The sequence below is a fragment of the Bacteroides sp. 44_46 genome (assembly GCF_001915465.1).
Classification (GTDB): Bacteria; Bacteroidota; Bacteroidia; order Bacteroidales; family Bacteroidaceae; genus Bacteroides; species Bacteroides clarus.
This window is the reverse complement of the sequence record NZ_MNQO01000018.1, coordinates 1-115343: the sequence shown is the minus strand read 5'-3', so window position 1 is coordinate 115343 and position 115343 is coordinate 1. Positions and strand designations below refer to the sequence as shown.

Genomic DNA, 115343 nt, shown 5'->3' with positions numbered 1-115343 from the left:
ATACGGACAGACGCTTGATGACAACATTGTCATTACACAATGCAACGATTCCTACGTCTTTATGGAAAAAGACGGTATTCCTGCCGTACGCAACCGGAAAGAGACTTCCTATGAAGCCACAAGAATGGGAACTACATTGCAACCTTACACCTACTACGGAGAATTCATCTCGTTGGACGGAGCTTCCGCCAAAGGCGGGGGAAAGGCTGAGTATAAAAGTATTACACCGGAAAATGTTTTCTTTGACGACAGCAAGGTCTGCTTCTTCAACATCAATCTCGACCGTAAAGGAAAAAAGACAGAGGTAACATTTAAACGTACTTTTCACGACCTGCGTTATTTTACACGAATCTATTTGGGCGAAGACTATTTTATCAAAGAAAAACAAATAACATTCATCATTCCACAATCCCTTTCCCATTTCCGGCTGACAGAAAAGAACTTTACTCCTTCTATTCACTGCGAACGCGGTATCAACAGTTCGGGAGATTCCTTATTCACTTATACCGTAACGGATATGCCGGCCATGAAAGACGAGCAACATATGCCGGCATCAGGTAAAGTATATCCGCACATACTGATAACAGGATCATTTACAGATTGTCACGATATGTATCGTTGGTCTAACGGACTGGCACAGGTAGACTGTGACATACCCGAACTCGACAAGCTATTAGCGGAGATTACCGAAGGTTGCCGCACGGATATGGAAAAAATACGTAATACATATACCTGGGTACAACAAAACATCCGTTATATCGCTTTTGAAGCAGGTATATCGGGACACAAGCCAGATACTCCGGCAGAAGTGCTGCGCAAACGGTACGGCGATTGCAAAGGAATGGCAATCCTGCTCCGTACATTGCTGAAAGCACAAGGCTTCGATGCCCGCCTGACCGATATAGGCACCATAGACATTCCCTACCGAATGAGCGAAATAGCTACACTTGCGTCCGTCAACCATATGATATGCAGCCTTATCTACCGGGGAAAGACCTATTATCTGGATGCCACCAACGAATATATCAACCCGGAATTCATACCCGGAAGTATACAAGGAAGGGAAGCCGTAATAGAGAATGGAGAAGACTGTATCGTACACATATTGCCTATACTGAACAGTAACGCGTCTACAGACAGCCTGTCTTATACCTGCACCCTATCCGACAAACAAACGAACAAAGTATTGCAGGGTAATGCAACCCGTAGTTGGAGCGGAGACATGAAGGAATTTTTCCTCACGGCCTACCACGAAAACGATAAAAGCAGCCAGGAAGAATATCTTCCCCGTATCTTGACAGGGAATAATCATAATTATCAGGTTGATTCGGTCAGTTGGATACAGCAGAAGCCTCAACAAAAATGGGCTATACTGACCGGAAAAGTAATAAACAGCAGCGCGGTACAAGTAGCCGATGGTGAGTTTTACATAGAACTGGACCTCCACAATGACCTGTTCGGCCAACCGATAGACACCGCTAAACGTATTCATGATTACGAGCTCCCGCTCCGTTGCCGCATCGTACGCCATACGGAGCTGGAAATACCCTCAGGCTATGTACTTGTTTATTGCCCCGAAGGCATCTCAATCCATACGCCGCAAGGCATACTCTGCTGCTCATATAAAACAGAAGGGAACAAAATCATTTTCCGGAAAGTAATGGAGATAACCGAAAAACGTATTCCCCGCGACGAAATTACAACCTGGAACGCATACTTGCGGAAATGGGCCGATGCATCCAACGAACAAATCATCCTCAAAAAACAATAATAATGAAACAGAACATGTTATTCCTGATGGGGGTGTTGGCGCTTTTATTCATCACCCCTAATGCCAATGCCGATGACAAAGAGAAATACAAACTCTTTGCGGAGGAAACGAGAAAAGAAGTCTGGGCACTGGAACTGCCTGAATTTACCAACACGGCTGTTCCCGAAAAATACAAGGACGAATCAGCTGTCATTCTGGCTGCGCACAGCCGGTTAGAAGTCACCAAAAAGACCCGTTTCAACGTTGGCGCCTTTCTCGGAGGATTTCACTATATCGACCGTGAAGTAAATTGTCGCGACTTGTATCGTATGCTTGTGCAAATCAACGATAAGGCTGCTCTGAAAGAATTCTCCGAATTTGATTACAAAGCGGAAATACGTAAAAAAGAGTGGCGATATGACGAAAACTACCAGCAAGTACTGGGCGTGCGAATTATCAAACCGGACGGTACCGTAAACGAAGTAAGCACGGATGAATATATGACAGCCACCGAAGGCAGGAAAGACCGGGAACAACGTCAGAAACTTGCCGTACCCGGACTGGAAATCGGTGATAAGATAGATATTTTTTTCTTCAACTACACTTCATTGGAAAATCATAATCTCGACCCGTTCATCTTCCGGTTTCGCCAAAGCCATCCGATGCTTTCTTACACGGTGCATTGCGAGATAGACGATAAACTTACTACCCAATACCGTACTCTGAACGGCGCACCGGACTTCAAACAAAGTAAAGACGAAGACGGAAACATCCTGCTCGATGCCGAAATGAAGGATATAGAACAAACCGAACCCGGTTTATGGTACAACCCTATGCAGCAAACTCCAATGACATTGATGTACATCACCAATAGCAAGATGAAAAAATACACCTATATTCCCGAAAGTACCACGAAAAAAGGACTACAGGCCAATCCCGATGCGGCAGCCATGCAAGAGGACGACTGGGATTTTATGAAACAAGCGAAAAAATATACCGGATACGGCGGATTGAGTAACACCAAAAAAGGAATCCGGCTTCTCCGTAACGTGAAAAAGATAAAGAAAAAAGACTGGACAGATGAGAAGAAAGCCGACTTCATCTACAATTACTATCATTTTGCACTGATGACAGACCTCAAGAGCAATTGTAATAATGAATTGTTCATTATCTATTTTCAAGGATTGCTGAATTGGGTAGATGTTCCCAATCTGCTCGGAATGACTACCCACGAAAATAAAGAGCCTCTTGATAAATTGACAAACTATCGCAATACCACATGGTTTCTTGCACTTCCGGAAAGTAAGAAATATTATCTCCCACCTTCAGGATATCTCATTCCCCATGAAATCCCCGTCCGTTACCAAGGCAGGCAAGCTATCTTGGAACCGGATAAAGAGAAAGCCAAAAAGTTGAAAACAAAGGCAGAAAGAGAGCGCCTCAATCTGCCGGCAGGTACAGCCGATGACAACTGTAACATTACCGCCATACAAGCTGACCTTGATAATACGTTACTCACCGTTAACCGGAACGAATATCGCACCGGAACACAAAAAGAGTATATGCAGGAGATGTTAGTAAAAATGGAAGATGTGGACGCCGCTTACCGACGTCTGCTTAGCATTGACAAAGAATTTGCCGAAGAAGTAGGCAAGAAATATGCGGATGATCTCCAAGAAGCATTCCGCAAAGGTCGTGAACAGGAAAAGGAAAATTATAAATGGGAAATAGATTTCTATCACGGTGAAAACGCCAAAGAACTGCTCGACTATCAGATGCAATGTCTGGGTAATCGCCCGGACAGCGCAGCCTTTATTTATAATGTCCGCTATACAATGGATGGCTATATCCGAAAAGCAGGTCCTAACTACGTACTTTCCGCAGGCAAACTAATCGGTGAACAGACCCGGATTGAAGGTAAGGAACGTAAACGTTCCGCCGACATCTATATGTCCGCTCCCCGTACTTTCCAATGGAATATCACTGTAAATCTTCCGGCAGGCTACAAAGCGGCTCCCGAAGGAGTAGAGAAGCTGAACGTAAAAGTAGAAAACGAGTGTGGCTCTTTCACCGCAAAAGCTGTTACAGAAAACGGCAAACTTATATTGAATATCCTCAAACGGTATAATCATAAGGTAGAACCGGTTGCCAATTGGGAAAAGCTGCTTCAAATCCAAGACGCTTCCAAAGCCTATGAAGCGCTTTCCGTAGTACTGAAGAAATAAGAATACATCACAGAAAAAATAAAAAAAAGGCACGGATTATACGAATTCAACGGACAAAGCATTCCGTGAGCTTTCGTGTAATCCGTGCCTGAATTTAATATTCAGACAAGTATGCCGAATATTAATAATTTTCTTTCTTTACCTCGAAGTAAGCCTGCGGGTGCAAACAAGCAGGACACAATTCAGGAGCTTCCTTACCTGTGTAGATGAAACCGCAGTTACGGCATTGCCATACTACTTCACCTTCTTTAGCGAAAACAGTAGCATTCTCAATGTTCTGTACGAAAGCGCGGTAACGTTCTTCGTGTCCTTTTTCAGCAATGGCAATGTTACGGTACATAGCAGCGATTGCGGGGAAACCTTCTTGCTCGGCAACATCGGCAAAGTGAGGATAGTCCAAAGACCACTCTTCGTGCTCGCCTGCAGCGGCAGCCTGCAAATTCTCCAATGTAGTACCGATAACGCCTGCAGGATAAGAAGCGGTAATTTCTACCATTCCGCCTTCCAGAAACTTAAACATACGTTTCGCATGCTCTTTCTCCTGATCGGCTGTTTCAGTAAAGATGGCTGAGATTTGTTCGTAACCTTCCTTTTTTGCCACGCTTGCAAAATAAGTGTAACGCATTCTTGCTTGTGATTCACCGGCGAATGAAGTCAACAGATTCTTTTCTGTCTGAGTTCCTTTGATACTCTTGCTCATAAATTCTTTTTTTATTAGTTAATGTAATTACGTATAGATTATTCGTATTTCCTTATGTCAACCGGACAAAAATACGAATTTAGTTTAATAAAACCACACTTTGCCTCATTGGATTTGTCTATCACTTCATAGGTAAAATCTATTTCGTTCCATAAATCCAATGAGGCTATTTTTTAATCTCTAATTAATAACAAGCAGTTTGATGTTAATAACAAGAAACAACCTGTTTATGTTCAAATATCCACAAAAAACAATCGGCTGTCTCCCCCAAAGGATACATAAAAACAAAAAGAATGGAATAGTTATAGCTATTTGCATTATTTTACCTAATTTTGCACTCTCTTTTTAATAACTGAAATTCATTTTGACACAACTTCAGGTAAAATAAAGTTTCTAAAATAAAATGAAAGCGTTCGAATTCAAGCCAAAACTGTACACGGCTTTAAAAAATTACTCAAAAGAACTTTTCATGGCAGACCTGATGGCCGGTATCATTGTGGGTATCGTTGCCTTACCACTTGCCATTGCGTTCGGTATTGCATCAGGCGTATCGCCCGAAAAAGGTATTATTACGGCCATCATTGCCGGTTTTATCATCTCACTGTTAGGAGGAAGTAAGGTTCAGATTGGCGGCCCTACCGGTGCGTTCATCGTTATTATTTACGGCATTATCCAGCAATATGGAGAAGCGGGGCTGATTGTCGCCACGTTAATGGCGGGCGTCATCCTTATTCTTCTGGGAATATTCAAGCTGGGGGCAGTCATTAAATTTATCCCCTATCCCATTATCGTAGGTTTTACAAGCGGTATCGCCGTTACTATCTTTACCACTCAGATTGCGGATATATTCGGATTGAGCTTCGGCGGGGAAAAAGTCCCGGGAGACTTCGTGGGAAAATGGATAATCTACTTCCGTCATTTCGACACTGTCAACTGGTGGAATACGGCTGTCAGCATTGCCAGTATTTTTATCATTGCCATTACTCCGAAATTCTCGAAGAAGATTCCCGGCTCGCTCATTGCCATTATCGTAGTGACCGTAGCCGTTTATCTGATGAAGATGTACGGCGGTATCGACTGCATCGACACCATTGGCGACCGTTTCAGCATTAAAGCCGAACTTCCCGACGCTGTGATGCCCGCACTGAACTGGGAAGCGATTAAGAATCTATTCCCCGTTGCCATTACGATTGCTGTATTGGGAGCCATAGAATCCTTGCTTTCGGCTACCGTAGCCGACGGTGTTATCGGTGACAAACACGACTCCAATACCGAATTGATAGCTCAGGGTGTTGCCAACATGGCTACTCCGCTTTTCGGAGGTATTCCCGCCACAGGCGCTATTGCCCGTACAATGGCTAATATCAATAATGGCGGTAAGTCGCCCGTAGCCGGTATAGTGCATGCGGTAGTACTGCTTTTGATTCTGTTGCTGCTTATGCCGCTGGCTCAATACATTCCGATGGGATGTCTGGCAGGCGTACTGGTAGTCGTATCTTATAATATGAGTGGTTGGCGCGTATTCAGGGCATTGATGAAGAACCCCAAATCGGATGTCACCGTATTATTGATAACTTTCTTCCTGACGGTTATCTTCGATTTGACAATCGCTATTGAAGTAGGTTTGGTTATTGCCTGTGTACTCTTCATGCGCCGTGTCATGGAGACAACCGAAATATCGGTTATCAAAGACGAGATAGATCCGAACGCCGAATCGGATATTACCACAAGCGAAGAGCATCTGATTATACCGAAAGGCGTGGAGGTGTACGAAATCAACGGTCCCTACTTTTTCGGTATCGCCACAAAATTCGAGGAGGTGATGGCGCAACTCGGTGACCGTCCCAAGGTACGTATTATACGTATGCGTAAAGTTCCTTTCATAGACTCTACGGGTATCCATAATCTGGAAAGCCTTTGTAAGATGTCTCAAAAAGAGAAAATTACGATTGTATTGTCCGGCGTTAACGAAAAAGTACATAATGTCCTGGAGAAATCCGGTTTTTATGAATTGCTTGGAAAAGATAATATTTGTCCCAACATCAATGTAGCGCTGGAAAAAGCAAAACAATTGCTATAAAAGTCTGTTCACCACTATTCATTATGGCAAGAAAAGGAAGAAAACAAAAGCAATCCAAAGGATTACTCTATTTGATTATATTAATATGCATCGTTTGCATCTGCTATGAGCCCATAGCGGGAGCCTTGCATATTAATCTTCCTGCTGCCGTAACGGAACTCAGTGAAAAAACACCGGTAAAAGCAACCTCCACCGAAGCAATATCCATAAAGAACGTACTCTACCCCGCTCCCCTAAAAAACACACCGGAGCAGATATTGTACCGTAAAGGATATACAGTGTCTTATAACAAAGAAACAAAAATACCGAACTGGGTAGCCTGGGAACTTACTCCCGAAAAACTGATAGAACGTGAAAGCCGTACCGACAAATTCATGCCTGATCCCGACCTGCCCGAAAGCCAGGCCGTAACCACCGATGACTATAAACGTAGCGGCATGGACAGAGGACATATGTGTCCTGCAGGCGATAATCGCTGGCATTGGAAAGCCATGCAGGAAAGTTTCTACATGACCAATATCTGTCCTCAAAATCACAATCTGAACCGAGGCGACTGGAAAGAGTTGGAAGAAGCCTGTCGCTTATGGGCGAAGAAAGAAGGAAAAATCTATATTGTTTGCGGACCTGTCCTTTATCGGCAAAAGCATCGTACTATCGGTAAGAAGCATAAAATCACCGTGCCTGAAGCCTTTTTCAAAGTAATACTCTGCACAAACAGCAATCCGCCTAAAGCTATCGGGTTTATTTATAAAAATACATCAGGAAATCATCCCTTAGATACTTATGTTAATAGTGTGGATGAAGTAGAGCGTATTACCGGCATGGATTTCTTCCCTGCCCTACCCGATAATATTGAAAAACGGGTAGAAGCAACCTATAATTTGAATTTATGGGGAAAGCGATAAAACGAAACACTTTTTAACCTTACATATTTATACAAACATATTGTCACACATCCACTTGCTTTTCACACTTTATATCACTTATTTTTTTATCTTTTCGATATACACTCTATAATCATCTGTCCTTTTTCTATTTTTTAATAATATAAGCCCTTTATAAACTTACAATTCGATACATAATTATTTGCTATTTTATTAATGATGCTGTTAGTTTATTTAATACCTTTGCAACGGTTTATATAATAGATTTTATTTTCAGCTAAAAAATGAAATACAATACTGTACACAGTCTATCTTTTGTTTGGAGAAACGTAAAAAAGCGTGATGAGATTTCACGTTAAGAAGAAGACTATTCCAAAAATTCCACAACAGCATATTTATCAATTTTAATTTTAATCAATAATAATTTAAAGACAAGGATGAGAAAATCAATTCTTTGGTTTGTCTTTCTTACATTATTGACTATTCAATCTGCTTTTGCACAAGGATTCTTTGTAAAGGGTAAGGTCATTTCCCAAGAGGATAATGAACCGTTGATTGGTGTGTCGATTTTGCAAGAGGGAAGCACAAATGGTGTAGTAACCGACGTTGACGGTAACTACAGTCTTGAGATTAAAGGTACGGCAAGAGCCACTTTACTGTTCTCGTACATCGGTATGCAATCGCAAAAACATGAAGTCAGTGCCAAGACCGGTACACTGAATGTTCGTCTTGCTCCGGATGCCGCGTTAATAGACGAGGTAGTGGTAGTAGCGTATGGAGTCCGCAAAAAGGGGACGATTGCCGGCTCTGTATCAACCGTAAAATCGGAAAAAATGGAAAATGTACCGGCAGCCGGGTTCGACCAGGCATTGCAGGGACAGACGCCGGGTTTGTCAGTTATCTCCAATTCCGGAGAGCCCAGTAAAGCGGCGGTATTCCAGATTCGCGGTACCAACTCTATCAATTCGGGTACATCCCCGTTGTTTATTCTGGACGGTGTGCCTATTTCCAGTTCGGATTTTAACACAATCAGCCCGGGAGATATCGAATCTATCTCCGTGTTGAAGGATGCTTCTTCAACATCTATCTACGGTGCGCGTGCCGCAAACGGTGTGGTTGTAATCACTACCAAACGTGGTCTGGCAATGGATAAGGCTAAAGTAACGCTGCGTGCTCAGTACGGTTTCTCACAGTTGGCGTCTAACGACAACTGGACAATGATGAACACTCCCGAACGTATTCAGTTTGAGAAAGAAATCGGTCTGGATACCGGACAGGATTATGAAATCCTTTCACGTACCAATGTAAACTGGCTGAACGAAGTATTTAACGACCGCGCTCCGCTGCAGAACTACGAACTCTCCGTAAACCGCGCTACCGAACGCTTGAACTATTACGTTTCCGGAGGTTTCTACGACCAGGACGGTATTGCCCAAAGCTCTTCCTTCCGTCGTTACAATATGCGCGCCAACGCAGAAGTAAAAGCCAGCAACTGGTTGAAAATCGGAACCAACACCATGGCCGCTTACGAAGAAGTTCAGCAGGCGGAAGAGGGAGAAATGGCGCTCTATACTCCTATTTCCGGTTCCCGTTTTATGTTGCCTTATTGGAACCCGTACAATGCAGACGGTTCTTTAGCTTCCGAAAACAACGGAACTTGGGCGGGAACAGGTCAGAACCCTATTGAGTGGATGAACAACAATCCGGTTAATTATAAGAAGTATAAAGTACTGTCTACCGTATTTGCAGACATTACTCCGATTAAGAACCTGACCATTCATACGCAATTCGGTGCAGACTACTCTCACTCTACGGCTTTCATGCGGTCATATCCCAGCTATATTATTAATGACGGAAACGGTTCTGCCGGACGTAACTCCTCAGACGCTCTTACATTGAGTGAAACTACTACCGTCAATTACCGTTGGGCATTGAACGATGACCACTCGCTCAACTTCCTGTTGGGACAAGAAGCGGTGGACTATCAGTCAACAGGCTTCCAGGTAATTACCCGCGGGCAAGCCAATGACAAATTAACGAATGTAACTTCCGGTACACGCGCTTCTTCATGGGCGGATTCCAATGACTCTTATTCATACCTGTCATTCTTCTTCCGTGGTGAATACAATTATAAAGATTTGTATTACGCAGAAGTTGCCACCCGTACCGATGCCTCCTCACGTTTCGGTAAAGACCACCGTTGGGGTGTGTTCTGGTCGTTAGGTTTCATGTGGAATGTTAAGAACGAGGCTTTCCTGAAAGACATCGAATGGCTTACCAGCGCACAAGTTGCATTGAGTACCGGTACTTCCGGTAACTCGGAAATACCCAATTACGACCACTTGGCATTGGTTGCCGGCGGTCCTAACTACAATGACGAAGCCGGAATCTATCCGAAACAGAGCGGAAATGAAGATTTAGGCTGGGAACAGACCTGGGCAAACAATGTCGGTCTGCGTCTGGGCTTCTTCAACCGTGCCAACCTGAACATCGACTTTTACCATAAGAAGACAAGCAATATGTTGATGTACGTTCCCGAATCATACGCCGTAACCGGCGAAGGTTCCCGTTGGGAAAACATCGGCGCAATGATAAACCGTGGTGTCGAAATCTCAATAGACGGTGATGTAATCCGTACCAAAGACTTTGCCTGGAATTTGAATGTCAATGTATCTTATAATAAGAACAAGCTCGTAGAACTCTATAACGGTGTACAGGAATATGTGAACTCTACTACCGGATTGAAATACGTAGTAGGCCACCCGGTACACGAATTCTTCCTGAACCGCTATGCCGGAGTAAATCCTGCCAACGGTGATGCCTTGTGGTACACTAAAGACGGTGAAATAACCACCGAGTTCCGCGAAGAAGACAAAGTAATGACCGGAAAGACTTTCGACTCTCCTTGGGCCGGCGGTTTCGGAACAACTTTCAGTTGGAAAGGCTTGTCATTATCTGCCCAATTCAGCTGGATGGCCGACCGTTGGGTAATGAACAACGACCGTTTCTTCGAAGAAAGCAACGGATTGTACAGCGCATACAACCAGTCAAGACGCCTGTTGTACGACCGCTGGAAAAAGCCGGGTGACATTACAGACATTCCCCGTTACGGAGTGGTTGCCCAACTCGATGACCGTTTCCTCGAAAACGCTTCATTCCTTCGCTTGAAGAACCTGACGCTGGCTTACGCACTTCCTCAGCCGTTGCTGAAGAAAACCAACTTCTTCACATCCGCACGTGTCTACCTGCAAGGTCAGAATCTGTTGACCTTTACCGGTTTCAAAGGACTCGACCCGGAAGTTGCAAGCAATATTTACAGAGCACAATATCCGGCATCACGCCAGTTCACATTGGGTATTGAAGTTTCATTCTAATATTATAAGCAGAAAGAAAGATGATTAAAAAATTCAGATTATATATAATGTTGGCTGCCGTGATGTTGTCCGCTACTTCCTGTTTGGACAAACTGCCTGAAGACGAAGTGCCTTTCGACCAGGCCATTCAGACGGTAGACGATGTAAACCTGGCTGTTATCGGTATTTACGACGCTTACAAGAGCAAATACCTGTACTCCGGTAACCTTACATTGTTGCCCGATTTGCAGACCGACCTCGTTTATGGAATAAACGGCAATACGAATATCTACGGCGATATCTGGCGTTGGAAAGACATCCTGGCTACCAATACCGATATTGAAGCCGTATACGGTTCATTGTACGAAGTTATCAACCGTTGTAACTTCCTGCTCGACAGAGTAGACAATGTAAGAAAGAACACAACGGACGATACAGCCCTCGACAAATTGGATCAGTGTTGCGGTGAAGCCTATTTCGCTCGTGCACTGGCCTACTCGGAACTGATTAAACTGTTCTGCAAGGCATACGAAAGCGACGAAGATGCCGCCAATCAACTGGGTGTTATCCTTAGTCAACACTATCGCGGTGATGAGGAAATGAAACGCTCTTCATTAAAAGACTCTTATCAGTTTGTATTGGACGACCTCGACCGTGCAGCCGATTTGCTGGAACTTGAAGAAGATTTCAGCGGTGCATTATACGATACTCCGTACTTCAACGAATACACCGTCTACGCATTGCGTGCCCGTGTAGCCCTTTACATGAAAAAGTGGGACGAAGCTATCAAATACTCTACCAAGGTTATTGAAAGCGGCTATTACACATTGTCAAGCTGTACACAGCAGATTTCTTCCGGCATCAGCTATTATAAATATATGTGGACAAACGACCACTCCACCGAGGCTATCTGGAAAGTTGGTTTCACTATCAACTCCTATGGCGGCCGTTTAGGAACTATTTTTGCGAACTACGATTACACCACTCTGCGTCCGGATTATGTTCCTGCAAAGTGGGCTATCAATCTATACGATGCAAATGACTTGCGTGCTTCCACTTTCTTCCAGTCTTTCACTACCGGATACAGCCACGGACTTACCTGGCCGTTGTTGATTAAGTATTTCGGTAACGAAGAGTTCACCAATTACAAGATTCTTCACGTTACCATGCCGAAAGTACTCCGTTTGTCGGAACAATATCTGATACGTGCCGAGGCATACGTACAATCAGGAAAGACCGCTGAAGCAGGAAAAGACATTACCGCTATCCGTGCGGCACGTTACGCTACGTATGGTGGTTCTACCCCTATGGGTGACAAAGAAAACGCAATGAAAGTCATTGAGGAAGAACGCGTAAAAGAGCTCTATATGGAAGGTTTCCGCCTGCAAGACTTGAAGCGCTGGCACAAAGGTTTCAAACGTGAACCGCAAGACCAGTCACTTTCCAACGGCAGCAGTCTGAAAGTGGAAGCGGACGATCCTATGTTCGTATGGCCGATACCTCAGCACGAACTGGATGCTCCGGGCTCGGAAGTGGAACCTAATGAAAGTAACAAATAAGACTAAAAACATACGATAATGAAAAAACTATTATTTGGATGTATTACAGCCGTTGCTGCACTGATAGCCCTTGTCGGATGCGAACAGGACAAGGTGGTATACAGCGGGCCTAATTATCTTATGTTTTCCGACACGCTCTACCAATACGGTGTGCAAGAAAGCAATGAGATATTCAATGTCCCCGTTTCAGCCACTGTACCTGCCGATTACGATCGTACTTTCGCTGTCGAGATATTAGACAAGAAGAGCAACGCTATCGAAGGAAAGCACTATAAACTCCTTTCAAATACAGTGACTATCAAAGCCGGTGAAATGGCAGCCAATGTGGAAGTACAAGGTAACTATGAGAGTATCGAGCCTACCGATTCATTAGGATTTGCCCTGCACCTCATCATTCCCGAATCTAACGAGTGGGAAATGTACGGCACCGAAACTAAAGTTGTACTGCAGAAAGTTTGTCCGTTCGACATCAATAACTTTACAGGATACTGTACAGTTACTTCTACTTTCTTTGGCGGTAACGACATACCCAATCAAAATGTGGATATGCGTCTGATTACTTCCGACGTTGCGGAAGAAGAAAATACAATTATCCTACACGGCATCTACTACGATGGATACGATACAAAGATAAAGTTCAATACCAAAGACCCGCTTAAACCACTGATTGAAATGAAAGAGCAAGTGTGCGGTAGTACAGGAGAAGCTTTCGGAACTATCTACGGTAATGGCAATTTATTATTGAATCAGCCTACAAGCTATACTTCTTATTATAGAACTTGCGAGAATTACCTTTTGCAATTCGTTACAGTAAGTGTCGATAATAAAGATGGTTCGGAATATGGTACAGTAGGTACTTTCATTAATGTAATCGAATGGATTAGTGAAGCAGAGGCTGAAAAATTAAAAGAACAAGGATATTAACATTTAAAATCATACAATTATGAAAGCATTAAATTTAAAAAGTATGAGTTGGATCATGGCATTAGCTATGATGTTTATTGTGTCATTCACAGGTTGTTCAGACGATGATGGAGAAGACGGTGGTCCTATCGCTCCTGTATTCCCTGAATTAAAAGAAACCAATTGTGGAGCAAATGAAACCACAGAAATCTCTTTTGAAGCAAATCTGGACTGGGAAATATCCAGTAATGCAGGATGGTGTAAATTTATAAATGGTGAAATATCTGAAAGTATCATGTCTGGAAAAGCAGGTAAGCAAACCATCAAAATTGCTGTATCTGCCGATGGTCAGAATTACAATGACGATGCCATTGCTGAAATTACTTTGAAAATGGGAGAAAAATCTCAGGTAATATATAAAATCAAACGTGCAAAGAAAGAATATTCTGATTTGGTTATCACCGATGAAGAAGGTAATGTATATGATGCCGAGCACCCGCTAACTATTAAAGGAAATAACATTTCTATACCAATCTACACATCACTTAAAGCACAAGCAGAAGACGGTATGGAAATTGGATTTACTAATCCGGAATGGTTAACATATCGTATTAATGAAGAAACCGGAATGTATGAATTTACATTTAATACAGATAATGAAGAAGGCTTAAACATAAAATATCCAATTGCACAAGGTAATGGTGTATTAGTTTTCGCTACAGCAGATGCTGAAACTGCGAAAACAGATAAGATTCGTAAAGTTGAAATACCCCTCATTTATGAAGGAGTACAGGCTGACGCTATTGGCATTAGTCCTACTCACATGAACGTAATAGTAAAACCTGACGGACAGAGCATCATTAGTGGTGAAACTACAAGTAGCGAATTAGTATCAACTATTATAGCACGCAATGATGAGTTTCATATCATTGAATTTGTACAAACTTATAATAGTGCTGAAGGAGCATACACGTATGATTTTAGTGATGATGGAGATGTGGATTGGGTACAAAGTGTTATTGGTACAGGAGAGAATAAAGATAAAATAACACTTACAGTTGGAAGTAATGAAGGAACTGATGAAAGAGCTGCTATAGTAATGGTATTTCCTAAAGCTGTTTATGAAACAATAAAGAATGACTTATCCGGAAACATTATTGATAATAATACAGGTGACATTAAGACTATGTATAATACAAACATCATGGTCACATTAAAACAAGAAAAAATACAACAACAAGCTGAACGAATTACCTTCAAAGCTGAACTATATGGAAATAGTCAATATCTCAATTCAATGGAAGAAGGGTCTGAAAATGATATTACAAACTTAAAAAACTCACCTAATGTTGGAGATTATCATGTAGAAAATGATAACGTATGGAAAATAACCATTCCTCAAATGGCAGCATATATGTATAGTCAATTCACAGAATTTGGTGAAACTACTACTACTGCTCTATTGATTGAAGCTGTTGGTATGGCGACAGGTCAAGAAATAACAGAAAAAACATCTCACAGCAATGCACATGGATTAAGTTTAACAGGTAATTTTTATGACCTTGAAATGGGAGAATTAGTATCAAGAAGTGGTTGGGGAATTTATTTTGATGACCCTAGTACTTATGATAATAATTATCAATTAGTTGTTAAAGGTGAAGATGGTAAGACACTTGCGCTTTGTATAATTGAGATAGCCGCAGAATAAATATTCCCGTATTACGTAGTTTTTTGTTATAAAACTACGTAATACGAAAAAATATAAGCAATAACTGTAACAATAATACAGAAAAGAAAAAATAAATGAAGTCAAAAAGAACTATAAAGTGGAAACTGTTTCTTGTACCGCTTTTTACCCTATTATTAGGTGTAGCGGCAAGTGGATGTTCTGATGATAAAGATGAATTACAGGGAAGTCAATATGGCTATGTACAATTCAAGATTTATAAATCAGCATCCTATATACAAGAAGAAGTAACCGAATCAAGTACTACAACCACCCGTGCTTCAAATGAATTAAGCAAATTAGGCGAAGCACAAAAAGTTGAAGTAGAGATGCAATACAATGGCAAGAGTATTACTCAAACCCTTGTACTAAATGCCTATAACGAAGAAAATGCCGAATACGGTATGCGCAGTGATAAATTACAATTGTTAGTAGGTGATTATAAAATTGTAAGTTATAAATTGCTTGACAAATTGGATAAGGTTATCATTGGTATATCTGCCGATGATAATGATACATTTTCTGTTATTTCACGCGGGTTAACCATAAAAGATTTAACAGCAGATGTACAAGCTCGCGGAAATGTGACTTTTAAACTTATCAAAGAGGGACTCACTACACGTGCCAATTCAAACAATGAAAAGGAGTACTTATTTAGTAATATCGCTATTATAGATGTAACTGTAACCAATACTTTTACACGTATTCCTACTACTATCAAAGGACTGAAAGTTAAGTATAAAGAAGAATCTGTAGAGCACCAAAATCCTGACAATGTCGATGATAAATACATGGATGTTGGTACAGCCGAATGTGATTCTGCTGTATGGCTACCGGTAGGTACTTATCAAGTTACTGAATACATTACTTATTCCAAAAAAGGTGCTATAACTTCTACTCTTGGAGCAGCAACTAATATTAAAGGTGATGAATTCACGATTACAGATAATAAATTATTTGAAGGAGCTATTATTCCTATTAAACTTTCTGAAACAGCCGAATATATTAAAGACTATTTAGCTCTTAAAGAAATTTGGGAAAACCTGGACGGTAAAAACTGGGGATATCATGGTATCGGCAGTCCTGAAGGTACTAATTGGAACTTCAACAAAGAACTGGATATGTGGGGTGACCAACCGGGTGTATCGTTGAATGACGAAGGTCGTGTTACGGGACTTACTATTGAAGGTTTTGGTGCAAAAGGCAAAGTACCTGATGCTATCGGACAATTGACTGAGTTGAGAGTTCTTGCCCTTGGTTCGCATAGCGAAACTGCAGGAGGCAGACTGTTTACCAACGAAAATATGCAAGAATCACAGAAACAAAAAGTACGTATGAACTACAAAGAAATGTTTCTGGATTATGACCCGCGTATAGAAATGTCTGAACTGTTACAAAACTCAGTTAACCGCAATCCTAAAATGAAAGCTATTAAAAAGGACAATCGCATTCATTTGAAAGATACGCAAATAGGGAACTATACCAACCAGATTACACATGTATCAAAAGCTGTAATGCGTCTTACAAAATTACAGCAATTCTATATGGGTAATTCCCCACTCCTTGCTGAGAACATCTGTACAGACTGGATAGATCCAAATTCTGAATATGCTAAAAAGTATGCAGCAGACAAATTGGATTGGAAAAAGATGACAGAATTGACAGACATCGAATTGTATAACTGTCCCAAGTTGACAACATTACCGGAATTTTTATATGAGATTCCAGAAATGCAAGTACTGAATATAGCTTGTTGTAGAGGTATTGAAAGTTCCCAATTAACTGAAGACTGGAAAAGATTAGCTACTCCTAATAAGTGTGAATCTGCAAAAAAAATCCAAATTCTTTATATGAGCTATAATAATCTGGTACATTTTCCAAAAGAATGTTTACCTAATATGGAAAAATTAGGCTTACTAGATTGTATGGCTAACAAAATAGAAACATTACAACCTTTTGGAAAAGATGTTAAATTGACTCAGCTAAATCTGAATTACAATAAAATCACAGAAATTCCAAAAGACTTTTGTGGCTTTACTGATCAAGTAGAAAGTTTAAGTTTTGCTCATAATAAGCTGAAATATATTCCTAATATATTTAATGCTGGTTCGGTATATGTAATGGGATCAGTAGATTTCTCTTATAATGAAATAGGCAGTGAGAGTGGTGAAAACATAGCTCCTGAAGATCAGAAGGATTATAAAGGAATTAATGCCTCTACTGTAACATTATCATTCAATCAAATAAGCAAATTCCCTACTGAGTTATTCAAAGCAAATTCACCGATCACTACGATTACGCTGAATAATAACTTATTAGAGAAAATTCCTCAATATTCATTGTCCAGTAAAGAAGGAAACGGTAAGGAATTTAAGAACACATATCTGTTAGGCACTATTGACTTACGTTTTAATAAACTGACAGAATTGTCCGATGACTTCCGGGCGACAACTTTGCCTTACTTAACCAATATGGACGTAAGTTTCAACTGTTTCTCCGAGTTCCCAACTCAACCACTGAACAGTAGTGTGTTGCAAGCTTTCGGTATTCGTCATCAACGTAGTGCTACCGGTGAACGTTGTCTGCGTGATTGGCCGACCGGAATCACAAAATGCCCAAGCCTTCTTCAATTACAGATTGGTTCAAACGATATTCGTAAAGTAAATGAGGAAATGACACCAAAACTCTGGATTTTGGATATTAAAGACAATCCGAATATCTCTATTGACCTCACCAGTATATGTCCCTACATTGAAGCAGGCATGTATATGCTGATTTATGATAAAACGCAGGACATTCGTGGTTGTGATGCTTTAGATATTAAACGATAAACAATAAGAAAGATCCAATTAATGAAATATTTAAATAAAATAACATTAGGACTGATTCTTTGCATGGGGCTTATGACCTCATGTAAAGATGACGATGAAATAGGAATCCCCGGTGGCATTGCAGTCGATAGAGAAGAAATCACAATCGTTGCCGAAGGAGGAACAGAAAAGATTGCTGTTTCATCTAATAGCAATTGGGTGTCAAGTTCATCCCAGCCCTGGATATCCATATCCCCTGCTAATGGTTTGGGTTCGGCGGACTGTAGTTTGGCTATTGATTCTACTTTGTCAGAAAAATCACGTGAAGCACAAATACGTTTTTCTGTAGAGGGACAAGAATCAAAGTCAATCAGAGTTATTCAGTTTGGATATGGTAAACAAATCATATTAAAAGAACCAACTGTAGAAATAGAAAGTTCAGCCAGATATGATGATCGTTATTTCGATGCCGTCATCTCTGCTAATGTCGCTTTCAAAATAGATAGCAATGTAGAATATTCTTTTGAAGGCCTAACAGATGCAGACAATGAAAATGAGCTAGAGAGTGATAGAACAGGATGGATTGAAATGCCTAAAGCTGATGATTTGGAAATAAACCTGGATAGGGGCTATCGTCCACGTACAGTTAAAGTACGTTTTAAATGGAAAGCAAATATAGTTCCTTGTACACGCGTTGCAAAAATCCGTTTATTACCAAAAAATGCGGACGAACAATTAATAGATAATGAAGGTAATCCTACCGGTGAGGTTATTTTAACTGTAAAACAAAAACCAGCTTTGAGAATTACAGATGACCGTGCAGGTGACTCAATCGCTATTCTTGCTATCAATGAAAAAGTTCAAAGCATGATAAATTTTGATAGTAGTGAAAGTATGCTGAATTGGAATTATGTAAAACTTTGGGAAGCGACTGACAAACTTCCTAACGGAGATAAAAATGCTATTGGTCGCGTACGCTCTGTACAATTCATGCTTATCGATTTAAAGGACGGTGAAACACTTCCTAAAGAAGTTCGTCATTTAAAATATCTAGAATCATTCACTATTCAAAGTAATGCAAACTGGCAAATCCGTAACATTTCTTTAGGTGAAGAAATCTGTGAATTGAAGCATCTGAAAGAACTGTCCGTATATGCTTTAGGTTTGGAAAAATTATCTGAAAACTTCATAAAATTAGGTGGTAAAGTAGATGATAGCTATGTCGGTTTGGAAGCATTGAATCTCGCAAGTAACGGTTTCAATCAGTTATCGGATATTACAAATGTGGTAAATCAAGAGAACTTTCCGAATTTAACCGCATTAAGTTTAACCGGATGTCGTCGTGTAGATATAATAAAAGACTTGAGTCAAATTAGTGGAACTAATGAATACAATGGCAAAAAAGTCGGTTTGCATATCAACCTTGATAATCCATCAGACAAGAGTGCATTTATGAAGTTATTGACTTGGGATAGCTTAAGAGAACTATCACTTTCTTATAATTATATTGAAGGAGAGTTACCTGATGATGATTACATAACTAATAATCTGACTATCAAGAGTTATCAAGAAAGTGATTTCTTTACAGAAGACGAACTTAAAGCTGAGCCTTCAATCTATCTTACTAAAATATCTGCAGATACCTGTGGTTGGTTAAAAACAATGAATAAGGAAGTTATTTACCAACATGATGAAAGTTCAACTTCTTGGAAAATAACAGGACAAGATGTTCCACGTGTACTTCCAAACGCTCGTGCATTCTCTTTCAATTTAAATTATCTGACAGGAGCATTACCAAAATGGATATTATTCCATCCTTACTTTGTAGAATGGAGTCCGGAAACTTTCATTTTCGCTCAAGAAGATGAAGCAAAAGACTCAAAATCTCAACCTGTAGGATTCAATAATATAAATAACGTAAAATTTGATTATAAATATTATTACGGTACTACAGGTAATAAGGACGAAGAAGGTGTAGCATATCCATTATACTATAAGAGATATGTAGCCAACTAAAAGCTCCGAAATGAGTATATCATTAACAAGAACAATTTTTAAAAAGAAACAATGAAGAAAAAATTCTTATACGTAGCACTGTTTGCTTTGACACTGGCATCTTGTTCGGATCAGGAAATCATTGAACAACCGTCCACCCCGACCGGGGGAACGGAAGTTCAACTTCCGGCGGATGTCACTTCAGGTGAGTTGCTGATTAAGTTCAAACCTGAAATGACCGACATCCTCGACCAAACAATGACACGTGCCACAAGAAGCGGCGGAGCAATGACCCGCTCAGGAATCCCATCTACCGACGAAGTTCTGGAAATTCTGGGTGGATACCACTTTGAGCGCATCTTCCCTGTAGACCAACAAAACGAAGAACGTACCCGTGCCGCAGGATTACACCTGTGGTATTTGGTGAAATTCGATGAAAATACGGATTTACAGGAAGCAGCCAACCGTCTTTCCAAATTGGGAGAAATTTCTAAAGTACAGGGTAACAGCCGTATCAGACGCGCTTACTCCGGTAATTACCGTACTTATACCAGTGAAGCTGTACTGCAAAAAACAGCAGCTACACGTACACTTAGTACAGCGCCCAATGACCCGGGATTTGTAACCCAATGGAATCTCAATAACGTAGGAGACATTGATTTTGGTAATTCAAATGCCAAATCGGTAACAGGATGTGACGTTAACTGTCTGGAAGCATGGAAAAAATGTACAGGTGACCCTTCCATTATCGTTGCCGTATTGGACGAAGGCGTAATGTATACACATCCCGACCTTGCTGCCAACATGTGGGTTAATGAGAAAGAACAGCTTCGTGCCGGAAAAGATGCTGACGGAAACGGATATAAAGACGACAGATACGGTTATAACTTCGTGAAAAACAGCGGGCTGATATCTTGGACTGATGCCAACGATACCGGTCACGGAACTCACGTAGCCGGTATAATCGCCGCTGTCAATAACAATGGCGAAGGTGTTTCCGGCATAGCCGGTGGAGACGGTACACCAAACTCCGGTGTCAAGCTCATGTCTTGCCAGGTATTCGACGGTGAAGGTGGCGTTACATTGGACGGCGAAGCCAAAGCCATAAAATATGCTGCCGACAATGGTGCCGTTATCTTGCAATGCAGTTGGGGTTACAACTCCGGCGATGCCAATCTGGTAGACGGTTATACACCCGGTCCGGCCACTCAGAAAGAATGGGAAGAAACCTATCCATTGGAAAAAGACGCAATAGATTACTTCCTCAACAATGCCGGCTCTCCTAACGGAGTAATTGACGGTGGTATCGCTGTTTTTGCCTCAGGTAATGAATATGCGGGTATACCGGGTTATCCGGGCGGATATACCAAATGCGTTACTGTAGCTGCCGTAGCTGCTGATTTCACTCCGGCTTCTTATACCAATTATGGTGAGAACGTAGATATCTGTGCCCCAGGCGGTGACACTGAATATCACAATACACCTGCGATGGACGATCCCGAAGAATGGACAGAAATCAATAGGACAAAATCCGGTTCTATCCTTTCTACCTGGATAAAGAACGGTAATGCCACTTACGGCTATATGGACGGTACTTCCATGGCTTGTCCTCACATATCAGGCGTAGCCGCATTAGGCCTGTCGTACGCCGTAAAGCAACGTCGTCATTTCAAAGCGCCTGAGTTTATAGAACTGATGAAGGAATCCGTAAAAGATGTGGACGGCTGGTATCAGAATGTAAAAACAAAGAAATATTACCGCAATCATCTTTCTCCGTCAGGCGGTTCTATCGATGAAATGAATTTGCTGAGCTATATAGGTAAAATGGGTACAGGTTTGACAGATGCCGCCTTACTGCTGAACAATATCGAAGGAAGCGGTTCGGACATGAAAGTACCTAATGTTTATGTAGCCGAAGGCAATAAATCCACTATCAACCTTGCCTACTATTTTGTAAACGGTGAAAACCTGACGTATACCTGTACATCGAGTGATGCAGCCATTGCAACAGTAGCCGTTAACGGTACATTCATGGAAGTATCCGGAGTAAAGACCGGTACTGCCCATATCGCAGTGAAAGTAAGCAACGGAAGCGAACAGACTATTGCCGTTACTGTTCGTAAGAATGCTAATGATAACGGATGGATGTAATTTAGATTACCAATGAAACCAATTACTTGGATACAGTTACTGATATTCTGTACGGGAGTCGGACAATCCCGGGCTTTGACAGCCCAGGATTTCCCTTTCCGTTCACAGGAAAAAATCGATTTGCTGATAAACCCGCCTTTAATGAAGCAGGCGGAACAAATCCTGCGTTTCGATAAAACTGTATTGAATATTGGAACTCTGACTGAGGACGACGCTCCGCAAACGTACCGTTTTACATGCAAGAACATAAGTAAAAAAACACTTACCATTACACGTGTAAGAACCACTTGCGGATGTGCAGTAGCGGATGTACGTACCGGAGATATATTACCGGGTGAGACACGGACAATCTCTCTGACTTATCATCCGAAAAATCACCCCGGAACGATAGATACGAATGCTTTCGTTTATCTGTCTTCCTCGGATAAAACTCCGGTGGCACGCCTGACGCTGGTAGGAAATGTCGTTCCCGGAGCAGATGAGTGGGCACGTTATCCGTATGCGATGGGAAAACTGAGATTGAAACAGAACCAAATGAAATTTAGTGAAGTGGGTGGCGGCAGTCAGTCCTCGGAACGGATTTTATGTGGAAATAGCGGAGACAAGCCGCTACGCCTGTCAGCTCTCATCATCCCTAAATTCGCGACTTTCCGTACGGAACCGGAAGTTATTCAGCCGGGCGGTGAAGCTGATATTGTAGTAACAATCAACGCATCACTGATTCCTACAGAAAAAGGTAAATCGTTTACCTTTCCGATTATCCTTGAAGGAATAGATGCGCGCCCGTCAGACCGGACATTGAATATAAAAGTAAACTGTATTAAGTAACGATAAAAACAAGAAATTCGATATGAAGAATATTTTCAAACTGATGGCTTTATTCGCCTTCCTGTTCTGTCTTACATCCTGTGATGACGACGAACCGGTAATCCCGACTTTGGAAGTTACCCCTGCCAACCTGAACGGTACGTGGGAACTCTCCGAATGGAACGGAGCCCCTTTGGCAGAAGGTACATACTGCTATATAACTTTCAACCGTAAAGAACAAACTTTTGAGATGTATCAGAAGTTCGACAGTATGTATGCCCGTTACATCACCGGAAATTTCAGCATCGAAGTAGACCCTTATCTGGGCTCTATCATCAGCGGTGACTATGATTTCGGTAATGGTGACTGGAACAATAAATATATCGTAACCGACTTATTGGAAAGCGGTTCAATGATTTGGACAGCCAAAGATGACGAAAATGATGTGAACAAATACATTCGTTGCGATAAAGTTCCCGAAGAAATCATTGCGGAAGCAAAGATTGGCGAGGACGAAAACTAAAACTCAAATTTTCATTTTTTTTTCATAAAATTACTCTACAAAATTCATAAGGGGGACGTCTGCGAAGGATATCCCCCTTAACTGTTTTTTATAAGGCATAAATCCGATAAGTTTTATCAATAAGAAACGCTTACCGCTATTCCCGCCTCTTTCACTAATGCCGCAATACGGTCCAATTCCTCGTGTGTAGCTTTTTGCAGGTCATGGTCGGGAGTTTCCCTGTCAATAGTATAAATCATTACCTGGCGGGGAGAAATCTCTTTTACGGCCTCTAACCAGGGCAAAACATACTTATCAGACGTATTATCCATGTCCTTGTCCTGAAAACCGCCTTTCAGGAACATGGTTTGAATAATGCAATTGCCTTTAAAAGCTTTTATCCCCTCGATTATTTCACGCACGGAATAGTGTCCCGCCGGGCGGTCAAGCTCATGGATATAAGCTTCATCCACCGTATCTAATTTCAGAATATTATTATCTATCCTGTTCAAAGCCTCGAACACAGCGGGACGATGAATAAAAGTAGAATTGGTAAGTACGCTCACCTTCGCTTTCGGAAAATATTTATCACGCAGAGCAAGCGTATCCTCTATAATTTCAGGAAAATGCGGATGTGCGGTCGGTTCTCCGTTCCCGGCAAAGGTCAGTACATCGGGAACGGGTCCGTTCTTTTGCATATCCTGCAACCGGGCTTCCAATGCAATACGTACTTCCTCACGCGTAGGCAACGGCTTTTTAGGGCGATGATCGGAGTTAAATCCACATTCACAGTAAATACAGTCGAAACTACACACCTTACCGTCTTCCGGTAGCAGATTGATTCCCAAAGATACTCCCAAACGGCGGGAATGGACAGGACCGAATATGGGAGACGGATAAATAACAGTCATCTTATCTATGATTTATATTAATGCGGCAAATATAGAAAATAAACATATAAATACTTCTAAAAACAGCGCGGTTAAGTAAATATTGAAAATTTTATATCAGATAGTATAAGCTAATTATGCGTATTTACTTATTATTCAAAACTTAATACGGAACTGCATTTGCAAGTCTGTTTTTTTATTCCCCTCTATCAAATCGTTACCGGAACCGATAGTCTTGCGATTTCGGTAAACAGTTTGCCCGAACTTAACGAGAAACATAAAAGTTTTGTTCATATCATAGCGTACATGAGCCGAATAACGAAAACCTTTCCCATAATAAGAAGGAGTATAAAATGTATAAAGCAACCCTTTTTCGGAAGCGTAGATACGGGAATCATAATCATCCGTATAAAAATAAGTACCTTGTGCAGATATAGCCAAAGGAAAACCGGAAAACGTATAAGCACAAGATTGTGTACATTGCCATCCTTGTTTTCCCTCAAAACTATAACCTTTTCCGTCCTGCTGCCGAAAATGATTATAATCAATTGTAATACGATGCATAAAAGCTCCCGACATATAAGTAAGCCTACATCGAAGTTTATGATGATAAACAGGTAATGTAACCTTTCCTCCCGTTTCCGACACGTCCCTCTCCTTTTGTTTGTAACGATAATTAAGATATACGCTCAAATTTCTGCGAGGAGAATAAACCGCCTGAAACATCCCGTCCATTCCTTTTGAGGATTTACTGATACGGTATTTCCACCAGGGAAAAGAAAACAAGTCCAACGAAACGAAAAACGTCCAATGCGCCAAAGGAGTTGCTTCCGTAGCCAGATACCAGCCATTCTCATTCTGAGGCATACTGCCTTCTCCGAATGAACGACCGAAGAAAGACCAATAATCATGTGAATAATAACGGTGAATCAACAATAGTTGATAACCTGTTAATAGTTTATATTTCAATCGGTTCAGCAAAGCATAACCTTGCTTTCCCACCGCCCCCTCTCCTACCCATACCAATTTTCCCGAACGGTATTTATAATCCACACTTAAATTATAAAAATCATTTCCATGCAAATTATATTTTGTATACTTCTTCAAGTCCGGTTCATAAGGGTGATTGAAAAAGTAATAAATACCGGTTATGCCCACCTTCAACTTATTCTTCTCATAAGTCAGATTACCGCCTGTCAATTGCAGGATAAAAGCATTCATCTTATCCGCTTCTTTCTCCGTACGATGCAGTCCTGTTTTATAAATAGAAGCGATTTCCCCGTCTTTTACCACTCCATCCATAGAACGATGTGAATAGAAAGCGGAAAACTCCAAAAAACGAAGAATTTCAACTGTTGCCGCCGCCCCTCGAAAATAATTGTATTCATCCGTAGAACCGTGCTTCCGGATTCCCCCCGTACGATATTCCGACGTAGACATAGAAAAAGTCTTTCCTAACCCGAAATCAGTACCGAGTACCAATCCCTGGCCGAAACTCAACTTATAATTACCCAACGCCAACGATTTCATTCTACCCAAATTTTTGAACAGACAATAAAAAGAATAGTAGTCATACCCTTTTTTATCCTGCAGAGCAAAGAACGGCTCTCCCGCATCCTTCTCTCCCACTATTCCCGCTTGCAAATAATCTCCGTAACGAAAACCATAACGCAACGAATGATAAACGGCAGGTCCCAAATAGTTTTTCTCATATCCTTTACGGGTATAGAAAGGAACATCCATACGTGTCAGCACTTCCTGTTTACCGTATTTCAATATCGTCTTTAAAGAAGGGTAACGGGAAGCGTCTTCAACCACTTTTACGCAAACAAAAGGCAACAGCAATTCAATGGTTTGCTTATCCATTGTTTTCACCATCTGCAGTTCATAAATAGTCTGCATCTGTCCGTGTATATACACATATGCCAGAATATTTTCTATTTGAATTTCCGTCAGAAAAGGAAACTCTTCCAATTGCCGTTTAGTGGCAACATTGATATTAACCGGTTCTTGCAAGCGGTTGGAAAGTTCTTCCAACTCATCTTCCCAATTTTTCTCTTCTTCATCCATAGAAAGCTGTTCCAGATTTTCTTCCCACAGAGAGACAGTTGCGTTTTGAGCTACAAGCATAGGAGTTATTAACAGCATACTTATAAAAACTCCTACCTTGATTATTGTCATTGATAATAGGGTATTCCAAATTTACGGACAGCGAAGTTACCTTAAATTAGTTAATTGAACAAGGAAAAACGGAAGCAATGCAACAACATTACACAGAATGGTGTACTTTTGCGACATGAACATACGGCTTAATATAGTAATACTCATTGTGTTTCTCTCATTGGGAAGCCTGACCTGCCATGCCCAGCGACAACCCAAAACCGATATGTCCGGAAGTATCTACCTCACCCCCATGTGCATTTATAACGGCGATACGATTCCATACGTAAAACTTCCTACCGTCTATATATTCAAACCGCTTAAGTTCAAAAACAAGCGTGAAATGGCAAAGTACTATAAACTCATCCGTGATGTAAAAAAAGTATTGCCCATTTCCAAAGAAATCAACCGTGCCATCATTGAAACCTACGAATATCTGCAAACCATCCCTACCGAAAAAGAACGGCAAAAGCATTTGAAAGCTGTGGAGAAAGGGTTGAAAGAACAATATACCCCCCGCATGAAAAAACTGTCTTTTGCTCAGGGAAAGCTGTTGATAAAGTTGGTAGACCGGCAAACCAATTCAACTTCTTATGAACTGGTCAAAGCGTTTATGGGACCTTTCAAAGCCGGATTCTATCAAACCTTTGCCGCATTGTTCGGAGCCAGCCTGAAAAAACAATATGACCCTACGGGAGATGATGCTCTCACCGAAAGGGTTATCCTGATGGTAGAGAACGGACAACTGTAAACCCGGTTCATATCATGTTGATAACGTTGTTAGCAACGTAAACAAGTAAGAGTATAAACTAATAAAAATCAATTAGATAATTCTGTTAATAATCAAAGCATATATCTGTTGATTACAATATACTTTTAGGCACCCTCTTGATTCTTATTTCAGTTTATTGAATAAATCCCAAATAACGATACCTGCCGTAACCGATACATTCAAAGAATGCTTCGTGCCGTATTGCGGAATTTCAATACAACCGTGAGAATGGTCGATAACTTCCTGTTGAACACCTTTCACCTCATTCCCCATTACTATGGCATATTTCCCGATTCTATCCAAAGTCAACTCATTCAGCATAATACTACCTTCCGCCTGTTCCACGGAATAAACCGTATATCCTTCATTCCTGAGGTTATCAACAGCTTCAACAGCGTTATCAACATATTTCCAGTCAACGGTAAATTCGGCTCCCAAAGCCGTTTTATGCATTTCAGGATGGGGTGGAACAGCCGTTATACCGCACAGATAGATACATTCAATACGAAAAGCATCCGAAGTGCGGAATACGGAACCTATATTATGCAAACTGCGAATATTATCCAATACAACTACCAACGGCAATTTCTCCGCTTCCTTAAACTCCTCTGTACTAATACGATTGAGTTCGGTTATTTTCAGTTTTCTATTCATGCTCATATGCTTTATGTCAATCTGTGTAATATGTAATAACTCACACTGCGCAAAGATACTTCTTTCCGTTCACATCCCTGTTAATAACCGTTGAAAAGGTGTCAATAGTGTATGGAAAGATTTTTAGAAATAATACTTGCATTATTCAAAGTAACGCATATCAGATAGGCATAACGAACAAACCAAAAAAGTTAAGCTGAATTTTCAAAGGCTGTATAAACACATTTTTAAGTCCTATTTCACTGATTAATCTCTCTAAAGTTATTAACTTTGCAGTTTATCAACAAGATGTTAATGAAGTGAAGTGATGAGAGAGTAGGGGGCTTATTATCAATAGATATAACTTTGATTTCTTACGTTAATAACCTTAGGATAAAATTTTATCTGATACTAATAACTTCATGGGCAAGAAAAATCATATTAATTTGTCCACACTATTAACAGCCTATCATTACTATCAAAGGATTTTTAAAGAAAGAAGAGAAATAAAAATTATTATTATGAATAATCTGATAGAAGCTATCAAGCAGCTGAAGAAAGAGAAGAATGCGGTCATTCTGGGGCACTACTACCAGAAGGGTGAGATACAGGACATAGCCGACTACGTTGGAGACAGTCTGGCTTTGGCGCAGTGGGCGGCAAAAACGGAAGCCGACATTATTGTGATGTGCGGCGTCCACTTCATGGGTGAGACGGCAAAGGTGCTTTGTCCCGGCAAAAAGGTATTGGTGCCCGATATGGCGGCAGGTTGTTCGCTTGCCGACAGCTGTCCGGCAGATAAATTTGCACAGTTTGTCAAGGAGCATCCCGGATACACGGTTATATCTTATGTGAATACGACAGCTGCCGTAAAGGCTGTTACAGACGTAGTGGTAACGTCCACCAACGCCAAGCAAATCGTTGAAAGCTTCCCCAAAGATGAGAAAATAATATTCGGTCCCGATAGAAACTTAGGAAATTATATTAACTCCGTCACCGGTAGAGACATGTTGTTATGGGACGGTGCATGCCATGTACACGAACAATTCTCGGTTGAAAAGATTGTTGAATTAAAGCAGCAGTATCCCGGTGCAATAGTACTGGCTCATCCCGAATGTAAGAGTACGGTTTTGAGACTGGCGGATGTAGTGGGTTCTACGGCAGCTTTATTGAAGTATGCGATTGCTCATCCCGAAAAGGAATATATCGTTGCTACGGAATCCGGTATTCTGCACGAGATGCAAAAGAAGTGTCCGCAGACTAAGTTTATTCCGGCTCCGCCCAATGATAGCACTTGCGCTTGCAATGAATGTAACTTCATGCGGCTAAACACATTGGAAAAACTCTATAATTGCTTAAAAGACGAGTCTCCCGAAATCAAGGTAGATGCTGAAATCGCAGAAAAAGCAGTGAAACCAATCAAGAAGATGTTGGAAATTTCCGCAAAACTGGGATTGTAGATTGAGACTATAATTATAATTAATTATATCCCTTATATCAGGCATAATTATATTATTCAAAGATATCTGTCATTCAGAGCGAAGCGAAGAATCCACTCTCTCTTATATCTCAATGTATATAATATAAAGAAGGAATTCTTCGCTTCGCTCTGAATGGCGGATACTGTTTACTTTGAAAGAAAATTGCAAAGTTTATTCGTAGCCAGTGCCCGATGGCTGATTTTATTTTTCAATTCATTACCCATTTCGGCATACGTTTGCGTATATCCTTCGGGAATAAAAACAGGATCGTATCCGAAACCGGAAGTACCGTGCCTGTGCTTCGTTATTTCGCCTTTTACGATACCTTCGAACAGATGTTCCTTTCCATTGATGATAAGGGCGAAAACGGTACGGAATTGTGCCTTACGGTTCTCTATGCCTTCCATGTCCTGCAATAATTTCTTCATATTGGCTTCCGAATTGTGCGCGTCACCGGCATAACGTGCGGAATATACTCCCGGAGCTCCGTTCAGCGCTTCCACCTCCAAACCGGTATCATCGGCAAAACAATCCAGCTGATAATTTTCAAAGATATATCTTGCTTTCAGCAAGGCATTTCCTTCAAGTGTATCTGCAGTTTCAGGAATATCTGCGTGACAATTGATGTCTTTCATGCTAAGAAGCTCTATTTTATTTCCTAAAATGGCAGTTACTTCTTCCAACTTATGAGCATTGTTGGTTGCAAATACAAATTTCTTTTTCATTTTCCTTTCAATTTATCGAAACCTTCTCCATACACACCGATAACGGAACTTTGAGAGATAAAAGCATTCGGATCGATGTCCTTAACCAGGCGGAATATCTCGACAGACTGACGTTTGTATGCCAATACAACCAATACTTTCACATTACGTTTGCTGTACCAGCCTATACCGTCGAGCACTGTCACACCCCGGTGGGTCTCTTTGGTGATACGGTCGGCAATCTTTTCATAATCTTTGGAAAAGATAAAGAATTGCACCGACTGTCGTGCGCCGTTAACGATGTAATCCAATACGATACCAATGACAAACAGCGTTACAAAACCAAAAATAACCCGTCTCCAGTCATTGAATATAAAATAGCAGGAGCTGATGATAATCACGTCGCAAGCCATAATCATACGGCCTAAGGTAACATCACGGTATTTGTGGATGATGGCGGCGATAATATCCGTACCGCCCGTACTTCCGTTGCAGTTGAATACTACACCCAGGCCGACACCGCACATGGCGGCACCTATCAGACAAGCCATGAAGTCCTGTCCGGGTCCGAGAATTTGCGGTGGCACTCCATCCGGTCCGTTTACCAACATTTGAAAGAACCATAGGAAAAAAGTCAGTCCGAAGATGGCGAATGTGGTCTTGATACTGAATTTCGGTCCTAAAATCTTAATGGCAAACGTCATTAAGACCGCATTGATGATGAAATACGACCATTGGATGGGAAATCCCGTGGCATAATAGATGATGGCTCCGATACCTGTGGTACCACCGGTCGTAATCTGATAGGGGATAAGGAACGCAGCCCATCCCATAGCGTAAGAAATCAGTCCGAAAGTGATGAAAATATAGTCTTTCAACTCTCTCATCACTTCCGTTTTGGTTGGTTTTGTAATCTGCATATTTGTTATTTGATAACAATGTTTACAATTTTCTTGGGCACTACGATTACCTTGACGATATTCTTTCCGTCTATCCACTTGATGGAACGCTCATCTGCCAATACCGTTTCCTGAATAACGTTCGATGCGGCATCGGCGGGGAATTCCATATTGAAACGCGCTTTTCCGTTGAATGAAATGGTATAGTTCATCGTATTTTCCACCAGGTATTCCTCATTGTATGCAGGCCATTGCGCATCGCATACCGAACCTGTGTTTCCTAATGTTTCCCACAATTCCTCGCATACGTGCGGAGCGAAAGGAGCTAACGTGACGGTGAGCTGGTTCAATATCTCTTTCTTGCTGCATTTCATCGCAAACAGTTCGTTTACGCAAATCATGAAGGCGCTGATGCTTGTATTGTAAGAGAACTGTTCGATGTCTCCCGTAACTTTCTTGATGAGCTTGTGCAAAGATTTCAATTCCTCTTTGTTGGCGGGTTCATCGGTTACCAGATAATTATCGTTACGGTCGTAGAACAAAGACCAGAATTTCTTGATGAAACGGTGTACACCATCGATACCGTTCGTATCCCAGGGTTTGGACTGTTCTACGGGTCCGAGGAACATTTCGTACATACGGAGTGTATCCGCACCGTATTTTTCCACAATCATATCGGGATTGACGACGTTGAACATGGATTTGCTCATCTTCTCGACAGCCCATCCGCAGATGTATTTTCCGTCTTCCAGAATAAACTCCGCCGTTTCATATTCGGGACGCCATGCCTTGAACGCTTCCGTATCGAGAACGTCGTTGGATACGATATTGACATCCACATGGAGCGGGGTAGTGTCGTATTGGTCTTTCAGGTTGAGCGATACGAATGTATTGGTATCCTTGATGCGATATACAAAGTTACTTCTTCCCTGAATCATACCCTGGTTCACTAATTTCTGGAACGGTTCTTCGACAGCGGAAATACCGAGGTCGTACAGGAATTTGTTCCAGAAACGGGAGTAAATCAAGTGACCGGTAGCGTGTTCCGTACCACCTACGTAAAGGTCGACGTTACGCCAGTATTCATCCACTTTCTTGTCTACCAGGGCAGTATGGTTACGCGGGTCCATATAACGCAGATAGTATGCGCTCGAACCTGCGAATCCCGGCATTGTATTCAGTTCCAGCGGGAAGACAGTTATGTTATCAATCTTGTTGTTGTCCACTACACATTTGTTTGCTGTGTCCCAAGCCCATTTGGTGGCGTGCCCCAACGGCGGTTCACCTGTTTCGGTAGGCAGGAATTTCGCTACTTCGGGAAGTTCCAGAGGCAGACAGCTTTCATCAATCATATAAGGCATACCATCCTTGTAGTAAACGGGGAACGGTTCACCCCAGTAACGCTGGCGTGAGAAAATAGCGTCGCGCAGGCGGAAGTTCACCTTTACACGTCCCAGATTATGCTCTTTCACGTATTTTTTAGTAGTAGCGATAGCTTCCTTGATAGTCAGCCCGTTCAAGTTCAATGAAGAATTACCGTTCGCCTCTACATCGCAGCCCGATTCTTCATTCTTCATTCTTAATTCTTCATTTATAATCGGTGAGTTACATACGATACCTTCCTTGGCATCGAAACTTTCTTCGCTCACATCGCAACCTTCTACCAACGGAACGATGGGTAATCCGAAATGTTTGGCAAAAGCGTAGTCGCGGCTGTCGTGTGCAGGTACTGCCATGATGGCGCCTGTTCCGTATCCTGCCAATACATAATCGCTAATCCAGATGGGTACTGCTTCGCCCGTAAAAGGATTGACGGCGTAGCTTCCGGAGAATACGCCTGTTACGCTGCGGTCGGAGATACGTTCGCGTTCGGTACGTTTCTTGGTACGTTCCAGATAAGCGTCTACATCGTCTTTTTGTTCCGGGGTGGTTACTTGGGCTACCAATTCGCTTTCGGGAGCCAGCACCATAAAGGTAACTCCGAACATGGTATCTGCACGGGTGGTGAAAATGGTAAATTCCAAATCACTGTCTTTTACCTTGAATTGGATTTCGGCGCCTTCGCTGCGGCCTATCCAATTCTTTTGTGTTTCTTTCAGGGATTCGGTCCAGTCGATGGTATCCAGTCCGTCCAGCAGGCGTTGCGCATAGGCGGACACGCGGAGACACCACTGACGCATCTTTTTCTGAACTACGGGGAAACCGCCGCGTTCGGATACGCCGTCTACCACTTCGTCATTGGCAAGCACGGTACCGAGTTGCGGACACCAGTTTACCATTGTCTCACCCAGATAGGCGATACGGTAGTTCATCAGGACTTCCTGCTGTTCTTTTTCGCTCATGGCGTTCCATTCGTCGGCAGTGAAGCGCAGTTCTTCGCTGCATGCGGCGTTCAGTCCTTCGTTTCCATATTTGGCGAATGCTTCTGTCAGTTCTTCAATGGGACGCGCCTGCTTTTCGTCGTTGCAGTAATAGCTGTTGAACATCTTCTGGAAAGCCCATTGTGTCCAATGATAGTATTCCGGATCGCAAGTACGTATTTCACGGTTCCAGTCGAAAGAGAAACCTATTTTGTCCAATTGCTCGCGATAGCGGTTGATATTGTTGACGGTAGTGATTGCGGGATGTTGCCCCGTTTGTATGGCGTATTGCTCTGCGGGTAGGCCGTAAGCGTCATATCCCATGGGATTCAGGACATTGAAACCTTGCAGACGTTTGTAACGGGCATAAATGTCCGAAGCGATGTATCCCAACGGATGTCCCACATGCAGACCTGCGCCGCTGGGGTAGGGGAACATGTTCAGTACATAATATTTTTGCTTTGTTTCGTCTTCCGTCACTTGGTAGGTTTTATTTTCTACCCATCGTTTCTGCCATTTTTTTTCAATCTCTCTGAAATTGTATTCCATAATGGTTTTTATTATATTATTGTTGAAAACTTGTTGATATACTTACTAAAACTTGTTGATAGTTTGCTTAATTCGGTTTATATCCTGTTAATTAAACGGTGCAAAGTTAAGTCTTTATTTTCAGATTTGTAGCGAAGTAGCGTAAAAAAACAGCATGAAATACTTGACAATACGCTTTTTATTCACTATATTTGTAAAGTGCTTTTAAAACTAATTTTTTGTTTGTAATACAAATAATGGCTGAATTAATTCAATAGGATTTTACAAAAAAGATTTTTTAGGATATTTCAAGGGATGTAATCTGTGAAGATTGCATCCCTTTTTGTTTATTTTTATTGTAAAAACCCTGATAGGGGAAAAATAGGCCGTTAATAAATTCAGAGAGAATTTTACTATAATTTTTTTAGAATTATAGCAAATTTCCGAAGGCGTTTATTAAAGGTGTTATTTCATTGTATTGAAAATAGAAATAGCGTATCTTTGCCGATAACTTATCCGTGTCGTATATGAATGCGAAGAAAAATTACATTTATCATATTATTGCCATTCTTGTAGTGGGGATATGGGGGCTGACGTTCATCTCTACGAAGGTATTGATAGGATACGGACTTTCTCCGCAAGAGATATTTTTGCTTCGTTTTCTGATGGCTTATCTGGGTATTTGGTTTATCTCTCCGCGCAAACTGTTTGCCGATAATTGGAAGGATGAACTTTGGTTGTTGTCGGGTGGTGTTACGGGTGGCTCGTTCTACTTTCTGACGGAAAATACGGCATTGGAAATTACACTGGCTACCAATGTGGCTTTCATTGTTTGCACGGCTCCGTTGCTCACCACTATTCTGTCTTTGCTGATTTATAAAAGGGAGAAAGCCACTGCCGCGCTGATAGGCGGTTCTTTGCTTGCATTAGTAGGGGTGGCGTTAGTAGTGTATAACGGCCATTTTGTGTTGAAGATTTCACCCCTTGGCGATTTCCTGACTTTGCTTGCCGCTTTTTCCTGGGCATTTTACAGTTTGATAATGAAAAAAATGTCAGGTCGTTACCGTACGGCTTTCATAACCCGCAAGATTTTCTTTTATGGGGTACTGACTATACTTCCCGTATTCCTTGTTCGTCCCTGGCAATTTTCTCTTTCCGGATTTTTGCAACCGGCGGTTTGGATGAATCTCCTTTTTTTAGGGGTGCTGGCTTCTTTAATTTGTTTTGTGGTATGGAATATGATTTTGAAAAAATTGGGTACGGTACGGGCTTCCAACTACATTTATTTAAATCCGCTTTTTACATCGATAGGGTCTGCCGTACTGCTTGACGAACGGTTTACCGTAATCTCGCTCATGGGTGCGATGTTGATATTAGGTGGAGTGTATTGCGCGGGAAGAAGATAGAAAGAGGTATTAACACCAAGAATGTAATAAATTTCATATCTTTGTTGCTGAAAAACCTATAAAAATGAAAAGAATCATCTTCTTCATATCGATATTGTTACATTTCTGTGCTGGACAGGCTCAAAACACCGCTTTTCCCTCTTTGGAAGATTTGGATAGAGTAGTGGCTGAACAACAGAAATATGTTGATATTCGCGAGGGACGTATTTCTGACGTAAAATCAAAATTACGCAAAACCGCATCGGAAGAAGAACGCTATCAGTTGAAGAACTTTCTTTTCAATGAATATTCTTCTTATGTGGTTGATTCCGCACTTCATTATGCGCAGGAAAAACTGGTATCTGCCTATAAGATGAATCGCCAGGATTACATTGACGATTCAAGATTGAATATGGCTTATGTGCTGATACAGGGCGGTATGTATAAAGAAGCATCGGATATTTTACAAAATATTAACCGGGCTACGCTGGCAGAATATCTGGAGAGGTATTATTTCCTCATTTACAATACACTGTATGAAGCTATGGTAAAGTATACCATTATCGAGTCTCAAAGCAAGGAATATCGGGCAAAAGCCATGCTTTATAAAGATTCGATTATGCAGAAAAATGATTCTACCGATGTTTATATACGTGCTGACAGATTGTTGGAACAGGGAGATTATAGCAAAGGATTGCAGATATTACTCGATTTTTACCGCCAACTGGATCCTGATAACCGTGATGTAGCCTATGTGGCCTACTCCATATCCGATTTTTACAGAAGACAAGGAAACAGGGAAGAAGAAAAGAAATACTTGATTGTCTCTGCAATGGCTGATATGAAATGGGCAGTAAAAGAATATATTTCGCTGCGCCGATTGGCCACTATCCTCTATGAAGAAGGCGATATCAACCGGGCATATATTTATATGCGCCGTTCGTTGGATGATGCTACATTCTGTAATGCCCGCCTGCGTACTATTGAAGTGACACAAACATTGCCTATTATCGATAATGCCTATCAAGTCAAAACGAAGAAAGAAAAGAAACAGATGATGATTGCATTGGCATGTATCAGCATATTGTCTGTGTTTCTTATCGGTTTGGTAATTTATGTACGGCGGCAAATAAAAAAACTATCGGCGGCAAGAAGCGAGCTGAACAAGGCCAATGAACGGTTAAGACAGTTGAATGTGGAGCTTAATTCTGTAAACGAACAACTTCAATCTGCCAATAAAGAGCTCCATGAAACCAATCACGCATTGTCGGATATGAACCAGTCGCTTTCGGAAGCTAACAATATTAAGGAGCTTTACATTACCAAGTTTATGACAGAATGTTCTTCTTACATCGACAAGATGGATAATTACCGCAGAATGCTCAATAAAAAAGCGGCGTCCGGTAAACTTGAGGATTTATTTAAAACATTGAAATCTTCCGTCATTATCGAAGAGGAACTCGAAGCGTTTTATAATACCTTTGATGAAACTTTCCTGCACCTGTTCCCGTCTTTTGTAAAAGCATTCAATTCATTGTTATCTGCAAACGACTCCATTGTGCCTAAGCAAGAGGGTCGTCTGACTACGGAACTGCGTATCTTTGCTCTGATTCGTTTGGGAATCACCGATAGTGAACGCATTGCATCTTTTTTACGCTATTCTAAAGCTACCATCTATTCTTATCGCTCGCGGTTAAGGCTGAAATCGCTGAATCCGGAGCATTTTGAAGAAAATATTATGCAGATTACATCCTTTTAAGTATTGTACGGCATTTATATTTTTATGTCTTGATCTTACTATCAAATATTTGATTTTCAGGTATTTGATAGTAAACTATCTTTGTATTTTAATCTTATATATTTATTTGTATTAGATTAATTTATGATTTTTACATCAGCCTTTGAATTATAACAAGGACTGATTATAATATCATTTAATAACCAATAAATGTAATTACTATGAATTTAAAGAAAACACTGCTTGTAGGTTCTTTATTTTGCGGGGTATATGTATTTCCGTTATATGCGGAGACTCCATATTCCGAAAGTGAGACTATCGAGCAGCAAAAAGGTATCCGTGTCAGTGGTACTGTCATCGACAAAGAAAAAAACACTTTACCGGGTGTAAATATTATGGTAAAAGGTTCTTCAGGGGGGACTATTACCGATATTGACGGTCATTTTTATATTGAAGTACCTGATAAAAGCAGTATTCTTGTCATCACCTATGTAGGATTTAAAACTCAGGAAATTCCGGTTGGTAATGATATCAATTTTAATATTACTTTATTGGAAGATGTAGAAGCATTGGATGAAGTGGTAGTTGTGGGATACGGTAATCAGAAGAAACTCTCGGTTATCGGTTCCGTACAAACTTTAGAGCCTGCGAAATTACAGGTAGGTTCATCCCGTTCCATGAGTAATAATCTGGCGGGACAACTGGCAGGTGTCATTGCCGTACAGCCTTCGGGAGAGCCCGGGTATGATAACTCAAATTTTTGGATTCGTGGTATATCTTCATTCAGCGGAAATACGTCTCCGTTGGTTTTGGTAGATGGCGTAGAGCGTAGTTTGAATGATATCGATCCGGCGGAAATAGAATCGTTCTCAGTATTGAAAGATGCATCGGCCAGCGCCATGTATGGTGTGCGAGGTGCCAACGGTGTTATTTTGATTAATACCAAACGTGGTTCGGTATCTGCTCCTTCCGTAAATTTACGTGTGGAGCAATCTATTCAGGCTCCTACAAAGCTTCCTCAGTTCATAGGAGCTGCCGAATATATGAGTTTGCTGAATACGCTTCAGTCCGATCCGAACAAAAGGCTGTTTACGAAAGACCAGATTTTGAAGACTTATTATGGATATGATAAAGATTTATATCCTGATGTAGACTGGATAGATGCGATAACCAAGGATTACGCTAATTCTACGCGTGCAAATCTGACAGTATCCGGCGGTACGGAAATACTTCGCTATTCATTGACAGCTTCTCTTTACCATGAAAACGGAATTATGGGGTCTGATAAAACACTGCCTTACGATACGCAAAGCAAACTGAACCGTTATAATATTCGTGCCAATGTGGATTTGGATTTGACGAAAACAACGCTTTTACGTTTCAATGTGGGAGGTTATTTACAGAATCTTCGTAAATCGAGAAGTAGCACGGATGAACTGTTTCAAGCTGCTTTCGAGACTCCGCCGTTTGTACATCCTGCCGTTTATTCGGACGGTACCATTCCTCGTGTCAGCAATACCCGTAAAAACCCGTGGGCTATGAATACGCAGAACGGTTATTACCGCGGTGGAAAAAGTAAGCTGGAATCTCTTTTTTCTTTGGAACAGAATTTAAAGATGATTACTCCGGGGCTGAAAATGAAAGTGACGTTTGCATTCGATACATATAATGAGAATTTTGTTACTCGCGGTAAGGAACCTGATTATTACAGTGTGGCCAAGTCGCGTAATGATGAAGGAGAATTGGTACACAGTATTTTGAGTTATGGTAGTGAGTTTTTAGACCATTCAAGTAACGCCAATTACGGAAACCAAAGTACTTATCTGGAAGCTGCCGTTACATATAACCGTACTTTTGACAAACATGCGCTCGATGCGCTTTTCTTATACAACCAGCGTAGCTATGACTGGGGTGATGTACAACCTAATCGTACACAAGGTATCGCCGGTCGTCTTTCTTATACTTTCGACCGCCGTTATATCAGTGAATTTAATTTCGGTTACAACGGTTCGGAGAACTTTGCAAAAGGCAAGCGCTTCGGTTTCTTCCCTTCCGTAGCCATCGGTTGGTTGATTTCAGAAGAAAGCTTCATGAGGAATTTGCAGGAAGACATTACAAAATTGAAGTTGAGAGCTTCTGTCGGTTCGGTAGGTAATGATAATATCGGCGGTCGTCGTTTTGCATATATCACTACCATTAACAGTAATTCCAGCGGTTATCATTTCGGATATACCGATAGCAACTATTACACAGGTATTCAGGAAGGTGAAGTAGGGGTTTCCGATCTGACTTGGGAAAAAGCTCTTAAAATGAATATCGGTCTTGAATTGGGGTTGTGGAACGAGTTGGATGTACAACTGGATTTCTTTAAAGAAAAACGTACCAGTATTTTTATGCAACGTTCTACCATCCCTACCCAAGCAGGTTTCGTGTCTAATCCGTATGCCAACTATGGTAAAGTGAATAATCAGGGATATGATCTTTCGGTAACTTACAACAAACGGTTCAATGATGATTGGGCAATGAGCCTGAGAGGTACTGTCACTTATGCTAAAAATGAGATATTGGAGAAAGACGAGCCGGAATCGGTCAAAGGAACTTACCGTTCCATTACGGGACGCTCCATTAATACCCTGTGGGGATTGCAGGCAGAACGCCTTTTTACGGAAGATGATTTTATAAACGGGGAACTGAAACCCGGTATACCGAAACCTGAATTAGGAACTGAGGTACGTCCGGGAGATATCAAATATGTCGATATGAATGATGATGGGGTCATTACGGAAGCGGATGAAGGATATATAGGCGGAACAAAAGATCCGCGTATGGTATACGGTTTCGGTGGTAACCTGAATTACAAGCAATGGGATTTCAGCTTCTTCTTCCAGGGCTCTGCAGATGCGTATCGCGTTATCGGTGGTTCCGATTATTTTATTCCGGGGAGCGGACAAGGCGTATTGGGTAATGTATACGATAATTATACCGATTGCTGGACAGAAAAGAATCCTTCGCAGGATGTGTTCTGGCCTCGTCTATCAGAGAGTACGAATACCAATAATAACCGTGCTTCTACCTGGTGGAAGAAAGATATGAGTTTCCTGCGACTGAAATCAATAGAATTGGGTTACAGTATTCCTCAGTCTGTTACGCGTAAAATTCATGCCAAGAGCATCCGCTTCTTTGTGAGTGGTAACAATCTGTTCTATCTTTCCAAATTCAAACTTTGGGATCCTGAACTGGATACCGTCGACGGTTTGAAATATCCGTCCATGCGCTCTTTGATGGTGGGATTTGACTTGAATTTTTAATGATAACCAACTATACAATCATATTATGAAACTATTTAAATATATTATAACCGGAGTTTTGGGTATGCAACTCTTGACTTCATGCGTCGATTATCTGGATAAAGAATCAGATACGGAACTGACACTCCCTATGGTATTCGAAGATAAAACCCGTACAGAGGGTTGGCTTGCCAATGTATATTCTCATGTTCCCGATCCTTATTGGGGATACGCGCGGAAATTAGGATGGGATATTCTCAGTGATGATATGACGGCCTCTGAACGGTGGCGGCAATGGGATTGGAAAGTAATTCCGATGCTATTGGGCGAATGGACACCTTCTACGGATTGGGACGGTAACTATTGGTCACGGTTGCCCCAGCTGATACGCGAGGCTAATATTTTTATAGAAAACGTACATCCGCTGCCCGATCAGGGAATCAGTGCTACTGAAGTGACGTATATGAAAGCGGAGATGCGGTTTATGATCGCTTATTATTATTATCTGCTGTCAAATACGTATGGTCCGGTTCCTTTCAAACCGAACTATATAGCGCCGACAGACTTTAATTTGGCGGATTTAATGGAAGGACAACGCCCCTATTATGAAGTGGTGGATTGGGTGGATAAAGAGTTGAAGGAAGTGGCCGAAATTCTTCCTGCCAAATATACCGAAGCACGTAAATACGGCCGCGCTACTTCTATCATGTGTCTTGCAGTACGTGCCCGTATGTTACTTTTTGCCGCCAGTCCGTTGGTAAATGGAAATCCTGATTATGCAAATCATAAGAATAAGGACGGCGAGAATCTTTTCAGTACTACTGCCGACAAGACTAAATGGGCGTATGCGGCGCAGGCTTGTAAAGAATTGATTGATGCCGCTGAAGCTGCCGGACATAAATTGTATACGGAGAAGAATGATGATGGTACAATAGACCCGTTTATGTCTTATCAAAATCTTTTCCTGACAAGATATGACGAAGGAAATACTGAAATTCTGTTTGCACGTCCCGGTGGTTCGGAATATGGAGAATATGAAAAACATGCTACTCCGGCTGCCAGTGGCGGTAGCGGCGGCTTAGGCGTTACGCAGTCGTTGGTGGATGCATTCTTTATGGAAAACGGTCTGCCTATCAATGATGATAATTCCGAATATGTGGAAACAGGTTATTCTGTTTCTGATGAAACGCGTGATAATACAGTGTGGGATACGGAAGTGAACGGAGGAGCGATAAGCAATAAAAATACTTATAATATGTATTGTCATCGTGAGCCTCGTTTCTATGTTACGGTGAGCTATAATAACTCTTATTTCACACAGGAGAAGCGTGTATTTAATTTTTTCAATGGAAGTGCCGACAATCCGCATACCCATGATGCTCCGCAAAATGGTTATTTGATACGTAAAAAAATCTCTCCGGACTTAAATGTAAAACAGGGTACTTATAAGTATCGTCCGGGTATTGTCTATCGCTTGGGCGAGGCTTATCTGAATTATGCGGAAGCATTGAACGAATCCGATCCGGGTAATGGAGACATTTTGGTCTATCTGAATAAAATTCGTGAACGTGCGGGCATTCGTCAGTATACCACAGGTGCTACGGATGATAATTTTATTCATGTTGATTTGAACGACCAGGCGGAAATGCGCAAGTTGATTCGTGCCGAACGTCGTGTGGAATTGAGCTGTGAAGGAATCCGTTATGATGATCTTCGCCGTTGGAAAGAAGCGGAAAATGTATTGAACGGTGATTTCTACGGAATGAATTTCAGCGGAAAAGATAATTCTTCTTTCTATGTACGTACGCCTTATCTAAAACGGGTATACAAGAAAGCCTATTATTGGTTCCCTATCCATCAGTCGGAAATAGATAAGAATGATAAACTTGTTCAAAGCCCTTATTGGAATTAACGGTTAAAAATGCAATTGATTATTATGAAGAATGCGATAAAAAATATTCTAATGACATTACCCTTCGTAATTATGGGCTGTCAAGATGAAACGGAGCGGATAACTTTGGATTCCCCACAAGACACGATGGGACTGAAAGTTTCTTCGAGTGATGTGGTATTGAATCAGGATTTGGGTAATGAAGAAGCAATATCCTTTACATGGGGAAGTGCTGCCAATCGAGGAGAAGGAACGAAACTCACATATTATTTTAAGATGGATATGGCCGATAATAACTTTGAGACTTCCATCGCAAAAGTAGAAATTCCGGAAGGTGTACAAAGTATCAGTTATACGCACAAGGAAATGAACGCTTTATTGAGCGGGTGGAAGGTAACAGCGGGAGAAACCGCCATGTTAGAGGCAGAAATCATAGCTGAAGTTTCAGGAGGCAGTGTATATATGAAACCGGAAATATCCAAGGTGCAGTTTTCGGTGACAGGTTATTATATTGCGGCAAGAGATCTTTTCATTGTAGGTAGCGCCGTTGAAGGGATGGATGCAACTAAAGCGCTTAAAATGAATGAGGTGCTTTCCGAACAAAAATATGAATGGGGCGGACATTTGAAGCAAGGTGACTTTAAGTTCATAAAGAGCCGGACAAGTCTGACACCTTCTTATACAAGAGGCGCCGATAACAATACATTGGTTTATAATGAAACGGATGATGGTACGGAAACATTGTTCCACATAGATACGGAAGGGTATTATTTCATTACTGTCGATGTGGAGAAATTAACTATTGCAAGTGAATATCCGGAAAATAAATATGAAAAAGTTTGGGCGATAGGTGATGCTACTCCGGCAGGTTGGACTATTATGAATGCGGTTGGATTGACGAAAATTAATAATATACAGTTTGTTTATGAAGGGGATTTATATGGAGGACATTTAAAGTTTCCGTTGGAATTACGTGAGGATTGGAATATACCTTATCTGATGCCGAAGACGCATGATACAGAGCCTGGCGGTGATAATACTATGGAGTATGTAGAGAAAGAAAAAGTAGAAACTCATGATTATCAATGGAAAATTACGGAATCTCAGGCAGGCAGTTATAAAATAATTTTGGATACTTATCTGATGGAAATAACATTTGAAAAGAAACCGAAAATAGAAATACCTGATAATCTCCCTATTAAAGCTGTTTGGATGACGGGTGACGCTACTGTAACCAAATGGAATACACCATTTAAAATAGCTTTCCTGTATAATCCGGATGAAAAGGAAGGTACGTTTGTATGGGAAGGACATCTCGACTCAGGAGAAATAAAATTTCCCCTGAGTAATACTGAAGGTTTTGAGTGTGATTATTTGATGCCTGAGGTAAATGGTACTTCAGTTACCAATGCCCTGAAAATGGTACGTAAAAATTATCCTGATAATACAGATGAGAACGACTATAAGTGGAGAGTGGATGAAGCCGGGAAATATAAGATATCTCTGAATGTGATAGATATGACAGTTAAATTTGAAAAACTACCGTAATACCAGGTAATTATGATAAAAATATTTATTATACAATTTTTATTGATTGTGGCATCCCTTTTTGGGGGATGCCAAGATGAAGGAACCGGATGGACGCCTGATATGATTCCTGACGAGAATTTGCCGTCTGATGATGATGATGACGATGAACAGGTGTATGCACCTATCAGTTTGAACGCTCCTTTATATTGGAGTGTATATGAGTATGCCTGGGTAGCCGAACAGGCCGGTAGTAATACGAATATGCCTGAAGTGACTTGGGATGCGAATATTGATTGGGTATCGGAGAATCTTCTGCCTTATGGTTACGGTATGATTTGTACGGACGGCTTTATGTCAATGACAAACGATCCCGGTATTGATCCGGGTGGGTATATGACCCATTATGCCGGTATAAAACTGACGGATTTAGTAGCTAAATGTAAGGCCAAAGGTTTGAAACTGGGTGTTTATGATAATCCGTTATGGGTACACTGTTCGTATGAAACGGTAGTAAAAGGTACGGAAGGTATTACAGTGGGGAGTTTAGTGTACAATTCCGCCAAAGATGATGTTCTTTATCCGGATAAAGGGGATGTCTTTACTTGGATAGTTCCCAGCCATAAAGGTGCTAAGGAGTTTATTGATGGCTTTTTTAAATATTATAAGAAAATAGGAGTAGAGTTTATCCGTATGGACTTCCTCTGTCTGTTTGAAACGGCAGATGGTGCCGGCGGAATGCCCGGTAGAGGATATGGACGTGAAGAATACGAACTCGCGCTGAAGTATATTTCCGAGGCCGCCACAAAGTATCAGGTATTCACTTCGCTTGTGATGCCTAATCTGAAAAATGATGCGGAGTTGGAGAAGAAATATGGTAATATGATTCGGGTAGATGCCGATACAATGAAAGGCGGGTGGCAACACTTTGCAAGCAATGGCCCTACATGGTTCAATCCCAATGGATGGCCGTCTACCTCTAATATGTTTACCGGCCTTATCAGTTGGTCGCACATTGCGGGAAGGGGAAAGGTAGTGCTGGATGCTGATTTTACCCGTTTGAATACATTTGATACGGAAGGTGAAAAACAGAGCGTGATTTCTTTGCAACTGATGGCGGGTGGTCCGATTGCCGTAGCCGATCAGTATAATACGATTGTCAGCGGTGATTTAAAGTTTTATCAGAATGAAGAATTGCTGGCTTTGAACAAAGACGGATTTGTAGGAAAACCTTTGTCGGATGATTTGTGGAATGCAAAAAATCAAATATGGTACGGACAGATGTCCGACGGAGACTATATCGTAGGTTTTTTCAATAAAGAAGATAATGAATATGACCGTACACTCGATTTTTCTGAAATAGGTATTGAGGGCAAAGTAAAAGTGCGTGATTTGTGGAAACATCAGGATGAGGGGGAAGCTGAAGCTTCTTTGAGTTATAAGATTCCCGGGCGTTCTTGCAAGATTGTACGGCTGACAAAATCTGAGTAATAATGAAAGTATAATAAAACAAGTATTGTCTTGTTTGAGAAATTCAGGTAAAAATAATGATATGATAAAGAATTTGAATATGAAACTGTTTTTGATGGCATTGACATTCTTTTTCGGAGGATGCGAGGATAAGGGTACAGGTTGGACACCGGATATGATTCCCGATGATCCCGTGATAACTCCCGGTGATGACGCTGATACGGAAGGAATACATACTTATAACGCCCCTCTCTATTGGAGTGTCTATGAATACTGTTGGAAATTGGAGCGCAGAAATGAAGAATTGGTCAATGCCGGTGGGCAAGGACAGGCTATTGATATGTCTGAAGGTTCCTGGCAGAATATAATCGACTATGTGGCGGAAAATCTGCTTCCTTATGGTTACAATATGATTTGTACGGATGGTTTTATGGCGATGGATGGTACTTCCGAGCCCGATCCTACGGGATATATGACGAAATACGGATCGGTAAAACTGAAGAAACTTTCGGAAATGTGCAAGGCTAAGGGACTGAAATTGGGTGTCTATGACAATCCTTTGTGGATACATGGTCCGGAAGAAACCATTATAGAGGGTACTGATAATATTACTTTCAAGGATTTGCGTTATAAGCAAGGTGAAGATAATGTACTTTATCCTGATGCCGACGATGGCTTCTGGTGGGTAGTAGCAAGTCATAAAGGCGCTGAGGAGTACATCGATGGCTTCTTTAAATATTATAAGAATCTTGGTGTGGACTTTATCCGTATGGACTTTCTTTGTTATTATGAAAACGGATACGACCGCGGTATGAATGCCATAAAAGGTAAAGGGTACGGACGAGAGAATTATAAGCTTGCTCTGCAATATATTTGTAAGGCTGCAAAGAAATACGGTGTATTTACTTCGTTGGTAATGCCCAATATGCATGAGGACGCGGCTCTGGAGCGCGAGTATGGTAATATGGCGCGTATCGTTGGTGATACGTGGAGCGGTGGCTGGCATCATGTGTCTAATTCCGATCGCGGCAAAGTATTTGAAGATTGGCCCAGTTGTGGCAATATGTTCGATGGCTTTACGCACTGGTCTAAATACTCCGGACGTGGTAAAATGATTATGGACGGTGACTTTATCCGCTTGAATACATTCGGTTCCGATGCGGAAAAGGAAAGTGTCATTTCTCTGCAACTCATGGCGGGTGGTCCGGTAGCGATTGCCGATGTGCCGGGAGATAGTTTTGCCAATTCAGATTTGAAGTTTTGCCAGAACGAAGAAATGCTGGCTTTGAATAAGGATGGTTTTGCCGGTAAACCTTTATCCGATGTTTTAAATAGTACGAACAGTCAGATATGGTATGGACAGATGACAAACGGTGACTGGGTGATAGGCCTGTTCAATCGCGAAGATTCCAAGCAGTTTCGTTCGGTGAAATTCTCCGATTTAGGTATTGAGGGTAAGATGAAAGTGCGTGACTTGTGGAAACATGCAGATGAAGGAGAAGCTGATAACTTGAATGTGGAACTTGAGGCGCATGCCTGCAAGATTGTGAGGTTGACCAAACTCTGATTGTCTCACTTATGAATAGATAGAGAAATATGAAAAATACAATTAATATAGTGTTATTTCTACTTCTGGCAGCAGTGGGGAAAGCGCAGAATCTTTCCTCACCGGACGGTAATTTATTACTGAAGACAGGAGTAGAAAGGGGAATTCCCTATTACGAGCTTTCTTACAAAGGTAAAGCTGTGCTTGCACCGAGTCGTCTCGGATTGGATATTAAATATGAACGTGGATTAATGAACGATTTCAGTGTGAAATCGGTACAGACGGATTCATTGGACGAATCGTGGAAACCGGTATGGGGTGAGCAATCGCTTATCCGTAACCATTATAACGAAATGCTGCTTACCTTGGAACAAGGTTTCAGCGGGCGCACGTTGAATATACGTTTTCGTCTCTTTAATGATGGTTTGGGATTTCGTTATGAGTTTCCCGAACAACCTACTTTGAATAAGTTCGTTATCAATGAGGAACTGACTCAGTTCAATTTGGCGCATGATTATACGGCTTTTTGTATGCCGGGTGATTATGACACCAATGAGTTTACCTACACCACAGCTCCTCTTTCTCAGATACGTGAAGAGATGCCTAAACAATCCGTGGCCATGAAGTCGTATGAAGCGAAATCGGCGGGTGATTTGATAATACAGACGCCTCTGATGCTGAAAGGGAGTAACGGATTGTACATTAATATCCATGAAGCTGCTTTGGTGGATTACGCAGCTATGGAATTGAATGTAAATGATAAGTCTTTTTGTTTGACTGCCTGCTTGGTACCGGATAAAAACGGTGATAAAGGTTTCTTGCAAACCCCTTGCTTCTCGCCTTGGCGCACAGTGGTAGTAAGTGATGACGCAAGGAATATCCTTGCCAGTAAGCTGATTCTGAATCTGAATGAGCCTTGCGGATATGCAGATACATCTTGGATTAAGCCGATGAAATATATCGGTGTATGGTGGGAGATGTTTATCGGGACAGGGAAAGATTGGGCATACAGCAGTTATAATCGTGCAAAACCGGGAGTGACCGATTATAGCAAACTGACTCCTAATGGGCGTCATGCGGCCAATACCGATAATGTAAAAAGATATATTGACTTTGCTGCCAAACATGGTTTTGCCGCCGTATTGGTGGAGGGATGGAACGAAGGTTGGGAAGACTGGACGGCTTATACTAAAAATCGCCAGTTTAGTTTTACTTCTCCCTATCCGGATTTCGATGTAGATGAATTGCAACGGTATGCCCATGAAAAGGGGGTGCGTGTAATGATGCACGCATGAAACGTCTGCCAATGCCGCTGATTATGAACGACAATTGGATGATGCTTTCAAATTTATGGTGAATCATGGTTATAATGCAGTAAAAACGGGTTATGTAGGCCCTATAATTCCGCGTTGCGAATATCATGCTTCGCAATGGATGAATAATCATTATATACATGTGGCAAAGCGCGCAGCGGATTTTAATATTATGGTAAACAGTCACGAAGCTGTACGTCCTACAGGGTTGTGCCGTACTTATCCAAACTGGTTGGCGCAGGAATCTGCCCGTGGAACCGAATTTGAATCAATGGGCGGTAATCCGGTGGATCACACTACTATTTTACCTTTTACCCGTTTAATGGGCGGACCGATGGATTATACTCCGGGTATCTTTCAGGGAGATTTGAGTTATTACGAGAACGGTTATAAAAAGGATCAGCAGGCACGTACTACACTGGCCCGTCAATTGGCTTTGTATTGTACTATGTATAGTCCGCTCCAAATGGCTGCGGATTTGCCTGAGAATTACGAACGTTTTATAGATGCATTCCAGTTTATCAAGGATGTGGCGGTAGATTGGGATGAAAGCAGGTATTTGGAAGCCGAACCGGGTGATTATATCACTGTAGCACGACGTGCCAAAGGTACAAATAATTGGTTTGTAGGCTGTACAGCCGATGAGAATGGACATGTATCCAATCTTAAACTTGATTTTTTGATTCCCGGTAAGAAGTATATCGCTACTGTTTATGCCGATGCAAAAGATGCCGATTGGAAGAAAAATCCGCAGGCTTATGTTATTCGCAAAGGGATTGCTACTTCCAAAACCAAACTGAAACTTAGGGCGGCTTCGGGTGGAGGCTATGCCATTAGTTTGATAGAAGTGCAAGATAAAGCAGAGTTAAGGAAAATGAAAAGTTTACCAACTAATATTTATTGAAAAATGAGACGAATAGGATTATGTAAATTCAATGCTTTACTTCTCTTGGCAGGACTATGCGTGATGGGCAGTTGTGCCGAAGACGAATTACCGGCACCGATGAAGAAAGCGCGGACTGTGGTAAAACTTACGGCAGATTGGTCGGAATGTTCTTCGGCAGTACCGGCGAAATATATGGTGCGTATAGGCAATGAGACACAGGAAGTAACCGGTAATGTAAATAGTTTTTTATTGCTCTCCACAAGTGATTATGGCATGGTGGCGTATAATGAACCGCAAGGAGTTAGTGTTAACGGTAATATAGCTACCCTGAATACGGCCGTTACAAGGAGTGAGGGAAGTTCTGTCGTTACAGGTAATCCCGATGATTTATTTTCTGTTTCGGAGGATTTAGTACAGGATGAACTACTTGCTTTGACAGGAGATACATTGCGGCTGACTGTAAAGATGCAACAGCGTACACGTCAAGTTAATATAACAATGGATACCGATGTGGAGAGTATTAAATCGGTGACAGGTATGCTGGATAATGTAGTTTCGAGTATAGACCTAACTACCGGTGAACTGCTGAGTGTGGCTAAAGCTTCTGTCAGTTTTACTGCGTCACCGGTAGCAGAAGGTGAGGCAAGTATGCGGCTCAAAGGTACTGTGCGTCTATTGGGGGTATCTCAAGAAAAAGCCCAGCGGCAGATAATGACGGTGGAGATAACTAAAGAAGATGAAACAACTGAGACAATAACTACCGACCTTACTGAAGTATTGTCTAAACTTGACGAAGGCGGTAATACGCCGTTGGATATAGAAGGAAGAGGTGGGTTCAACGGTAATGTCATAAATTGGGTTGTGGAAGAAAAAGGAGATTTAGATTGGTTAAAATAATTAAGAACTTTAAAGACTTAAGCAATGAAAAAGAACACATGTTTTGTTATGCTGGCTGCTTTGATGATGGCAGGTTGCAACAATGAAATAGACGAACAGGTAATGGATAGCAGACGGGTACCACTGCAAATAAATGGTGATATCAATATGCTGATGACACGTGCGGCAGATGACCATTGGGATGAGAAGGACGCTATCGGTGTGTATATGGTAAGTGCAGAAAATAGCATAGTAGGTGATGTAAGTAATTATCGTTATGTAGTAATTGATAAGAACAATGGTAATTTTTCTCCTGACGGGGAAACTAATACGGCTTATTTTCCCGAAAGTGATGATGTTGTGAATGTAGTGGCTTATTATCCGCAAGGAAATGTAGTTGAAAATAAATTATCGTTGGATTTAGCTAATCAGGATGAGCAGCCACGTATAGATTTAATGTCAGCAAAAGCAGAAGGTGCAAGTAAAAGTACTCCTATTATTAATCTTGGATTTAAACACCGTTTGACTAAACTTTTTTTTGAAATAGAAGGTGATGTCAATACCGATGGTATATATGCTGCAATAGGCAATCAATATACTGATATTCAGTATGATATTTTGAATGATAAGTTGTTGATTGCTGATGGGAGTGAAAAAAAAGACATAGTTATGAAATATTGGAATTTGAGTAATTATCGTTTTACAGAAGCTATTGTGTTACCCAATGAAGAAAACAATAGTGCAGAAGATCGTAAATTGACATTTCAATTGAATGAAAAAATATTTAATGCGACGATTAGTAACAGTACTACATTTGAAGCTGGTAAGAAGTATACTTATAAAGTTAAATTTGAAACAACTCCTTCAGGAAATATAAATGTAAGTATTACAGGAGTAAGCATTAAGAATTGGGACGATGGTGATATAAGTGATGATAATATAATAGTTCCTGGAACATTGAAATTTGATAGATTATACTTGGCAAGTGGTTTCACGGATTGGGGACGGCCGTATGAAATGATGAAAAGCGAAGATGGGAAAACCTTTACTTGGACAGGAAATGTAAAAGATGATAACCAAGAAATGAAATTTGCTCTCCTTCAACAAAGTATTATTGGAGATGTACAATTAATGCCTAATATGAATGGAACAACTAATAAAGAAGTAGAATTAAATGTGGAAATGAATGCATATCCTGTGATATATTATGATAATGAATCCATTAAACGTGATAATAAGTGGGTGATAAAAGAAAAAGGTACATATACTGTCACTGTTAATGTGGAAACTATGAAAGTAGAAGTGGAAAAGTTAGATGTTGTTTATTTGGTTGGAAGTGTTTTATCAGTGGAAGAGGGTGAAAATCAAAACAATGGTTATGATTTGAAAAGAGCTCCCTATTTTACAAAGATAGATAACGATAAATATGAATTGATAATCAACTTGCATGAGGGTGACTTTAAAATACTCTCCAAAATAGAATATACTAATACTAATGATGATTATTATGCTCCTGAGGCAAATACTCCATTTGTAACAGGAAGTAACATGAATGTAGATTGTCGTCAGGAGAATGGTAAAGATTACAAATGGCAAGTAACTGAAGCCCAAACCGGTACTTATAAACTCACTCTGAATACTTCCGAATTGGAAAATGTAACATTAACCGCAGAGAAATTATAATCAGCAACAACTGAATCAACAGGGTGAAATAACAGTTTTCAGGATTTTATAAAAAGCTTATATCCTCATTCATAAATACATGTCTATATTAACGGAATAATCTATGAATGAGGATATTTTTTGTACTATTAAAAGCCTTTTAATAAAGGCTCATATAGTAAAGGGGCGGGGAGGTATAATCAAGGAATAGACATAGGTTATACAAACTGTCAGTTAGTGATATGAATTCAGATAAATCATACAGATTTATTTATTATTTACTTAAACAGGTACTTTTGAATATGAAACAAACTTTTCAAATGATAGTATTGGTAACTTGTGCGTTGTTTATGGCACTGACGGTGCAAGCGCAGAATGCTACCAAGGTTTACCAACAGGTTTCTCCGGACAATAATGTCCATCTTTCTTTTGAACTGCAAGAAAAAGGCAAACCCTCTTATTCTTTACAATACAAGAAATCTCAGGTTATCAATCCCAGTACCTTGGGCCTTGAACTGAACGGGCAGGAAAGCTTGCAGGAGGGATTTGAAGTAGTAAATACCTCTACATCTTCGTTCGATGAAACTTGGCAACCGGTGTGGGGAGAGAATAAGGATATACGTAATCATTATAACGAACTGCTGGTGGAACTGAAGCAAACATCGACCGGCCGTTTTATGAATCTTCGTTTCCGCGTGTACGACGATGGGATAGGCTTTCGTTACGAATTCCCTCAGCAGAGGAATTTAGTCTATTTCGTTGTCAGGGAGGAGCATTCGCAGTTTGCCATGAGCGGTGACCATACTGCATGGTGGATTCCGGGAGATTATGATACACAAGAATATGATTATACGGAGTCTAAACTTTCCGAAATCCGCGGGTTGCTGCAAGGCGCTGTCAGCGGTAATGCTTCGCAGACTGTTTTCTCGCCTACCGGTGTGCAGACTTCCCTTCAGATGAAAACGGCCGAAGGACTTTATATCAATTTGCACGAGGCTGCGTTGGTTGATTATTCATGCATGCATCTTAATCTGGATGATAAGAATTTAATATTCGAATCATGGCTGACTCCGGATGCGGTAGGAAACAAAGCATATATGCAGAGTCCTTGCCATACTCCTTGGCGTACGGTGATGGTGAGTGACGACGCACGGAAGATATTGGCATCGAATCTTATTCTTAACCTGAATGAGCCTTGTAAATATGAAGATACTTCTTGGATTAAGCCGGTGAAGTACATCGGTGTGTGGTGGGAAATGATTGCCGGTGGAAAGCCATGGGCGTATACTTGGGATATTCCTTCGGTGAAACTCGATGAAACGGATTATACCGGGGTGAAACCCAACGGGGTCCATCCGGCTAACAATGCTAATGTAAAGAAGTATATTGATTTTGCCGCCGAACATGGCTTCGACCAAGTATTGGTGGAAGGCTGGAATATTGGTTGGGAAGATTGGTTTGGCAATTCTAAAGATTATGTTTTCGACTTCCAAACTCCTTATCCCGATTTTGATATTAAAATGCTGAATGAATATGCTCATTCAAAAGGGGTGAAACTGATGATGCACCACGAAACATCATCCTCTGTACGTAACTACGAACGGCATATGGAAGCGGCTTATCAGCTGATGAATAAATATGGATATAACTCGGTCAAGAGTGGTTATGTGGGGAATATGATTCCCCGCGGAGAACATCATTACGGACAGTGGCTTAATAATCATTATCTGTATGCTGTGACTGAAGCTGCGAAGCATCGTATCATGGTTAATGCCCATGAGGCAGTACGTCCTACGGGACTTTGTCGCACGTATCCAAACCTGATTGGTAATGAGTCTGCCAGAGGTACGGAATACGAGGCTTTTGCCGGTAACAAACCTTTTCATACCACTGTGCTTCCGTTTACTCGTCTGCAAGGCGGCCCGATGGATTATACCCCTGGTATTTTCGAAATGGATATGAATAAATTGAATCCCAACAGTCATTCTCATGTAAACTCCACTCTTGCGCGTCAACTGGCATTGTATGTCACTATGTATAGCCCTTTGCAAATGGCTGCCGACCTTCCGGAGAATTACGAACGTTTTATGGATGCTTTTCAGTTCATCAAGGATGTAGCGGTAGATTGGGATGAAAGCCGTTATCTTGAAGCCGAACCGGGACGTTATATTGTGGTTGCCCGTAAGGCTAAGGGAACGGATAATTGGTTTGTAGGCTGCACCAGTAACGAGGACGGTCATATTTCAGCATTGAAGTTGGACTTCCTTGATAAGGATAAGAAGTATATTGCCATTGTCTATGAAGACAGTAAGGATGCCCATTATCGAACTAATCCTCAAGCTTATACCATTCGGAAAGGAATTGTGTCGGCCAAATCTGTATTGAAAATGAAAGCAGCGCCGGGTGGCGGTTATGCTATCAGTATCATGGAAGTTACGGATAAGGCTGCAATGAAAGGAGTGAAGAATCTGAAATAATATTTTAATTGAAACATTGAATGCCCAATGAATGGATTTAAGAAATCTTCTTCTCAAAAGAAACCCTTGTTGCAAGGGTTTCTTTTGAATTTTAAAAAGGGGAAAACAATTATTTGTTTGGTTGCCCTACTAATGCTGGCAACCGCAAAGACTTCAGCGTCCGATAATAATCCGGTTGCCAATCCTGAAGCGGTGGTGATTTGCGGAAAAGCGCGCTTCACTGTTCTTACACCGGAGATGATTCGCATTGAATACAGTGCTAAAGGTATATTTGAGGACCAAGCTACGTTTACCGTAACCAATCGTAGACTGAAGGTGCCACGTTTCAGGAAGAGGGAAGACAATACGTATTTGTATATAGTTACCGATAAGGTAAGGTTGAGATATCGCAAAAGTACAAATCCGGTGACAACTCCTGCGTCTCCTGAAAATCTGACCATAACTATCGATAACAATGGATGTGAGTCTGTGTGGTATCCCGGTAAATCAGATTCGTTGAATCTTAAAGGTACCTGCCGCACTCTTGACGGAAGTAATGGAGATAATAAGCGTGCCGAAATGGAGAACGGATTGATATCACGTTCCGGATGGGCTGTCATAGACGATTCATGGGCTGCCATACGCTCTGACGGTGGGCGTTCTTATGCTCTCCGGCCCAATGCGGATATGGAGTTTGACTGGTGGGCGGAACGCTCCGATACGGATGCTCTTGACATCTATTATCTGGGTTATGGTAATGATTATAAGAAAGCTATTTCCGACTACACTAAAATTGCGGGTAAGATACCATTGCCGCCCGATTATGTATTCGGATATTGGTATAGCAAATACTCTGCTTATTCGGCAGATGACTACCGCCGGATTATGTCTGAAATCAAGGATAATAAGATTCCTGCCGATGTAATGATTCTGGATATGGATTGGCACTGGAACGTAGGAAATGGACAATCCGGAGATAAAGGTGGTTGGACAGGATGGTCGTGGAATACCAATCTGATTCCGAATCCTAAGGGCTTGCTCCGGGATATTCATGATAATAATTTTAAGATTGCCCTTAATCTTCATCCTGCCGACGGTATAAACAAGAATGAATCGCCTGTCTATTTCGCGGCAATGAACTCGGAACTTAACGGTAAGTATCTTAACGACAAAAAAGATAATATCTCTTGGAGCATTGACTATACGGATTTTACAAAATCATTCTTTAAAAATATCATCCGTAATCACGAAAGTGAGGGAGTTGACTTCTGGTGGATTGACTGGCAGCAACATCTTACAAGCAATGATACTTACGGATTGAGTGAAACATTCTGGTGCAATCATATATTCTTTAACGATATGGTGAGAAAACGTACAGACCGCAGACCTGTAATTTTCCACCGTTGGGGAGGCTTGGGCAGCCATCGTTATCAGATTGGTTTTTCGGGCGATGCTCTTATAAACTTTCAGACTCTTGGCTTCCAACCTTATTTTACGGCTACAGCTTCGAATGTAGGGTATGGCTATTGGGGGCACGATCTTGGCGGACATGCATTCACAGATGAGAGTATTGTAAATGATCCGGAACTTGTACTTCGTTGGATACAATTCGGAGTGTTTACACCGATTTTCCGTACGCATGCGACAAACGATGCACGCATAGAACGTCGAATTTGGAAATTTGATAATTTTCCGACGATGCTTGAGGCGGTACGGCTTCGCTACTCGCTTTTTCCCTATCTCTACACTATGGCCCGTAAAGCTTATGATACCGGTATATCTGTTTGCCGTCCTCTGTATTATGAATATCCGGAGAGTGAGGAAGCTTATGTTTATGAGAACGAGTATTTTTTCGGTGATGATATCCTTGTAGTTCCTATCACTGAAGCTGCTGTTGAGGGTATCAGTGCCAAGGAAATCTGGTTTCCTGAAGGAAAATGGTGGAGCGTATCTACCAATGAACTTATTGAGGGACCGTGTAAAAAGGTTATGAATTTCACACACGAGCAAATACCCTATTTTTTCAGACAAGGGGCTATCATACCCTACAACCCTCCTACTGTAATGAATGTTACCGAACGTCCGGATAATCTAATCCTGAATATTGTAGCCGGTTCTGATGGTGAAAGTTCTTTATATGAAGACAGTGGAAATAATAGTGATTATGCCACTATGTACTCTACAACAGCTCTGAAACAAATAGCTGATGGAAATAGAGGTAAGTATATTATTTCTGCACGTCGGGGTAATTATAAGGGTGGCGCGTCTGTACGTTCATATACGTTGCGGATATTTGATACTGCCGCACCCGTATCCGTAAAGGTGAACGGTAATACTGCTGTATCGTATGTTTATGACAAAGATAAAAGATGTACTACGGTCGAGGTTCCTGCCATAAAATGCTCCACAGGAGTTAAAGTTGAAGTTATCTATTCTTTCGAATAGATAACTTCAAATCTGTTTTTGAATACGCTATTGTCGAAAGATATTTTTCGGCAGTTGCATTTTTTATAATGTTCGCTTTTGCGCGGACAGTTGTTCGGAAATGAACACAGCTTTGTTTTAGATAATCGTTGATTATCAGTCGTTTATAAGTTTGGCACAGCAATTGACTATATATAGCCGAAGGCGCTCGGCAAAGAAAGCCTGAATAACTCAAACTAATAATAACAATAAAAACATAACGATTATGAAGACAAATGTAATTCTTAAGGCAGTGGTAATGGTAGCGGTAGTAATGGCAAGCGTATTAAACTTCTCTGCGAATGCAATGAATCCTACGGATTACGTAAAGAACGAAGAAATGAGCGGCGAACTGGTAACAGCCCGGACAATCTTCCGTAATGAGGATGGTTATTTATTCCGTCACCTGCGTTATACTTATGGCTATGACAATGAGAATCGTGTAATCAGCAAAGAAGCTTCCAAATGGGACAGTGTAAAAGAAGCGTGGGTTCCTTACTTCAAGCTGGATATCGAATATACGGGTGATGAGGTTTCTTTGAGCTATGCCCGTTGGAACTCCAAGGACAATGCTTACAATGATAATATTGAAACCAGCGTTTACGAACTGAATCACAATGACGCTACTTTGATGCTGGCAAGTGTGAAATGAAACATACAGGCATAAAAAAAGGAGTACCGCTGTACTCCAACCTTTGTTAACCTTAAATCTAATACTATGAAAAACACATTGCAAAGGTACGGACTTTTGGGAAATCTCCAAATAAAACAAATAAAAAAGTGTGTTTTATAACACGTTTTAGCAAAAATACCCACTTTGTTAAGGCTTACTAAGGATTTAAACCCTCTACATACGTATTTTCTAAAAAAGGATTATCTTTGTCCTGCTTAATCAAATTACATTAAAACTCTAAACAGATACCGCTGTGAACGAAGATATTGTCCTTACCCCGATGATGAAACAGTTCCTTGACTTGAAGGCGAAACATCCCGATGCCGTCATGCTGTTTCGTTGTGGCGACTTCTATGAGACTTATTCCACCGATGCTATTGTAGCTTCTGAAATCTTAGGCATTACCCTGACAAAGCGTGCCAATGGCAAAGGGAAAACGATTGAAATGGCCGGTTTTCCTCATCATGCGCTCGATACGTATCTGCCCAAGCTGATACGTGCAGGCAAGCGCGTAGCCATTTGCGACCAGCTGGAAGACCCGAAGCTCACCAAGAAACTGGTGAAACGCGGTATCACCGAGTTGGTAACACCGGGCGTGTCCATTAACGACAACGTACTGAATTACCGGGAAAACAACTTCCTTGCCGCCGTTCACTTCGGTAAAGGCGCTTGCGGCGTGGCATTTCTGGACATCTCTACGGGTGAGTTCCTGACCGCCGAAGGGCCTTTCGACTATGTGGACAAGCTGTTGAATAACTTTGCTCCGAAAGAAGTGCTTTTTGAACGTGGCCGTCGGGGAATGTTTGAGGGTAACTTCGGCAGCAAGTTCTTTACATTCGAGCTGGAAGACTGGGTATTTACGGAAACCACCGCCCGCGAGAAGCTGCTGAAACACTTTGAAGTAAAGAATTTGAAAGGATTCGGCGTGGAACACCTCAAGAACGGTATCATTGCTTCGGGGGCTGTCTTGCAGTACCTCATTCTGACGCAGCATACGCAGATAGGGCATATCACTTCGCTGGCGCGCATAGAAGAAGACAAATACGTCCGCCTGGATAAGTTTACGGTGCGCAGCCTGGAGCTGATGGGCAGTATGAACGACGGCGGCAGCAGCCTGTTGAACGTGATAGACAAAACTATCAGTCCGATGGGAGCCCGTCTGTTGAAGCGCTGGATGGTGTTCCCCCTGAAAGATGTGCAGCCTATTAATGAGCGATTGAACGTAGTGGAGTATTTCTTCCGCCAACCCGACTTCAAGGAACTGATTGAAGAGCAGTTGCATTTGATAGGTGACCTGGAACGTATCATCTCCAAAGTAGCCGTGGGGCGTGTCTCTCCTCGTGAGGTGGTTGCCTTGAAAGTAGCCTTGCAGGCAATCGAGCCTATTAAGGAAGCCTGTATGGATGCCGATAACGCCAGTCTGAACCACATTGGCGGGCAACTGGACATCTGCCGCGCCATTCGTGACCGCATCGATAAGGAAATCAACAACGATCCCCCGTTGCTCATCAATAAAGGCGGCGTGATAAAATCCGGCGTGAATGCCGAGCTGGACGAGTTGCGTCAGATAGCTTATTCCGGTAAGGACTATCTTTTGAAGGTACAGCAGCGGGAGAGCGAACAGACGGGGATTCCCAGCTTGAAGATAGGTTATAACAATGTGTTCGGTTACTATATCGAAGTGCGCAATGTGCACAAAGATAAAGTGCCGCAAGAATGGATTCGCAAGCAGACGCTGGTCAATGCCGAACGCTACATTACGCAGGAATTGAAAGAGTACGAAGAGAAGATACTCGGCGCTGAGGACAAAATACTGGTACTGGAAACACAGCTTTACACAGAGCTGGTACAATCGCTGAACGAGTTCATTTCCGCCATTCAGATTGACGCGAACCAGATAGCGCGTCTAGACTGTCTGCTTTCCTTTGCCACCGCGGCCCGCGAAAACAATTATATCCGTCCCGTAATCTCCGACGACGAGGTGCTGGAAATACGCCAGGGACGTCATCCGGTCATCGAGAAGCAGCTTCCGATAGGCGAGAAGTACATAGCGAACGATGTAATGCTGGACAGCAGCACGCAGCAGATAATCGTCATCACCGGTCCCAATATGGCGGGTAAGTCGGCGTTGCTCCGTCAGACCGCTTTGATTACGCTTATGGCGCAAATCGGCAGCTTCGTTCCGGCCGAAAGCGCGCATATCGGTTTGGTGGACAAGATATTTACCCGTGTGGGAGCCAGCGACAATATCTCCGTAGGCGAGTCTACGTTTATGGTGGAGATGAACGAGGCGGCGGACATATTGAACAACCTTTCTTCCCGCAGTCTGGTGCTCTTCGACGAATTGGGGCGCGGTACTTCTACTTACGACGGTATTTCCATTGCGTGGGCCATTGTGGAGTATATCCACGAACATCCGCGCGCCAAGGCGCGCACGCTCTTCGCCACGCACTACCATGAGCTGAATGAGATGGAAAAGTCCTTCAAGCGTATCAAGAACTATAACGTGTCGGTGAAGGAAGTCGACAATAAGGTCATTTTCCTGCGCAAATTGGAACGCGGCGGCAGTGAGCACTCCTTCGGTATCCATGTAGCCAAAATGGCCGGTATGCCCAAAAGTATTGTGAAACGCGCCGACGATATCTTGAAGCAGCTTGAGACGGATAATCGTCAGCAAGGTATATCGGGCAAGCCGATGGCCGAGGTGGGAGAGACGCGTGGCGGTATGCAGCTCAGCTTCTTCCAGCTTGACGACCCGATATTATGCCAGATACGCGACGAAATACTGAATCTCGATGTCAACAACCTGACACCGCTCGAAGCGTTGAATAAGCTGAATGACATTAAACGGATAGTCAAAGGAAAGTAGCCTGCGATATAGATTCTGTTTCAAAGGATGGAACGAAGTGTTCCCCTGTGGGGAACAAAGTGTTTCGCCCGGTGGAACAAGAAGTTTCAAGGCATGGAACTTTCAGTTTCCTCAGGTGGAACTGTCGGTTTCATGCCTTGAAACTTTTTTAGTGTTGCGGGAATGTTATTTTCCTGCCGTTTTCTTGCCGTAGAAGAACATGAAGTAAACTCCGATAAGTATGAACGGAATACTGAGCCATTGTCCCATATTCAGCGCCATTGTCCTTTCAAAATCCACCTGGTCTTCTTTCAGGAACTCGATGAAGAAGCGGAATACGAATATTTCTGTCAGGCAAAGGCCGAAGAAGAAGCCGCGGTGATAGGGTAGGGAAGCTTTCTCCCGCTTCTGCTGCCCGCGCTTGTATAGGTAGACCATGCCCAGGAAGAAGATGAAATAAGCGATTGCCTCGTAAAGCTGCGCCGGATGGCGGGGCAGCATGTCTACCCGCTCAAAGACGAACGCCCAGGGTACATCGGTCGGCTGGCCGATAATCTCGGAGTTCATCAGGTTGGCAAGGCGGATGAAGCAGGCGGTGATAGGCGTGGCCACGGCTATCATGTCCAGCACGTCCATATAGTGCATCTTTGTTTTGCGGCAGTACATCCAGAGGGCGATAATCAGTCCCAGCGTACCGCCGTGACTGGCAAGTCCTTCGTATCCCGTCCATTTCCAGCCGCCGTCCGGAAGGAACTTCACGGGGAGTATCATTTCCCAGAAATGGTTCAGGTAATAATCCGGCTGATAGAACAGGCAGTGTCCTAATCTCGCTCCTATCAGGATGCCGAAGAAGCAGTAGAAGAACAGCGGCTCGAATGTCTTTTCGTCGATTTTCCGGTCGCGGTATTGGCGGTGTACTATTACGTAGGCAAGAGCGATACCGACAACCCATAACAGGCCGTAATATCGGATTGGAAGGCTGCCGAAAAGGTTGAACAGTTCCGGGTTGGGATTCCAGTTGATGGAGAGGAGAGTCAGCATATTCATAAGTAGTAAAAATTAGTAAGTAAATGTTGAAATTCGGCTTATATCAAGGCTGTCTGTCATTCAGCGCGCAGCGAAGAACCTTTTTTCTTTTTCTCCCGTTTCCCCTTACATCAGGAGAGGAGATTCCGCGCTACGCTCCGAGTGATAAAAACAGTATGGGATAATTAAGCGAAGGTATAAAATTATTTGAATTTCTCCGCTACCATTCTGTATGTGGGGATGTCAATTCCCTGTTCCTCTGCTGCCGTAATCATGTCGAAAAGTAATCCCTGCACTTCGCTTTGATGCCCGCGCGCCATGTCTTTTTGCATGGAAGCGGTGCTTTCGGGGGCAAGTTTGTCGATGACCTTGAGGTTGTACTCTACGATGTCTTCCTTGAAGTCAATGCCCAGTTTCCGTCCCAGTGCGGCGCTTTCCTGTGAAAGTCCGATGAAGGTGTCGCGTACTTTTCCGGGTTTCTGTACTTCGCCCATAGGCACGTCGTAATAAGCGCCGGTTACGGCCATAGCCGAGATGAAAGACCATTTTACGAAAGTGTCGCGGTTGATGTCGGGAGATATTTCCGCCTTGATGCCGCTTTCCTGTAAGTCTTGTTGAATGGCTTCCAATGTTTCACGGGAAACAACGGTGTCTTTGTGGGCTCCGTAAACCAAACGGAATATTTTTCCCATCTGTGTGATTTCGCCTTTGCCGGAAACGAATCCTACGATGTAGATGCAACCGTCCAGTACCGTAACGCCGGGAACCAGCCGCTGGATGCGAGGCCCTGTGCCGTAGACGTTCAGAATGGGGATTACCACCGTATCTTTGTGTGCGGCGCGTTTGATTAGTTCCGTAATGGAGTCTACGGAATAGCCTTTGACGCATACGAAGATAACGTCTGCCTTGCAGTCGGCTGACGAGGAAGCGAGAGCGGCGTATTCCTCCGCGGTATAAGCGGGTATCTTCAGGGTTTGCTCGCCTTTTAAGTCGGAATGTAACCGCAGGCCGTACTCGCGTATAGCGGCAAGGTGCTCGCCGCGTGCGATGCAAGTAACGTCTTTTCCTGCCAATGCGAGGAAACCTGCAATGCTTCCGCCCACGCCGCCTGTGCCTGCGATGAGGTACTTCAGATTGTTATTTGTCATTTGTAGTGTATTAGTCTGGCTCATGTCTTTATACGTTGAATCGGAAGTGCATGATGTCTCCGTCCTGCACTACATATTCCTTGCCTTCCACACCTAGTTTTCCGGCTTCGCGCACGGCGGCTTCACTGCCGTATTTGATGTAGTCTTCGTACTTGATGACTTCCGCGCGGATAAAACCTTTCTCAAAGTCGGTGTGGATAACGCCGGCGCATTGCGGGGCTTTCCAGCCTTTGCGATAGGTCCATGCTTTTACTTCCATTTCGCCGGCGGTGATGAACGTTTCGAGGTTCAGCAGGCTGTAGATGGCTTTAATCAGTCTGTTGCAGCCGCTTTCTTTCAGGCCGAGGTCTTCGAGGAACATTTGCTTTTCTTCGTAAGTTTCCAGTTCGGCAATGTCGGCCTCGGTCTGTGCGGAGATGATGATGAGCTCGGCGTCTTCGCCTTTGATGGCTTCGCGCACTTGCTCTACGTATTGGTTGCCGTCGGCGGCGCTGGTGTCGTCCACGTTGCAGACGTAGAGCACCGGTTTCGTTGTGAGCAGGAACATCTGCTTGGCGCACTGTTCTTCATCGTCGTTCTGAGGTATTACGGTGCGGGCGCTCTGTCCTTGTTCCAGCGCGTCTTTGTAGCGGAGCAGGAGTTCGTACTCTACCTTCGCCATTTTGTCTCCGCCTACTTTGGCTATCTTTTCCACGCGCTTGATGCGGTTTTCCACCGTATCAAGGTCTTTCAGCTGGAGTTCGGTATCGATGATTTCCTTGTCGCGTACAGGGTCTACGCTACCGTCCACGTGTACGATATTGCCGTTGTCGAAGCAGCGCAGTACGTGGATGATGGCGTCGCACTCGCGGATGTTGCCTAGAAACTGATTACCCAGTCCTTCACCTTTGCTGGCGCCTTTCACCAGTCCGGCAATATCGACAATATCGCATACGGCGGGTACGATACGTCCCGGATGAACGATTTCGGCGAGTTTGGTCAGTCGCTCGTCGGGTACGGATACCTGTCCCATTTGGGCGTCGATGGTACAAAAAGGAAAGTTTGCCGCCTGTGCTTTTGCGCTGGACAGGCAGTTGAAAAGAGTGGATTTCCCTACGTTGGGCAGTCCCACTATACCTGCTTTTAATGCCATAAGTATATCTTGTTTTTTAATTATTATTCAGCTAATTGGCTGCAAAGATAGTCTTTTATCTTTTCTCTTCTTCGAACATTTGGTGAAAAATGCTTCTTAGGCGTATCTCATCCGCTATGATGGTTTGCAGCTCTTTCAGCCGTCCGGCGTTCTTTGAGTCGGGAAACCAGAGCTTCAGATAGCCGCCGGAAGCGTATTTCTCCATCAGATGTTTGTAGAAACGTTGGTAGTGCCATGCTTCGTCCGCCGTAGGATTTTGTTTCAATCCGTATTGTACGGTACGGCGCAGGGTGATGTCAGCGTCGATGATGCGGTCGGCTTCGGCTACGATTTTACCGTAGATGCTGCGTGGCTCATGGTCGGTGGATGCCCGGTGGTCTTCTACGGCTTCACGCATAATCTTTATCTCTGCTTTGTCGAACCATTGCAGAAGGTTGGCGTCTGCCGCTATGATTTCTCCCGAAACGAGGTGATGCGTGGCACGGTCGCGGCACAGTCCCGTGTCGTGATAGGCCGCTATGGTGTAGACAAGACGTTCGTCCGCTTGGGGGTAGAGTTTGGCGAGAGCGAGGCTTTCGTCGATCACTGTCTGTACATGCGAGAGGTTATGAGCCTTGTCAAAGTGTTCATATCGGGGAATGATTTCTGTTTCGATGTAGCGGATAAGTGTCTGGGGTATCATGTTTTTATATTCTTGCTCGAGAATACAAAATTAGTGATTTATATGGATTCAGCCATAACCCGGATAGCAGATAATATAACCTCAACCACAGATTTACGGTAATCTTTCCTTCGAATATGTAATTTGGGTTATAATATCCGTAATTTATCTACCCTGCCATGATATGCTTTCCGCTACTTTTGTATTCAAAAGTCCAGCAGTCCCCGTCGTGGTGGCAATTCGGACATGCTTTGATAACATAAAATCCGACTAACAATGAATACCAAAATCTTCAAATCGGCAGTTATTACCTCCTTCATAAGTTCCTGTATGCTTATGGGATGTAATAGTAACAGAACAAACGATGAGACAAATTCTGCCAATCAAATGAATGCACTTAATCTGACTTCAGAATGGGACAAGACTTTTCCCAAAAGCGAGAAAGTAAACCATAGTAAGATAACTTTCCATAATCGTTATGGCATCACGCTGGCGGCAGACCTTTACACGCCCGTAAATGCCTCAGGGAAACTTCCGGCAATCGCTGTCAGCGGACCGTTCGGAGCTGTCAAAGAACAGTCTTCCGGATTGTATGCCCAACAGCTTGCCGAAAGAGGTTTCCTTACCATCGCTTTTGATCCCTCATATACCGGAGAAAGCGGAGGAGAACCGCGCTATGTGGCTTCTCCCGATATTAACACGGAAGATTTTAGCGCAGCCGTTGATTGCCTGATGAACCGTGAGGATGTAGATTCCGAAAAAATCGGTATCTTAGGTATCTGCGGTTGGGGAGGAATAGCTATACAGGCAGCTATCAACGACCCACGCATAAAAGCTACTGTGGCATCTACCATGTATGACATGACACGCGTAAATGCCAACGGATATTTTGACTCTGAAAACACGGCAGAACAACGCAATTTCAAACGTGCGGCTATGGTTGCGCAACGTACCGAAGATTATAAGAGCGGCTTTTACAAATCGGGAGGTGGAGTTGTCAGTCCTCTCCCTGACGATGCGCCCCGGTTCGTGAAAGACTATTACGCTTACTACAAAACTCCACGTGGCTATCATAAACGTTCGCTCAATTCAAATAACGGCTGGAACGTTACCTCCAATCTTCCTTTTCTTAATTTCAAATTCTTTGACTATGCCGATGAATTGGAAAGCGCGGTGATGATTGTACATGGCGACAAAGCGCATTCGTTCTATTTCGGTAAAGATACGTATGCCCTTTTGAAAGGCGATAATAAGGAGTTTGTCGTTGTCGCAGGCGCAAACCATACAGATTTGTATGATGGACTTAGCGTAATCCCTTTCAATAAGATAGAAAGTTTCTTCAATGAAAATCTGAAATAAACCAAAGGGAGAAAATCGTTGTGCCGTACAAGACGGTATGCGGCGAATTTATCCTTTATTTATAGAGTGCGATGCACTTGTTATGGCACCACCATCCTAATTTCACAAAGCCTGCCGTTTCTCTCTTATGAAGGCGGAAATACAAAAAGAGCCGGAATACATTTGTATTCCGGCTCTTTAGTTTATAGAAAGGTTTTGGGTTATTGTTAGCAACTAAAGTGTATTTAAGAGAGAATGAATAGATTACATGTTAGGGTTGTCCATTGTCACCGTCATCTCAGGGATGAGGATGTATGTATTCTTTTTGTTGTTCCATTTATAATAGGTGGTGGTAACCGATTTACCCTGATAAGCATAACGGATACACATATCATTGGTCCATGTATTCTTTACGGCATTCCATTTCAGTGCCTCGTTTTCTGTCATGCGGTTCTGGTCGTCGTACTTATAATTGTACTTCATATAGTTGGCAAGCGTGCTGCCGTCCATCTTATAAACTGTTTCAGCAACCTTCACTCCATTCACTTCTTCCGAATTGTAAATAAGGTTACTTTTGTTGTCTGCCGATGCGCTCATTCCACACACAAAAAGAAAAGAGAATAAAATCAAAGTTTTTAAAGTTTTCATGGCTTTATGTTTTTAGAGTTGTACTTGCTATTTTCTATCAATATGTCATTGATTACGCTGCAAATGTACGTAATAAATTGACATAAATAAAATAATAGGGATTTATTTTATCAATATGTCAGATTGTACGGAGGGGATATGCTTTCTTTTTGGAAAGATTGATTAATAAAAAATATCCGGCAGTGAGGATGCCGGATATTCTGGTGAGCAAATTGTATTTTAAAGCGATTACTTCTGTTGCTTTCTGATTGTAAGTTAAATAAAGTTATAGACCGGATCAGTGTGCTTCCAACCAGTTCTTTCCCCAACCGCAATCGGCTTTCAGGGGTACCAGCATGCGATATGCCCGTTCCATCTCTTCGATTACAATTTTCTGTATAATCTCTTTTTCTGCCTCGGGAACGCTGAAATTCAGTTCGTCATGGACCTGTAAAATCATCTTTGCTTTCAGATTGTTACTTTATTACTTTGCTTTTCCAGATATGGTACGTCCATTCCGCATGGCTGCTGCCCGAAGGTTGTACATCGGGGGCTGCCTTGCTGACCGTAAAATAGAATTCCGGTTCTTCCCAGTCTTGTAAGTGGCCGAAATTATCCCTCAGCAAAGTGGCATTGTGGTTTCTTGGATAGCCGGTATCATTCGGGGTGATCCGGTAAATCGGTGTCCAGCTACCTCTTTGATTGGTGAAGTCAGAAAGGTTCATGTAGTCTATTTCCAATGAAGAAGTCAGGTAATTGGGATAATCACTGGGCATAGGCTGTACCGGACGTATCATGACGATTTTATCCGCATCCTTGTCAATTGCAAATTCCGAGTTGCAGGTATAATCCTGTGACTGGTTGTCAATGGCTTTTAAACCTGTCTGTACAATTGTTTGCGGGGTACTGATGGAATATGTATCCATATTACTAAAATCTGCTTCGGCCCAGACGATGCGTGTACCACCGATATCACCTACGGTATATGTCAGCAGTAGCTTACCTTTTCCGTCCAAAGATACGACAGAAGGCTGGCCTACTCCCCATGACTTACCGCCTCCACCTATTTCCTGGTCACCTTCGCTCGACCATGTTTTCTTCACAATCTGTTGCGGATACTTCACCCAGCTATCTGCATCAAGGTCGTTGCTGAACGCGACACCGATTTCATTGTAATATACCCCGTACATATTACTCAGGAAGAACATGGCATACTTGTAGGTAGTATTCTTCCAAGTGAAGCTACCTTCGATAACAGAAGGGTCACAGGTATGGTGATCGTCCCATGAACCTGATACACCAGGCTGCAATACACTTTTGGCAGCAGTCTGTGTACCATCCGGGTTGATCTTGATATGGAAGATATTATCGACCATGATCAGGTTTTCCGGATTGCCGCAGAAGTATAGGTGAACTGTCCCATCAGCTTGTTTCAAGGCACTTGGGCAGTAAGAGTACTTGCTTTGGCCTTGGAAACCGAATACGAATTCCGGTTTTGTGATGGTTACGGTAGGTGTAGGTGTTGGAGGGTCTATCGGAGGGGTTTCTCCGGGGTCGGTGTCCGAGCAGGAACACATGAGCCATAAACTTATGAAACCCAATAGATATTTAGTCATAATGCTTATTATTTATTGAAGTGAGCCGGTTGCTTGGTCAGTAACTGGACGAAATGTTGTTTGATATTCTCAGCCTGAATGGAATCTACTGTCAGGTAGTAACGGTTTCCTGCGGCATCGGGAGTAAATTCAGTAGCACCTTGGTCCGTTACGTTTATTTTACCTGCCGGAGAAACGTTGAAATAGGACGGACCTTCAACAGAATACAATACGGAAGTCAGGTCCCATGTAGGACGGTCGTAAGGCATCTGCTGGTAGCTTTTATATGCTTCTACCATTGGGTGCATAGGAGCCCATCCGAAATCGTTTTCAATGCTGCTGCCGGGATAGTTGATGGCGATACCTACTTCGAAAGGAGAGGTCACCAGTGTGGTAGGCCATTCGGAGAATATCTTCTTTGCCGCCGGAATGTCTTTCACTACATTATATTCAAACAGGTTGGGATTGTTGAAACAGCCTGCCATGGTACACAGCAGTTTTACTTTTTGGGCAACAAGCTCTTTTCCTGTCAGCGGAGATACATCGTCAGCCGGAGTATCCAACAGGCGTGCAAGGTTCGTGGAGAAACCTACGGAGATGATGGTAACGGAACTGTCCGGTTGCTGTGCCAATAGCTTACGATAGAGGGCAGGTGCTTCCGGCAGTTGGTTATAGTCACCTTTCAGTGAGCGCTTGAAAGCCGGTTCACCGTTATCCTTCTGGATGAGGCATACGGCTTTGGCATAGTTTGTAGCATCGTTCTCACAGTCGGCTCCGTTGTGTATGATTCCGATAGGAATTTGAGGATAGCCGTACCAGGTATTCATGATGTCGGTGTATTCGGCCGGATAGGTTCCTTCTTTGTTGATGGTGATGCCTAATAAGTCGATATCTCCTGCGTCCAGATACTTGTAAAGCATATCCAGTGCCAGTGCATCGTCCACGTCGTTACCTATATCCGTTTCCAGAATAATTTTGGGTACATTCGGGGTGACTTCCGCAGTTTGTTGTTTCTTGGAAGTGCAGCTTGATAGAGCCAATACTAACAAGCCAATCAAATAAAGTTTGCTCTTTCTCATGACGGTATATTTAAAAAATTAGTGACTGGGTGAAATAGATATATAGAGTTCGGGAATCACTTGTTGGAGTGCTTTCTCGTTCTCGTCAAGGTCCGGACGATAGTAAATCTCTTTATCGGAAGACTTATCGGTGTATGAAAACTGGAATCGTCCGTCGTCTCTTATCTCATCAAGGTTACAGCGGCGCAGTTCATTTGCTACAATGCGGTCGCCTTTGTTGCTTTTCCCTTCTTTGACGAGGCGGTATTCTCCGGTGGGAGTGCAAATGATCTCCCTTTGTGTTGCTTTCAGCCAGATGGCACTTTCCCATACGTGGAACGGACGGGGGTAGCGGTTGAGGTCTATATCAACCGGATAGTCGGCATTCATGGCACGGAGGAAGTCATATTGCAGTTTCTGGGTGAAAGCAAAATCAAGATACCGTTGCAATTGGGGATTCATCTTTCGGATAAAATCCATATCGGGTAGTTTCCAGTAGGTATTGTTACAGTCTTTTACGAAGCCTCCGTCTTTGCCTGCACATGGATAGATGGCTACGGGTAAATCTGATTTCAATATTCTGTTGAAAGCGAACACGTCCAGTGCTACATTCCACTCACCGCCCGGAATAGCATTTGCCCCGGCATCGCTTCCCAATTCATGGTTCTTGCTTGCTGTCCCGGCACTCAGATGAATTTTGTGTATCTTCTGTTTCATCAGCTTGGGGGCACGATTGTAGGCAACTGCCAGTATTCTTGCCGAACCGAATGACAATACTTCTACGGGTTCTTTGCTCTTTTTCAGAACTTCCAGCAGTATATCGATTGCCTCCTGCTCATAGCCTGGCAGATACTCCATCCGGTCTTCTTCCGATTTCATCATGGATAGCGGACCAATGCCATAAGGTATCCTTTTGTTGAAGATATAACTTAATTGTTCCACAGGGATAATTCCGGCTTCCCTCGGACCACGCGGGTCTTTCCACAGGGTGGGATGGTCGGCGGTATCTTTCCTGAATGCGTCTGTGATGTCCAATAAGACGGCTTTCAGGTCTACATCGGGCAGTCCGAAGCCCATAATGAGGTCCATGTTATCTCCCGGGTCCTGATACGGATGATATAAGTCGGTGATTACTACTACGGGAATCTTTTTGTATTGCCCTGATGCCTTCCCACAGGGGAAGGCAAGAATAAGAGCAATGCATACTATTTGCAGGATTGTTTTATTCATTTGAAATAGTTTTTGAGATTAAACGTAGCCGAATACAGGTCGTATGACCATAGCCAGTTTTCGCCTGTCATGGCGGGAGTGAAGTACATCACCAGTTCATCGTCATTAAGCATGTAACCTTTCGTATCCGTCAGGATACCCGGATTGTGATTTCTTGGGAATCCTGTTTCTTCCGGTCCTGCATGGCCTATTTCAATCCATCCGTCTTCTTCGGTGAAGAAACCTTCTGTTCTTGGTTTGTATGCCAGTCGGCAGACATCCCCTACCCAGGTCGGTATCTCCTTGATGGGGGATACACGGGTTTCCGAAACCATGTATATATTTTTATCGGACATGGCAGGATAGCTGTTACCGCCAATGAATGGAACTTTCCGCTCTTCGCCCAGTACGATGTTATCCAGGTCATTCAACTTAATTTCACGCATACAGAAAGGTCTGTTTCCGGTGGTTGAGGTGTAGAATAACAGGATGGTTGTAGAGTCTTTGACGATTGTTGTACTTTGTCCCACACCCCATTTGGTGGTATCTTCGTAAGCCACCAGCGGATTCCGGTCGAACTTGATATACGGGCCTTCGATGTTCTTGGAAATGGCCAGTCCTATCTGGTTGTGGTTACAGTCCCAGCGGTCTACGCCCAGGTAGGTCATAATCCAGTTGTAAGTTTCTCCTTTATAAGTCGTTTTAAACTCACGTACGTCCGGGTCGCAGATGTGGCAGTTATCCCAACCTGTTTCGGAAGGTTCGATGATCTGTGTGCCGGGTTGCCATACATAGCCTTTCTCCGTGGGGATTCCTTTGTATAGATAAACATAGTCCACAATCTTGAACGGATCACGATTCTCACATACAAAGCCGTACCGGATGCCGTACTGGTCTTCTATGATACTCGGAGCATAGTTATAATGCCCGGCACCGCCGCTGAATTCATACCGGATTTGCGGTGTGAGTGCCTGCGGCTCATTGCCGTCATTGCCCTTGCAACCCAAGAGTGTGAGTAAGGCAAGGTATATATAGGTCTTATAGCTGTTCATCTCCTTAGATTTAGTTCGTTAATAATAAAATCAATCCTCGACTTGTATGTTTTTGACAGGCCGGATCATGGCTGCACGTGCTTTTTGTCCGTCGCCCCAACCCCATGTGTCGCGGTAACCGCCGGAATCTCCCAATGACATGCCGCCGTGGGTAGGACTTAATGAATTTCCGCTGCGAACGGCGCAGAGCCAGGTGCGGTCCATCATTCCGGTTTCATTTCTCCAACCGCTTTGGGGCAGGAAGAGACAACCGAGTTGTTTCAGGTTATCTTTAGTGGCACGTTTGGCAGTAGCCTCGTCAACACCGATAATGATACCGTCGGTTTTAAATCCGGTCTGGGCTGCTGTAACCCATGTTGCTCCTTTTTCCCAGAGAGCTGCCATCTCTTCCGTGGTAGGTACACGCCAGCCTTCGGGAGAAGGGTCGTTTTCGGTAGTCCAGTTGGTGCCGTCGTTTGTATAGCTGGAAGGCCAGTTAGCCGGTGCCGGATCGTCCTGCGGGCCAGCCGGATAACCTACTTTGCGGTTGAACTGATATAGTTGTCCTATATCATCGGGAGAGGTTGCGAAAGTTCCCGGAGTGCCTACATTCTTGGTAGACCATACAAGGCCGTTTATCAGCACTTCGTCTTCACCCAGTACCATTGTTTCCTGCAATACCTTTGATTTTAATATCCGGGTACCGGAGCTTACTTCAACGATAACCGAACGGTTCTTTACAAAAGAGGTGGTCGGCTTTACAGTAACGGTGATTACTTTTCTGCCGCTTCCTGATGTTTCACTCAGTGTGCACCAGCCCTGGGCTGAGCTATTGGAATTGGTCAGTTCGGCTGTCCACGACTCATTGCCGTTGACCGTCAGTTCATAAGTTCCGCCATCAGCGCTTACAGGTATGGCTACCGGGAATATGGCGAACTCATTGGGATTGCTTTCGATGACATAATCGGAATCGTTTCCGCATCCCCATAATGTCAGCAGTATAATGACTGCTCCTATTAAGTATTTTGTATTGATCATAGCTCAAATGTCTTCAATTAGTATTGGTCATTCTGGTTCAAATTCGGATTGTTGTCTACTTCGCTTTGTGGGATTGGCATGCGGATGGATTTATCGATTATAAAGTTATTGAAGTCGCTGTCGCGTGCTTTCAATTCGTCCAATGTGGCCTGGTCGTTGATGCCCCAACGTTTCAGGTCGACCCAACGCACGCACTCCATGGCAAGCTCCAGGGCGCGTTCTATCTTCAGGTGTTCACGGAAAGCATCCTTGTTGGTGCTGATCTGGGAACCGTTGTAGTATTTGCTATCCTCTATTTTGGGCAGATTGACACGGTTGCGTACGCGGTTGAGGCATTCAATGGCTTTTGAAGGCGGTGTGGTATTCAGTTCGTTGAGTGCTTCGGCATACAGTAACAGCATATCAGCATAACGCAAGGAACGGAAATTATTATCATTCCAATAATACAGTGGGGAGGCATCTGTGCTATATTTCTTGATGAAGACGCGGTTACCCCAGTCGCTGTTCCATGGAGAGCCGTATATCAACTGGTTGGGATATTCGGGGAAGTCGGAAGCTGCACCGTCATACCATAGTGTGTAGAACAAGCGGGAATCGTTCTTTCCATCCGTTGTTTGTTCGCGCTTGTAGTAGTCCACCAGCCAGCGCCTTGCTTCAATGTTGTTCCAGCCAATTCCGGTAGGAGCCTGGTTCATTTCAATCTGTGTACCCAGTTGTGCATTCGGATCCAGGTAGTTGTCTGTCTGGTCGAAGCCCACCTTGTTGGTCAGAGAGAAGTGAATCTCATACAGTGACTCTTTGTTATCTTCCGTATAGTTGCTGAAGTTGTCAGCCCAATTGGGTACCAGTGTGTAGTAGTTCTTTCCTTCGCCATCAACGAGCCATTCGAGGCATCTTTTGGCATCCTCCCATTTGTGATGCTGTGCATAAGCTTTGGCCAATAATCCGTAGGCGGCGCCTTTCGTTGGGCGGCCGTAGTTATTGGCGTCACGTGTGGAAGGGAGCTTGGTGATGGCATCTTCCAGGTCTTCTTCTATCTGGGTTAAGATTTCATCGGCAGTGGCCTGCATAGGCTTATCGGCGGCTGAAGAAGTGCTTAACACGAGAGGTACATTGTCCCACAAGGCAGTAAGATAGAAGTAATAGAAAGCACGTAGGAACTTAGTTTGTCCAATGAGGTCATCCCTGTGTGTTTCATTGCTGAACGGTACATTGCCAATGTTGTCCAGTACCTGGTTGGCACGGAAAATGGCTGTATAGTGTTCCCGCCATATCTTGGCGTTGACTTCTGAAAAGTTATAATCGGTAAAGATGAACTTGGTGTACTCGTTCAATTCGGTCCATCCGGCATAACTTACGCCTTCGTCCGCCATACCTATCATCTGTGTGTAGATATTACGTGTCCAGGTTCCCTGACGGTAGAACATTCCGTATACGGCTACTACACCGGCTTCAACGTCAGATTCCGTCTTCCAGTATACGCCTGTACTCAGGGTATTTTCATTTTGCAGATCAAGCAAAGAAGGGTCGCACGACGTAAATAATGCCGTGACACCGCATAATATATAAAGAGCTATTTTTTTCATTTCAGCAGGATTTAGAAGGTGAATGATAATGCAAACTGAACAGCGCGTGGGTTAGGGAATGAACAATAATCTGCTCCCATAGTGAAGATGCCGCTGTCTGCAAATTCAGGATCCAGACCGGAGTATCCGGTAAAGGTCACCAGGTTCTGTAAAGTAACCGATGCACGGAGTCTTTCCAATCCGATCTTCTTAATGTAACGGGTAGGTACTGTATAGCCTAACGTAATATCGCTCAGGCGGAAGAATGAACCGTTTTCCAACCAGCGGTCCTGATCGCTTCGACTGTTGCGGGAGTCTCCGTATACAATACGTGGACGGTCGTTGACCGGGTGCTCTTGTGTCCAAGGGATAATACCGTTGAAGTTGTTCTGATTGTTGGCAAAGTCACCGGCTGCTGATGCCGAACCGTTCCATACTTTCTGTCCGAAGCGACCGTAACCGTTGATGTTCAGGTCGAAGCCTTTGTAGGATGCACCGAGACTTATTCCTAATTCAAGTTTGGGCCAGGGGCTGCCTACTATCTGACGGTCTTCGGATGATATGTTACCGTCGCCGTTATAGTCGTCATACTTAATATCACCCGGCAAAGCATTAGGTTGTATGATCTTACCTTCTGAGTTTACGTAGTTCCGTACTTCTTCTTCTGACTGGAAGATACCATTCATCTTGTAGAGATACCACATACCGAGCGGTTCACCAATTACGGTTTTGGCAAGAGTCGTATTGTAGACTGTTTGTCCGTATCCCAAATCAAGTACTTTATTCTTAATATGCGAAATGTTCAGTGAAGCGGAGTAAGCAAAGTCGCGAATCTGATCGTTCCAGCCGATTTCCATTTCGAATCCTTTATTTTCCAGGCTGCCGGCATTCACGGCAGGTGCACCACCTTCATTACCCGAACTCATCAGGATGGGGAGGTAAACCAAGAGGTCTTTACTCTTTGAATAGAAATACTCAGCACTTAAACGGAAACGGTTATTGAATGCAACCAGGTCGAAACCGACGTTAGCGGTTGTCTTCTTCTCCCAAACCAGGTCGTTGTTGGTTAATTGAGATTGAGTCATACCAATCAATATGTTTTCCGGGCTTCCGAATACGGCACGCGGAGCTGTGTTGATGGTGGACTGGTAATCCCAATAACCGATACTACTGTTACCGAGAGTACCGTAATTGGCACGTATTTTCAGGTCATCAATCCAGGGTACATTGAAGAACTTCTCGCCACTGATGCGCCAGCCCAATGAAACGGAAAGGAAGTTTCCCCAGCGGTCATTCTTAGGTAGGCGGGAAGTACCGTCACGACGGGCTGTTACTTGTGCCAGGTATTTGTCGGCATAGGAGTAGTTGATACGTCCGAGATAGGATATCAATGCTGATTCGCCATAGCTACCGCCTGCGGTGGTATTTCCGGTGGCAGCATCCAGAGATGTGATGTACTTGTCGCCTATCATCAATGGATCGAGTTTGGTAATCCAACGCTTTTCTTCGTGGAACTTATTGTAAGTGATACCAAACAGCGCATTCACATCATGTTTACCGAATTTATGCTTAAAATTGTAGGTTTGCTCAATCAGTATATCATGATTCTTGGCACTATCGTAACCCAAGCTTGCTGCATCATCTCCTTGTCCCATTGTCCAGTTTCCTTTTTTACGTAATGAGTTCGTAATGCCCATATAACTTTTGTAAGCAACATTTAGTTTGGCATCAAACATACCGAAAAAAGAGAGTTGTCCGTATATATTCCCAGTTAGATACTCTTCTTCATTATTTTGTATATATAAATCTTGCATAGCTATAGGATTTAGTCCATAAGAATTGGCATGGTCTACATCGCCATATCCGTATCCTCCGGCATGTGATTCGTCATATACTGGGATGGTGGGGGGCATACCGATAAAATCACTCCAAGGATTTCCGTTTAGTATTTTTCGGTCTGATTTAGTATAATAGAAATTCTCGCCATATGAAAAAATACCTTTTTGTCCACTAGTGTTGATACGGAAACCGTATTTGTCGTAACCAGTACGATAGAGAGCACCATCATCAACCATACGATTTAGAGATGCGTAGTACTTTATTGTTTTGGAGCCACCAGAGAGTGAAACATTATAGTTCTGTAACATACCTGTATCTAACATCTCGTCTTGCCAATCTGTATTTCCATCGTAATGATTTTGGCGTTTTGTGATATCTGCAACTCCTGCTAGAATAGCTTCATCATAGGCCCGATCATCGTAAATTCTGTAAGTTTCCGCATCCATTAGGTCATAGCGAGGTAACCAGCTCAGCGTTAATTGGGAATCGAACTTTACTTTTAGTTCACCTTCTTTACCTTGTTTGGTAGTGATGATTACAACTCCATTGGCTGCACGAGAGCCATAAATAGCTGCTGAAGAGGCATCTTTTAATACTTGGATAGATTCGATATCTTCTATATTGACACCTAAATCATTGCCACCATAGGCGCCATCGATAATAAATAGTGGATTATTGTTAGTGAGGCTGCCTAGTCCGCGAATATTGATAGTAGCACTAGAGCCCGGTTGTCCGCTACTTGTAATTTTTACGCCGGAAGTAAGTCCACGCATGGCTTCTACGACATTGCCTGAAATACGTTCGGTTAGAGCATCTTCTTTCACAGTAGAGATAGAACCAAGGAGGTCTTTCTTTTTAACAGAACCATAACCAATTACAACTACTTCATCCAATATTTTATTTTCAGGTTCTAACACAATGTTAATGGTGTGGTTAGTTCCTACTTTTACTTTCTGAATAGCAAATCCGATAAAGCTGAATTCGAGGATAGCACCTTGATTTACTCTTATTTCATATCTACCGTTGATGTCGGTGGTGGTTCCAAAGGTACGGTTACCGTCCTTCGCCAGAATGGATACTCCGGGAAGGCTTTCCCCGGTATTATCGTTTACAGTACCTGTGACGCTGACTTGTGCGTACAAATTGAGCGAGCACATGCATAGACAGAATACTATTATTTGAATTGGTCTCATGTATTAAAATTTTAGAGGTTGAACGAAAAATATATTTTAGTTCAGGCAATTCTCTTCTCCTTTTTCACTCCGTGAGAAGTAGAAAAAGAAAGCGTTTATTAATAAGAGTGAGGAGCCGGTTAATTGGCTCCGGAGATGATAATTGCTCCTAAACCGGATATAAACAGAACGAACATACAAGCCAGAAGAATATTTACCGCGCGGGAAGAACCTTTGAATTCTTTCCAGATAAATATGCCCCACAGGGCTGCGATCATGGGTGCTCCTTGTCCTAATGCGTAAGAGATAGCTGCACCGGCTTTTCCTGCTGCAATATAACTGAGAGCCGTACCCAATCCCCAAATAGCTCCTCCCAGCACTCCGACCATGTGTGTGCTGAACTTGCCTTGGAAATACTCCTTATAGCTCACGGGAGTACCTACAAACGGTTTTTTCATCACGATGGTATTGATAATGAAATTACTTATGAAGATACCTATTGCGAATATAAAGAATGCTGAATACGGAGTAGCCATTGTGGGGGTAGGTGACTCAAAATTGTTCAAGTCCATGGCGGCAGCAACAAACCGATAGAAGAAAGACATCAGTATACCGGCTATAATGGCAATGATAATCCCTTTCTTATTGATGCTGCTTCCTTTCTGATTCATCTTTCCGGCAGCTATGGCATTAAATATGATAGCCAATACGACGAGTGCCACACCACTGAACAGGATTACTGCATCGCCTTTAGGTTCACCGAAATAATTGACGAAAACACCTAATACCAAGGCTATGCCGACTCCTAACGGGAATGCTACCGTAAGCCCTGCCATAGAGACGGAAGCTGATAAAAGGATGTTGGACAGATTGAATATGACGCCCCCTGCAAAAGCACTTGCATAGTTCTCCATACTGATCTGCTTCAAATCTTCAACAAAACCGCGTCCGGCATCTCCCGTGCTGCCCAGAGTGAAACCTAAGAGGAGAGAGAAGGCAAGGATACCGATTACGTAATCCCAGTAGAACAATTCGTAACGCCAGGTTTTCCCGGCAAGTTTCTGTGTATTACCCCACGAACCCCAACAGAGCATCGTGACAACGCAGAAAATAACTGCTAATGAATAACTGTCGACTATAAACATGGTATTAGATTTTAAAATTACTATTTATAAAACATCAATTTCTTTACGATAGGGTAGGGAGGGTTGGGCTCCCATTCGGGTCACAGTGATGGACGCACATTTATTGGCGAATTTAACTGCATCCAACACATTTACATCTTCGGATAAAGCAACACACAATGCGCCACAGAAAGTATCTCCCGCAGCTGTTGTGTCTACGGCTTTGACTTTAGGCACGGGTACTTCATGGAATGTATCTTTTTCTTTGATCAATGCTCCTTTGGAACCAAGGGTGATAACTACGATGTCCACTCCTTTGGCACTGATGATATCCGCAGCCTTGCGTGCGCTTTCCCAATTGGTTACTTTGATACCTGAGAGGATTTCAGCTTCCGTTTCATTGGGAATGATCATGTACAGGTTCTGTAGTAGTTTATTGGAGAGTGCGCGGGCAGGTGCAGGGTTCAGTATCACCTTGATACCTTGTTCGCTGGCTATCTGGGCGGCATATTCCACTGTTTCAATAGGGATTTCCAATTGCATCAGCAGGATATCGCCTTTTTCTATGGTAGGCTGTGCCTTCCGGATGTCTTCGGGACTCAATGAACCATTGGCTCCGGAAGCGATGGCAATGCTGTTTTCTCCGTTCATATCCACCATAATTAATGCTACGCCCGATGGGAGTGTGGGGTCTGAATAGATATTCTCAACATGAATACCTTCGTCTTCGTACTGTTCTATGGAACGTTTGCCGAACAAGTCATTTCCGGTTTTGGCTATGAAATGCACATTTCCTTTCAATCTGGCAGCGGCTACAGCCTGGTTGGCTCCTTTGCCTCCGGGATTCATCATGAAACTACCGCCTATGATTGTTTCTCCTGGTACAGGAAGACGGTCAGCTTTGATGACCATATCTGTATTACAACTGCCTATTACAATGATATCTTTGCTCATGGTTACTTTATTAGTTTTAAGATTGAATAATTGAATATTGTGCTTTCTTTTTCTATTTCAAAAGTATACGATACTTAGTATATAAGCAAACAAAAAATAATTATTTTTAATACTAGTAAATTAGATATATTTATAAATTTATTTAGTTAAATAGTTGATATACAATTTATAATATTGGTATTTTAATATAAAATATTATATTTGTAATATTGATACTCCCTATATTATTACATTTGAATATTACTTATTTTCATTTTTTTCTTTACCTTGCTATCGCAAAAATGTATGTCAAAAAATATGCTAATACTATGTTAAAGTCGAAATCACTTATTCAGTTGGTTAATAATCTTACAAAACAAGAGAAAAAAGAGTTTTCTTTGTATATTTCCAATAAATCAGAAAAAGATTATATCTTTCTTTTTAGGTTAATTGATGATAAAAAGATTAGTGATCCTGAAGAATTGAAAAAATCTTTTCTTACTGCTAAACCTACCTCTTCATTTAATACGGTTGTTATCTATTTGTTTGATTTGCTAATCAGTATATTGACTCGTATACGAACAGAACAAGATAGTTATTATCTCTTATTCAATGAATTATTGCATGCGAGGGTTTTGTATGAGAAATCTATGTATAAGGAATGTTTTCATGTATTGAGGAAAGTAAAAGAAAAAGCGATTTATTACGAAAATAACTTTGCATTATTAGTAGCTCAAAGGTTGGAATTGAATTATCTTCTGACATTGGATTTTGAGAATGTGGATGAACAAAAATTATTGAATAAACAATATAAGATGAATAATACATTAAAAAATATTCGTCAGTTGAATGAACAATCTTCATTATATGAATTGTTAAAATATAGGATGATAAACAAGGGGGCGTCACGATCTTTGAAAGAAACCCAAGATTTAGATGATTTGGTAACTAGTGAAATAAGTATTGTAGCAAGTGCAGGTATTGAAAACTTTGAGATAAAAAAGAATCATCAGTTATTCCAAGCTAATTACTTTATTACAGTAGGAGATTATAAAGCAGCGTTTAATTCATTTGTAGAATTAAATAAGCTTTTTGAAGAGAATAGTCACTTATGGAATAATCCTCCGGTCTATTACTTAATGACAGTAGAAGGTATGTTGGAAAGCTTACGTATCATGCATAATTACGAGGGTATGGATTATTTTATTGAAAAGTTAGCAAAGTTGTCCTCACCATCATCCAGTTTTCAGTTAAATGTAACGTATGTGATCTTTATTTATCGACTATTTTCATTTATTGATGTAGGTAACTTTAAGAGAGCAGGAATATGGATTGATGAATATCAAGTATCATTAATTGATAAAATATTATTATTGAAGGAACAACAACAGGCAGAGATGTCATTGTATATTGCTTTAACTCATTTGGGGAATGAAGAGTATAGGAAAGCTAGAAAACGATTAAGTACAGCCATTGGCAGAGGCCATTTATATTCTCTTCCGTTATTTCGTACTATTAGAATTGTAAATGTTATGATTCATTACGAGCTAGGAGATGTAGACTATATTCAATCTGAAATTCGTTCTATTAAGCGGGAAATGTCTAAGAATAAGGGATATAATTTGAAAGTGGAATCTTTTTTACTCAAATTTTTGAATTACTCTTTTGCAGATAAAAATCGAAAAAAACGAGTGGAAATATGGAAAAATGTAGAAGAGGAAGTTCATGCTTTGTATGAAGATAAGTATGAAATTCAAATTTTGCGGAGATTTGATTTTACAGCATGGGTTAAGGCTAAGATATTTAATCTCTCTTTAGGGGATGTCTTAAGTGAAAAGTGTGACTCAGCTTATAAATAATTATTTGAAAAGATGATTAGACACACAATAGAAAACTAAAGCATAGCAAAGTGGTCTATTATGTGTCTAATATTAAGTAGATCAGTGTGCTTCCAACCAGTTCTTTCCCCAACCGCAATCGGCTTTCAGGGGTACCAGCATGCGATATGCCCGCTCCATCTCTTCGATTACAATTTTCTGTATAATCTCTTTTTCTGCCTCGGGAACGCTGAAATTCAGTTCGTCATGGACCTGTAAGATCATCTTTGCTTTCAAATTGTTACTTTGAAGGCGTTGATAGATGAGTGACATGGCTACTTTGATGATGTCGGCAGCGCTTCCCTGGATAGGAGCGTTGATGGCATTGCGCTCTGCATAACCGCGTACTACGGCATTGCGTGAGTTGATATCGGGCAGGAAGCGTTTGCGGTGGAAGATGGTTTCTACATATCCGTTTTCGCGTGCCACCTGTATGCTTCTGTCCATATATTCTTTGACTTGCGGATAAGTTTCGAAATATCCGTCTATCAGTTCTTTGGCTTCCTGGCGGGGAACGTTCATACGTTCCGCCAGTCCGAATACGGAGATGCCGTAGATAATACCGAAGTTGGCGGTTTTGGCTTTACGGCGCATATCGGCCGTTACATCGTTAATATCCACCTTGTATATTTTAGCGGCCGTGGCTGCATGAATGTCGTAACCGCTGAGGAAAGCGTCAATCATATTCTTGTCTTGGCTCAGATGCGCCATAATGCGCAGTTCAATCTGTGAGTAGTCGGCGGAGAAGAATTCGCATCCGTCATCGGGAATGAAGGCTTTACGGATTTCTTTGCCGTCCTCGTCACGAATGGGGATATTCTGCAGGTTCGGATTGCTGGAACTGAGTCGTCCGGTAGCGGTCACCGCTTGATTGAAGGAGGTATGGATACGTCCCGTACGTGGGTTTATCAACTGAGGCAATGCATCGATATAGGTGCTTAACAGCTTCTTCAGTCCGCGGTACTCAAGTATCTTGCCAATGATTGCGTGCTTACTCCGGAGACTTTCAAGCACTTCTTCGGAGGTAACATATTGGCCTGTCTTGGTTTTTTTGGCTTTGTCTACGATTTTGAGTCTGTCAAACAATACTTCGCCTACTTGTTTGGGTGAGGCGATATTGAAGGTTTCGCCGCCTGCCAGCGCATAGATTTCTTTTTCAATTTCCTGCAGACGGAGCGTGAAATGTTCGGACGATTGCCTGAGAGCTTCTGTGTCGATGCGCACTCCATTGCTTTCGATATTGACGAGTACCGGTACAAGCGGCATTTCGATTTCATAAAAGAGATGCTCGGCGGACTGTTCTTTCAATTCTTTTTCAAGTACGTTCTTCAGTTTTAAGGTAACGTCCGCATCTTCGCAAGCGTAACGATAGACATCTTCCGCCGGAAGATCGCGCATATTCTTTTGGTTTTTGCCTCTGGCTCCGATGAGTTCATCAATGTGGATGGTTTGATATTGCAGGTAGATTTCGGCAAGGTAGTCCATGTTGTGCCGAAGTTCCGGTTGCAATACATAATGGGCGAGCATGGTGTCGAAGAGTTTCCCTTTTACTTGTACTCCGTAATTTTGGAGAACAATCATATCGTATTTGATATTTTGCCCTACTTTCATGGAATTTTCATTTTCGTAAAGAGGACGAAGCTCGTTTACGATTTTTAACGCCTCGTCACGATTTGCAGGAACAGGTACATAGTAAGCCCGGTTTTCGGCGTCACTGAAGCTCATTCCCACCAATTCGGCTTCCATTGGTTCGGTTCCGGTAGTTTCAGTATCTATTGAGAGAATTTCAGTTGTAAGTAACTTTTGAATAATTTCCTTTCTTTTTTCTTCTGTATCAATGAGTTGGTAGTCTACATCGAGCATTTCTAAGCGCGTGAGATTTGATTTTTTTGCGCCATCCGTCCCGTCGCCTGCAAAATTTGCAAACAAATCGCCTTGAACGGGACCGTTATTTTCGGGAGTTGCACTCCCGGTCGGTTGGGCAAACAGAGTTCCGGCATAAGGATCGGGTGCGGCGGAATTGGAAGAAGAGGGAAGGGGAGCATCCGTCTTTTTCAGAACACGGTTGATGAGCGTGCGAAATTCCAACTCTTCGAAAATCTTACGAAGTTCTTCTTCGTTCGGTTCTTCGCGGACGAGTGTATTCATGTCGAGCTTGATGGGCACATCCACTTTGATGGTCGCAAGAAATTTGGAGAAAGTAATCATTTCCCGGTTTGCCTCTACTTTGGTTTTAAGCGCGCCTTTCAATTGGTCGGTATGGGCAAGCAGGTTTTCGATGCTGCCGAATTCCGCTACCAGTTTCTGCGCGGTTTTCTCGCCCACGCCCGGACAGCCGGGGATATTGTCGGAAGAGTCTCCCATCAGTCCCAGCATATCGATGACTTGTTCTGTGGACTGGATATCGAATTTGGCTTTTATCTCCTCGATGCCCATGACTTCAAATCCGCCGCTATGTTTGGGACGGTACATAAACACGTTGTCCGATACCAGTTGGCCGTAGTCTTTATCGGGGGTCATCATATAGGTGGTGATACCTTGCTTTCCGGCTTCGGTGGCAAGGGTACCTATCACATCATCGGCTTCATAACCGGGGACTTCCAGGATGGGAATGCGGTAAGCGCGGATAATGTCTTTTATGATAGGTACGGAAAGGCGGATAGCTTCGGGAGTTTCTTCCCGTTGCGCCTTATATTGTTCGTAAGCTTCGTGGCGGAATGTCGGCCCCGAAGGATCAAAAGCTACTCCTATGTGCGTAGGATTCTCCTTTTTCAGTACTTCTTCGAGGGTATTTACAAACCCTAAAATGGCGGAAGTATTGAATCCTTTGGAGTTGATTCGCGGATTTTTGATGAATGCATAATAAGCACGATATATCAATGCGTAGGCATCAAGCAAGAAAAGTTTATCGGTTGAATTCATAGATTTATCCTTTTTTTCATGGTAAAAGTACAAAAAAATACCGTATTAACTGTTTTATTACTATTTTTGTGCTCAAATAGCGATGTATGGACAGTATATCCCTCATAAAATCCCCGATTTCTGCGGAGTTGGAAGACTTCAAAAAGCATTTTGACAGTTGCCTTTCCAGTTCTAATCTTTTGCTGAATAGCGTAATTGCGCATATACGGCAGAAGAATGGGAAGATGATGCGTCCGATTCTGGTTTTGCTTGCCGCGAAGCTGTATAATGAGATTTGTCCGGCAACGCTCCATGCCGCGGTTGCCTTGGAACTCCTGCATACGGCAAGTCTGGTGCATGATGATGTAGTGGATGAAAGCACCGAACGTCGGGGACAGCTCTCTGTAAATGCTATCTTTAATAATAAGGTGGCTGTGCTTACGGGGGATTATTTGCTGGCAACGGCTTTGGTGGAAGTAGGGATGACACGTAATTACGCCATTATAGATGTTGTTTCAAACTTGGGGCAGGACTTGGCGGAAGGGGAGCTGTTGCAGCTTTCCAATGTCAGTAATCCCGAATATTCCGAAGATATTTACTTTGACGTCATTCGCAAGAAGACGGCTGTACTGTTTGCAGCCTGTATGAAGGCAGGTGCGCTTTCGGTGGGAGCCAGCGATGAAAAGGCGGAATATGCACGTCTCTTTGGCGAATATATCGGTCTTTGCTTTCAGATTAAAGACGATATATTCGATTATTATGAAAGTAAGGAAATAGGTAAGCCTACCGGTAATGATATGCTGGAAGGAAAGCTGACCTTGCCTGCATTGTATGCCCTTAATTCAACGCATGATAAACAAGCAAAAGAGATTGCCGTAAAAGTGAAGAACGGAACGGCGACAACTGGTGAAATAGCCCGATTGATTGAGTTTACCAAAGAGCATGGCGGCATTGAATACGCTACGAAAGTCATGGTGGAATTCAAAGAAAAGGCACTTTCGTTATTGGCTTCCATGGAGGATACGGATGTCAAGAAAGCGCTTGTCTGTTATCTGGATTATGTAGTGGAACGTGAAAAATAATTTCATCCTGCCATTCAAAGCGGAGCGAAGAATGACAGGATGAGAAACTTATCTTTTTATTTGGTGGCGGTTCTTAAAAGAACTTCATTTCCTCGCCTTTGATTTCCGAAAGTAGAAGATTTGCCAAACGGCTTGTACCCAGGCGGAACAGTTCGTTATTCAGCCATTCCTCACCCAGCACTTCTTTTACAATGGTATAATAAATTAATGCGTCGTTTACGCAGTTGATACCACCTGCCGGTTTGAAACCTATCTTATTACCCGTCAGCGCATGGTATTCCTTGATAGCCTGACACATTACGTATGCTGCTTCCGGAGTGGCGGCAGGCTGCTGTTTTCCGGTAGAAGTTTTGATGAAATCGGCTCCTGCATACATGGATAGGATAGAGGCTTTCTTGATGTTGGCTGCCGTTTTCAAAGCTCCGGTTTCCAGGATTACTTTCAAGTGATGCTCCTTACAGGTAGCTTTCAGCTCTTGTATTTCATCACACATGGTTTCATAATCTCCGCTGAGGAACTTTCCTATGGAAATTACGATATCTATTTCATCGGCTCCTTCCATGATTGCCATGGCTGTTTCGGCTACCTTTACTTCTATAAAAGTCTGTGAAGAGGGGAACCCTGCCGATACGCAGGCTATCTTTACATCCTCCACTTCCAGCGTATCTTTTACTACTTCCGCAAAGTTGGGATATACACAAATAGCCGCCACGTTCTTCAAATCGGGAAATTCTTCGTCAAACTGGTTTACTTTCTGAGTAAACTTCATGACGCTTTCATCGCTGTCCGTACTGTTGAGAGTGGTAAGGTCGATGCAGTTGAACAGGAATTTCTTTACTTCCGGAGTGTTGTTGGCAGGCACTTTCTCTGCGATTATTTTAGCTACTTCCGCAGCTATTTCCGCATCGTTCAGATTGGTGTTGTACTTCGCCAAGGCGGCATCATACTTGCTCTGGGTGGATTCATTATTCTCCATGGTCAGATAATTTAGGGTTATTGATATGTCTTGTTTGGTCGCGTTTGGTCTTCTTCTCTATGCTGCGTGCAAAGGCCTCGGTGATATCAACCCCGGTCTGATTTGCAATGCAGAGAAGTACCCAAAGGACGTCTGCAATTTCTTCCTCAACGTTGTCTTCTTCTCCTTTCTTGAAAGACTGGTCGCCATATTTGCGTGCCATAACTCGTGCCAATTCACCTACTTCTTCGGTCAATATGGCCATATTGGTGAGCTCGCTAAAGTAACGTACTCCATATTTCTTGATCCAGAAATCTACCTCTTGTTGTGCTTCTTTTAATGTCATTATTCCTTATTTTTTGTATCCATACAGATGGTCACAGGGCCATCGTTCAATAATTCTACTTTCATATCGGCTCCAAATTCACCGGTACCTATTTCTTTACCTAATGCTAAACTCAATTCTTTGCAAAATTGTTCGTACAACGGAACAGAAATTTCCGGTTTCGCTGCCCGGATATAAGAGGGACGATTACCTTTCTTGGTTGATGCATGCAGCGTGAACTGGCTGATTACCAGTATGTCACCGTTGATGTCGAGTATGGATTTATTCATAACGCCATTCTCGTCGTCAAAGACACGCAGGTTGACAATCTTTTTACACAACCAGTCGATATCCTCCTTGTCGTCCGTTTCTTCTATGCCTACCAGTATCATAAATCCTTTTTGAATGGCAGACTTACAAGTTCCGTTGATAGTGACAGACGCATGTCCGGTACGTTGTATAACTACTCTCATGTTTTAGTTCTAAAAAATTAATTTTGCGGGTTGCAAAGTTACGAATAAATTCGTGATTGTCACGGTATAAGACCGGAATTTGTGTTGAAAGACTATTTACCTGTGAAATACTCCTTTATGATTTTTGCTTTTGTTTCGCCAACTACCTTGATAATCGCCTCCGCCGGTGCTTCTTTGATGCGTTTTACACTCTTGAATTCCTTTAGCAGGGCATTCTTGGTTTTGTCTCCGATCCCTTTTATCTCGTCTAAGGCCGAAGCTACCTGCCGTTTGCTGCGCTTGTCGCGATGGAAGGTAATGGCAAATCTGTGTACTTCGTCCTGTATCTGCGTCAGCAGGCGGAAAAGGGGGGAGTTTTGTTTGAGTCCGATTGTCTGCGGCGGGAAACCGTACAGCAGTTCTGATGTGCGATGTTTCCCGTCTTTGGCAAGCCCGGCAATAGGGATATCGAGGTTCAACTCATCAATAATCTCTTTTACGGCGCTCATTTGCCCTTTTCCTCCGTCGGTGATAAGAAGGTCGGGTAGAGGGGAGTTCTCTTCGATAGCGCGCTGATAACGCCGTTTGACAACCTCTTTCATGGACGCATAGTCGTCGGGCCCTTCCACAGTCTTGATATTATACTTCCGATAGTCTTTTTTAGACGGCTTTCCTTTAATAAAGACAACGCATGCCGCAACAGGATCAGAACCTTGAATGTTGGAGTTGTCAAAGCACTCTATCTGCATAGGCAACCTGTCGAGGTGCAATTCCTGCTGAATTTCTTTTAAAAGGCGTATTGTGCGTTGTTCCGGATTCAGCTTTTCCGCTTGTTTCAAACGGTCGGCTTTGTATTGTTTTACATTAAGGATGGAAAGCTCGAGCAGCTTTTTCTTGTCGCCGCGTTGCGGGATGGTAAATGTGACATCTTTAAGTTCCATATCCAACTCAAAAGGTACGATGATTTCGCGGGAAAGGCTCTTATACCGTTCGCGCATCTCAATAATACCCAATGAAAGAAGCTCCTCTTTTGTTTCGTTCAGCCGTTTCTTGTATTCGAAAGTGAAAGCTTGGTTGATCGCTCCGTTTGTAATATGCAGATAGTTGATGAATGCGGATTTTTCGTCATTGTCTTCTTCAATGGAGAATACGTCAATATTGTGCAATACGTTGCTTACCACCTCTGACTTAGAGCGGTAGTTCTCTAATAACAGGTATTTCTCTTTGATTTTCTGTGCCTCCTCAAACTTCATTTCCGCAGCAAGTTCCTGCATCTGCTGATATAGCATTCGCTCTATTTCTTGAGTGTTGCCTTTGAGTATTTCTTTTATTTCAGCGATGTTTTTAAGGTACTCTTCCTGATTTTGCTTGCCTATACATGGTCCTGCACAGTTTTTGATGTGGTATTCCAGACATACATTGAATTTCCCGGCCCGAATGTTTTCGGGAGAAAGATTCAGGTTGCAGGTGCGTAACGGGTACAAATGTTTAATAAGATCGAGTACTGCATACATGGATGGTATATGGCTGTATGGGCCATAGTAGGAAGAACCGTTACGTATAATTCTTCGTGTTTTGAATACGCGGGGGAAGTACTCGTTCTGCACGCAGATAGACGGATAGGTCTTATCATCTTTCAGCAATACATTATAGCGAGGTTTGTATTTCTTGATAAGATTGTTTTCCAGGAGCAAAGCATCCTCTTCCGTATTGACCACGATATACCGGATATCTGCAATCTTGCTAACCAATACACGCGTTTTTCCCGGTTCATGTTCTCTGTTGAAATAGGAAGATACCCGGCGTTTTAAGTTTTTCGCTTTCCCTACATATATAATCGTGCCCTCGGCGTTCAGATATTGATAAATACCGGGGCTTTCGGGAAGGTTCAGAACGATGCCTTTCAGATAATTATTTGTTTTTAGCTCTTCCATTGATAACAAAAGATGATAAGGTGATAAAGTGGTAAGGTGATAAAGGGGGCGGATGCAGCGACGCGGTGGTTGCCATTTTACCTCTTTATCACCCTATCCTTTTACAGAGTCAATACGGATTCTACATTTACATCTTTACTGAATAAGTCTTTTCCATGTAAGTCTTTCAATTCAATAATGAAGTTTACGTATATCTTTTGAGGATTCATCTTTTTCACCAATTTGCAGGCTGCTTCCATGGTTCCACCTGTAGCCAGGAGGTCGTCATGCAATAATACGACATCATCCGGTTCGATAGCATCTTTGTGTATCTGTACCGTATCTTTGCCGTATTCTTTATCGTAGCTTTCCTCGATTGTTTCTGCCGGTAGTTTTCCGGGTTTACGCATGGGAACGAATCCGGCACCTAAACGGGTAGCAAGAATGGGCCCCATGATAAAGCCTCTGGATTCTATACCTACTACTTTGGTTATTCCTTTATCCTTGTACATTTCATACAAGGTATCCGAAAGTTCTTGCAGTGCAGACGGGTTTTTAAACAGTGTAGTTACGTCGTAGAATAAAATTCCGGGGATTGGAAAGTCGGGAATTTCCCGAATGCTCTTGGCAAGTGTTTCTTTGCTCATAATCAATTTATTTAATACGTTTATTGAGTTCTTTGTTTCACGTGGAACGTTAGCGCTTATCTCCCGCAAAGTACCAGCAGTACGTTGATGTCACTCGGCGATACTCCCGGAATTCGGCTTGCTTGGGCTATTGTCTCCGGGTCAATCTTAACTAACTTCTGTCGGGCTTCGGTGGAAAGGGATTGAATGGAATTATAATCAAACTTCCCTTTAATTTTTATACTTTCCAATCGTGCCAGCTTATCTGCTATGATTCGTTCACGTCCGATGTAGCCCTCGTACTTTATAAGTATTTCTGCCGCTTCGATAATTTCATCTTTTCTGTCCGTAATTTTATCCAGTTCCCGACGGAAAGCGCTGACATGCTCTGCCATATTTTCCAAAGTTACTTGCGGACGATTTATTAGGTCTATCAATTTGCATCCCTGACGGAGTGGAGTAGTACCGAGTTGTTCCAATACCGGGTTTATTAGTGTCGGTTTCATCGAATAATTCCGGGTAAACTCTATAATGTTTGTAACGGCTTCACGTTTACTTCTTAATAATTCGTAGCGGTCTTTTTGGGCAAGCCCCAGTTTCCAGGCTCTTTCGGTAAGTCTCATATCGGCATCATCCATACGGAGAAGGATGCGATATTCCGCACGTGAAGTAAACATGCGGTAAGGTTCGTCAACGCCTTTGGTTACCAAATCGTCGATTAATACGCCTATATATGCTTCGTCGCGTGCAAGTGTAAAAGGTTCGCCGCCATGACAGTTGATATGTGCGTTGATACCCGCAATGATTCCTTGTCCGGCTGCTTCTTCATAACCGGTCGTTCCGTTTACTTGTCCGGCAAAGAAAAGGTTTTTGATTTTCTTCGTTTCCAACGTGTGTTTTAGTTGTGTAGGGTCGAAGAAGTCATATTCTATGGCGTAGCCGGGACGGTAAATAACGAGATCGCGGAATGCGGGAATCTTTTTCAGCGCTTCAATCTGTATGTTCATCGGCAAGGAAGAAGAAAAGCCGTTCAGGTAAAGTTCCTGTGTCGTTTCACCTTCCGGTTCCAGGAAAAGCTGGTGCTGTTCTTTGTCGGGGAAGGTTACGATTTTGGTTTCTATGCTGGGGCAATAACGGGGGCCTATACTTTGAATCTGTCCGTTGAAAAGGGGAGAGTCCGGCAATCCTTCACGAAGGATACGATGCGCTTCCTCGTTGGTAAAACAAGTCCAGCATGGGAGTTGCTTCAAATGGCGTACGCCGTTGTTCATAAAGGAGAACTTGTGGAAGTCGTTTTCCCCGTCTTGAATGTCCATATCTTCGTAGTGTACGCTCCGTCCGTCGATGCGTACGGGAGTTCCCGTTTTCATTCGTCCGTATGTGATGCCATGTCGGGCGATGGATTCGGTCAGTTGATATGATGCGGGTTCTGCCATACGCCCACCCGGAAGCATGGTGTGTCCTACGTGCATCAATCCGTTCAGGAAAGTTCCGGCAGTCAGTACAACGCATTTGGCGCGGAAAGTTACTCCCCAAAGGGTGGTGAGCCCAACTACCTCACCGTTTTCAACGAGAATTTCGCATACGGTGTCTTGCCAGATGTGCAGGTTGGGAGTATTCTCCAGGATTTCACGCCATGCCCAAATGAATTTGTTACGGTCGCATTGAGCACGCGGGCTCCACATGGCAGGGCCTTTGGAACGGTTTAATATGCGGAACTGGATAGCTGTTTTATCGGTAACCAATCCCATATATCCGCCTAAAGCGTCTATTTCGCGTACAATCTGTCCTTTGGCAATGCCGCCGACGGCAGGGTTACAACTCATTTGGCCTATCTTATTCATGTCCATTGTGATAAGACAGGTCTTTGAGCCCAGATTTGCGGCAGCGGCAGCGGCTTCACAGCCGGCATGCCCGGCGCCGATTACAATAACGTCATACTTAAACTCCATTCGTTCAATCTCTTTTAAAACCTTGCAAAGGTACTAAAAAGTTATTTTGTAGCCGCAATTTCCCTCTTTTCCTTGTGAATTCTTAGGAAATACTTCCTTTGAAATCTTCCGTATTCCTTGTGCGTAATGCAGACTCGCAGCTTATAGAACCTCTCTTCCTTTTAAAGAATATAATAAAGGAGGATTATGTATAGGATAAAACAATGAATTGAAAGAAGGGGTATTATGTTTATTTTGGATGTAATATTAAGGAAGTATGGAGCTTTTTGTAAGATAGCAGTGCATTTTTACTTATTAATGCTAATATACTGGTTGTATTTCTAACACTTTTTACTCGAAAAGTGTTAGAAATATATTATTTGTATTAGGTTTAATTTATTGATTAATAATGTGTTATATTTTGCTTCTTATCCTTTATCGCATAGCGAGCGCTTTGTTTTCGGCTGCTTCCATAATCTCCCGCTCTCCCGGACCTTTATCATTGATGCCGCATAGGTGCAGGATGCCGTGAATAATGACACGATATAGTTCCCGTTCATAATCATTGCCGGCAAACTGTTCGGCATTGGTACGTACCGTGTCGAGGCTGATAAAAAGATCACCGCTCAGGCGATTACCTTCGCAATAGTCAAAGGTGATGATGTCCGTGTAATAATCGTGTTGGAGATACCGGCGGTTTACTTCAAGGATTTTCTCGTCCGAGCAGAAGATATAGGCGATTTCACCGACTCTTTTTTCATAAGTGGCGGCCACGGCTTTAATCCATTCCGTAGTTTCACGTTTCTTGATTGCGGGCATTTCAACACCGTCTGTCTGATAACTTATCATATTGTTGCATTTATTTATATTGAATACAGAACTGCAAAGATATCGAGATACGGAAAAACTCCTTCGCTTTTTTCAATTTTCTTCCCTGTATCTTTGTGCCCCTTTTCAATTTCCTGTTTTTAAAAGAAGAACATATAACTGATGATAATAGCGGCAATGATACCGGAAAAGTCCGCTATCAGGCCGCAGGTAACAGCATTACGGGTTTTTGTGATACCTACACTGCCGAAATAAACGGCAAGGATGTAGAAAGTAGTATCCGAAGCGCCGCGTGCCACGCAACTCATACGGCCGACAAAAGAATCGGCGCCGTATTGTTTCATTGTGTCGATCATCAATCCGTTGGCTCCGCTGCCGCTTAATGATTTCATCAATGCGGTAGGCAGCGCACCTACAAAGCTGGTATCCGCTCCGAATAATCCGACGACGTAACCGATGCCGTTTACTATTATATCCATTGCCCCCGAAGTACGGAAAACGGCGATTCCAACGAGGAAAGCTACCAGATAGGGGATGATACGTATGGCGGTTGTAAATCCTTCTTTGGCTCCTTCTATAAAAGCGTCGTACACATTAATCTTCTTCCATAATCCCCACAAGATAAAAAGAAGGATGATGGAAAAGAGTATGATGTTGGCAACCAGCGTGGAGTAAATCCCCATTTCTTCGCGGCTTATTTGGGTAAATAAGTAAATAAGTCCGGAAAAGAACAGACTGATGCAACCGATCAGAATAAGAATAGGTTTGTTCAGTAGGTTTATCCGTTGTGCAATGCTGACGGCGGCTACACCGACAATAGTAGAGATAGCGGTCGTAATCAGTGTGGGAATGAAAATGTCCGTAGGCTGTGCGGCGCCCATTTGCGAGCGGTACATCATGATGCTGACGGGTATCAGTATCAGTCCGGACGTGTTCATTACAAGAAACATAATCATCGGGTTGGTAGCGGTGTCTTTCTTCGGATTCAGTTCTTGAAGTTCTTTCATGGCTTTCAATCCCATGGGAGTGGCGGCGTTGTCCAATCCCAGCATGTTGGCGGAAAGATTCATGAAGATAGAACCCATGGCAGGGTGCCCTTTGGGTATTTCCGGAAAAAGACGGCAGAACACAGGGCTCAACCAGCGTGAAAGCGCGTTTATCATACCGCTGTTTTCACCGATTTTCATGATACCCAGCCATAAGGACAGAATACCGGTCAGTCCTAACGATATTTCGAATGCTGTCTTGGAGGAGTCGAATGTAGAGTTGACAAGTTCCGTAAATATATCCGTATCTCCCATGAACAGGAGCTTGCAGAGTGCTACAATGAAAGCGACTACGAAAAATGCTACCCAGATGTAATTTAAAACCATGTGTCCTTACCCTTTTTTCTTAAATGTTAATAGTTACTTTCGTTGGCAAGATTCCATGCATTGAGGAAGGATGCCTTGGTTATTTCTACAATTTTCTCCCAGTTTAGCGATGCGGCATGGTCCGATGGCTGATGATAGTCGGGATGACCGTCGGTATGATACCAGATAATAGGAATGCCGGACAGGGCGAACGAGGCATTGTCACTTCCGCTCACAGGATTGTCCCAAGAACGGTAGTCGGGCTGCAGTTGCAAGTTGTAACGGGCGATATCCTGTTTAAGCCAATCGCCGAAAGTGGGATGGGCGGCTGTGTAGAAGTAGACCACATGCTGCGGTTGTTCAGGCTTGTTGTTACGTCCTATCATGTCAAAGTTGAGATAACTCTTTACCTGTTTAAGGAACGGACAATGCTGTACGAAATATTTTGAGCCGAGTAATCCCTTTTCTTCTCCGTCCCAAAAAGCGAAGATGACGTTTCTCAGTGGCTTTTGTCCGCTGAGGATAAACGCATGTGCTATCTGTAATACGGCGGAAACTCCGGAGGCATTATCGTCTGCACCGTTATATATCTTGTCATTAGCCAACGTTTCGTCCACACCTAAGTGGTCGAAGTGAGCGCCTATAATGACATATTCATCGCTGCGTCTGCCGGGAATGTATGCCAGCACATTATTCATTTTCAGCGAACGGTGTGTGCCTTGCTTGAGGATTGCAACGGAGTCAAGGTGTACCTGCCAGCGCCCGCGTTGTTGTCTTTCTTTGCTGCATGCCTCAAAAGACTGGTAATAGCCGTTTTCATCCAAAGGGCGGATGCCGTCTTGTTTCAGACGGGATACGATATAGCGGGCCGCCACTCGCGAACCGTGCATACCTGCTTCACGTCCTTGCAGTTCATCATCGGCCAGAAATTCCACGATTGCTTCTGCGGAAGTACGGTTGATGCTTTGCAATCCTTTTTCAAGCGGGGATTGCGCATGCAAAGACAGTATGGAAAAAAGGAGGCAGGCGGTTCCTAAAGACACTTTATGCATATTGTTCCGTTTTTAATAACTAAGCATATCTGTTGCAAAATTAAAGATAACTTTTCATAGTTTCTATAGATTTGTCGTATTTTTGTCCGTTGGCAAAGCAATTCAAGTACATGTAAATCAAAGGTAGAGTAATGAGAAAAAGGAAAATCCTATCGGAAGATGCATTGCAAAATAATCCGATTTCAACGGAAGAAGTAGCGGTTACTGTTGCAGATATCCGGAGAGAATTGGAGGCGTATGCCGATCCGGTGAAAAGAGAATATCTTCCCCGTTTTTTTAAGACGGGAAAGGGGCAGTACGGTGAGGGGGATAAATTTCTGGGTGTAGTGGTTCCGAATACCCGTACGGTGGCAAAACAATACAAGGACGCTCCTTTTGATGTGATGGCGGAGCTGTTGCAAAGTCAGTGGCACGAGTGTCGGCTTTGCGCTTTGCTGATGTTGGTAGAGCGCTTCAGGAAAGGCGATGACAAGGACAGAAAACTTATTTATGATTTCTATCTGTCGCAGACGGACCGTATCAATAATTGGGATTTGGTAGACTTGTCTGCCCCGGGCATTGTGGGGGAATATCTGAAAGATAAATCCCGAGAAGACCTTTATCGCTTGGCGGACAGTGGATTGCTTTGGGAGCAACGTATTGCGGTGGTTTCTACTTACACGCTTATCAAGAACGGTGATTTCGCCGATATTCTGGCCCTTTCGGAGCGGTTGCTGCATCATTCGCACGATTTGATGCGGAAAGCGGTAGGTTGGATGCTGCGTGAAATGGGAAAGAGAGATAAGGACTTGCTGGTGCAGTTTCTCGAGAAACATTGTAAGGTGATGCCACGTACGATGTTGCGCTATGCCATAGAGAAATTCCCGGAAGAAGAAAGGAAGGAGTTTATGAAACGTTGAAAGATTTCTTTATCTTTGTCGCTATATATACTGATTTTGAATGGAACAAGAAGATTTTAACATACGCGAGCATCAGCTGACCAGCAAAGAGCGTGACTTTGAGAATGCTCTCCGCCCTCTGAACTTTGAGGATTTCAGCGGACAGGATAAGGTCGTTGATAATTTGCGTATTTTCGTGAAGGCCGCCCGTCTCAGAGGAGAAGCCTTGGATCATGTATTGCTGCATGGCCCTCCCGGATTGGGAAAAACTACGCTTTCCAACATTATAGCCAACGAATTGGGGGTGGGTTTCAAGATTACTTCCGGTCCGGTACTCGACAAGCCGGGCGATTTGGCGGGTGTCCTCACCAGTCTGGAACCGAACGATGTGCTTTTCATTGATGAAATACATCGGCTGAGCCCCGTAGTGGAAGAGTATCTGTACTCGGCTATGGAAGATTACCGTATTGATATCATGATAGATAAAGGTCCGTCGGCACGAAGCATACAGATTGATTTGAATCCGTTTACTTTGGTGGGCGCTACCACTCGTAGCGGTTTGCTGACAGCTCCGCTACGTGCCCGTTTCGGTATCAATCTTCATTTGGAATATTATGACGATGATGTGTTGGGCGGCATCATCCGCCGTTCGGCAAACATATTGGACGTACCCTGCTCCACAAGGGCTGCTTCGGAAATCGCAGGCCGAAGCCGGGGTACGCCGCGTATTGCCAATGCTTTGCTGCGTCGTGTAAGAGACTTTGCGCAAGTGAAAGGTTCGGGCAGTATCGATACGGAAATCGCTAATTTTGCGCTCGAGGCGCTCAACATTGACAAGTACGGTTTGGATGAGATAGACAATAAGATACTTTGTACGATTATCGATAAATTCAAAGGCGGTCCGGTAGGCCTGACGACTATTGCTACGGCTTTGGGTGAAGATGCAGGCACCATCGAAGAGGTTTATGAACCGTTCCTGATAAAGGAAGGTTTCCTGAAGCGTACTCCTCGTGGCCGTGAAGTAACGGAACTGGCCTATAAACATTTGGGGCGCAGCCTTTACAGCAGCCAAAAGACGTTATTTGATAATGAGTGAGAAAGAAAGCTAAGATATTTACGTTTCTTAGGTAATTGATATATTATATATGGCGAACGTTAGGATTTGGAGAGTATTGGGGATACTTTTGGGGCTGGTTGTCTGTTCATCCTGTGGGGACGATAATGAATATCCTGTATTTAAGTTCGGTGAAGACGGGACATGCTATTACCCGTCCGTAAGCGCCATTTCCCAAGAGAGTTTTGAGGAAACTGTGGTAGGTTACGGTTGGAAGCATGTAAGTACTCATGAAATAAAGGAAAATGGCGAATGCCTGAAAGAGGAATACTATGCCGGTTTGGACGGGGCAGGCCCTTCTTATTATTATTTCGAGAGTGCGGCCTCGCTTAAGACTTTCATGCATGTGGACGCCTATCCTGTCAACGGATTCAGAACTTCCGCATATAAGTATATCGATGCGAATCGCGTGGTTGTTAATAATCAGCACATGATATGGCAGATATTGTCTGTGGACAAGGGTTTACTGAAAGCTGTGGAGTATCTGGGTGTACGTGCAGATGGAATCAAGGTTTACGGATATGTCACTTACAAGAGAATGACGGAACAAGAGTTGGCAGAGTGCCGGGAGTCTTATCCGGTAGATTTATCGAACTTGAAAGATTTGGTAATTTCGGTAACCGAAGAAAATGTATTTGTCAATGGCAAAGAGTTTGAATTTGATGTATTGGAAAGTAACGGAGCGTATATTGTCAAAGCCTTAAATGAGGGGACATGCAGTATTACATATGATGATAACCACGTAAAAGTGAAGCTGCTGAAAAGCAGCGCTACGATAACCGTATCCGATATATTGAAACATAGAAGATTCTGGCTTTTTTCCACAGATGAAGAATTGGAGCCGACAGGAACAGATATCTACGACTTTACTTATACAGAGCTGATACTCGATAAGAGCAAAGAACTTGTGGCTCCCGACGGATACGTGCTGAATTACAAGTCTGCACGTATGGAAACAAAGGCTCGTGAAGAATATTATGGCAGTATATTGAGTAAGTACAATCCTTCCGGGCTGGCAGTGGTGGATACCGACAAACAGGTACGCTTTTTTCGGTTGAATAGGGGTGAAATCTACCTGAACGAGCTGCTTCCACCAACAGTACTTGATGAGCTGGCAGAGGCGGGTGAAGGACATGCGATAGAATATAAACTGGAATTGGTGAATGCTGCCGGAGCGGTATTTCAGGTACTTCCGTTTAAAGTTGTTTATAAATGACAAGTAGTTCATCCGGGTTTTTCCGTAATGTACTGCTTGCCATAAAATAAAGAATAACGTGGCTGGATTAAAATCATTGGCAAAAGAAACTGCCATTTATGGGTTGAGCAGTATTGTGGGGCGTTTCCTTAACTACTTGTTAGTACCCGTATATACTATGGCCTTGTCTGCGCAGTCGGGAGGCTATGGAGTCGTGACGAATATTTATGCATGGGTGGCTTTGTTGCTGGTGCTGCTGACGTGCGGTATGGAAACGGGCTTTTTCCGCTTTGCCAATAAAGGAGAAGATGACCCGATGCGCGTGTATTCCACTACCTTACTCAGTGTGGGTATCGGTGCGCTGACATTCCTTGCTCTGGGGCTGTTGTTTCTCCAACCTATCGCCAACTGGCTGGAGTACGGAGAACATCCCTGGTATGTGGGAATGATGATGATTGTAGTGGCAATGGATGCCATTCAAAGTATTCCTTTCGCTTATTTGCGTTATAAGAAACGTCCCATTAAGTTTGCGGCGCTCAAGCTGTTGTTCATTTTCCTGAACATAGCCTTGAACTTGATTTATTATGTCTGGATGAAAGGCGATGATGTAGCATATGCTTTCCTTTTCAACCTTGTATGCACCTCTACCATTATGCTTTGCATGATACCCGAATTGCGTGGCTTCGCTTATGTGCTGGACAAAAAGCTGTTGCGGCGGATGCTTGCTTACAGCTTGCCGCTGCTGGTGTTGGGCATTGCGGGTATTCTGAATCAGGTGGCGGACAAGATTATCTTTCCTTTTGTGTATCCTGACGAGGCGGAAGCCACCGTACAGCTCGGTATTTATGGAGCCGCCAGTAAGATTGCAATGGTGATGGCGATGCTGACACAGGCTTTCCGTTATGCCTACGAGCCTTTTGTGTTCGGTAAAAGTCGTGATAAGGATAATAAGCAGGTGTATGCGCAAGCCATGAAGTTCTTTATTATCTTTACGCTGGTCGCTTTTCTGTCGGTGATGTTCTATCTGGATATTCTCCGGCACATTATCGGGCGTGACTATTGGCCCGGTTTACGTGTTGTGCCTATCGTAATGGCTGCGGAAATCTTTATGGGAATTTATTTTAATCTCTCTTTCTGGTATAAGCTGATTGATGAAACGCGTTGGGGGGCTTATTTCTCCTTGATAGGTTGCACGATTTTGGTGGTGATGAATATCCTTTTAATTCCGAGGTTCAGTTATATGGCTTGTGCATGGGCAGGGTTTACGGGCTACGGTGTCGCAATGCTGCTCTCTTATTTTGTCGGTCAGAAGAAGTACCCTATTCAATATGATTTAAAGTCGATAGGGCGTTACGTGTTGTTGGCTGCGGCGCTTTATGTAGCTGCGGAATATGTGGCTATTGAAAATATTTACCTGCGTATGGCGTTCCGTACGCTGTTATTATGTGTGTTTATAGCTTATATTGTAAAGCGTGATTTACCGCTTAATCAAATACCTGTTATCAATCGTTTTATCCGAAAATAAATTTATCTTATGGAACGGCCGGTCAATCCTAACAGAAACACATTCGCCATCAAGAACTTTCTGAAAGAGTATCTCGATTTACGCAAAGATAAAGACAACGAACTCGAAACGGTGGATTCCATCCGTAAGGGTGTTGAATTTAAGGGAGCCAATTTGTGGATTCTGATATTTGCCATCTTTATGGCTTCACTCGGTCTGAATGTCAATTCTACCGCTGTAATTATCGGTGCGATGCTTATCTCGCCGTTGATGGGACCTATCATGGGTGTGGGACTTTCAGTCGGTCTGAATGACTTCGAACTGATGAAACGCTCACTGAAAAGCTTCTTGATAACTACGCTGTTCAGTGTCACCACAGCTACCGTCTTCTTCTTGGTCAGCCCTGTTGCCGAAGGGCAGTCGGAGTTGCTGGCGCGTACTTCACCTACGATTTATGACGTATTCATCGCATTAATGGGTGGTCTTGCGGGGGTAGTGGCGCTCTCCACAAAAGAGAAGGGCAATGTAATTCCGGGTGTTGCCATTGCTACGGCGTTGATGCCGCCGCTGTGTACGGCAGGTTATGGGCTGGCAACGGGTAACCTGATTTATTTCCTCGGTGCATTCTACCTTTATTTCATTAACTCCGTATTTATCAGTTTGGCTACTTTTATCGGCGTACGGGTAATGCACTTCCAGCGCAAAGAGTTTGTAGACAAGAACCGTGAAAAGAAGGTACGGAAATATATTGTGCTGATAGCCGTTCTTACGATGTGTCCCGCTGTGTACCTTACGGTAGGGATTATTCAGGACACTTTCTTTGAAAGCGCAGCCAACCGTTTTGTCAACGAACAGCTTGCCTTTGAGAATACACAGGTATTGGATAAGAAAATCCACCATGAAGGTAAGCATCATGAGATACGCGTGGTCTTGATAGGTCAGGAAGTGCCGGAAGCTTCTATTGCCATAGCCCGTAGTAAAATGAAAGAGTATAAGTTGGAAAACACCAAACTGGTTGTGCTTCAAGGTATGAATAACGAGGCGGTAGACATTTCTTCTATCCGCGCCATGGTGATGGAAGATTTCTATAAGAACAGCGAACAACGTCTGGTGGAGCAGAAACAACAAATATCTTCGCTGGAAAAAAATCTGGAACAGTACCGGAAATACGATGAATTGGGTAAGAAGATTATCCCTGAGTTGAAGGTGCTTTATCCTTCCGTTAAGTCGGTTTCTATTTCTCATGCGCTTGAACTGACGGTCGATTCGGTACGGATAGATACCGTTACACTTGCTGTCTTGAGATTCGGCAGGCATCCGGATACTCATGAAAAGGAGAAAATAACCGAATGGCTGAAAGCGCGCACCGGTTCCAAGCAGTTGAGGCTGATTGCCGAATAATATCCGGATAACTGAATGACAGACTGCAAAAATAATAAAGTAAAGAATAAAATGAGATTGAGATTCGTAATTATAACCGTTTGTTGCTTTCTCACATTGGCTGTACAGGCAGATGAGGGCATGTGGATGTTGGGTAATCTGAATAAGCAGACACGCCGTACGATGAAAGAGCTCGGTTTGCAAATGCCGGCGGATAAGCTGTACAGTTCCAAACGTCCCTCGTTGAAGGATGCCGTAGTCAGTTTCGGCGGTTTTTGTTCGGGAGTGGTCGTGTCGGAAGACGGATTGGTATTTACGAATCATCATTGCGGTTTCAGCTGTGTCCAGCAACATTCTTCTGTGGAGCATGATTATCTGAAAGACGGCTTTGTTGCGCATAACCGCAGCGAGGAATTGCCGAATCCGGAACTTTATGTTCGTTTTTTGTTGCGGACGGAAGATGTTACGAAGCGGGTGCTTGGTGCGGTAAAGCCTGAGATGACCGAATCGGAACGTGCTGGTGCGGTGGATTCGGTGATGTTTGCCATCAGTGAAGAAGTGGCGCATAAAGACTCTACTCTGGTAGGAATCGTAGATGCGTACTATGGCGGCAACGAATTCTGGTTATCCACTTATCGCGACTATAACGATGTCCGGCTGGTGTTTGCGCCGCCTTCTTCGGTAGGTAAATTCGGTTGGGACACGGATAATTGGGTATGGCCCCGTCATACGGGCGATTTCTGCGTATTTCGTATCTATGCCGATAAGAATAACCGCCCGGCGGATTATTCGCCGGAAAATGTCCCTTATCATCCCGAATACGTAGCACCGATTTCTCTGGACGGATATAAAGAAGGTTCTTTCTGCATGACATTGGGCTATCCGGGCAGAACGGAGCGTTATCTCTCTTCGTTTGGTATCGAAGAGATGATGAATAATGATAATCAGGCGCAAATAGATGTCCGGGGCATCAAGCAGGCTATTTGGAAACGCGAAATGGATAGGAGAGACAGTATCCGCATAAAGTATGCTTCCAAATATGACGAGAGTTCCAATTATTGGAAGAACAGCATCGGAGTGAACCGGGCTATCCGGAAACTGCATATTTTGGAAAAGAAACGTGCAATGGAGCAGGAACTGCGCCGTTGGATACAACAGACGCCTGAAGAGCGTGAGAAACTGTTGCGGTTGTTTCCTGATTTGGAACTGGACTATAAAAATGCCCGTGAAGCCAATCATGCACTGGCTTATTTTGCCGAATCTTTCCTGAATGGTCCCGAGCTGGTACAATTGGCGTTATCCATTTTGAATTTTGATTTCGAAGGGGAACAGAAAACAGTTGTAGCCAATCTGAAAGCGATTGTGGAAAAATATGCCAATCTGGATTTGGAAATAGACAAGGAGGTTTTTACGGCTATGCTGAAAGAATATCGTTCCAAAGTAGATTCCACCTATTTACCGGAGTTTTACGGTACGATTGCCACCCGGTACGGCGGTAATGACAAGGCTTATGTAGATAGTCTGTACGCCGCTTCGGAATTGACTACCCCTCGCGGATTAAAACGCTTTTTGGAGCGGGATACCACGTATCACATCTATGACGACCCTGCCATAAGCCTGGGTATCGACTTGATTGGCAAGATGTTTGAAATCAACATGCAGACGAGAGAGCCATCCATGAATATTGCCCGTAATGAACGTTTGCTGAATGCCGCCGTACGTAGAATGTATTCGTCCCGTAATTTCTATCCGGACGCCAATTCTACCATGCGTTTAAGCTTCGGTACGGTATGCGGATATACTCCGTTTGACGGTGCTGAATACGATTATTATACAACGACCAAAGGTATTCTTGAAAAGGCGAAGGCCCATGCGGGCGATGTGGATTTTGAGGTGCAGCCGGAACTTCTTTCTTTGCTCTCCAATCGTGATTTTGGCAGATATGCCGATGAAAAAGGAGAAATGAATGTTTGCTTTATCTCCAATAACGATATAACCGGCGGAAATTCGGGAAGCGCCATGTTCAATGCGAAAGGCGAACTTCTCGGACTGGCTTTTGACGGCAATTGGGAAGCGATGAGCAGTGATATACTCTATGAACCGAAGATGCAGCGTTGCATCGGAGTCGATGTACGCTACATCTTGTTCATGATAGAGAAATACGGTAAAGCCGGAAATTTGATACGGGAGCTGAAAATAGCTTCCGGGAAATAGCCGGTTATGCTATCCCCCTGATGCGGTCGTCAAAGGCGGACAATGCCGCTTTGGCTCCTTCACCCATGGCTATGACAATCTGTTTGTAGGGTACGTCGGACACGTCTCCGGCTGCATAAACACCCGGGAGTGCAGTACGGCAGAACGAGTCTGTCTTGATTTCACCGATCGGCGTCGTTTCCAATGCGTCCCGGAAAGGTGCGCTGTTGGCTGCCAGACCGATTTGTACGAAGATGCCGTCCAAAGGATAGTCTCGTTCTTCGTCGGTGACGCGGTCTTTAACGCGGATACCGGTTACTTTCTCTCCGTCGCCTAATACCTGGGTAGTCTGTGAAGAAGTGAATATCTCCACGTTGGGAAGACCTCCGGCTTTTTCCTGCAACACCTGGTCGGCTTTTAGCGTATCGGCAAACTCGAAAACGGTAACTTTCCTGCAGATTCCCGCCAGGTCGATAGCGGCCTCTATGCCGGAGTTTCCGCCACCTATGACGGCTACATGCTTACCTTGGTAGAAAGGACCGTCACAATGCGGACAAAAGGCTACACCGCGTCCGATGTATTCGGCTTCCCCCTCTACATTCAGTTTGCGCCAGCTTGCGCCTGTGGCAATGATTACCGCAGGAGCTGTGAACGTTTCTCCGCCACCGGAGAAAACCTTTTTCTTTTTACCTTGAAGTTCTGCTTTCTCAATTTTCCGGTCTTCAAAAATCTCTATCGGATAATGTCCCATATGTGTCCTGAGTGCATCGGCAAGCTGTGAACCTGTTGTCTGAGGTACGGAGATAAGATTCTCGATACCTACGGTTTCTTTTATCTGTCCGCCTATTCTCTCGGCGATAATGGCTACGCGCAATCCTTTGCGGGCGGAATAAATGGCTGCTGAAACTCCGGCGGGACCTCCGCCCAAGACCAGCGTATCGAACTCCCTTAAGGTGGGCGCTGCATTATCTTGCGGCAGGCTTCCGAAAGTATCTTCCAGCTTTTTCAGTAGTTCCCCTAAAGAGCCGCGTCCCACATGAAACGGTTTCCCATTGGCGTAAACGGACGGTACGGCTTGTATTTTCAGCGTATCCGCTTCTTCCTGAAAGACGGCTCCGTCTATTGTATCATGGGTGATATGGGGATTCAGCAGCGCTACGACATTGAGTGCTTGCACGATGTCCGGACAGTTGGTACAAGTCAGCGATACATAGGTTTGCAGACGGATTGGTCCCTGCAAGGCCTTGATGCGTCGGCTGATACCTTCATCCGGAAGATTTTTGCCCTTTCCATCGGCGTTTAGTACGGCAAGAAGAAGAGAGCTGAACTCATGTCCACCCGGAATGGCACGGAATCTTATCCCGGTTTCCTTTTCCTCTTTCAGGAGCGTAAACTCCAGTTTGGGCTCGTCGGTTTCGGTCACCTCACAGGACAGCTTGCCGGAACAACTCGCTATGTCATTCAGAAAATCAATCATTTCACCGGCCTGCTCATGTTCCGGGTTACAAGTGATGTGAAAAGTATAGCGGGCTTCCAATGGCTGGAAAATGCTCCGCACTTGGTCTAATATATTTGCTTCTAACATGATAATGCGGGTTTTAAATGTTGGAGTATAAAAAAAGACTATCTCATTTCTTTTACTTTTGCAAGGAAGAAATAGAGATAGTCTTTATATGGCAATGTCTATCGTATGGGGGTACGATTAAATCTTACCGACTAAATCGATGCTTGGCTTCAGCGTTGCACCGCCTTTCTTCCATTTGGCCGGACAGACTTCACCGTCGTGAGTGGCTACGAATTGCGCAGCTTCCACTTTACGAAGCAGTTCATCCGCATTACGTCCGATGTTGTTGTCCTGAATTTCGGCAATCTTGATTTTTCCTTCGGGATTTACGAGGAATGTACCGCGATAAGCCATACCTTCTTCTTCAATCATCACACCGAATGCACGGCTCAATGTACCTGTCGGGTCTGCCAACATCGGATATTTAATCTTGCGGATGCTTTCGGAAGCATCATGCCACGCTTTATGTACAAAGTGAGAGTCTGTGCTTACAGAATAAACCTCTACACCCATGGCTTGGAATTGGTCGTATTTTTCTGCAATATCTACCAGTTCGGTAGGACATACAAACGTAAAATCTGCCGGATAGAAGAAGAAAATAGCCCATTTGCCTTTTACATCTTCGTTAGTCACTGTTTTGAAACTTCCGTTTTGGAAAGCCTGAACTTTGAATTCAGGGAGTTGGGAGTTGATAATCGGTTCCATAATCATACTTTTTAAAAGGTTTGGTTTTTTGTTTTACGGATGCAAAAATATAGCATTTTTCTCCGGTAGAACAAAAAATCCGATTGAAAAGTTTTATGAGCCGATAGACAAAATCTATACGAGTACCTGGGTGGCTTTCAGGGAGAGCATTTCTTTAGGTACTGCGGCTGTTATCTCTTGGGTAATCGTTTTTAAAAGCGTGTTACGGATAAAACTACGGTTGGTCAGCATGATAATTTGCCGGGTAGGACAGGGAATGGCAAAAGGGCGTACCAGTTCTTTTTGCGTGCCGTCCAGTTGCAAGACAGCCAGTTCGGGAATGAAAGTGATGCCCTTACCGCTTTCTACCATGCGCATAAAGGTTTCCATGCTGCCCAGATGATAGGCTAACTGACTGGCACGGGCTGCCTTCAGCTGGCAGAAACGCTCCAACTGGTCGCGAAAGCAGTGTCCCTCATCCAGCAGCCAAAGCTGTTCTCCCGTTAAGTCGGAAGTCCGTATTACTTCATTGCTGAAAAGGCGGTTCTCCCGCGCAATATAAGTGTAGAACTGCTCGTAGAATAGCGGTGTTTGTTGGAATTCTTCCATTCCCGCCAGGCCGGCTACGATTCCGGCATCTATATCTCCCGTTTGCAGCGCCTTTTTGATATCGTTTGTCTTCATCTCGACCACTCTGATGTCGAGCTGCGGATATTTTTTCATTAGTTGTGGAAAGAAGCGCGGCAGTAGGTAGGGAGCTATGGTGGGAAGGATGCCCAGTTTGAAAACTCCGCAGAGTGAATGTTTTTCTTCTTCTATGATGTTTTTTATGCGATTTGTCTGAACTAACACATTCTGAGCTTGTTCTATGATGTGAACGCCGATGGGAGTAGGGCATACAGGTTGCTGGCTGCGGTCAAAAATCTTAGTGTCCAGCTCTTCTTCCAGCTTTTGAATCATGGCGCTCAAGGTGGGCTGTGTAACCCGGCAATATTCGGCGGCTTTGGCGAAATGACGGAACTGATTGACGGCGAGTATATATTCCAGTTGTTGTAAAGTCATGGTAAACAGGGCTTTTGAATGTTATATATAGAATCGTTCTATGCAAAGATAGAAATTATCTGTTTGACAAGCATTTATTTGCCGCTTATCTTTGCAACGGAAACAAAGAAAAATAGTATGAACTTTTAAAATAGAAAGATTATGAAGACTTTAGATTACTTACATTTGAATGAAAATAAGGTTGCTGACGTAGTATCGGCATTACATCGGTTATTGGCGGACTTCCAGGTACATTACACCAACTTACGCGGTTTCCATTGGGATATTAAAGGACATGGGTTCTTCGTGTTGCACGGCAAGTTTGAAGATATGTACAATGATGCCGCGGAGAAAGTGGACGAAATCGCAGAACGTATCCTGATGTTAGGAGGTACGCCCGAAAACAAATTCAGCGAATATCTCAAGGTTGCCAAGGTGAAGGAAATCTCCGGTATTACTTGTGGCGGTGAGGCTGTTGACCATATCCTCGAAACTTACGGCTATCTTATCGGTGAAGAAAGAAAAGTGATTGAACTGGCCAATGAAGCCGGTGATGATGCCACTGCCGACTTAATGACCGGTTACTTGAAAGAGCAGGAAAAAATGGTTTGGATGCTCGTTGCTTTCAGCACTAAGAGCTGTGCGAAATAAGAGATAAAAAGTAATAAGACGATAGGGTGATAAGGTGATGACACATTGCTTTATCACCCTATAATTTTACCATTTTATCGCTCTGTCACTTATCACCTTTTCAGAATAATGACGGTTACGGCTGAGATAATGAGCAGAATACCCAGTGCTATGCTTCGGGTAAGCGGCTCTCCGAAAATGGTAATGCCGACGCATACCGCCGTTACAGGCTCCATGGCCCCCAATACGGATGTCAGTGTGGAGCCTATGTTTTTGATGGCGCGTACCAGTGCGAGATTGGATATTACGGTAGGCACCAATGCCAGCATCACCAGATTGCCTAATGTGGTGCGGTCCGGAATGGCCTGCAATCCTATGCCGGAAGCTTCTGTCCCTATGAACAGCAGGATACCGCCGAATAAAAAGACGTAAAAAGTCATTTTAAGCCCTTTCATTTCAAGATTCTTCAGTTGGCTTACCGTTACCAGGTACAGCGCATATCCCAACGCAGAAAGCAAAACAATGAATATGCCGAGCCCGGTGACACTTCCCGTACTATCTCCGCCGGACAGGAAGAATACACCGGCTACCGCAAGCGCGATAGCCGCCATGCGCCACAAAGACTTTTTCTCATGGAAGAAAATCATCATGATGAGCGTGGTCAGCACCGGGTACATGAAATGAAGGGTGGTAGCCACACCGCTCGACATGAACTGATATCCCCAAAAGAGGAAAACGGCGGAACTGTCGTAAAGGCACGCCAGCAACAGAAGCGGCAATATCTCTTTACGGCGGATGCGGAAAGATTGCTTGTCGAGCAGCAATATGCCCGCCAATGCCAGCATGGCGAAAAGAAAGCGGTATAGCAGGATAGACCAGAAACCCATTCCTTGCTGCATGGCAGGAATCGTGAACAACGGAATCAATCCGAAGCTCGCGGAAGATAACAGCCCGTATAAAAAACCGTTGACCTTATTCACGCCGCTTATCTATTTCTTTTTGGGTGTCCGCCTTGCCCAACCTTCTTCGCTGAAGTCGGGTTCTGAATCTTTAAACTCGTTATTGCCCTGGAAGAACTGTTTCCAATCGTCTTTTTTGCCGCGCGCCTTGGTGTACCCGCGCTCTTCGCGACTGGGTTTGTCCTTTTTCTTCTTGTCGGTGGCTGCATATTCGGCTTTGTCCTTGCGCTTGCCGGCAGGTTCGCTGCGGCGGTCATCCTTATAGCCGCGTTTTTTGCCGTCAAACTCCTTTTTGCCATAGTTGCCGCCTTCGGCTCTGCGTTTTCCCTTGGGAGCGTCCTTTCCTTCCTCTCCCGCAATTTCTACGGAAACCTTACGGCCGTTCCAGTTGGCGCGGTTCAAGGCTTTCACGACGTTGTTGGCTTCTTTTTCTTCCACCTCGAAGAAAGAGAACTTTTGCATCAGGTCGATACGCCCCAGTTCGACGCGTCCGCGGGTATTGCTGTTTAGAAGGCTGATCAGCTCATTCGGGAAGAAATTGTCCATTTTGCCGAGATTGATGAACAGGCGTTTAAAGCCCGGCGCTGCCTGACGGGCGCTGCTACCGCGTTCGCCGCTTTTCGCGCTGCGTTCGCTGCCGGTGGCGATCTCTATTTCCTCACGGTCGCGATAGTAGTCCAGAAAACGGTTGAATTCGAGAGAAACCATGCGTTTAATCAGGTCTTCTTTACTCAACCAGTCCAGCTTGCGGTAAATGTCGGGCATGAAATCACAGATTTCATCCTCATTTACTTTTACTTTCTCAAGTTCGTCAATAACCTTCAAAAGCTGCTTCTCACAGATTTGCTTGCCGGTAGGCATTTCTCCCTGAATGAATTTCTTGCCGATAATGCGTTCTATTTCACGCATCTTGCCTTTTTCACGCAGGTTGATGATGGCGATGGATGTACCTGTTTTTCCGGCGCGTCCCGTACGTCCGCTGCGGTGCGTGTAGCTTTCCGTATCATCGGGCAGGCCGTAATTGATGACATGGGTAAGGTCGTCAACGTCCAAGCCGCGTGCGGCCACATCGGTGGCTACCAACAGCTGCAGGTTGCGTATGCGGAACTTCTGCATGACGGCATCGCGCTGCGCCTGGCTCAGTTCGCCGTGCAAAGCGTCGGCGTTGTAACCTTCCTGCATCAGTTTGTCGGCGATTTCCTGTGTTTCCTTACGGGTACGGCAGAAAATGATACCGTATATCTGCGGGTAATAATCCACGATACGTTTCAGAGCGGCGTATTTATCTTTGGCATGAACGGTGAAAACCACGTGTTTCACGTTGTTTGTGCCTTCATTCTTGCGTCCGATGGTGATTTCCTTGGCGTTGTGCAGGTATTTTTTGGAGATACGTGCTATTTCAGGGCTCATGGTAGCGGAAAACAGCAGCGTGTTGCGCTCTTGGGGCACGTCTGCCAGAATGGCGTTGATGCTGTCCGTGAATCCCATGTTCAGCATCTCGTCCGCTTCGTCCATAACTACATTCTGTATGGTGGAGAGGGAGACGGTTTTGCGCTCCATAAGGTCGAGTAGGCGTCCGGGAGTGGCTACGATGATATGTACTCCCCGTTTCAGGGCGCGTATCTGGCTCTCGATGGATGAACCTCCGTATACGGGCAGTACCCGCAGGCCGTCGATGTATTTGGAATAATCATTCAAGTCGCCCGCAATCTGCAAACAAAGTTCGCGGGTAGGGCAAAGAATGAGTGATTGGGGAATTCTGTTGTTAACGTTAATTTGCTGTATAAGCGGCAGACCGAACGCCGCGGTCTTTCCTGTTCCTGTTTGTGCCAGTGCTACTACATCATTATTTTCTCCCAAAAGGTAAGGGATTACTTCCTCTTGTACCGGCATGGGACACGCATATCCCATTTCTTCAATGGCGCGGCGTATCTCCGGCGACACACCGAGCTCTTCAAATGTCTTCATTAAATCTTTGTATATCTTTATATTTCGGTGCAAAGATAATGCAAGCCGGGAGCAGAATAAAATAAACTTGTTTATTTTTTATGCCGAGGCGCAGCTTATCTTCGCATTCGGTGCAAAGATAAGAGTTTTTTGGCGATTAATCACTAATCACTGAGCAAAATACTCCGTAGCCTCTTTATTTCGTCCTTGCTCAGTCCGATGCCTTTTTGCAGATAAGTATCCATGTCGCCGTATTTCCGCTCCGCCTCGTCTTTGGCGGCATTCAGGAAGTCTTCACGCGCCGAGAACAGGGTAGTGATGGCTTCCTGCGAGCGCGTAGGAAGTTGATAGGCGTATTTCGAGGCTCTCGGAATATTGAAATAGTCATTGCTCAGCCGGTAATCTTCCATGATTATGTCCTCGTTGACACCCAGTGCGGCGAGTACCAGCGCGGAGACGATACCTGTACGTCCTTTACCCGAAGAGCAGTGGATAACTACGGGATAGTTGGTTTTATCCAATAAAATATCGAATATCTGCCGGTATTCTTTGGTATATTTGTCTATCAATGTACGGTTCATCCGTTCCACCATACGATAGACGGTATCGCATTTTATCTTTTCTTCCCGTATTCCTTGCAGTATATCTTCCATGTCTCCGGTAGCAAGCGGAATATGCACGACGTTGAATCCTTTCTGCAGCGGGGACTGTCTGCCTATCTCCGAAGGAGTCCGCAGGTCGATAAGTGTTTTGATTCCGAGGTTCTTGAGTTCCCTGCGTGAGCAATATTCAAGGCTGTCTATCTCCGCCGAGCGGTAAATCATTCCCCAGCGCATCTGTTTTTTGCCGGGGTAGGAAGGATAACCGCCTAAATCGCGGAAGTTCTGTATACCGGGGATATTGACGTTGCGCGTGGCAATCTTTACACGATATTTATCTCCGAACAAAAGGGTGTAATAGTAACGTTTGGTAGGGTCATTTGTGATGATGGTCATTTTCAAGTCCGAAATATCGGCTACGGCCACGGGAGTGTCTTCCGGTATGAAATCAGGATCGGTCGAAGCATATACTTTCACATTTCCTTTGATGAGGGGAGCCATTTCCCACTTAACGATACAGTTCCCTACGTTGTTTTCTTCGCATACAACGGATATATGTGGAGCTGTGCCGCCGCAAGAAGGGAGCAACACTGCCAGCGCAAGCAAGTTCAACAGATTCTTGTACATAATTCGTAAACTCTCTAAATGTCGTTTACAGCAAATATATAGTTTTTCGCCGCAGATTATACAGCGTGCAGGAAGCTTTTATAATTTTTAAATGATAATTTATTTTTAGGTACGGATCGGAGAGAACCGTCAATACTTATATCTCTCCGCAAACTCGCGCGACACCGAATTGCTGTAACTTTTGCAGACTTCCGCGGCGAATTCCATACCGTAACGGATAATCTCGTCCCACCCGGTTTCGCTGACCGTGTTCAAGTCGTCGTAACGGACGTCATATTTCAGCAAGCCGTAGATGATGCCCGCATTGAAGTTGTCACCCGCTCCGATGGTACTCACGGCTTTCAGCGGCGGTATGTCGTATTCTTTGGAGACGGAAGCGGTGCGGAGCGTTATCTTTTCCGCTCCTGCCGTACACAGGAAATTGGGACAATAGAATTTTATCTTGTCTCTGTATATTTTGTCCGCGTCGCGCAAATTGTACATATAGAAGAAGTCTTCCTGCGAACCGCGTACAATGTCGGCGTATTCCAGATTTTCAATGATGGTCGGCGCCAGCTTTATAGCTTCTTCCTTGTGGGAAGAACGGAAATTGGGATCGTAATAAACGATGGCTTTCTTTTCGCGTGCCCGGTCGAGCAACTCCAACACTTTCTCGCGCAGCACCGGATTCAGCGCGTAGTAAGAACCGATGACGACGATATCGTCTTCTTCCAGTTCGGGGTAGATGACATCCAGCCGTTGTTTGGGATAATTCTTATAGAAAATATATTCAGCGTCGCTGTTATCATTCAGGAAAGCGAGCGATACGGGAGATTTCCCGTCGGGAAATACGTTGACGTGGTCTGTGGAAATATGATTGTCGCGCATGAACCGGAGAATGATATCGCCCACATGGTCGTTGCCGGTCTCACTGATGAAACAGACGGGAACGCCGGTACGACTCAATGAAACGATTCCATTGAATACGGAACCGCCCGGAACGGCAGCCGAAGGTTGCTCATTACGGAAAATGACGTCCAATATCGTTTCTCCGATGCCGATTACTTTACGCATAATGATCTTGATTTTTCTCCGAGGTAACCGCCGTGATGACGTTTGGAGTAGTCTTCAATGGTAAATCCGGTTCTCTGCATGGTCTGCACGACCAGAATATCGCCTATAACGGTCATTACCGTTGTGGAAGTGGTAGGAGTCATGCCCAGTGTGCAGACCTCCTTGGGGCTTCCCGTGCTGAGGCATACATCCGATTCCTGCGCCAGCGGACTGTCCGGATTTCCCGTAATAACGATAAACTTCAGCCGGGGATTCAGGTTGTGCGCCAATTGTGTCAACTCGACAATTTCGCGCGTCTTGCCCGAATTGGAAATGAGCAGCAACAGGTCGTTTTCCTGCAGAATACCCAAGTCTCCGTGTTGTGCCTCGCTGGGATGCAGAAAGACGGAGGGAATGCCGGTCGAACAAAAGGTAGTAGCAATATTCATAGCTATTTGCCCTGCCTTGCCCATGCCGGAAGTTACCAGTTTCCCTTTTTTGCGGTGTACTTGTTCTACGATGAGTTCTACCGCTTTTTCGTATGCGTCCGTTACGGGGATATTCAATACGGCTTGCGCTTCTTTCTGCAAAAGCTCTTGAATGGATGCTATCATTGTTTCAATTTTGATTTATGAATTATAAGTCCGCAAATATCCGTAATTTTCCATAAACGGCAATAAGTTTTATTGTATTTTTGTGCCCGCAAATTGTTTGTAACGTAAGAATGAAGAATTTAACAGAAGAAATACAGCCTCGCTATCATCTGCATACATTGCCGAACGGCCTGCGCATCATCCACGAACCGTCTTTGTCGAAGGTGGCTTATTGTGGTTTTGCGGTAGATGCCGGAACGCGCGATGAACTCGAAAACGAGCAGGGCATGGCGCATTTTGTGGAGCATCTTATTTTTAAAGGCACCAAGAAGCGTAAAGCGTGGCATATTCTGAACCGCATGGAGAATGTGGGCGGCGATTTGAACGCTTATACCAATAAGGAAGAAACCGTAATTTATTCCGCGTTCCTTACCGAACACTTCGGACGTGCTTTCGAGCTGCTGACGGATATCGTGTTCCACTCCACGTTTCCGCAACGGGAGATTGAGAAGGAGACAGAGGTCATTATAGACGAAATCCAGTCGTATGAGGATAATCCTTCGGAACTGATTTTTGATGATTTTGAAGATTTAATCTTTCGCGGACACCCTCTGGGACGCAATATTCTCGGTAATCCGGAGCAGCTGAAGAAATTCCGCAGCGAAGATGCGGCCGCCTTTACTTCCCGCTTTTATCATCCCGGCAATATGGTGTTCTTTGTGTTGGGTAATATGGATTTCAGGCAAGTGGTGCGCTGGGCGGAGAAACTGTTGGCTGACATTCCGGCTGTGGCTGTCGATACCCGTCGTACGCCTCCGCCTTTGTATGTTCCGAAAAATCTGGTTTTGCATAAAGATACCCACCAGGCGCACGTCATGATAGGCAGCCGGGGATACAATGCCTACGAAGACAAACGTACGGCGCTCTACCTGCTGAACAACATTCTCGGCGGTCCGGGCATGAACAGCCGGTTGAATGTGGCCTTGCGCGAACGGCGCGGTTTGGTTTATAATGTAGAGTCCAACCTGACTTCCTACACCGATACCGGAACTTTCTGCATTTATTTCGGCTGCGATCCTGAGGACGCGGCGCTCTGTACCCGCCTTGTGTATAAAGAACTGAAACGCCTGCGTGATACCCGGATGACTTCTTCCCAGCTTGCCGCCGCCAAAAAGCAGCTTATCGGCCAGATAGGCGTGGCTTCGGACAATAACGAGAATAATGCCCTCGGCATGGCGAAGACCTTCCTGCACTACAATAAATATGAAACGGCCGGAGCTGTGTTCCGGCGTATCGAGCAACTTACTTCCGAGATTCTGTTGGAAGTGGCGAACGAGATGTTTGCAGAGGACTACTTATCGACCCTTGTTTACGATTGACAGCCTTCTCAGCCGCTGAACTTAGGTATTGAGGCGGGGATTGTTATGCCGGGCCCTTGTTGAATTTAATTCGTCAGACGGATGTTTCCCGTTCGTTAGACAGTTGTCATCCTTTCGTTAGACAGCCGTCTAACGAAAGGATGACAACTGTCTAACGAATTAGGATTGGTGGTTCGGCTACTTGTTTTTGGAATACTCCTTTGCTAAAAATGCCTTATTCCCGCTTATTCTCTTCAGGTTGTTCCAACCGCTTCCTGCTGAATTCGCAACCGCAGTACAGTTGGTTATAGAAATCATATTCTTTGAGGAGCTGGTTGCGGCGGTCTTGCAATCCGCCTTTCCGCCAGTTCTGCTCCCAAAAGATTGTACCAGGATAAAGGGCGGCTGCCCGTTTTCCCGCTTCGTTTATTTGGTCGAGGCTCTTCCAACGCGAAGACGCGAGGGTAGTGGTAAAGACAGAGAAGCCGTGTTCGGAAGCATAGCGTGCCGTTTCCGTCAGGCGTAATGTAAAGCATTTCAGGCAACGGCCGCCGCGTTCCGGTTCGTCTTCCAGTCCGAGCATTGTGTTCCGCCAATGGGTGTAGTCGTAATCTGCATCGATGAAATCGAGGTTTTGAGACGTTACAAAGCGAATGGCTTCCTGTTTTCTTATCTCATACTCCTCTTGCGGGTAGATGTTGGGATTACAGTAAAACACAGTCGGGCGGATGCCGTTTGCCAACATGCATTCTATGATGGCAGAGGAACAGGGAGCGCAACAGGAGTGTAGCAAAACTCTGTTTTCACCGTTGGGAGTTTGAATTTTCAGCATAGCGATGAGTACTTTAAACTTTCAGTTTTATCTTGCCTTTCACCAGCAGTCCGGTCAACTGTACGATGACGATGGAGAAGACAAGCGATTTGAGCAGTCCCGGTACGCCGCTCCCCAATACTTCCGGATAAGTCCAGCCTGCTAATTGCTGAACGGAGTACCATATATAGGGAAGAATGTAGCAAGTGAGCGTTGCCGTTCCTGCGGGTTTGATTATATCGAACCGGTTTGTATTGCCCTTTACGTCGGTCAGCCAATAGAAGAAGCCGAATAACGGGAAGAAAGCGGCAAGGCAATAAAACAGCCAGGACGGGGTAGCCTGTATCTTGGAGATAATCCAGTATGGATGCGAAACCAGTGCAAGGATGAGCATGCCGACGCCGAGAATGCAGAGCATACCGATGAATTTGCCGGGGTGTTCGCGATCGGCGTAGCGTTGCATGAGTAAGGAGGTCAGTAATCCCGACATTCCGAATGCATGCAGCGTCCAGTCACTGGGAATGAAAGGAAGCAGCAGGATACGGCTGCCGTACTCTTCCGGGATAAGGCCGGAATGGCTGATTACGGCGAGTGCTATCACTGCAAACCATGCAATCGCGTTTTTACGCAGGCTCTCGCGGGTAAACAGGTAGATGCCGGCACATACGGCATACGTCCAACCGATAAGACCGAGGATTCCCCACCAGCCCGTATGGAACGGTTTTCCGTTGAGGTCTTTATAAATAACCAAAGCTGCGAGCAATACCACGCCTGCCACTTTCATTACGGTGAAAAGGGCTTTTTTTGTGCCTTCGGCTTTGGGATATACTCCCCATGTCAGGAAGAAACCGATTACCATAAGGATAGTAAACCAGGAATGGGAAAGGCCGCCTTCGATGCCGCCGCTGTTAAGCGAAAACAGTCCCATGGCGATGAGCGCTACCGTACGCCAGAATATATGCGCGATGACCTGTGTGGTAGTATCACCCTTTTTATAACGGTTCTGTATGGCAAAAGATACCGACATGCCCATGCAGAACAGGAAAGCTGGGAAGATGGTATCGGAAAATCCCAGCATGTCTTCATTGATATCGGCGTGCATCAGCCAGTGGGGGACATTCTTCAATCCGGGAATGTCGTTTACAAAGAGCATGAGGAACATGGTGAGTGCGCGGAATACATCTACTGCGGCAACTCGTTGGAGTGCTAAGTTTTTCATAACAAATCTGTTTTGGGGGTTAGGGCACAAATATAGGAAAGAATTTTTCAATATGGGAATATCAGGCTGTAAAAAAAGAATTCTGTCATTCAGAGGAGCTTGCGATGAAGAATCTCCTCTCTTATATGTTAAGGAGAAGAGATTCTTCACTCTCTTCAGAATGACAGAATGATATGTCAATTAGAGTGTTGGTACTTCCTCTTTGGACAAGTGTCCTTTAAGAGTGTCCTTATTCAAACAATGATTTGGCAATTCCCATTTCCAGTCCTCTCAGTTCCGCCAGTCCTCTCAGACGACCGATGCAGGAGTAGCCCGGATTGGTTTTCTTCTTC

At 43.5% G+C, this 115343-nt stretch carries 81 protein-coding genes and 2 pseudogenes (1 of these 83 running past the window's edge); 40 read left to right on the top strand and 43 right to left on the bottom strand.

Translation table 11 applies throughout. The annotated features are described in order from the left end of the window. A protein-coding gene (locus BHV73_RS10095) for a transglutaminase-like domain-containing protein (RefSeq protein WP_181986666.1) crosses the window boundary here: on the top strand, positions 1-1771 show its 3' portion. The gene continues 56 nt to the left of window position 1, outside the view; only the last 1771 of its 1827 coding nucleotides appear in the window; its start codon lies off the left edge, out of view; the stop codon is at positions 1769-1771. A gap of 2 nt (positions 1772-1773) precedes the next feature. Then, entirely contained in the window at positions 1774-3975 is a 2202-nt protein-coding gene (locus BHV73_RS10090; protein WP_087412200.1) for a DUF3857 domain-containing protein, read from the top strand. Between the two features lie 121 nt (positions 3976-4096). On the opposite strand, the gene rbr is transcribed toward BHV73_RS10090, so the two are convergent. Further along, positions 4097-4675: a rubrerythrin gene (gene rbr, locus BHV73_RS10085; protein WP_009121994.1), complete on the bottom strand. Its 579-nt coding sequence runs from the start codon at positions 4673-4675 to the stop codon at positions 4097-4099. Positions 4676-5078: 403 nt separating this feature from the next. Here rbr and BHV73_RS10080 point away from each other — a divergent pair, with 403 nt between their 5' ends. The 11 genes from BHV73_RS10080 (at position 5079) to BHV73_RS10030 (ending at position 23466) form a co-directional block, all read left to right on the top strand. Next, a complete protein-coding gene (locus BHV73_RS10080) occupies positions 5079-6755 on the top strand; it encodes a SulP family inorganic anion transporter (protein WP_087412201.1) in 1677 nt (558 codons plus the stop codon). 23 nt (positions 6756-6778) lie between these two features. Continuing rightward, on the top strand, positions 6779-7660 hold the full coding sequence (locus BHV73_RS10075; protein WP_087412202.1) for a DNA/RNA non-specific endonuclease: 882 nt from the start codon (positions 6779-6781) through the stop codon (positions 7658-7660). A gap of 416 nt (positions 7661-8076) precedes the next feature. Further along, on the top strand, positions 8077-11013 hold the full coding sequence (locus tag BHV73_RS10070; protein ID WP_009121991.1) for a SusC/RagA family TonB-linked outer membrane protein: 2937 nt from the start codon (positions 8077-8079) through the stop codon (positions 11011-11013). A 20-nt stretch (positions 11014-11033) separates the two neighbouring features. Further along, on the top strand, positions 11034-12551 hold the full coding sequence (locus tag BHV73_RS10065; RefSeq protein WP_022218616.1) for a RagB/SusD family nutrient uptake outer membrane protein: 1518 nt from the start codon (positions 11034-11036) through the stop codon (positions 12549-12551). 18 nt (positions 12552-12569) lie between these two features. Beyond that, complete coding sequence (locus tag BHV73_RS10060; RefSeq protein ID WP_118466884.1) at positions 12570-13475, top strand: DUF4984 domain-containing protein; 906 nt, start codon at positions 12570-12572, stop codon at positions 13473-13475. 19 nt (positions 13476-13494) lie between these two features. After that, positions 13495-15162, top strand: coding sequence for a BACON domain-containing protein (locus BHV73_RS10055; protein WP_286738188.1), 1668 nt, complete (start codon positions 13495-13497; stop codon positions 15160-15162). A 95-nt stretch (positions 15163-15257) separates the two neighbouring features. After that, the gene (locus tag BHV73_RS10050; protein ID WP_195621650.1) at positions 15258-18011 is read left to right on the top strand and encodes a DUF4458 domain-containing protein; all 2754 of its coding nucleotides are present in this window, start codon (positions 15258-15260) and stop codon (positions 18009-18011) included. 21 nt (positions 18012-18032) lie between these two features. Then, on the top strand, positions 18033-20006 hold the full coding sequence (locus tag BHV73_RS10045; protein WP_286738185.1) for a BACON domain-containing protein: 1974 nt from the start codon (positions 18033-18035) through the stop codon (positions 20004-20006). 51 nt (positions 20007-20057) lie between these two features. Then, positions 20058-22136, top strand: coding sequence for a S8 family serine peptidase (locus BHV73_RS10040; RefSeq protein ID WP_022218612.1), 2079 nt, complete (start codon positions 20058-20060; stop codon positions 22134-22136). 12 nt (positions 22137-22148) lie between these two features. Further along, positions 22149-22964 carry a DUF1573 domain-containing protein gene (locus BHV73_RS10035; RefSeq protein ID WP_286738182.1) on the top strand — a complete coding sequence of 272 codons (816 nt, stop codon included), beginning with the start codon at positions 22149-22151 and terminating at the stop codon, positions 22962-22964. A gap of 22 nt (positions 22965-22986) precedes the next feature. After that, on the top strand, positions 22987-23466 hold the full coding sequence (locus tag BHV73_RS10030) for a lipocalin-like domain-containing protein (RefSeq protein WP_087412207.1): 480 nt from the start codon (positions 22987-22989) through the stop codon (positions 23464-23466). 116 nt (positions 23467-23582) lie between these two features. Here the strand turns inward: BHV73_RS10030 and BHV73_RS10025 are convergent, their stop codons facing one another. Both BHV73_RS10025 and BHV73_RS10020 read right to left on the bottom strand, forming a co-directional pair. Further along, the gene (locus BHV73_RS10025; protein ID WP_087412208.1) at positions 23583-24356 is read right to left on the bottom strand and encodes a radical SAM protein; all 774 of its coding nucleotides are present in this window, start codon (positions 24354-24356) and stop codon (positions 23583-23585) included. 135 nt (positions 24357-24491) lie between these two features. Continuing rightward, entirely contained in the window at positions 24492-26516 is a 2025-nt protein-coding gene (locus BHV73_RS10020) for a helix-hairpin-helix domain-containing protein (RefSeq protein ID WP_087412209.1), read from the bottom strand. 97 nt (positions 26517-26613) lie between these two features. On the opposite strand from BHV73_RS10020, the gene BHV73_RS10015 reads away from it, so the two are divergent. Then, the gene (locus tag BHV73_RS10015; protein ID WP_022218607.1) at positions 26614-27246 is read left to right on the top strand and encodes a DUF4294 domain-containing protein; all 633 of its coding nucleotides are present in this window, start codon (positions 26614-26616) and stop codon (positions 27244-27246) included. A gap of 144 nt (positions 27247-27390) precedes the next feature. Here BHV73_RS10015 and BHV73_RS10010 read toward each other — a convergent pair whose 3' ends face one another. Continuing rightward, positions 27391-27921 carry an RNA methyltransferase gene (locus BHV73_RS10010; protein WP_022218606.1) on the bottom strand — a complete coding sequence of 177 codons (531 nt, stop codon included), beginning with the start codon at positions 27919-27921 and terminating at the stop codon, positions 27391-27393. Positions 27922-28421: 500 nt separating this feature from the next. Here BHV73_RS10010 and nadA point away from each other — a divergent pair, with 500 nt between their 5' ends. Beyond that, a complete protein-coding gene (gene nadA / locus BHV73_RS10005; RefSeq protein WP_022218605.1) occupies positions 28422-29360 on the top strand; it encodes a quinolinate synthase NadA in 939 nt (312 codons plus the stop codon). A gap of 167 nt (positions 29361-29527) precedes the next feature. On the opposite strand, the gene BHV73_RS10000 is transcribed toward nadA, so the two are convergent. From BHV73_RS10000 to leuS, 3 genes are read right to left on the bottom strand one after another with little or no spacing between them, the layout of a single operon-like run. Beyond that, on the bottom strand, positions 29528-30106 hold the full coding sequence (locus tag BHV73_RS10000) for a non-canonical purine NTP diphosphatase (RefSeq protein ID WP_022218604.1): 579 nt from the start codon (positions 30104-30106) through the stop codon (positions 29528-29530). Then, on the bottom strand, positions 30103-31005 hold the full coding sequence (locus tag BHV73_RS09995) for a YitT family protein (protein WP_009121976.1): 903 nt from the start codon (positions 31003-31005) through the stop codon (positions 30103-30105). The genes BHV73_RS10000 and BHV73_RS09995 overlap by 4 nt, the downstream gene beginning before the upstream one ends. A 5-nt stretch (positions 31006-31010) precedes the next feature. Beyond that, on the bottom strand, positions 31011-33893 hold the full coding sequence (leuS, locus tag BHV73_RS09990) for a leucine--tRNA ligase (RefSeq protein ID WP_087412210.1): 2883 nt from the start codon (positions 33891-33893) through the stop codon (positions 31011-31013). A gap of 506 nt (positions 33894-34399) precedes the next feature. Between leuS and BHV73_RS09985 the strand changes: the two genes are divergently transcribed. The 14 genes and pseudogenes from BHV73_RS09985 (at position 34400) to mutS (ending at position 59914) form a co-directional block, all read left to right on the top strand. Continuing rightward, the gene (locus BHV73_RS09985) at positions 34400-35278 is read left to right on the top strand and encodes a DMT family transporter (RefSeq protein ID WP_022218602.1); all 879 of its coding nucleotides are present in this window, start codon (positions 34400-34402) and stop codon (positions 35276-35278) included. A gap of 64 nt (positions 35279-35342) precedes the next feature. After that, positions 35343-37016 carry a SusR-related protein gene (locus BHV73_RS09980; RefSeq protein WP_087412211.1) on the top strand — a complete coding sequence of 558 codons (1674 nt, stop codon included), beginning with the start codon at positions 35343-35345 and terminating at the stop codon, positions 37014-37016. Between the two features lie 200 nt (positions 37017-37216). Then, positions 37217-40303, top strand: a complete 3087-nt coding sequence (locus BHV73_RS09975; RefSeq protein WP_087412212.1) for a SusC/RagA family TonB-linked outer membrane protein — start codon at positions 37217-37219, stop codon at positions 40301-40303. 25 nt (positions 40304-40328) lie between these two features. After that, positions 40329-42194: a RagB/SusD family nutrient uptake outer membrane protein gene (locus tag BHV73_RS09970; RefSeq protein WP_087412213.1), complete on the top strand. Its 1866-nt coding sequence runs from the start codon at positions 40329-40331 to the stop codon at positions 42192-42194. Between the two features lie 51 nt (positions 42195-42245). After that, positions 42246-43721, top strand: coding sequence for a SusE domain-containing protein (locus BHV73_RS09965; RefSeq protein ID WP_195621652.1), 1476 nt, complete (start codon positions 42246-42248; stop codon positions 43719-43721). A 12-nt stretch (positions 43722-43733) separates the two neighbouring features. Continuing rightward, positions 43734-45191, top strand: a complete 1458-nt coding sequence (locus BHV73_RS09960; RefSeq protein WP_148360093.1) for a glucan 1,6-alpha-isomaltosidase — start codon at positions 43734-43736, stop codon at positions 45189-45191. A 61-nt stretch (positions 45192-45252) separates the two neighbouring features. Further along, on the top strand, positions 45253-46737 hold the full coding sequence (locus BHV73_RS09955) for an alpha-galactosidase (RefSeq protein WP_009121968.1): 1485 nt from the start codon (positions 45253-45255) through the stop codon (positions 46735-46737). Positions 46738-46766: 29 nt separating this feature from the next. Then, positions 46767-48933, top strand: a pseudogene (locus BHV73_RS09950) (glycoside hydrolase family 97 protein). Positions 48934-48936: 3 nt separating this feature from the next. Next, positions 48937-49812: a FimB/Mfa2 family fimbrial subunit gene (locus BHV73_RS09945; RefSeq protein ID WP_286738172.1), complete on the top strand. Its 876-nt coding sequence runs from the start codon at positions 48937-48939 to the stop codon at positions 49810-49812. 24 nt (positions 49813-49836) lie between these two features. Beyond that, on the top strand, positions 49837-51474 hold the full coding sequence (locus BHV73_RS09940; protein WP_286738169.1) for a fimbrillin family protein: 1638 nt from the start codon (positions 49837-49839) through the stop codon (positions 51472-51474). A 299-nt stretch (positions 51475-51773) separates the two neighbouring features. Then, positions 51774-53930: a glycoside hydrolase family 97 protein gene (locus tag BHV73_RS09935; RefSeq protein ID WP_502686888.1), complete on the top strand. Its 2157-nt coding sequence runs from the start codon at positions 51774-51776 to the stop codon at positions 53928-53930. Positions 53931-54047: 117 nt separating this feature from the next. After that, positions 54048-56354 carry a glycoside hydrolase family 31 protein gene (locus BHV73_RS09930; RefSeq protein ID WP_286738168.1) on the top strand — a complete coding sequence of 769 codons (2307 nt, stop codon included), beginning with the start codon at positions 54048-54050 and terminating at the stop codon, positions 56352-56354. A gap of 244 nt (positions 56355-56598) precedes the next feature. Continuing rightward, positions 56599-57024, top strand: a complete 426-nt coding sequence (locus BHV73_RS09925; protein WP_009121961.1) for a DUF3836 domain-containing protein — start codon at positions 56599-56601, stop codon at positions 57022-57024. A gap of 274 nt (positions 57025-57298) precedes the next feature. Then, on the top strand, positions 57299-59914 hold the full coding sequence (gene mutS, locus BHV73_RS09920; protein WP_278425197.1) for a DNA mismatch repair protein MutS: 2616 nt from the start codon (positions 57299-57301) through the stop codon (positions 59912-59914). A 165-nt stretch (positions 59915-60079) separates the two neighbouring features. Here the strand turns inward: mutS and lgt are convergent, their stop codons facing one another. The 4 genes from lgt to BHV73_RS09900 form a co-directional block, all read right to left on the bottom strand. Next, positions 60080-60934: a prolipoprotein diacylglyceryl transferase gene (lgt, locus tag BHV73_RS09915; protein WP_039950833.1), complete on the bottom strand. Its 855-nt coding sequence runs from the start codon at positions 60932-60934 to the stop codon at positions 60080-60082. A gap of 188 nt (positions 60935-61122) precedes the next feature. After that, positions 61123-62067, bottom strand: coding sequence for a ketopantoate reductase family protein (locus BHV73_RS09910; RefSeq protein WP_039950747.1), 945 nt, complete (start codon positions 62065-62067; stop codon positions 61123-61125). A 28-nt stretch (positions 62068-62095) separates the two neighbouring features. Then, positions 62096-63199 carry a redox-regulated ATPase YchF gene (gene ychF / locus BHV73_RS09905; RefSeq protein ID WP_009121956.1) on the bottom strand — a complete coding sequence of 368 codons (1104 nt, stop codon included), beginning with the start codon at positions 63197-63199 and terminating at the stop codon, positions 62096-62098. Between the two features lie 55 nt (positions 63200-63254). Further along, positions 63255-63881 (bottom strand): HD domain-containing protein, encoded by a 627-nt coding sequence (locus BHV73_RS09900; protein ID WP_286738157.1) that lies wholly within the window; start codon positions 63879-63881, stop codon positions 63255-63257. A gap of 315 nt (positions 63882-64196) precedes the next feature. Here BHV73_RS09900 and BHV73_RS09895 point away from each other — a divergent pair, with 315 nt between their 5' ends. Continuing rightward, on the top strand, positions 64197-65219 hold the full coding sequence (locus BHV73_RS09895) for an alpha/beta hydrolase (RefSeq protein WP_286738341.1): 1023 nt from the start codon (positions 64197-64199) through the stop codon (positions 65217-65219). 243 nt (positions 65220-65462) lie between these two features. On the opposite strand, the gene BHV73_RS09890 is transcribed toward BHV73_RS09895, so the two are convergent. The 11 genes and pseudogenes from BHV73_RS09890 to rbsK form a co-directional block, all read right to left on the bottom strand. Beyond that, the gene (locus tag BHV73_RS09890; RefSeq protein ID WP_009121953.1) at positions 65463-65846 is read right to left on the bottom strand and encodes a DUF3836 domain-containing protein; all 384 of its coding nucleotides are present in this window, start codon (positions 65844-65846) and stop codon (positions 65463-65465) included. 277 nt (positions 65847-66123) lie between these two features. Next, a pseudogene (locus BHV73_RS09885) lies at positions 66124-66306 on the bottom strand (DNA polymerase); the annotation flags it as partial. Next, positions 66302-67441, bottom strand: coding sequence for a glycoside hydrolase family protein (locus tag BHV73_RS09880; RefSeq protein WP_118466866.1), 1140 nt, complete (start codon positions 67439-67441; stop codon positions 66302-66304). The gene BHV73_RS09880 and the pseudogene BHV73_RS09885, both read right to left, overlap by 5 nt. 8 nt (positions 67442-67449) lie before the next feature. Beyond that, the gene (locus tag BHV73_RS09875; RefSeq protein WP_118466865.1) at positions 67450-68499 is read right to left on the bottom strand and encodes a nucleoside hydrolase; all 1050 of its coding nucleotides are present in this window, start codon (positions 68497-68499) and stop codon (positions 67450-67452) included. Between the two features lie 18 nt (positions 68500-68517). Beyond that, positions 68518-69708, bottom strand: a complete 1191-nt coding sequence (locus BHV73_RS09870) for a nucleoside hydrolase (RefSeq protein WP_118466864.1) — start codon at positions 69706-69708, stop codon at positions 68518-68520. Further along, complete coding sequence (locus BHV73_RS09865) at positions 69705-70739, bottom strand: glycoside hydrolase family protein (protein ID WP_087412226.1); 1035 nt, start codon at positions 70737-70739, stop codon at positions 69705-69707. The genes BHV73_RS09870 and BHV73_RS09865 overlap by 4 nt, the downstream gene beginning before the upstream one ends. A gap of 30 nt (positions 70740-70769) precedes the next feature. Further along, a complete protein-coding gene (locus BHV73_RS09860; protein WP_087412227.1) occupies positions 70770-71756 on the bottom strand; it encodes a BACON domain-containing protein in 987 nt (328 codons plus the stop codon). Positions 71757-71773: 17 nt separating this feature from the next. Further along, a complete protein-coding gene (locus BHV73_RS09855; RefSeq protein WP_286738148.1) occupies positions 71774-73342 on the bottom strand; it encodes a RagB/SusD family nutrient uptake outer membrane protein in 1569 nt (522 codons plus the stop codon). Between the two features lie 11 nt (positions 73343-73353). Further along, positions 73354-76353 carry a SusC/RagA family TonB-linked outer membrane protein gene (locus BHV73_RS09850; protein ID WP_087412229.1) on the bottom strand — a complete coding sequence of 1000 codons (3000 nt, stop codon included), beginning with the start codon at positions 76351-76353 and terminating at the stop codon, positions 73354-73356. Positions 76354-76472: 119 nt separating this feature from the next. After that, positions 76473-77477, bottom strand: a complete 1005-nt coding sequence (locus tag BHV73_RS09845) for a GRP family sugar transporter (protein WP_087412230.1) — start codon at positions 77475-77477, stop codon at positions 76473-76475. Positions 77478-77501: 24 nt separating this feature from the next. After that, positions 77502-78410 carry a ribokinase gene (rbsK, locus tag BHV73_RS09840; protein ID WP_087412231.1) on the bottom strand — a complete coding sequence of 303 codons (909 nt, stop codon included), beginning with the start codon at positions 78408-78410 and terminating at the stop codon, positions 77502-77504. 308 nt (positions 78411-78718) lie between these two features. Here rbsK and BHV73_RS09835 point away from each other — a divergent pair, with 308 nt between their 5' ends. Next, the gene (locus tag BHV73_RS09835; protein ID WP_087412276.1) at positions 78719-80248 is read left to right on the top strand and encodes a BT2802 family ribose utilization protein; all 1530 of its coding nucleotides are present in this window, start codon (positions 78719-78721) and stop codon (positions 80246-80248) included. Positions 80249-80329: 81 nt separating this feature from the next. On the opposite strand, the gene polA is transcribed toward BHV73_RS09835, so the two are convergent. Continuing rightward, positions 80330-83188 (bottom strand): DNA polymerase I, encoded by a 2859-nt coding sequence (gene polA, locus BHV73_RS09830; protein WP_087412232.1) that lies wholly within the window; start codon positions 83186-83188, stop codon positions 80330-80332. Between the two features lie 86 nt (positions 83189-83274). Between polA and BHV73_RS09825 the strand changes: the two genes are divergently transcribed. Continuing rightward, entirely contained in the window at positions 83275-84249 is a 975-nt protein-coding gene (locus tag BHV73_RS09825; RefSeq protein WP_009121951.1) for a polyprenyl synthetase family protein, read from the top strand. Between the two features lie 73 nt (positions 84250-84322). Here BHV73_RS09825 and deoC read toward each other — a convergent pair whose 3' ends face one another. The 9 genes from deoC to BHV73_RS09780 all read right to left on the bottom strand — a co-directional run bounded on the left by deoC (position 84323) and on the right by BHV73_RS09780 (position 93683). Continuing rightward, entirely contained in the window at positions 84323-85225 is a 903-nt protein-coding gene (gene deoC, locus BHV73_RS09820) for a deoxyribose-phosphate aldolase (RefSeq protein ID WP_009121950.1), read from the bottom strand. Then, a complete protein-coding gene (locus tag BHV73_RS09815) occupies positions 85215-85550 on the bottom strand; it encodes a nucleotide pyrophosphohydrolase (RefSeq protein ID WP_009121949.1) in 336 nt (111 codons plus the stop codon). Before BHV73_RS09815 ends, deoC begins: the two co-directional genes overlap by 11 nt. Then, positions 85550-86002: a D-aminoacyl-tRNA deacylase gene (gene dtd / locus BHV73_RS09810; protein WP_009121948.1), complete on the bottom strand. Its 453-nt coding sequence runs from the start codon at positions 86000-86002 to the stop codon at positions 85550-85552. Before dtd ends, BHV73_RS09815 begins: the two co-directional genes overlap by 1 nt. Before the next feature lie 92 nt (positions 86003-86094). Then, positions 86095-87915 carry an excinuclease ABC subunit UvrC gene (gene uvrC, locus BHV73_RS09805; RefSeq protein ID WP_009121947.1) on the bottom strand — a complete coding sequence of 607 codons (1821 nt, stop codon included), beginning with the start codon at positions 87913-87915 and terminating at the stop codon, positions 86095-86097. Positions 87916-88016: 101 nt separating this feature from the next. After that, complete coding sequence (locus BHV73_RS09800) at positions 88017-88541, bottom strand: adenine phosphoribosyltransferase (protein ID WP_022218583.1); 525 nt, start codon at positions 88539-88541, stop codon at positions 88017-88019. A 56-nt stretch (positions 88542-88597) separates the two neighbouring features. Beyond that, positions 88598-90472 (bottom strand): tRNA uridine-5-carboxymethylaminomethyl(34) synthesis enzyme MnmG, encoded by a 1875-nt coding sequence (mnmG, locus tag BHV73_RS09795; RefSeq protein WP_087412234.1) that lies wholly within the window; start codon positions 90470-90472, stop codon positions 88598-88600. A 414-nt stretch (positions 90473-90886) separates the two neighbouring features. Next, positions 90887-91300 carry an rRNA maturation RNase YbeY gene (ybeY, locus tag BHV73_RS09790; protein ID WP_009121944.1) on the bottom strand — a complete coding sequence of 138 codons (414 nt, stop codon included), beginning with the start codon at positions 91298-91300 and terminating at the stop codon, positions 90887-90889. Between the two features lie 119 nt (positions 91301-91419). Continuing rightward, on the bottom strand, positions 91420-92652 hold the full coding sequence (locus tag BHV73_RS09785; RefSeq protein ID WP_009121943.1) for a spore maturation protein: 1233 nt from the start codon (positions 92650-92652) through the stop codon (positions 91420-91422). A gap of 26 nt (positions 92653-92678) precedes the next feature. Beyond that, positions 92679-93683, bottom strand: a complete 1005-nt coding sequence (locus BHV73_RS09780) for a M20/M25/M40 family metallo-hydrolase (RefSeq protein ID WP_009121942.1) — start codon at positions 93681-93683, stop codon at positions 92679-92681. A 131-nt stretch (positions 93684-93814) separates the two neighbouring features. Here BHV73_RS09780 and BHV73_RS09775 point away from each other — a divergent pair, with 131 nt between their 5' ends. Genes BHV73_RS09775 through BHV73_RS09750 form a run of 6 tightly spaced genes read left to right on the top strand, consistent with a single transcriptional unit; the run spans position 93815 to position 101968 of the window. Next, entirely contained in the window at positions 93815-94582 is a 768-nt protein-coding gene (locus BHV73_RS09775) for a DNA alkylation repair protein (RefSeq protein ID WP_009121941.1), read from the top strand. A gap of 40 nt (positions 94583-94622) precedes the next feature. Next, entirely contained in the window at positions 94623-95657 is a 1035-nt protein-coding gene (ruvB, locus tag BHV73_RS09770; protein WP_009121940.1) for a Holliday junction branch migration DNA helicase RuvB, read from the top strand. Between the two features lie 49 nt (positions 95658-95706). Next, the gene (locus BHV73_RS09765; RefSeq protein ID WP_009121939.1) at positions 95707-96891 is read left to right on the top strand and encodes a hypothetical protein; all 1185 of its coding nucleotides are present in this window, start codon (positions 95707-95709) and stop codon (positions 96889-96891) included. A gap of 58 nt (positions 96892-96949) precedes the next feature. Beyond that, on the top strand, positions 96950-98395 hold the full coding sequence (locus BHV73_RS09760) for a lipopolysaccharide biosynthesis protein (RefSeq protein WP_009121938.1): 1446 nt from the start codon (positions 96950-96952) through the stop codon (positions 98393-98395). A 9-nt stretch (positions 98396-98404) separates the two neighbouring features. After that, positions 98405-99775, top strand: a complete 1371-nt coding sequence (locus tag BHV73_RS09755; RefSeq protein ID WP_009121937.1) for a TIGR00341 family protein — start codon at positions 98405-98407, stop codon at positions 99773-99775. A gap of 51 nt (positions 99776-99826) precedes the next feature. After that, positions 99827-101968 (top strand): S46 family peptidase, encoded by a 2142-nt coding sequence (locus BHV73_RS09750; protein ID WP_039950832.1) that lies wholly within the window; start codon positions 99827-99829, stop codon positions 101966-101968. 4 nt (positions 101969-101972) lie between these two features. Here the strand turns inward: BHV73_RS09750 and ahpF are convergent, their stop codons facing one another. The 3 genes from ahpF to BHV73_RS09735 form a co-directional block, all read right to left on the bottom strand. Continuing rightward, a complete protein-coding gene (gene ahpF / locus BHV73_RS09745) occupies positions 101973-103532 on the bottom strand; it encodes an alkyl hydroperoxide reductase subunit F (RefSeq protein WP_087412235.1) in 1560 nt (519 codons plus the stop codon). Between the two features lie 117 nt (positions 103533-103649). Next, positions 103650-104216 carry an alkyl hydroperoxide reductase subunit C gene (gene ahpC, locus BHV73_RS09740; protein ID WP_022103286.1) on the bottom strand — a complete coding sequence of 189 codons (567 nt, stop codon included), beginning with the start codon at positions 104214-104216 and terminating at the stop codon, positions 103650-103652. A gap of 114 nt (positions 104217-104330) precedes the next feature. Beyond that, complete coding sequence (locus BHV73_RS09735; RefSeq protein WP_009121933.1) at positions 104331-105257, bottom strand: hydrogen peroxide-inducible genes activator; 927 nt, start codon at positions 105255-105257, stop codon at positions 104331-104333. A 141-nt stretch (positions 105258-105398) separates the two neighbouring features. Between BHV73_RS09735 and BHV73_RS09730 the strand changes: the two genes are divergently transcribed. Further along, the gene (locus tag BHV73_RS09730; RefSeq protein ID WP_009121932.1) at positions 105399-105887 is read left to right on the top strand and encodes a Dps family protein; all 489 of its coding nucleotides are present in this window, start codon (positions 105399-105401) and stop codon (positions 105885-105887) included. Positions 105888-105979: 92 nt separating this feature from the next. Here the strand turns inward: BHV73_RS09730 and BHV73_RS09725 are convergent, their stop codons facing one another. From BHV73_RS09725 to BHV73_RS09705, 5 genes are all read right to left on the bottom strand, one after another. Continuing rightward, positions 105980-106846 carry a DMT family transporter gene (locus BHV73_RS09725; protein ID WP_009121931.1) on the bottom strand — a complete coding sequence of 289 codons (867 nt, stop codon included), beginning with the start codon at positions 106844-106846 and terminating at the stop codon, positions 105980-105982. A gap of 9 nt (positions 106847-106855) precedes the next feature. Beyond that, positions 106856-108793 carry a DEAD/DEAH box helicase gene (locus BHV73_RS09720; protein ID WP_022218568.1) on the bottom strand — a complete coding sequence of 646 codons (1938 nt, stop codon included), beginning with the start codon at positions 108791-108793 and terminating at the stop codon, positions 106856-106858. Between the two features lie 143 nt (positions 108794-108936). Further along, positions 108937-109998, bottom strand: coding sequence for a tyrosine-protein phosphatase (locus BHV73_RS09715; protein ID WP_087412236.1), 1062 nt, complete (start codon positions 109996-109998; stop codon positions 108937-108939). 129 nt (positions 109999-110127) lie between these two features. Beyond that, complete coding sequence (locus BHV73_RS09710; protein ID WP_087412237.1) at positions 110128-111051, bottom strand: carbohydrate kinase family protein; 924 nt, start codon at positions 111049-111051, stop codon at positions 110128-110130. Then, positions 111039-111644 (bottom strand): SIS domain-containing protein, encoded by a 606-nt coding sequence (locus BHV73_RS09705; RefSeq protein ID WP_009121927.1) that lies wholly within the window; start codon positions 111642-111644, stop codon positions 111039-111041. The genes BHV73_RS09710 and BHV73_RS09705 overlap by 13 nt, the downstream gene beginning before the upstream one ends. 110 nt (positions 111645-111754) lie before the next feature. Between BHV73_RS09705 and BHV73_RS09700 the strand changes: the two genes are divergently transcribed. Next, positions 111755-113002: a M16 family metallopeptidase gene (locus BHV73_RS09700; RefSeq protein ID WP_087412238.1), complete on the top strand. Its 1248-nt coding sequence runs from the start codon at positions 111755-111757 to the stop codon at positions 113000-113002. A gap of 214 nt (positions 113003-113216) precedes the next feature. Here the strand turns inward: BHV73_RS09700 and BHV73_RS09695 are convergent, their stop codons facing one another. The 3 genes from BHV73_RS09695 to BHV73_RS14750 all read right to left on the bottom strand — a co-directional run. Further along, entirely contained in the window at positions 113217-113813 is a 597-nt protein-coding gene (locus tag BHV73_RS09695; RefSeq protein ID WP_022218564.1) for an epoxyqueuosine reductase QueH, read from the bottom strand. Positions 113814-113826: 13 nt separating this feature from the next. Continuing rightward, a complete protein-coding gene (locus tag BHV73_RS09690; RefSeq protein ID WP_087412239.1) occupies positions 113827-115011 on the bottom strand; it encodes a DUF5009 domain-containing protein in 1185 nt (394 codons plus the stop codon). A 229-nt stretch (positions 115012-115240) separates the two neighbouring features. Then, on the bottom strand, positions 115241-115343 hold a 103-nt coding region (locus tag BHV73_RS14750), incomplete at its 5' end, for a mannonate dehydratase (protein WP_487467759.1).

Excerpts from the sequence above, each read along its gene's own strand:
- BHV73_RS10090 (WP_087412200.1), top strand. The coding sequence starts at position 1,774 with ATGAAACAGAACATGTTATTCCTGATGGGGGTGTTGGCGCTTTTATTC.
- rbr (WP_009121994.1), bottom strand. The coding sequence starts at position 4,675 with ATGAGCAAGAGTATCAAAGGAACTCAGACAGAAAAGAATCTGTTGACT.
- BHV73_RS10080 (WP_087412201.1), top strand. The coding sequence starts at position 5,079 with ATGAAAGCGTTCGAATTCAAGCCAAAACTGTACACGGCTTTAAAAAAT.
- BHV73_RS10075 (WP_087412202.1), top strand. The coding sequence starts at position 6,779 with ATGGCAAGAAAAGGAAGAAAACAAAAGCAATCCAAAGGATTACTCTAT.
- BHV73_RS10070 (WP_009121991.1), top strand. The coding sequence starts at position 8,077 with ATGAGAAAATCAATTCTTTGGTTTGTCTTTCTTACATTATTGACTATT.
- BHV73_RS10065 (WP_022218616.1), top strand. The coding sequence starts at position 11,034 with ATGATTAAAAAATTCAGATTATATATAATGTTGGCTGCCGTGATGTTG.
- BHV73_RS10060 (WP_118466884.1), top strand. The coding sequence starts at position 12,570 with ATGAAAAAACTATTATTTGGATGTATTACAGCCGTTGCTGCACTGATA.
- BHV73_RS10055 (WP_286738188.1), top strand. The coding sequence starts at position 13,495 with ATGAAAGCATTAAATTTAAAAAGTATGAGTTGGATCATGGCATTAGCT.
- BHV73_RS10050 (WP_195621650.1), top strand. The coding sequence starts at position 15,258 with ATGAAGTCAAAAAGAACTATAAAGTGGAAACTGTTTCTTGTACCGCTT.
- BHV73_RS10045 (WP_286738185.1), top strand. The coding sequence starts at position 18,033 with ATGAAATATTTAAATAAAATAACATTAGGACTGATTCTTTGCATGGGG.
- BHV73_RS10040 (WP_022218612.1), top strand. The coding sequence starts at position 20,058 with ATGAAGAAAAAATTCTTATACGTAGCACTGTTTGCTTTGACACTGGCA.
- BHV73_RS10035 (WP_286738182.1), top strand. The coding sequence starts at position 22,149 with ATGAAACCAATTACTTGGATACAGTTACTGATATTCTGTACGGGAGTC.
- BHV73_RS10030 (WP_087412207.1), top strand. The coding sequence starts at position 22,987 with ATGAAGAATATTTTCAAACTGATGGCTTTATTCGCCTTCCTGTTCTGT.
- BHV73_RS10025 (WP_087412208.1), bottom strand. The coding sequence starts at position 24,356 with ATGACTGTTATTTATCCGTCTCCCATATTCGGTCCTGTCCATTCCCGC.
- BHV73_RS10020 (WP_087412209.1), bottom strand. The coding sequence starts at position 26,516 with ATGACAATAATCAAGGTAGGAGTTTTTATAAGTATGCTGTTAATAACT.
- BHV73_RS10015 (WP_022218607.1), top strand. The coding sequence starts at position 26,614 with ATGGTGTACTTTTGCGACATGAACATACGGCTTAATATAGTAATACTC.
- BHV73_RS10010 (WP_022218606.1), bottom strand. The coding sequence starts at position 27,921 with ATGAATAGAAAACTGAAAATAACCGAACTCAATCGTATTAGTACAGAG.
- nadA (WP_022218605.1), top strand. The coding sequence starts at position 28,422 with ATGAATAATCTGATAGAAGCTATCAAGCAGCTGAAGAAAGAGAAGAAT.
- BHV73_RS10000 (WP_022218604.1), bottom strand. The coding sequence starts at position 30,106 with ATGAAAAAGAAATTTGTATTTGCAACCAACAATGCTCATAAGTTGGAA.
- BHV73_RS09995 (WP_009121976.1), bottom strand. The coding sequence starts at position 31,005 with ATGCAGATTACAAAACCAACCAAAACGGAAGTGATGAGAGAGTTGAAA.
- leuS (WP_087412210.1), bottom strand. The coding sequence starts at position 33,893 with ATGGAATACAATTTCAGAGAGATTGAAAAAAAATGGCAGAAACGATGG.
- BHV73_RS09985 (WP_022218602.1), top strand. The coding sequence starts at position 34,400 with ATGAATGCGAAGAAAAATTACATTTATCATATTATTGCCATTCTTGTA.
- BHV73_RS09980 (WP_087412211.1), top strand. The coding sequence starts at position 35,343 with ATGAAAAGAATCATCTTCTTCATATCGATATTGTTACATTTCTGTGCT.
- BHV73_RS09975 (WP_087412212.1), top strand. The coding sequence starts at position 37,217 with ATGAATTTAAAGAAAACACTGCTTGTAGGTTCTTTATTTTGCGGGGTA.
- BHV73_RS09970 (WP_087412213.1), top strand. The coding sequence starts at position 40,329 with ATGAAACTATTTAAATATATTATAACCGGAGTTTTGGGTATGCAACTC.
- BHV73_RS09965 (WP_195621652.1), top strand. The coding sequence starts at position 42,246 with ATGACATTACCCTTCGTAATTATGGGCTGTCAAGATGAAACGGAGCGG.
- BHV73_RS09960 (WP_148360093.1), top strand. The coding sequence starts at position 43,734 with ATGATAAAAATATTTATTATACAATTTTTATTGATTGTGGCATCCCTT.
- BHV73_RS09955 (WP_009121968.1), top strand. The coding sequence starts at position 45,253 with ATGATAAAGAATTTGAATATGAAACTGTTTTTGATGGCATTGACATTC.
- BHV73_RS09945 (WP_286738172.1), top strand. The coding sequence starts at position 48,937 with ATGAGACGAATAGGATTATGTAAATTCAATGCTTTACTTCTCTTGGCA.
- BHV73_RS09940 (WP_286738169.1), top strand. The coding sequence starts at position 49,837 with ATGAAAAAGAACACATGTTTTGTTATGCTGGCTGCTTTGATGATGGCA.
- BHV73_RS09935 (WP_502686888.1), top strand. The coding sequence starts at position 51,774 with ATGATAGTATTGGTAACTTGTGCGTTGTTTATGGCACTGACGGTGCAA.
- BHV73_RS09925 (WP_009121961.1), top strand. The coding sequence starts at position 56,599 with ATGAAGACAAATGTAATTCTTAAGGCAGTGGTAATGGTAGCGGTAGTA.
- lgt (WP_039950833.1), bottom strand. The coding sequence starts at position 60,934 with ATGCTGACTCTCCTCTCCATCAACTGGAATCCCAACCCGGAACTGTTC.
- BHV73_RS09910 (WP_039950747.1), bottom strand. The coding sequence starts at position 62,067 with ATGACAAATAACAATCTGAAGTACCTCATCGCAGGCACAGGCGGCGTG.
- ychF (WP_009121956.1), bottom strand. The coding sequence starts at position 63,199 with ATGGCATTAAAAGCAGGTATAGTGGGACTGCCCAACGTAGGGAAATCC.
- BHV73_RS09900 (WP_286738157.1), bottom strand. The coding sequence starts at position 63,881 with ATGATACCCCAGACACTTATCCGCTACATCGAAACAGAAATCATTCCC.
- BHV73_RS09895 (WP_286738341.1), top strand. The coding sequence starts at position 64,197 with ATGGGATGTAATAGTAACAGAACAAACGATGAGACAAATTCTGCCAAT.
- BHV73_RS09890 (WP_009121953.1), bottom strand. The coding sequence starts at position 65,846 with ATGAAAACTTTAAAAACTTTGATTTTATTCTCTTTTCTTTTTGTGTGT.
- BHV73_RS09880 (WP_118466866.1), bottom strand. The coding sequence starts at position 67,441 with ATGACTAAATATCTATTGGGTTTCATAAGTTTATGGCTCATGTGTTCC.
- BHV73_RS09875 (WP_118466865.1), bottom strand. The coding sequence starts at position 68,499 with ATGAGAAAGAGCAAACTTTATTTGATTGGCTTGTTAGTATTGGCTCTA.
- BHV73_RS09870 (WP_118466864.1), bottom strand. The coding sequence starts at position 69,708 with ATGAATAAAACAATCCTGCAAATAGTATGCATTGCTCTTATTCTTGCC.
- BHV73_RS09865 (WP_087412226.1), bottom strand. The coding sequence starts at position 70,739 with ATGAACAGCTATAAGACCTATATATACCTTGCCTTACTCACACTCTTG.
- BHV73_RS09860 (WP_087412227.1), bottom strand. The coding sequence starts at position 71,756 with ATGATCAATACAAAATACTTAATAGGAGCAGTCATTATACTGCTGACA.
- BHV73_RS09855 (WP_286738148.1), bottom strand. The coding sequence starts at position 73,342 with ATGAAAAAAATAGCTCTTTATATATTATGCGGTGTCACGGCATTATTT.
- BHV73_RS09850 (WP_087412229.1), bottom strand. The coding sequence starts at position 76,353 with ATGAGACCAATTCAAATAATAGTATTCTGTCTATGCATGTGCTCGCTC.
- BHV73_RS09845 (WP_087412230.1), bottom strand. The coding sequence starts at position 77,477 with ATGTTTATAGTCGACAGTTATTCATTAGCAGTTATTTTCTGCGTTGTC.
- rbsK (WP_087412231.1), bottom strand. The coding sequence starts at position 78,410 with ATGAGCAAAGATATCATTGTAATAGGCAGTTGTAATACAGATATGGTC.
- BHV73_RS09835 (WP_087412276.1), top strand. The coding sequence starts at position 78,719 with ATGTTAAAGTCGAAATCACTTATTCAGTTGGTTAATAATCTTACAAAA.
- polA (WP_087412232.1), bottom strand. The coding sequence starts at position 83,188 with ATGAATTCAACCGATAAACTTTTCTTGCTTGATGCCTACGCATTGATA.
- BHV73_RS09825 (WP_009121951.1), top strand. The coding sequence starts at position 83,275 with ATGGACAGTATATCCCTCATAAAATCCCCGATTTCTGCGGAGTTGGAA.
- deoC (WP_009121950.1), bottom strand. The coding sequence starts at position 85,225 with ATGGAGAATAATGAATCCACCCAGAGCAAGTATGATGCCGCCTTGGCG.
- BHV73_RS09815 (WP_009121949.1), bottom strand. The coding sequence starts at position 85,550 with ATGACATTAAAAGAAGCACAACAAGAGGTAGATTTCTGGATCAAGAAA.
- dtd (WP_009121948.1), bottom strand. The coding sequence starts at position 86,002 with ATGAGAGTAGTTATACAACGTACCGGACATGCGTCTGTCACTATCAAC.
- uvrC (WP_009121947.1), bottom strand. The coding sequence starts at position 87,915 with ATGGAAGAGCTAAAAACAAATAATTATCTGAAAGGCATCGTTCTGAAC.
- BHV73_RS09800 (WP_022218583.1), bottom strand. The coding sequence starts at position 88,541 with ATGAGCAAAGAAACACTTGCCAAGAGCATTCGGGAAATTCCCGACTTT.
- mnmG (WP_087412234.1), bottom strand. The coding sequence starts at position 90,472 with ATGGAGTTTAAGTATGACGTTATTGTAATCGGCGCCGGGCATGCCGGC.
- ybeY (WP_009121944.1), bottom strand. The coding sequence starts at position 91,300 with ATGATAAGTTATCAGACAGACGGTGTTGAAATGCCCGCAATCAAGAAA.
- BHV73_RS09785 (WP_009121943.1), bottom strand. The coding sequence starts at position 92,652 with ATGGTTTTAAATTACATCTGGGTAGCATTTTTCGTAGTCGCTTTCATT.
- BHV73_RS09780 (WP_009121942.1), bottom strand. The coding sequence starts at position 93,683 with ATGCATAAAGTGTCTTTAGGAACCGCCTGCCTCCTTTTTTCCATACTG.
- BHV73_RS09775 (WP_009121941.1), top strand. The coding sequence starts at position 93,815 with ATGAGAAAAAGGAAAATCCTATCGGAAGATGCATTGCAAAATAATCCG.
- ruvB (WP_009121940.1), top strand. The coding sequence starts at position 94,623 with ATGGAACAAGAAGATTTTAACATACGCGAGCATCAGCTGACCAGCAAA.
- BHV73_RS09765 (WP_009121939.1), top strand. The coding sequence starts at position 95,707 with ATGGCGAACGTTAGGATTTGGAGAGTATTGGGGATACTTTTGGGGCTG.
- BHV73_RS09755 (WP_009121937.1), top strand. The coding sequence starts at position 98,405 with ATGGAACGGCCGGTCAATCCTAACAGAAACACATTCGCCATCAAGAAC.
- BHV73_RS09750 (WP_039950832.1), top strand. The coding sequence starts at position 99,827 with ATGAGATTGAGATTCGTAATTATAACCGTTTGTTGCTTTCTCACATTG.
- ahpF (WP_087412235.1), bottom strand. The coding sequence starts at position 103,532 with ATGTTAGAAGCAAATATATTAGACCAAGTGCGGAGCATTTTCCAGCCA.
- ahpC (WP_022103286.1), bottom strand. The coding sequence starts at position 104,216 with ATGGAACCGATTATCAACTCCCAACTCCCTGAATTCAAAGTTCAGGCT.
- BHV73_RS09735 (WP_009121933.1), bottom strand. The coding sequence starts at position 105,257 with ATGACTTTACAACAACTGGAATATATACTCGCCGTCAATCAGTTCCGT.
- BHV73_RS09730 (WP_009121932.1), top strand. The coding sequence starts at position 105,399 with ATGAAGACTTTAGATTACTTACATTTGAATGAAAATAAGGTTGCTGAC.
- BHV73_RS09720 (WP_022218568.1), bottom strand. The coding sequence starts at position 108,793 with ATGAAGACATTTGAAGAGCTCGGTGTGTCGCCGGAGATACGCCGCGCC.
- BHV73_RS09715 (WP_087412236.1), bottom strand. The coding sequence starts at position 109,998 with ATGTACAAGAATCTGTTGAACTTGCTTGCGCTGGCAGTGTTGCTCCCT.
- BHV73_RS09710 (WP_087412237.1), bottom strand. The coding sequence starts at position 111,051 with ATGCGTAAAGTAATCGGCATCGGAGAAACGATATTGGACGTCATTTTC.
- BHV73_RS09705 (WP_009121927.1), bottom strand. The coding sequence starts at position 111,644 with ATGATAGCATCCATTCAAGAGCTTTTGCAGAAAGAAGCGCAAGCCGTA.
- BHV73_RS09700 (WP_087412238.1), top strand. The coding sequence starts at position 111,755 with ATGAAGAATTTAACAGAAGAAATACAGCCTCGCTATCATCTGCATACA.
- BHV73_RS09695 (WP_022218564.1), bottom strand. The coding sequence starts at position 113,813 with ATGCTGAAAATTCAAACTCCCAACGGTGAAAACAGAGTTTTGCTACAC.
- BHV73_RS09690 (WP_087412239.1), bottom strand. The coding sequence starts at position 115,011 with ATGAAAAACTTAGCACTCCAACGAGTTGCCGCAGTAGATGTATTCCGC.